The following is a 112227-nucleotide window of genomic DNA, read 5'->3' as shown; positions in this document are numbered from 1 at the left end:
AGACCTGGTCAAGCGCTACGGCGCCGCCAAGGTCGGCCTGCTCACCGGTGACAACTCCGTCAACGGTGACGCACCGGTGGTCGTGATGACCACCGAGGTGCTGCGCAACATGCTGTACGCGGGCTCCAGCGCCCTCGACGGCCTCGGCTACGTGGTGATGGACGAGGTGCACTACCTTGCCGACCGCTTCCGCGGCGCCGTCTGGGAGGAGGTCATCATCCACCTCCCCGAATCCGTGATCCTGGCCTCGCTGTCCGCGACCGTCTCCAACGCCGAGGAGTTCGGCGACTGGCTGGACACCGTGCGCGGCGGCACCGAGGTGATCGTCTCCGAGCACCGCCCCGTCCCGCTGTGGCAGCACGTGATGGCCGGCAACCGGATGTACGACCTGTTCGCCAGCCCGGACCGGGACGGCCGCCCCAAGGGCAGCCTGAAGAACCCCGCCAAGGCCGTCAACCCCGAACTGGTGCGCCTGGCCCGCTCCGAGAGCGACCGCGGCCGGGACAGGTTCGCCCGAGGCCGCGGCCGCTCGATGCCCGCCGGCCGCCCCGGCCGGGTCTGGACGCCGGGCCGGGTCGACGTGATCGACCGCCTCGACGCCGAGGGCCTGCTGCCCGCGATCACCTTCATCTTCAGCCGGGCCGGCTGCGAGGCCGCCGTCCAGCAGTGCCTCAACTCCGGCCTGCGGCTGAACCGGGAGGCCGACCGCCTCACCGTCCGCCAGTTCGTCGAGGAACGCTGCCGCGACATCCCCGACGAAGACCTCAACGTGCTCGGCTACTTCGAGTGGCTCGACGGCCTGGAGCGCGGCATCGCCGCCCACCATGCCGGCATGCTGCCGCGGTTCAAGGAAGTCGTCGAGGAACTCTTCGTCAAGGGCCTGGTCAAGGCGGTCTTCGCCACCGAGACGCTCGCCCTCGGCATCAACATGCCCGCCCGCTCGGTGGTCATGGAGAAGCTGGTCAAGTGGAACGGCGAGACCCACGCCGACATCACCCCCGGCGAATACACCCAGCTCACCGGCCGGGCCGGCCGCCGCGGCATCGACATCGAGGGCCACGCCGTCGTGCTGTGGCAGCGCGGCCTCGACCCGGAGGCGCTGGCCGGCCTGGCCGGCACCCGTACCTACCCGCTGAAGTCGTCGTTCCGCCCGTCCTACAACATGGCCGTCAACCTGGTCGGCCAGTTCGGACGCCACCGCTCCCGCGAACTGCTGGAAACCTCCTTCGCGCAGTTCCAGGCCGACCGCTCGGTCGTCGGCATCGCCCGCCAGGTGCAGCGCAACGAAGAAGGCCTGGACGGCTACCGCGAGTCGATGACCTGCCACCTCGGCGACTTCGACGAATACATGTCGCTGCGCCGGGAACTCAAGGACCGCGAGAACGAACTCGCCCGCGAAGGCTCCTCGCAGCGCCGCGCCGCCGCCATCGACTCCATCGAGCAGCTCAAGCCCGGCGACATCATCCACGTCCCCACCGGCAAGTTCGCCGGCCTCGCGCTCGTCCTCGACCCCGGCCTGCCGCCGGACGTCCGCGGCCGGCACGGGCGCAGCGGCCCCCGCCACCCCGACTACCAGGACGGGCCGCGCCCCGTCGTGCTCACCGCCGAACGCCAGGTCAAGCGCCTCGCGATGATCGACTTCCCGCACCCGGTCGCCGCCATGGACCGGATGCGCATCCCCAAGTCCTTCAACCCGCGCAGCCCGCAGTCCCGCCGCGACCTCGCCTCCGCGCTGCGCACCAAGGCCGGCCACCTCGAACCCGAGCGTTTCCGCAAGGGCCGCGCCGCCGCCGCCGACGACCCCGAGATCGCCCGGCTGCGCGCAGCCCTGCGCCAGCACCCCTGCCACGGCTGCGACGAACGCGAGGACCACGCCCGCTGGTCCGAGCGCTACCACCGCCTGCACCGCGACACCGAACTGCTGGAACGCCGGATGCGCTCCCGCACCCACACCATCGCCCGCACCTTCGACCGGGTCTGCGGCCTGCTCGCCGACCTCGGCTACCTCAGCGGCGACACCGTCACCGACGACGGCAAGCGCCTGGCCCGGCTCTACGGCGAACTCGACCTGCTCGCCTCCGAGTGCATCCGCGAAGGCATCTGGGACGGCCTCGCCGCCGCCGAACTCGCCGCCTGCGCCTCGGCGTTGGTCTACGAGGCCCGCCAGTCCGACGACGCCACCGCCCCCCGGGTCCCCGAGGGCGGCGCCAAGGACGCGCTCGGCCGGATGGTCCGGATCTGGGGCAAGCTCGACGCACTCGAGGAGCAGCACAAGATCTCCACCGCCGAGGGCGTCGGCCAGCGCGAACCCGACCTCGGCTTCGCCTGGCCCGCCTACCGCTGGGCGCTCGGCCACGACCTGGACTCCGTTCTGCGCGACGCCGACATGCCCGCCGGTGACTTCGTCCGCTGGACCAAGCAACTGATCGACGTCCTCGGCCAGATCCAGGACGCCGCCGGCGACAACGTCGAACTCCGCCGCACCGCCCGCAAGGCCGTCGACGGCATGCGCCGCGGCATCATCGCCTACTCGTCCGTCGGGTAGCGGTACTTGAATACGCAGGGCCCGGCCGCTCATCTCGAACGGTCGGGCCTTGCGTGTTGAGTTGGTGACGCGACGCCGGGCGGGGGTCTGGGCGGCGCGGGCCCGGTGTTCCTTTTCGCGGCGCCGACGTTGGACGGTCGGGGCGCGGTCGGGGTGGTAGGCGGTGAGGTTCTCTGCCGCTGTGATGCGGCGGATCCTGCGCCATTCTTTGTGCTCGCCGATTGCGGCTTGGACTGCGGCTGCGTCGTTTGGATTTGCTGGCTGCCCTGCGGAAACGGCTTTGCCCAGGCACAGAGTGGTGGTCGGAGAGTGGGGCGGGGAGTCGCAGACGCTCCGGGTAGGCTGCGGGAGGACTGCACCGCTGCGAGCCTGCGAAGGAGCGTACTCGGTGTGGGCGTCGGGGGGACGCGCTGGCTGTCGGCATTGTGGGTTCTGGTCCGTGCGGCCAGTCCGCTGCCGGTGCGGCGCAGCTGGCGGATTGAGTCAGGGGCAACCATTGTCGGACTGGTTGGTTACCCTCCCTCGCACCGAACTTCTCGCTTCAGGAGCCCGCTTGAGCTCTCTCCTCGCCGCCGATGCCGATGCGCCCAACTGGAGCGAGGTCCTGTCCTCCGTCTCGGGCGCAGCGGCAGCTGTGCTGACCCTCGGCGCCTTGATAGCCACGATCTGGCTGGCGCAGAGCGCTCAGCGGAAGTCCGATTTGCTCCGGGTGGCGGCGGAGCAGCGCGCGGTGCAGGACCGGGCGGAGGCGGATCAGCGGTTGCGGGACGAGCGGGATGCCGCTGACCGTCGGCTGCGGGAGGAGCGTGCGGATCGGGATCGGCGCCAGGCCCGGGACTGGCAGGCCACGGCGGCTCTCGATCTGCTGCGCCGCATATCCGATCTGATACCTCATTTGGAAGGGCTGGGCCGTTCCTCCGGTGTCTGGTGGGACTACCAGGCCTTCGACGCGGACACTTTCGAAGGCGCGTTCTGGCGTCTTCAGCAGGGTGCGCACACCACCGCGCTGGCCCTCGGTGACGCCAACGCCACCGCGCTGTACCGGAATTTGGTCAACCTGGTCGTCACCGCCCAGGAGCACATCGAGGAGCAGACGCCGGTCCTGTCGACGACCGGCCCGAGCGTCGGCGAGGTAACAGATGTCCAGGACCTTGAAGACCGCGTGAACTTCGCGGGCGAGGTCGCGTTGGACGTTCGCAGGTACTCGCGGTACGTGCGCCTGTGGTTGTGCACGCTGATCGAGACAGGGGCCGTCCCCGATCAGGCCGTCGGTCCGGCCGCGGACCGCCCCGACCTGCCATCGCTGGCCTGGGGGAGCGTGGCGTGGACTCCGGTGCTCCTGCCGAACGGCTGGTGGGAGGACACGTACACCGACCCAAAGGATCCCGCCTTCGCCAATCGCCGGCTGTGAGCCTCGTTCTTGGCCGACCGCATGTGCAACGCCGGCCTTCCCGCTGCCGCACTGGCCGCACCCGGACACCGTGTGCAGAGGGAACACACCTTGGTGACCGGTCCTCTGGACCTTGGTGAGCGCTCACGCCTCCGCTGCCAGCGCCGCACACCCGCCCCACAGGCGCCGCTCTGACCAGCGGCATCAAGGAGCCCGTCAAGGTATCCGGACCAGTCGCCAAGGCATTCACGCGCCGACCGCCAAGGTGTTCAGCACGGCCATCAAGGTGTGCGGCAGCGCTGCACCGTCGGCGGCGCTGCACGTGTACAGCAGTGGCGGGACACATGCCGCTCAGGGACAACCTTGCTGCGGGCCCGGGACCCTGGGATGTTGCGCCAAGGTTGTTCTGGACGGCACTGTTGCGTTCCGGGTTCAGCGCCCGGTGCCACTCGGTGTGAGGGGCGTCGCACTGCGGCCGGACGCGATTCCGGACATCCGGTGCGGAGCGCCGGACATCGGCCTGCGGCGCCGGACGTCCGGATTGATGCCGGACGACGGGGGCTCGTTCCACTCTGTGCCCCATGAACGAGTGCACCTGCTCCGAGAACTCCTGCAGCACCGCCATGCCCGGGCCCCACGGACCGAGGACGGACCCCTCCACCGACGAGTTGGCGAAGGCCGACGGGCAGACGGGGAACGGCTCCGCCGAGAGCTTCATCGTGAAGGCCGTGCTGCGTGTGATCAGCGCTGTCTCAGGAGGGCTGGCCCGTTCGGCGGGCGACGGGGTTATCGATGAGCTGATGGACGGCGAGGAGGAAACGCAGTGACCGAGCGCGGTGAGGACTACGGCACCGGGGGCGCCGTTGCTGCGGGCGTCGACGCGGAGGGCGAAGCCTTCGGCTCCCTGACCCGCACGGGTTGGCGAGCCTACGTCCGGAGCACCTACAAGAGCTACGGCTCCAAGTCGTACAGGGAGGTCTGCGAGCAGGCGAAAGCCCTCGACCCGGCGTCCACCCTTGGGACGAGCACGGTGGGCGACGTGCTGGGGGAAAGGAACCTACTGAAGGGAAAGAAGGAATCGTGGCCCAGCGCGCTGACCGCGACCCGGATCGGGCTCGGCATCGGCGGGCCCGAGTTGGGCGCGACTTTCAGGAAGGCGTGGGACAGCGCGGAGGCCAACCATAAGCGGTGGTCTCACCAGTACGGCCTCCGCTCTGCCCAAGAAGCCCAGCAACGGGAGCGCTGGGAACAGCAGAAGCACGAGCAGAAGCTGCGGCGGAAGCACTGGCAGGACCATCGAAAGCACAAGCAGGGGCGGGCGCAGGAGGAGCGTCGGCGGGTGCGGGAAGCGCACGGCAAGCGGTTCTGGTTTCCCGGCGCCGGCTGGATTTCGGGCAGGTCGTTCGCGATCAGGATCGTGCCGGCCCTGGTGGCCATCGTGCTCCTGATCATCCAGTACTTCTTCCGGTGAACGGCACCGGGCGGGTGCCACGGCCACTGCCTGTCAGGTGAGGTTCGTGCGCTGCGACTCGAGGTTGCAGCGCCCCGACCAGGCCTGGCGAGTTCACCACTCATGAAGAACGTGATCTTCTCCCCACTGACCGAGCCGGCCGGCGAGGACGAAAACCAAGAGCACGAGGAGCAGCGGGAGCGCGAGTGGCAGCGCGCGGTGAACGAAGTGCTCGCCGAAGCGGCGGAGGCAGGCCGGGAGGTGAGAGGTCGTCGCCAGTGGCGAGGGGCAGCTGGACGAGGAGTTGGCGGACGGTCCCAGCGCCATCATCGTCACCGGCAGCCGTTCGCTGAGGATCTGCCTTATCTGTTCATGGGAGAGCGGATCGCGCTGAACACCCGGTGCGCGGTGGCCGCGACGATGCCGGCCGCGGTGCTCGGCGCCGGAGCGTGAGCAAGACGTTGCTGCCACCGCGTTCGGCGGGGAGTCCGCCAGTACGTCCAGAAAACTCGGCGTCCGCCCGGCCGGCACCGGGTCCGTGAGCGGGCGGGTCGCACTTGGCAGCGCACTCAACGGCCGACGCCGCCATGGGCCGTGGCGCGGGTCTCCGTGGCGGCGTCAACCTGGAGGGCTACCTGGAACCGTCCTTCCTCTGCCGAACTGTTCCCGGTCACGGCAGCAGGCCTGGACCGCCCGCTGCTCCTGCTCGGCAGCGAAGGCTTCGACCACCGCCAGGAACTGGACCGTTCCTGGTCGGCCCTGGCCGTACCAACGCACTGATCGGTACCGCCACCTCGGTAGCCGGGATCTGCCACACCGTCCGCAGCTTCTTCGCCCGCCACCTGGCGGCCCACTGACCCGCAGCGGGCCCGTCGGATCGGGGACGGCCGGGCTTCACGACCGGACCGCGAATGTGACACGGTGGAAGTGTCGGGATCAGGGGCGGAACGCCACGGCTCCGTAGCAGGACGCTTGGGCGTCGGTGACCGTGACCCCGGCGGGTTCGGTGTCGGGGCGCCAGCGCGGGGTGGGCACGATGCCGGGGGCGGCCAGGTTCCAGCCGTCGAAGAAGCGGGCGAACTCGGCGCGGGCGCGGGCCTGGACGTAGGTGCCGGACTCCCGGTAGACGCGGACGCCGCGGGCCGCGTCCTCGGGTGCGAAGTCGGGGGTGAAGTGGGAGAGCACCAGGGCACTCCCGGAGGCGCGGAGCCTGCGCTTGAACGTCTCCGCCACCTCGTACACGCGGTCCTCGTCCGAGACGAAGTGCAGCAGGGCGTTCATGCTGAGCGCCACCGGCAGGTCCAGGTCGATCACCCCGGTGGTCTCGACGGCGTCCAGGACGTGCTCGGGGTCGCGCACGTCCGCCTGGATGTACGCGGTGCGGCCCTCCGGCCTGCTGCGCAGCAGCGCCTGGGCGTGGGTGAGTACGATCGGGTCGTTGTCTGCGTAGACCACCCGGCAGGCCGGGTCGACGAGTTGGGCGATCTCGTGCAGGTTCGGCGAGGTCGGGATGCCGGTCCCCACGTCGAGGAACTGGGTGATGCCGTGGCGGGCCAGCATCCTGGTCGTCCGGTGCATGAACGCCCGGTTGGCGCGGGCGGCGACGTGCGCGTTCGGGAACACCGCGAGGGCCTGCGCGGCCGCGGCCCGGTCCGGTTCGAAGTTGGTCGTGCCGCCGAGGAAGTAGTCGTACATCCGCGCGGAGTGCGGGCGGTGGATGTCGAGAGTCACCTCGGCGCCGGGTATCTCGCCGGTTCCCTTGGTCTCGTCCGTCATCTGTTCTCCCCAGTCCTCGGCGTGACCTCCTCCCACTATGCCCACAGCTCCGGGCGGGCAATCAAGGCCGGAACTCAGACGCCACGGTCCGCCATTCGATCACCTTTCGATCTGATCGTATTTGACCGCTAGTTGATGGGTCATTCACTGACTTAACGTCATTCATGTTGTCTCACAAGGTAGTTATGTGATCGGCTTCACGTTCGACTATCCGATGCGCTTCCATGTGGATACAGGGGGTGACCAACCCACTACGAAAGAAGACAGCTGCCCGTCAACGGGGCCGGGCCGCTGGGAAGGATTCGACCAGTGAACCAGCACGAGAAGGCGCCACAGCCCCACACCGGGGCAGCACTGCGACTGTCGTACGCCGTGTTCTGCGACAGGCACGGCGGCGCCTGGCTCGGCCTAGCCTGCGCCATGCTCCACGACGAGGAGCGTGCGCTGTCGGTGGTCGAGGAGTTGAAGCGGCAGCTTCAGTCGCAGTGGAGTGTCGTGATGCGGGGGGAGCGGCCCGCCGCTGAGGCATACAAGCTGCTCAACACCCTGATCGGGGATGCCGTTGTCGAGGCCTTCCTCGAGACCGGACGCCTTCCCCGCAGCCCGAAGGACGACCGCTCCGAGTGCATCCGCCACTTCTTCAAGCGGGTCGAGGACGTACTGGGGGACCTCGGCGATCGCCAGGAGGTGGCCGAGGCGCTGCGGAATCTCACCGAGCGCCAGCGCGCAGTGGTGGTCCTGCGCGACATTCTCAGGCTCGACTACTCGCTGATCGCGGAGTACCTGGACACCACCAAGACCAACGTGCGGACCACTTATCACCAGGCGCTGCGCAAGCTCCGCCGCCTGCTGGGTGCGCAGGAAACCGCGAGCAAGGAGTGAACATGGGACGCGACCGCTCGGCACCCGCACCCGCCGGGAAGCAGGCCGGAACGGGGCCGGCGGAGCTGGCGGCCGCGGCCCGCAATGCCTGGCGCCGCCTGTTCGGTGCTCCGCGCCCGATGGGCACCGAGCACCGGCAGGCGGCGCACGAACTCGGCCTCGCCGTCTCGCTCGTCCTGACCCAGCCGCAGGCCGCCCTGTCGCTGGAGCAACTGGCCGACAGTCGCCGCATCCACCCCGAGGGCGCGCTGGTCCTCGGGGCGCTGCTGCAGGTGACCGGCCATCGGGAGGCCGCGCAGTTCTGGTGGGAGTTCGCCGCCGGCGCCGGCAGCTACACGGCGGCCAGCTGCCTCAACCTGCTGCACCGCAGCCGCGGTGAGCTCCAGGACGCCGACCTGTGGCGGGACCGGGCCGAGACGATGGCCGAGGAGCCGCGCCCGGCCGTCGCCCCCGTCGCCGTCGACGGCAGCCTGCTCCCCGCCCACGTGCGCGACGACATCATCGCCCGCTGCCACGAAGGCCTGGACATCCACCTTCCGTCGCGGATCGCTGCCGTCATCCACCAACTCCCGGTTGCCGTCGACGACGAGGACTACGGCGAGGTCCCGCAACCCGATCCCTCGCTGCTGCCCAACCTCACCGCCGCCGGCGCCGCCCATCCCGCGCCCGACACCGCCCGCCCCGACGAGCCCATCCTCTGGTACTACCGGCACCGACAACCCTCGGTCGAGGTCAGGCGTCGGGCGGGAGGACCGTGTACGGCAGGGGGTCGAAGCCGTTGAAGCCCTGGGTGAGGTAGCTGACTGCGTAGGCGCCGCTGGAGAGGATCCAGACCGGGTCGCCGGAGGCTGCCGTGCGGGGGACGGGGACGCGGCCGGTGGTGTGGCCGTGGGGGAAGGTGTCGTCGCTGTCGCAGGTGGGGCCGGCGATGATGGCGGGGACGCGGTCTTCGTCGGGGTGGGTCGGGAAGACCAGGCGGTACTGGACCTGGTCCATCTCGTACAGGCCGTTGAACTTTCCGCAGGCCAGGTAGAGCCAGTGTTCCCGTTCGCCGTCCGGCTGTTGGCGGTCGGTGAGGCGGTAGACGTGGGTGCGGATCGCGCCCTGGTCGGCGACCAGGTGGCGGCCGGGCTCCAGGACGAACCGCAGGCCGCCGCCGTGCAGTCGGCGCAGCCGGTCGAGGCCGTGGCGGACGGTGTGGAAGATCTCGTCGAGCGGGGGTTCGAGGGCGGCGCCGTAGCGGTCGACGTAGCCGAGGGCGGGCAGGCCGCCGCCGAGGTTGACGTGGTCGAGGCGGATGCCGTCCCGTTCGAGTTCCACCATGACGTCGGCGAGCAGGTCGAAGGCCGCCGTCCAGGCCTCGGCGGTCAGTTGCTGCGAGCCGACGTGCACCGAGAGTCCGGCGGGGGTCAGCCCGGCGGCGCGGGCCGCGGTCATCACGCGGACGGCGTCGGCCGCCGAGCAGCCGAACTTGCGGCTCAGGCCCCAGAGCGCGCCCGTGCCACTGGTGGCGAGCCGGCAGAACACCCGGGCGCCGGGGGCGTGTTGGGCGATCGCGGCGACGTCCGCGAGGCTGTCGGTGGCGAAGTCCCGGATGCCCAGGCGGTGGGCCTCGGCGACGCCCCGGTCGGACTTGATGGTGTTGCCGTAGTGCACCCGCTCGGCGGGGACGCCGGTGCGCAGGGCCTGGGCGATCTCGTTCGGGCCGGCGGCGTCGAAACCGGCGCCGAGCGCGGCGAGTTCGGTCAGCACCTCGTCCACCGGGCAGGCCTTCATGGCGAACCGGACGGCGACGCCCGGGAGTTCGTCCCGCAGCGCGGTGTAGCGACGGGTGATGCCGCCCAGGTCGTAGAAGATCCGGTCGTCGCCGGACGCCGCCAGGGCGGAGCGCAACGCCGGGCTGAGGGAGGTGAGTTCGGCGGTCAGGTTCACTGTCCCCGGTCCTTGCCGCGCGAGGGTTGTTGCTGCTTCATCACCGCACGGACGGCGTCGCGCAGTTGGTCGCGGTTCGGCTGCAGGGCGCGGTCCAGTGCGGGGGCGAACGGCAGGACGGTGCCGTCCGGGCGGGTGATCCGCCGGGGTGGGGCGATCAGGCGCATCTCCTCGGCGGCGGTGGCGATGATCTCGCCGCCGATGCCGCAGCTGCGGTTGGAGTCGTCGATGACGACCAGCCGGCCGGTGCGTTCCAGCGAGGCGGCCAGCGCCGTCCAGTCGAAGGGGTACAGGGTGCGCGGGTCGAACACCTCGACGGAGACCTCGGGGGCGAGCTCCTCGGCGACGGCCAGCGCGTCGTGCACCAGGTGGCCGACGGCGACCACGGTGACGTCGGTGCCCTCGCGGTGGATCCGGGCCGAGCCGAGCGGGATCGGCGCGAGCTCCCAGGTCACGGTCTCGCGCACCGGCAGGGCGCCGGCGGGGGCGAAGACGACCACCGGGTCCGGGTCGGCGATCGCCGAGCGGAGGAGCCCGTAGGCGTCGGTGGGCGTGGCCGGGACGACGGTCTTCATCCCGGCGTGCGCGAACAGGCTGTACGGGTGGTCGGAGTGCTGCCCGGCCCAGCCGTCCCGGGAGCCGGAGCCCGGCACCAGGCAGGTCAGTGGGACGCCGGTCTGGCCGCCGGTCATCAGCGAGAACTTGTGGGCCTGGTTGACGAGTTGCTCGAAGACCAGGAACAGCAGCGAGGGGATCTGGAACTCGATCACCGGCCGCCGCCCGGTCAGCGCGGCGCCGATCGCCATCGAGGTGAACGCCTGCTCGGAGAGCGGGGTGTCGACGATCCGGCCGGGGCCGAAGCGGTCGAGCAGGTTGAGGGTGGGGCCGGCCATGCCGGCGCCGATGTCCTCGCCGAACACGCAGACCGCCGGGTCCTCGGCGAGCGCGTCGATGAGCGCCCGGTTGAGCGCCTTGGTGTAGGAGAGCCTCATGCCCCGGACCCCGCCCTCGGACGCAGCCCGTCCGCGTAGAGGTACTCCAACGCGCCATCGGGGGACGGGAGTTCGGAGTCGAGCGCGAACTGTCGGGCGGCGGCCAGCTGTTCGGCCACCGAGGCGTCCAGCCGCTCGGCCAGGCCGGGCGGCAGGAGCGCGGCGGCGCGCGGCAGCGGGTCGAGGCCGCGCCAGCCGGCGACCTCCTCCGGGGTGCGGTAGCGCAGTTTCATCAGCCGTTCCATGGTGTGGTGCCCCTCGAAGCGGTAGGTGCGGCACTCGAGGAAGCCGGGTCCGCCGCCGGCCGCGGCCCGCGCGACGGCTTCCGCGGCCGCCGTGCGGACGGCCTCGGTGTCCATCCCGTCCACCTCGACGGCGGGGATCCCGAAGGCGGCGGCCCGGCCGGTGGCGCTGCCGGCCACCGCGGTGGCGGCCGGCAGCGTGGTGGCGTAGCCGTTGTTCTCGCAGACGAACAGCACCGGCAGCCGCCACATCGCGGCCAGGTTGAGGGACTCCAGCAGGACGCCCTGGTTGAGCGCGCCGTCGCCGAAGAACGCGACGGCGACCCGGTCCTCGGCGGCCTGCCGGGCCGACCAGGCGGCGCCGACCGCGATCGCACCGCCGGCGCCGACCATGCCGTTGGCGCCCAGGATGCCGAGCGAGAAGTCCGCGGCGTGCATCGAGCCGCCCCGTCCCCGGTTCAACCCGCCGGTGCGGCCCAGCAGTTCGGCCAGCAGCCGGTCCGGGGCCGCGCCCTTGGCGAGCACATGGCCGTGGCCCCGGTGGGTGGAGGTGATCCGGTCCTGCGGGCGCAGCGCGGCGCAGACGCCGACCGCCACCGCCTCCTGCCCGATGTACGGGTGGATGCCGCCGGTGATCTCCCCGGACTTCACCAGGCCGAGCGCGAGCTCCTCGAAGCTGCGGATCAGCCGCAGCATCCGGTAGCGCCCGGCGGGGGAGTCGAGGTCGACCGGGTCGTGATCGCGGTCGTGGTCGTGGTCGTGGTCGCGGGAGCCGGGCAGGTCCGGTGTGGGCAGGTCCGGTGTGGGCAGGTCCGGTGTGGGCAGGTCCGTCACCGGGCTCCCCGCCAGATGACCGGGCAGATCTCCGGGTCGGCGTAGTCGGGGCGGCCGTCGGCGGTGCGGCGGACCAGCACGTCGTGGTTGTACGCGGCGGGGGAGCCGTCCGGGCGGGTGGCGTGGCGGTACTCGTTGGCGCCGTCCTGCAGGTGCAGCGAGATCGCCCGGCGCGGGAAGTCGGCCAGGTTGGCGCCGCTGCCGTGGTAGGTGCGGCAGTGGTGGAAGCTGATGTGCCCGCGCGGGATCACCACCGGGACCTTGCGCACCTCGGCGCCGTTGTGAGCGGCGTTGGCGGCCAGGATCGACTCCAGCTCGGAGCGGTCGCGCTGGGCGAAGTGCCGGGTGGCGTCCTCCTCGGAGGGCAGCTCCTCCCAGCGGTTGCTGCCGTCGACCATGGTGATGGTGCCGTTCTCCACCCCGCAGTCGTGGAACGGGATGAAGGCGGTCAGCATGTCGTCCGAGGTCGAGGTGTGCCAGTAGTGCTTGTCGAAGTGCCACGGCACCTGGTTGGAGGGCTCCTCCGGCACCGGCGGCTTGAAGATCAGGGTCGACTGGAAGATCCGGATCTCCTCGGCCCCGGCGAGCACCGCGGCGACGGCACCGACCAGTGGCTTGCGCAGGATCGCGGCGATCGCGTCGCTCTCGTAGTGCACGTAGTCGTTGTGCCGCTGGACCTGCCCGTGCGCGGGCTCCCAGGCGGCCAGCCGCGGCGGGCGGACGGCGAGGGTACGGTCGCGCCGGCCCTCGTAGTAGTCGTCGGTGGCGGCCTGGAGGGTGTCGATCTCCTGGTCGGTGAACAGCTTCCCGGAGAGGTACCAGCCGTGCTCGCGGTAGCCGGCCACCTCCGCGGGCGTGGGCAGCAGGGCGGTCTCGGCCGGGGTCAGGACGAACGCGGGTGCGACGGTCACGGGGTGCTCCTCCTCGGAGGACGGGTGCGGGGCGGGTGGGGCAGGCGTCGGGCGTCAGGCGTCGGGCGTCGGGCGTCAGACGGAGGCGGCGGCGCGCTGGCGCTCGACCGCCTCGTACAGGGCCTTGATGTTGGCGGTGCCGAAGGTGCCTGCGCCCTGGCGCTCGATCAGCTCCAGGAAGAAGGTCCGCCGGGGGTGGGTGGAGCGGGCGAAGATCTGGAACAGCTGGCCGCCGTGGTCCTGGTCGACCAGCACGTCCAGTTCGCGCAGCGTCCCGACCGGGATCGCGGTGTCGCCGAGCCGTTCGGCCAGGCCGTCGTAGTAGGCGCCGGGGGTGGTCAGGAACTCGACGCCGTGCGAGCGGGCCGCGCGGACGGCGGTGGCGATGTCGTCGGTGCGCAGCGCCAGGTGCTGGACGCCCGCGCCGTCGTGATCGGCGAGGAAGGTGTCGATCTGTCCGGCCCGGCGGCCGGTGTCCGGCTCGATCAGGGTGAAGGTGACGTCCCCGGAGGGGCTCTGCACCACGCTGGAGTCCATCGCCTGCTCGCCGACCTCGATGTACTCGCCGAAGATCAGGCGCATGCCGAGCGCGGCCTCGCAGAACCGCACGGACTCGGCGAGCCGCCTGGCGGGCACGCAGATCGCGACGTGGTCGAGGGCGTCCAACAGGTCGCCGCCAACGGTCTCCGGGGCGCCGTCCGGCAGCGGGACGAAGCGCAGCGCGGTGTCGCCGAAGCCGGCGATCAGCGCGCCCGCGCGGTCCAGCACCTCGGCGCCGTGCCGCTCGGCCCGCTCCAGCGCCGCCGCCGGGTCGGCGCAGCCGAGCGCCAGCACGGCGACGCCCTCGCCGTGCCGCTCGACCCAGCGGGCCACCGGGTGGTCGGTGAGCTCGCTGGAGAGCAGCCGCAGCCGGATGCCGCCCTGGATCAGGTGGACGGCCCGCAGCCCGGGCTGCCACACCGGCTGCTCGGCGTCGCGCCGGAAGCCGAAGCCGGCCTGGAGCTCGGCGGCGGTCTGCGCGACGTCGGCGCAGTGGTACTCGACATGGGTGATCGTCTGGATCGACAACTGGACTCCCTGCAAGCGGAGTTGAGAAAGAAGATGGCAGGCCGCAGCGGGCTATTTGACGGTCCTGGTGGGCGTCGGCCCGAAGATCAGGCTGGTGTTGTGGCCGCCGAACGCGAAGGAGTTGCTGAGCGCGGCCCGCAGCCGGACCGACCGGGCGGCGCCCCGGACGTGGTCCAGGTCGCAGGCCGGGTCGGGCTCGTCCAGGTTGAGGGTCGGCGGGAGCAGGCCGCGGGCCACGGCCAGCGCGGTGACGGCGGCCTCCACCGCCCCGGCCGCACCCAGCAGGTGGCCGGTGGCGCCCTTGGTGGAGCTGACGGCGGGCCGGTGTTCGCCGAACACGGCGTTCAGCGCGGCCGATTCGGCGATGTCGCCGAGCTTGGTGCCAGTGCCGTGCGCGTTGACGTAGCCGATGTCGGACGGGGCCAGGCCGGCGTTGGCGAGGGCGGTGCGCATGGCGTCGGCGGCGCCCGCGCCGTCGGGGCGGGGCATGGTCGGGTGGTGGGCGTCGGTGCTGGAGCCCCAGCCGATCAGTTCGGCGTACCCGGCCGCGCCCCGGGCGGCGGCGTGTTCGGCGCTCTCCAGCACCAGGACGGCGCTGCCGTCGCCCAGCACGAAGCCGTTGCGGCGGGCGTCGAACGGTCGGGACGCTTGCGTCGGGTCGTCCCAACCAGCAGCCAGCGCACGGGCGTTGGTGAAGGCGGAGACGATCGTCGGGTGCAGCGAGGCGTCCGTCCCGCCGCACACCACCACGTCCGCGTCGCCGGCCCGGATCAGCCGCAGCCCCTCGGCCACCGCCTGGGCGCCGGCCGCGCAGGCCGTCACGATCGCGGTGCTGAAGCCCCGGATGTCGTGCTTGATCGCGATCCGGGCGGTCGCCATGTTGGAGAGCATCCCGGGCAGCATGTAGGGGCTGACGCCGGGGCGGCCGCGCTCCTGGCGGCGCTGCGCCTGCTGCTCGTAGGTCTCCAGGCCGCCGCCGCCGGTGCCCAGCACCACGGCGGTGCGGCGGGCGTCGACGTCGCGGCCGACGACCAGCCCGGCGTCCGTCAGCGCGTCGTCCGCGGCGGCCATCGCCAGCAGCGCGAAGCGGTCGACGCAGCGGGTCTCGGTCGGCGGCAGCACCTCGCGGCCGTCGATGTGCGGGGCGATCCCGGCGGCGGGCAGCCAGCCGTGTGCGACGTGGCCCTCCGGTACGGCGGTGATGCCGCTGAACCCGGAGGTCAGCGCCTCGAAGACCTCGCCGGGCTTGCGGCCCAGCGAGGTGACCATGCCCATGCCGGTGACGACGGCGCCCGGCCGTCCGACGCGGGTCATCGGGCGGCTGCCGAGCGGGCGCCGGCCGGGAGAGCGCCGGCCGGGAGAGCGCCGGCCGGGAGAGCGCCGGCCGGGACGGCGGCCGCCGGGGTCATTGTGGTGAGGTGGCGCTCGCGCAGCAGGACCTTGCGGACCTTGCCGGTCGGGCCGAGCGGGATGTCCGCGTCGTCGACCACCAGGACCGCGCGGACGGTGGCGGCGGTGTGCTCGTCCAGCGCGGCGACCACCTCCGCGGTGCGGTCGACGGCCCGGTCGGCGCCGTCCGCGAGCAGCAGCAGCACGTCGGTGACCACCCGGTCGCCGTCCTTCACCGCGACGACCGTGCAGTCCAGCACGCCGGGGACGTCGGCCAGCACCCGTTCCTCGGACATCGCGGTGTACAGCCGCCGGCCGCCGCCGAGGTCGACCGAGTCGACCAGCCGGTCGACGTGGTAGTAGTAGCCCTCCTCGTCCCGGTACATCAGGTCGCCGGTGAGGAAGCGGCCGCGCAGCCGGGTGCGGTAGGTGGTGACCGAGTCGTTCCAGTAGCCGGGCGCCAGGGTCGGGGAGGCGGTGGCGAGTTCGCCGACCTCGCCGGGGCCGAGCGGCTCGCCGTCCGGGCCGACCACCTCGCAGTCGACGAAGGTGTGCGGCCGGCCCACGCAACGGCCGTACTTCTCGGTGCCGGGGGCGTGGGTGATGTGGAAGTGCGAGTGGCCCATCTCCGTCGAGCCCAGGCCGTCGACGAACACCGAGCCCGGCAGGCGGACCCGGCCCTCGCGGGTGACGGTCTCGCGCGAACCCTGGGCGATCAGGCGGCGGATGTGCGCCTCGTGCGCGCAGTCACCGGTGTTCCACCACAGGCCGACCGAGGACAGGTCGCGGGCGGAGAGGTTCTGCCGGGCCAGGTCGGCCCAGCTGGTGGCGAAGCCGAACACGCTCTGCGGCTGCCAGCGTTCGATCGCCTCCAGCACGGCCGGGCCGGTCTGCTGGGAGATCAGGTGCAGTTCGGAGTCGAAGCTCAGCGCCAGGTTGAGCGCGATCAGCGTCGCGGCGTGCGCGGCGGGCAGCGCGCTGAGCACCCGGTCGATGCCCTGCGGCCGGGGCAGCGTGGCGCGGTGCCGGATCGACGCGTACAGGCTGGCGTGCGAGTGCACCACGGCCTTGGGCATCCCGGTGGTGCCGGAGGAGTGGGTGATCGCGATCGGGTCGTCCGGGTGGTGGCGGTACGGGGCGGGCGCCGCGTCCGGGTCGCCGGAGCCGAGGTCGGCGGCGTCGGCGAGCACCGGGGCCGCCGGGTCGTACCCGGCCAGTTCGGCCCGGTGCGCGGGGTCGGTGAGGATGCCGACGGCGCCGAGACGAGCGATGTAGCGGGCCGCGCGCTCGCCTTCCACCCCGGGGTTGAGCAGCGCCGGGATCGCGCCGAGCCGCGCCAGCGCCAGGAAGGACAGCACCTGGTCGGCGGCGGCGGTCGTGTACACCACCACCACGTCCCGCCGGCCGACCCCGAGGGCGTGCAGCGCGGCCGCCCGGGCCCGGACGGCGCGGTCGGCCTCGCGCAGGGTGAGGGCCTCGCGGGCGGCGTGGCCGTCCACCGGGGTGTCGAAGGTCAGCCGCGGGTCGTCGAGACCGATGCCCAGGGCGATCCTGCTGGTCAGCACGTTCCCGGCGCCGACGTCCGGGTCGTTCGCCAGGAGGCTGCGGATGCTGCGGATGCTCACGGTGATGGATCCCTCCCATGGTGCTGACCATGCGGGTGCGGTGCGGCGTCCAGGGACGCGTACGGCGGACGGGGTGTCGGAAAGCGGGTGCGCGCGGACGAGCGCTCAGGCGGCGGTGGCGGTGGTGGCGGCGGTGACGGCGGTGACGGCGGTGAGCAGGACGGCGGTGGCGTGGCCGGTGCTTGCGGCCTCCCCGGCGGCCAGCTCGGTCTGATCGGCCTGTTCGGTCCGCTCGGCGGTGTGCTCGGTCTGCTCCGCGGCGATGACCAGGACCTGCTCGGCGTCGCCGTCCGCGAGCAGCAGGGCGGCCAACTCCAGTGCGTCCGGCGGCACTTCGCCGGGCGCGGCGGCCACCGGGGGGCTGATCGCGACGACCGGGCCGGTCAGGCCCCAGCGGGCGGCGATGTGCCCGAGGACGGCGTTCGGGTTGGACTGGAAGAACAGCAGCGGCGGCATCCGGCGCCCCGCCGCGCCGGTGTCGATGGCCAGCGCGGTGGCGCGGTCGCCCCCGGCGCTGGCGAGCAGCAGACCCGTACGGCGGGGCTCGCCGGGCTCGCCGTAGTGCGCGGCCAGGCAGCGTTCGGCGACGGCCGCGACCAGCGGGTTGAAGGTCGAGGCCGAGAAGCCGGGCAGCGGGGGCGGCGGCTCGCCGTCGGTCCAGCTTGCGATGGCGAGCGTGCGCAGGTGGTTCACGCGGCGGCCACCAGGAGCGCGGTGTTGGCGCCGCCGAACGCCGAGTTGAGGCTCAGCGCGTAGCGGGGACGGGCGTCCACAGGGCCCAGCACGAGGTTCAGCCCGATCTCCGGGTCCGGGCCCCGCCAGCCGGCGTTGACCGGCAGCCGCCCGCTGCTCAACGCGCCGATGGTGACGGCGAGTTCGAGCATCGCGGAGGCCTCCAGGGCGTGCCCGTGGACGGACTTGCTGGAGCTGACCTGCAACCCGGCCAATGCGTCGCCGAACACCTCGCGCAGCGCCCGCGCCTCCGCCAGGTCGGACATCGGCGAACCGGTGCCGTTGGCGTTGACGTAGCCCACCTCGGACGGGGCGACGCCCGCCCGGGCCAGCGCGGACCGGGCCGCCAGGGCCACGCCCGCGCCGTCCGGCCGCGGCCGGCAGACGTGGTGCGCGTCCCCGGAGCGGCCCCAGCCGGCCAGCCGGGCCAGCGGACGGGCGCCGCGCCCGGCGGCGGCGCCGGCCGCTTCGACCACCACGGCCACCGCGGCGTCCCCGAGCAGGGTGCCGCTGCGCCCGGTGCTGAACGGCCGCAGCTCGCCGTCACGGGCCAGCGCCCGGCCCGCGTCGAAGGCCGCGAAGACACCCGGCTCCACCAGGTGGCCGGCCGCGACCAGTACCCGGGGGTACCGGCCGGAGCCGACCATGGCGGCCGCGTCGGCCACCGCGGTGGCGGCGGCCACGCAGGCGCCGGTGTAGACCCGGGTCACCCCGGCCAGGCCGAGGGCGACGGCGCCCTTCGACACCTCCGCGGCGACCTCGCGGGTGCGCAGGTCACTGTGCAGGGCGAGCAACAGCGGTGCGCCGGCCGGGAGTTCGGACTGCTCGCAGGCATCGGCGACGGCGCCGAGCACCGCGTCGGCGAGCGGCGGCGGGTCGGCCAGCAGGGCCGCCCGCCGGGTGCCGCGCCGGGCGACGTCGAAGCGGGTCACCTCGGCGAACCCGGCCCCGCCCGTCGCCGTCGCGGCGGCCAGCGGGGCGAGCCCGGCGCCGAAGGCGCTGAGCACCCCGAGGCCGGTGAACACCGGCCGTCCGGCCGGTGGTGCGCTGCTGCTCATGACCGGGCGACCCCGCCGGTGTCGACCCTGCCGGTGTCGACCCTGCCGGTGTCGGGCGCGGCGCTGTCGACCCCGCCGGAGCCGACCATGGCGGCCGCGAGCACGGCTCCGCGCAGCACCGCGACGGCGTCGTCCACCGTGCGGACGGCGGCGAACTGCTCGTCCGAGAGGTCCAGCTCGATGCCGTAGCGCTGCTCGAACTCGGCGGTCAGCCAGGTGAGTTCGAGCGAGCCGAGGTTCTCGGGCACGCTCTCCGCGGCCCGCTGCCCGAACGCCGCGAGCATCGCCACGACCTCGGCCCGGTCCGGCAGCACGGTCGTGCTCACGCGGCGGTACCGGCGGTACCGGCGGTGGCGGCGGCGATCCGGCGGGCCACGTCGGTGGTGAACTGGTCGAGGGTCATCAGCGCGGTGGTCTCCATCTCCTCCACCTCGAACTTGACCCCGAACTCGTCCTCGACCTGGACCGAGAGTTCGGCCAGCGCCAGCGACTCGAGGTCGAGGCCGGCCGGGCCGAGGTCGGTGTCGCCGGTGATCCCGTCGACGTCGTAGTTCATCCCGGCGAGTGCCGCGACGACGAACTCGTGGATGCGCTCCTGCATGGTGGTGCTCCTCGTACTGATTCGGGGTCGGGGTTCGGTGCGTGCGGTGCGGTGGATCAGGGTGCGGCGGCCGCGGCGGCGCGCAGCGCGGCGGTGTCGCGGACGAGTTTGCCGGTGGCGGTGCGGGGCAGCGCCGGGAGGAAGGTGAGCTGCCGGGGCCGCTTGAAGGCGGCCAACTCGCGGGTCAGCACGTCCCGGACGGCGTCGGCCAGGTCGGCGTCGGCCAGGTCGCCGGCTCCGGCGGCTCCGCCGCCTGCGGCGGTCTCGGTGGCCAGGTAGGCCTCGATGGCGCCGTCCGCGAAGACCACCACGGCCTCGCGGACCTCCGGCAGGGCGGCCAGAGTGTGCTCGACCTCGTTGAGGTCGACCTTGAGGCCGCCGATCGAGACCTGCGAGTCGCGCCGGCCGAGCACGGTGATCCGGCCGGTCGCCGGGTCGACCCGGCCGGCGTCGCGGGTGTGCAGCCGGCCGTCCGACCAGCGGGTGGCGTCGGTGAGGCCGGGATACGGGGAGGCGGCCATCGCGATGTGCAGTTCGCCGCCGTCCTCGCGCAGGTCGATGCCGTGGACGGGCGCGGCCTCGGGGTGCAGGGTGCCGTCGAGGTCGGTGGCGATGACGCCGAGCTCGGTCATCCCGTACATGGTGCCCAGCGGCACGCCGTACCGGTCGGTGAAGGCGGCGGGCAGGCCCGGGCGGACCAGTTCGCCGGCGACGATCATCCGGCGCAGCTGCGGCAGCGGCGGCGGGCTGGTGGCTCCGGCCAGCAGTTCGGCGTGGAACGGGACGCCGATCACGGTGGTCGGCCGGTCGTCCGCGGCGATGGTGGCCAGGATGCCCGCCGTGGTCATCCGCTCGGGGACGGTCAGCGGCACCCGGGCGTGCAGGCTGTTGAGCAGCCCGCCGACCAGGCCGAGGACGTGCACCACCGAGGAGAGCAGGACGACCCGCTCGCCGGCCTTCGGGAACGCCTCCAGCCGTGCGTAGCAGTCGAGTTCGCGCAGCAGGTCGGCGGCCGTGCGGGCGATCACCTTGGCCGGGCCGGTCGAGCCCGAGCTGAGCTGCACCAGGGCGTGGCCGGTCGCGGCCGGGCGGCCGTTCGGCAGCGCCACCGGCACCGGGTCGGTCTCGGCGAAGCCGCGCATCGCCGCCGCCGGGCCGTGCGCCGACTCGACCAGCACCTCGGGCGCCAGCCGTTCGACGGCGAGCGCGACCTCGTGGTCGGTGAGCCGGTGGTCCAACAGGACGGCCTGGGCGCCCAGTTGCCAGCAGGCGAGCAGCGCGGCGACGTAGCCGAGCGAGGGCGCCAGCCGCAGCGCGGCCGTGCCGCCGCGGTGCAGACCGGCGGCGGTGAGCCGGGCGGCCTGCCCGGCGACCAGGGCGCGCAGCGCGGCCCGGTCCACGGGGGCGCCGAAGCGCAGGCACTCCTGGTCGGCGGGGCCGGCCAGCAGGTAACGGTCCACCCAGTCGTGCGGGGCCTCGGCGGCCTCGTACGGCTGGGCGGGGAGAGCGGGATATCCGGTCAACGCCACTCCACGAAGGGGAGGTTGGAAGGACGCCGTTCACGACGAACGGGGTCGGTTTCGGCTTTCCGACGATTACACAGGCGTCCGAGCCGGGCAAGGTCTAGACCATCAGGGGCATGGCCTCCTACGCTGCCGGGCCGGAGCGGGCCCGACCGAGGCCTGCCCGGAAAGGCAGACCCTTGGACGCACTGGAACTGGCGGACTTCGAACGCGCGGCCCGCGACCGACTCCCCGCCGAGATCTGGGACTTCGTGCAGGGCGGCAGCGGCGCCGAACGCACCCTCGCCGCCAACCGGGCCCGGTTCGAACAGTGCCGGCTGCGCCCCCGCACCCTGGTCGACGTCTCCGCCACCGACCAGCGCCTCACCCTGCTCGGCAGCCGGCTGGAGACCCCGATCGGCATCGCCCCGATGGCCTACCACCAGCTGTTCCACCCCGAAGGCGAGGTCGCCACCGCCCGCGCCGCGGGCCGCGCGGGCGCCCTCATGGTCGCCGGGATCTTCGCCAGCCGCACCCTGGAATCCATCGCCGAGGCCGCCACCGGCCCGCTCTGGCTCCAGCTGTACTGGCTGCGCCGCCGCGACGCGCTGGCCGCCCTGGTCGAACGCGCCGAAGCCGCCGGCTACCGCGCCCTGATGCTGACCGTCGACGCCCCCCGGATCGGCCGCCGCCTGCGCGACGCCCGCAACGGCTTCGCGATCCCCGCGCACATCCGCGCCGTCAACGTCGACCAGGCCGTGATGGCCGCCAGCCACCGCGCAGGCCACGGCAGTTCGGGCATCGCCGACCACGCCAAGGAGCAGTTCGACCCCACCCTGACCTGGGCCGACCTCGCCTGGCTGCGCGAACGCACCCGCCTGCCGATCGTCCTCAAGGGGATCCTCACCGCCGAGGACGCCCGGCTCGCCACCGAGCACGGCGTCGACGCCGTCCTGGTCTCCAACCACGGCGGCCGCCAGCTCGACGGTGCCCTCCCGTCCCTCGCCGCACTGCCCGAAGTGGCCGCCGCCGTACCGCCGAACCTGCCCGTCCTCCTGGACGGCGGTGTCCGGACGGGCACGGATGTTGCCCTCGCGGTCGCCCTCGGCGCCCGCGCCGTCCTGATCGGCCGACCGCTCCTCTGGGGCCTCGCCGCCGACGGCGAGCGGGGCGCCGGGCAGGTCCTCGACCTCCTCAAGGCCGAACTCGACGACACCCTCGCCCTGTTGGGCCGCCCTCGGCTGGCCGAGCTCGACCGCACTGCGGTCGTTCCCGAAGCCCGCTGAAGTGTTTTCGCACCCCAATCCGTACCGACCCTCAGGAACGTCCCTTGCCACTGCACCCCCAGGCCGAGGCCATGCGCGCGCAGCGCGCCGCCGCCGGTACGCCACCGCTGTACACCCGTACTCTCGCCGAGGCTCGCGCCGCGGATCTCGCCGACATCCGGGCCGCCGCCGGGAATCCGGAACCGGTCGGCTCGGTCGAGGAGTTGACCGTCGACGGCCCCGGCGGCCCGCTGCCGCTACGGGTCTATCGCCCCGAAGTCGACGCTCAACTTCCCGTCCTGCTCTACCTGTTCGGCGGCGGCTGGACCCTCGGCTCGCCGGACACCAGTGACGCGATCTGCCGCCGCCTCACCAACGCCGTCGGCTGCGTCACCGTCTCGGTCGGCTACCGGCTCGCCCCCGAGCACCCCTTCCCGGCCGCCGTGCACGACGTGATCGCCGCCGCCGAGTGGATCGCCGCGCACGCCGCCGAACTGGGCGCCGACGCCGAGCGGATCGCGGTCGCCGGCGACAGCGCCGGCGGCAACCTGGCCGCCGCGCTCACGCTGGCCGCCCGTGAGCGCGGCGGCCCGGCGATCAGGCACCAGCTGCTGGTCTACCCCAACACCGACCACGCCGCGGACACCCCGTCCGCCCGCGAGCACGACGACCCGCTGCTGTTCAACCGCCGCTCGGTCGCCTGGTACTGGGGCCATTACCTCGCCGACCCGGCCGACGGCGCGAACCCGCTGGCCTCCCCGCTGCGCGCCCCCTCGCTGGCCGGCCTGCCGCCCGCGACCGTGATCACCGCCGAGTACGACCCGCTGCGCGACGAGGGCGAGGCGTACGCCGAGGCCCTGCGCGCCGCCGGCGTCCCCGTCGAACTGCGCCGCTACGAAGGCATGCCGCACGGCTTCTTCGCGATGGCCGGCGTCCTGGACGACGGCAGTGACGCCCAGCACTACGCCGCCGACCGACTCCGCGAGGCCCTCCGATGATGACAACCACCACGCTCCCGCTGGGCGAGCTGCACGCCAGCCTCGCCGACCCGCTGCTGGACGCGATGACCTTCCTCAACGAGGTCACCGAGCGCTACCCGGACGCGCTCTCCTTCGCCCCCGGCCGCCCGCACGAGGGCTTCTTCGAGCCCGAGGACGTCCACACCTATTTGGCCATCTACCTCGCCCACCTCGCCGAACGCGGTCTGAGCGGCAGCGCCGTGCGCACCGCGTTGTTCCAGTACGGGCCGACCAAGGGCATCATCGCTGACCTGGTCGCCCGCACCCTCGCCAACGACGAGGGGCTGCACGTCGCCCCCGAGTCGCTGGTGCTGACGGTCGGCGCCCAGGAGGGCATGCTGCTGGTGCTGCGCGCGCTCTGCGCCACGCCGGACGACGTCCTGCTGGTCAGCTCGCCCTGCTACGTCGGCGTCACCGGCGCCGCCCGGCTGCTCGACCTGACGACCGTCCCCGTCCCGGAGGGCCCCGACGGCGGCCCCGACCCGCAGGCCGTGCGCGAGGCGGCCCGCGCCGTCCGCGCCTCCGGCCGCCGCCCGCGCGCGCTCTACGCCGTCCCGGACTTCGCCAACCCGTCCGGCACCAGCATGCCGGTCGCGGCGCGGGCCGGGCTGCTGGAGACAGCGGCCGAGGAAGGGCTGCTGGTGATCGAGGACAACCCGTACGGCTTCTTCACCCGCGAGCCCGGTGCGCCCGGCGAGCGCCCCACCCTGAAGGCGCTGGACCGGCGCCGCCAAGTGATCTACCTCGGCTCCTTCGCCAAGACCTGCTTCCCCGGCGCCCGGCTCGGCTACGTCGTCGCCGACCAGCGGGTACTCGCCCCGGACGGCCGGACGACCCTGCTCGCCGACGAGTTGGCCAAGCTGAAGAGCATGACGACGGTCAACACCCCGGCGCTCAGCCAGGCCGTCATCGGCGGCATGCTGCTCCACCACGACTGCCGACTGCGCGAAGCCAACGCCCCCGCCCGCACCCACTACGCAGCCAACCTGGCAGCCCTGCTACGGGAGTTGGAGCGACACTTCCCGCCGGCCGAACGGGCCCGGCTCGGCGTCTCCTGGAACGAACCGGAGGGCGGCTTCTTCGCCGTGCTCCAGGTGCCGTTCACCGCCGACGAAGCAGCAATGGAACGCTGCGCCCGCGAACACGGCGTGCTCTGGACGCCGATGGCCCCGTTCTACCCGGCGGGCGGCGGCGAGCGCCGACTGCGGCTGTCGATCAGCGCCCTGAGCGAGCGTCAGACAGCGGAAGGAGTGGCTCGGTTGGCCGACTTCATCCGGGCCGCGACGGCCGCCGCGAGCTGAACACGCCGAACCCTGCAGAACGACTGTGCTGGAGTCGGCTCAGGAGCGGTTCACGAAGTCCCGTCCGATCCGTGTGATCGGGCGGGACTTCCGTGGTACGGCACCGGTCAGCCCGATCGGGTGTCCACCTGTTCTAGTGCTGACGCTCGTTCGTCCAGTTCCTCAACACCGGGTACGTCACGCAGCCGGTACAGGCGGGCCCGCATGTCGTGGATGGCGTCCTGCACCTTGATGGAGCGGATGCCGTCCGCGGGGTCGAGAAATCGCTCCAGGCGGTGAGGGCGCCATCCACGTCGTCCTGGCGGAGGCGGACGGTGCCGAGGTCGGCCAGGACGATGGCGCGACTCTGAGAACCAGGGAAACGATCACCCGCCGGAAAGAGGGGAGGGGCCGCGGCCCTTCCCCTTTCGTGCGTTCGCGGCTACCGGATCCGGGCCGAGAACAGCCTGGCCGAGTAGAACACCGCCGCGGTGGTCAGCACCGCGACGATCAGTAGCCCCTGCCAGACCACGCTGTCGCCGGGGTGCCCGGAGAACAGCGCCCGCATGCCCTCCACCGCCCAGTAGAAGGGGTTCCACTCCGCGACCCGTTGCAGCCACATCGGCGCCAGGGCCAGCGGCAGCAGTACGCCGGAGAGCAGGCCGATCGGCTGGGCGATGGTGTTCACCACCGGCGCCATCGCGGCGTCGTTGGGCAGAGCCAGCGCGATGCCGTACGAGATGGCGGAGGTCATCAGGGCCAGCAGGGCGAGCAGGACGTAGGCCAGCAGCAGGCTCAGCGGGTCGACCCGCAGGCCGAACGGCAGCGCGACCAGCGTGATGATGACGGCCTGGACGAGCAGTCCGACCATTTCGCGCAGCGCCCGGCCCAGCAGCAGGGCGAGCCGGCTGACGGGGGTCACCCGGGAGCGTTCGATGATGCCGGCCTTCAGTTCGCCGAGCAGGCTGAAGCCGGTGTAGAGGCCGCCGAAGATGCAGAGCACCGCCAACAGGCCGGGGACGTAGATCTGGTAGGCCTCGGCGTAGCTGGTGGCGCCCATGGGCGCGAGGACCTTCTTGAGCAGCGGGGCGAACAGCAGCAGGTAGAAGACCGGCTGGGTGATGCCGATCACGATCCAGATCGGTGTGCGCCACATCAGCAGTGCTTGCCGCTGGAAGACCAGCCAGGTGTCACGGGCGAGCTTCACGAAAGGGACCCCAGGGATTTCTCGTCAGGACTGTTCGATGGAGCGGCCGGTGCGGGCCAGGAAGACGTCGTCCAGGCTCGGCCGCTGGAGCTGCACCGTCCCGGGGACGATGCCCGCCCCGTTCAGGACGCTCAGCAGCTGCGGGATCGCGGCCGCGCCGTCGTCCAGGTAGAGCCGCAGGCCGTCCTCGCCCGGTTCCAGCCGGTGCAGGGAGGGCTGCTCGCGCAGGGCGTCGGCCGCGGGCTCGGCGTCCCCGGTGGCGAGGCCGAGCAGGACGACGTCGCCGGAGATCTCGCGCTTGAGCGCCTCGGGCGTGCCCTCGACGACGATCTGGCCGTGGTCGACGATGGCGACCCGGTCGCAGAGCGCGTCGGCCTCGTCCAGGTAGTGGGTGGTCACCACCACGGTCATGCCCTCGGTGCGCAGCCGCTTGATCTCGGCCCACACCTGGCCGCGGCTGGCCGGGTCGAGGCCGACCGTCGGCTCGTCCAGGAACAGCACCTTCGGGGAGTGGATCACGCCGAGGGCGATGTCCACCCGGCGGCGCTGGCCGCCGGAGTAGGTGCTGCAGTGGCGGTCGGCGAACTCGGTGAGGTCGAAGGCCTTCAGGGCGTCCTCGGCCTGCCGCAGCGCGTCGGCCTTGCGGCTGCCGTACATCCGGGCCTGCATCACCAGTTCCTCGCGGCCGGTGACCGCGTCGGCGGTGCCGCCGCCCTGGGCGACGTAGCCGATCCGGTGGCGGACCCCGGCCGGGTCGGCCAGCAGGTCGGCGCCGGCGATCAGGGCTTCGCCGCCGTCCGGGCGGATGAGCGTGGCGAGCATGCGCAGCGTGGTGGTCTTCCCGGCGCCGTTCGGGCCGAGGAAGCCGAAGATCTCGCCCGCCCGGACATCCAGATCGATGCCGCGGACGGCGTCGACGACGGTGCGGCCGTGCTTGCCGGACGGGTAGGACTTGCGAAGTCCCTTGGTCTTGATCAACCAGAACTCCCGGGATGGGACGGTGTGTGGGGGCTCGCGCCCGCCAACCCCCGTGCAAATGGCGGGAGTTGGCGGGCGTGAGGCGGTATCAGGGGGCGACCAGCGCTTCCATCCGGTCGGCGGCGGTCAACGCCCCACCGCCGGACAGCAGTTGACGACCGATCGACTCGGCGGCCGTTCGGTGGGAGGGCTCGTCGAGCACCCGCCGCAGCCGCTCGGCGATCACCGGCGGACTGACCCGGGCGAACGGGACCCGGAGGCCGGCCCCGGCCTCCACGACCCGCTGCGCCACGAACGGCTGGTCGTTGCGGATCGGCGCCGCCAGCACGGGGACACCGTGCGCCAGCGACTCGACCACGGTGTTCATCCCACCATGGCAGAGCACCGCGTCCAACCCGCCCCTGGACAGCAGCTCCAGGATCGGTGCCCGATCGACCACCACGACGGAGTCCGGAAGGGCAGCCGGCAGTGCCCCCCGGGGCGAGGCGATCACCGCCCGGACGTCCCCGAGGTGCGCCAGCGCCTCGACGGTGCGGTGCAGGAAGTCCGCGCCGACCGCGTCCGACATCGTCCCCATGGTGACCAGCACGGTGCGCCGGCCGGGCTCCAGCCGCGCCCACTTCAGTCGCGCCCACTCCAGCCGCTCCCACGGGAACGCCGGATCCGCCGGACGAGCGGTCAGCACCGGTCCCACCAGGGCGAGTTGAGGCAGCGCTGGCAGCTCGCGGCCGAGCAGCGCCCGGCCGGTGGTGGCCAGCAGCAGGTGCGGCGAGAAGCGTGGGTCCGTGAACTCGTCGGCGGGCAGCTGGGCCCGCTCCCACAGCCCCGCCAGCAGGCCCGCCGTCCAGGCCTCGACCTGCGGCAGGTGCCGGTACGGGCGGCCCAGCTCCATCGCCCCCGGCGCCAGCGTCGCCCACGGCAGCCCATGCCGGTGCGCGACCAGCGCGCCCGCCGGGGTGTGCTGGTCCACCAGCAGCGCGTCCGGCCGGAACTCCCGCACCACCGCGTCCAACGGCTTCAGGGTGAACCTGGCGTACGGGACGACGAAGCCCTCCCACAGCGAACGCAGCGAGGCCAGGCCGTGGCCCCCCATCGCCCGGAACATCCGGTTGCCGGTGCCGAAGATCCGGGCGTCCGGGCCGAGCAGCGGCCGCAGCATCGTCTCGGTGCCAGTCCAGGCCACCTCGTGGCCGCGCGCGGCGAGCTCGTCCGCGATCCCGGCCGCCGGATTGACGTGCCCGGCCAGCGGGGGCACCACCAGCAGGAAGCGGCTCATCGGCGCACCAGCTCCGCCAGGTCGCCGACGGTCAGGGCGCTCAGGCCGTCCAGGCCGAGGCCGGCCCGCAGCGCGCCCAGGTCGGCGCCGAAACGCTCCCGCAGCAGCGCGTCCAGGGCGGCGAACTCGCTCTCGTCCAGGGCGAGATCACCGTCGAGTCGGTCCCCGGGGGCGAGCGACTCTGCCCATTCGGGCAGAGCGTCGGCGGCCTCGGCCAGCGCGGCCAGCAGCGCCGGATCCAAGCCGCCGGGCGGCCCGGAGGCCAGGCCGGAAACGGTTTCTGGGTATACGGAGGAATGCTGGGGATCAGTCATCGGAAGGCTCCACCGGCTCGACGGCAACGGGGGTGAGGGAGGGGGCTCCAGGGCGGTGATCGCTTGTGCGACCCGCAGAGCGTGGGAATACTAACCGGCGTGACCGCACTGGAGGCAGTGGCCGTCCACCTCCCCCCACGACTCGAATCGATCGAGGACGTGGGCGCCCGGATCGGCCTTACCCCACGTCAACTCCGACTCTTCCGCCGCTTCCACGGCCTGGACCAGGTACGCCTGGACCCGGACGGGACGCTGCTCGACCTGCTGGACGCCGCCGTCCGGGCACTGCCCGAACTGCGCGGCAACGAACACCGCGTCCGGTACCTGCTGCACGCCCGCAACACACCGGTCGCCGTGCCCTACCCGCTCAACCCCCTGCACCAGCTCCAGGAACGCTTCGGCCTCACCCACGCCGACGCGTTCACCGTCACCCAACAGGCCTGCGCCGCCTCGCTGCTGGCCGTCGACCTGGCCGGGCGACTGCTGGCCGACGACGGCGACCCGACAGCGCTGGCCCTGGTGGTGGCGGGGGAGAAGACCTTCACCCGGGACGCCCAACTCGTCCCCGACACCACGATCTTCGCCGAGTCGTCGACGGCCTGCCTGGTCAGCCCCGACGGCGACCGCAACCGGGTGCTCTCCTACGCGGTCCGCCAGCGCCCCGAGTTCTACGGCCGACCCGCCGAGGATCCGGAGCTGCTGGTCCGCTACCAGCGGGAGTACCAGCCCACCATGATCGAGACCGTGCAGGCCGCGCTCGACCAGGCAGGCCTCGACCTCTCCGACATCGCGCTGCTGCTCCCGCACAACGTCAACCAGGCCTCCTGGCGGATGATCTGCCGCCAACTCGGCTACCCCGTCGAGCAGGTGGTCCTGGAGAACGTACTCACGGTCGGACACAGCTTCGCCGCCGACGCCTTCATCAACCTCCGCACCGCCACCACCGGCGGAGCGCTCCGGCCCGGCGACCACTACCTGATCGCCGCCGCCGGCATCGGCGCCACCTTCGCGGCCATGGTGCTGCGGCACTGACGCATCCTTGTTCCTCGCCACCCACCACCGGACGGTCCACCCATGTCAGAATCCACCCTGCCCACCACCGAGCCGGTCGACCCCGAGGTGCGCGGCCGCATCCGGCGCGGCATCGAGGACGTCCTGCCGCGCGTCCTGGGCGTCGAGCTCGCCGACATCCCCGCGAACGCCTGCTTCTTCGACGACTACGGCCTCACCTCCTCCGGCATCGTCGAACTGGTCCTGGACATCGAGGAGACGCTCGCCATCCAGGTCGACGTCGAGCACCTCGCCATCGACGACATCCGCACCATCGACAGCCTCACCGACTACGTCGTCGGGCACTACGCCGACGAGGACTGACCGATGCCCGCCGAGACCCGCGGCCTGCGCGTGACCAGGGCGGTCGCCGCCGGATTCGACGGCCACTCGGCCGCCGCGCTCCACCCCGACCTGCGGACCTTCACCGCCGACCTGGTCCGCCCGTACGGCCTGCCGCTGTGCGAGGACCTGCTGACCGGAGGCGCCGGGCACGACTACGGCGCGATGGCCGCCGGCCTGTTCGAACAGGCCCTGCCCGGGGGCGAACCAGCCGACCTGCTGATCCTCGCCTTCTCCTCCCCGGACGTCCGGCCCGCCGCACCCGCCTCGCTCCAACTCAGCCGCCACTGCCCCGGGCAGCCGACCGCCTTCGCCGTCTGCGACCAGGGCAGCGCCACCGCCTTCACCGCCCTGCGGATCGCCGCCGCCCACCACCGCACCGGCGGCTGCCGGCGGGCCGTGATCGTGCTCGCCGAACAGAGCGCCCTGCACTACGAGCCCGCCGAGCCCGTCGAGCTGCCCGCCGAGCACCGCGCCGTCGTCCTGGTCTGCGAGGAGGCCCCGGGCGAGGGCCTGCGGGTACGTCAGCAGGCCGAGCCGGACGGCGCCCGGGCGCTGCGCTCCGTCCTCGACGAACACCGCCAACTCGGGCCCGGCGCAAGGCTGTTGCTTGCCGCAGAGCTGGCCTCGCACGGCAGCCCCGAAACCGCCGGGGCGGCGAGCCCCGGACAGCCGTTCACCGGCGTCTGGAGCCTGCTCGCCGACCGCCTCGCCGAGCGCCTCCCCGGGCACGGCCCGCTGCTGGTCGCCGACCACGACCGGCGCCTCGGCCGGCTCAGCACCCTGACCCTGCCGTGAGCACCGCCACCGACGCCACGGACGCCACCGACGTCATCGACGCCACCGACGTCATCGACGTCTGGAGCATCCCCACCGACCAGCCCCCGGCCGTCGTCCGCCAGTTGTACGGCCTGCTCGACGCCGAGGAGCGGCAGCGGGCCGACCGGGCCCACGACCCGCGGCAGGGCGAACGCTTCACCGTGGTCCGGGGTGCCGTCCGGCTGCTGGTCGCCGAACGGCTCGCCGTCGCGCCCGCCGACCTGACGTGGCGTCGCGGCCCGCACGGCAAGCCCAGCCCCGCGGGCGGCGGCGGGATCGACGTCAACTGGTCCGCCTCGGGCGCCCTCGCGCTGCTCGCCATCGCGGACGGGCGCCAGGTCGGCGCGGACGTCGAGCAGCTCCGCCCGCCCGGCGTCGGCACCCGGATCGCCCGCCGCCACTTCCCGCCCGCCGACGCGGCACTCGTCCTCGACGCGCCCACCCCGGCCGACGGCGCCGAGCGCTTCACCCGGCTCTGGTGCCGCCGCGAGGCCTGCGTCAAGGTGTACGGCGGCCGGCTCGCCCAGGGACTCGGCCTCCCGCTGGCCGGGCCCTCCCCGCTGCGCCTGCCCGACCCGGGCCCGCTCGGCCCCGGCCCGCTCCGGCTTGCCGACGTCCCCGTCCCGGGCCCGTTCCGCGCGGCGGTCGCTGCCGACGAGGACCGCCCCTTCACCGTCCGCCGGCACCACTGGGCCTGACCGACAGCGGCAAGGGCCCGACCGGCAGTCAAGCCGGTCGGGCCCAGTACGCACCGCCGTCAGCCCAGGGACTTCGACATGTAGACCGCGCGCCGCCCGTAGGACGCGGGCACGGCCACCTCCCGGTGCGCGCGGTAGCCGTAGAAGCGCAGCAGGATGTCGGAGCCGCGCACCGCGACCATCGAGATCTGCGCGAAGCCCGCCGCGGCGGCCCGCGCGTGCGCGTGCTCCATCAGGTCCGCGGCGAGCTCCCGGCCGCGCAACTCCTCGGCCAGCACCAGGTCGTGCACGTGCAGGTTGTCCGACTCGAACGCCCCGGCCTCGGCCACGGCGAGGTCCGGGCACCGCAGCGGCGGGTACGGCAGGCTCAGCAGGTAACCGCGGACGGTGCCGTGCCGCTCCATCACGTAGCAGGTCTCCGGCGAGCAGCGGGCCCGGGACTGCAGCGCCTCCCGGCCCTCGGAGAGGCCGTCGGCCGCGTAGGCGTCGTGCTCCAGCGCGACCACGGCGTCCCAGTCCCCGTCGGCCAGCTGCCGGATCAGGAACTCCTCGTTCACCCGGCGAGCCCCCGCTCGCGGGCGGCGGCCACCATCGGGGCCCAGGCCTCGATCAGCACGGCCCAGCGCTCGGCGTCCTCCCGGGCCTCGTCCAGCAGCTGCTGCCGCTGCCCGGCCACCACGTCCGCCAGCTCGGCGTACTTGCCGCCCAGCTTGCGGTACAGGCGGTCCACCTCGTCCAGGCACTGCTCGTTGACGTCCCGGTCCAGGTCGAAGGTGCTGCGCACCAGGCCGAGGATCGGCTCGACCTTCAACTCGTGCCGCTCGTCCAGCAGTCCGGTGCCGAGGTCGATCATCTGGCCGTAGACCGGGTACAGGTACAGCATCGAGAGCAGCATCTTCACGAAGCGCAGCTGGTACGAGAGGAACCCGGCGCCGATCCGGCGTTCGGGCGTGTAGTAGTTGACGATGTGCCGCTTGTGGATGACGGCGGGCAGCTTGGAGTGCACCAGGGCGTGCAGCAGCGCGTAGTCGCTGCCGATGGTGCGCAGCGAGGGGACCAGCGGCAGCACCTCGTAACCCCGGTGGTCCAGGGCGACGTTGCACATGTAGACGTCCCAGATGTCCGGCACGCCGAGCACCGAGTCGGCGGCGTCGAACGAGTCGTACTCGGCGCCCTTGAAGGAGATGTCCACCATGGCGTCCTGCTCCTCCCGCGTCCACACCCGCGGCGTCCACAGTCGCACCAGGTCCCGGTAGACCTCCGGGTCCAGCTCGTTGATCTCGCCGATGTCCACGTTGAGTTCGCCCATGAAGGCGGCGCTGACCAGCATCACCGGCTTGTCCGCGTCCGCCGGGTCGAGCTCGGAGCGGGCCACCCCGGCCAGCGCCTCCCCGGCCGGCTTGCCGATCGACAGCAGCTCGTGGTGGATCGGGAACATCTTCTTCCCGTCGACGACCTGGTAGTCGAAGTCGTCGTTGCGCAGGTGCGCCGAGGTGCAGCCCAGGGCGGCGGCGCCCAGGAAGATCCGGTTGACGCAGGAGCCGTACGCGACGTCCGACGGCAGCATCAGGTCGAGCAGCAGCCCGGGGTCGGCGCCGCCGGAGCGCTCCGCCACGTCGCGGAAGAACTCGCGCTGCGCCTCGTTGCCGAGGTGGTGGACGAACACGCCGGGGACGGGGGCCAGCGCGGCCACGGCGTCCGCGTTCTTCGCGAACTCGGCGTCCTCGGTGGTGTCGAGGACCAGGAGGTGGACCTCGGCCCCGAACGTCTCGACGGCGTAGGCCGCCTCCTCGACGAGGTCCACGATGGTGCCGGGGCAGGCTCGCATGGTGGGCAGGGCGAGGCAGACTCGTTGCATGGTGTGGGGATCTCCGTCTGATCGTCAGATTCGTTGCGGCGCCTGGCAGTCGAGCGAGGAGAAGGTGCCCCGACCGGCCGGCCGTACCGTCCTGGACGGGCTCGCCGGCGGGGGCGGAGGGCTGTGGCGGCAACGTGGATGGCCTGGTTTCACCACAGTGGACTGGACCAATGCGGGGTGTCAACGCACCGCCCCCGGCCCGTCCCCGCCGCCCGCCGACACTGCCCGATGGGGCAGCCGGCCCTGCCCCGGGGCGAAATGCTTCCAGTGAGCCGCGGAGCCCTCCGGGTGAACGGAGAACGCACGCGCGGAATCCGGCCGGGAATCGTCTACGGCAGGCACGACCCGACTTCCGTACCCGAAGTCCGGTGCACCGGAGCCCGGCCCGACCGATTGATCTCCGGAACGCCTATTCGCCGCCCGGGCGCCCGCTTCGAAATTGATTCGTGATGATCGTTGCGCACCCTGCGCCGAATATCTCGGGAAGATAACGGATTTGCGATGAAGATGCTCCCGAGTCGGCGAAGGCCCTCGAATTCGGGCCGCCCCGGAAGGCCCGGCTACGCCGGACAGGCCTGGCCGCGGTCGCGCTCCCCGAGGTCGAACAGCGCCCGCCCCATGGCGGCCGCGGCGTCCGCCCGCCGGTGCTCCAGTCCGACCTTCCGGGCGATCGCCAGCGCCTGCTCGGCCGCCTCCAGCGCCTGGGCCGGCAGCCCGGCGGCCCGGCAGGACTCGGCCAGGCCCACCAGTACGCCCGGCATCCGGTCCCGGGCACCGAGCGCGAGCAGCGCCCCCAGGCACTCCCGGTAGTCCGCGCACGCCGCCTCGTACCGCCCCATCCCGTGCAGCGCCGTCGCCCGCGCGTACAGCATGTGCACCTGGCCGACGAAGTCGCCCAGCTCCCGGAAGGTCGCCAGGCTGCGCTCGGCCCGGCGCCGCGCCGACTCCGGCCGGCCCACGGCGAGGTCGGCCAGCGCCGCCATCCCCTCGACGAAGGCGTGCGAGGACGGGTTGCCCAGCTCGGCGCTGAGCGCGATCGCCTCGTCGCACCAGGCCGTCACCTCCTCGTCCGTGCAGTGCGGGAGGCCGGTCAGCGCCTGCACGACCAGCGCGCCGGGCAGCAGCGCCGCCTGCCCCGTCCGCCGGGCCAGCGCGACCACCCGGCCCGCCTCGGACCGGGCCTGCCAGGTGCGCTGGAACTCCCGCTGTGCCCACATCAGCGTGTACCGGGCCCGGGCCTCGCTCTCCGGCAGGCCTGCGGCGTGGGCGGCCTCGGCGACCCGTCCGGCCAGGTCGCACAGCTCCGGCACGGCCATGCCCAGGTCGATCAGCTGGATCAGCACCAGCGTCAGGTCCGCGACCACCGCCAGCGGGCCGTCCGGATCCCGGGTGGCCTGCTCGGCCACCGCCAGCACGGCGGCGATCTCCTGCCTGGCCCAGCGCAGCCCCTCCGCGGGCCCGTCGAAGGCCGGCTCGGCGAACTCCGGCTGGGCGAACTCCGACTGGGCGACCTCCGGCTCGGCGAACTCCGACTGGGCGACCTCCGGCTGAGCGAACTCCGGCTGGGCGACCTCCGCCGCCACCAGGTCCGCGAACGGGTAGCCGGGCCGGACCACCCGGTACAGGCCCGCCACCGTCGCCAGGTAGTGCCGCAGCAGCCGCTCGACGGCGGCCCGCCCGGCGGCGTCCCCGTCCACCTCCCGGACCAGCTCGCGGGCGAACAGCCGCAGCAGGTCGTGGTACTGGTAGCGGCCCGCGAACGGGCAGGACAGCAGGCCCAGGTCGGTCAGCGCCTCGGCCAGCCGTTCGGCCGCCGGCTCCGGCAGCTCCAGCAGCACCGCGGCCGCCGCCGAGGACACGCCTGGGCCGTCCGCCAGCGAGAGCAGCCGGAACGCGCGGGCGGTCTCCGGGTCGAGCTGGTCGTAGCTGAGCCGGAACGACGCGGCGACGGCCAGCTCCCCGGTCTCCAGCTCGGCCAGCCGCCGCCGCTCCGAGGCCAGCCGGTCCGCCATGTGCGACAGCTGCCAGGTCGGGCGGGCCGCCAGCCGGGACGCCGCCGTCCGCACCGCCAGCGGCAGGAACCCGCAGGCCTCCGCCACCCGCCGGGCCGCCGCCGGCTCGGCCGCCACCCGCGACACCCCGGCGATCGCGGTGAGCAGCCGCACCGACTCCTCCGAGGTCAGCGGTTCCAGGGCGACCTGACGGGTCATCGGAATCCCCGACAGCCAGGCCCGACTGGTCACCAGCACCGCGCAAGAGCGGCTGCCGGGCAGCAGCGGCCCGATCTGCCGGCTGTCGCGGGCGTCGTCCAGCACGATCAGCACCCGCAGACCCGCCACCCGAGACCGGAACAGGCCGGCCCGCTCCGCCGTCCCCTGCGGGATCGCCGCGTCGGCCACGCCCAGCGCACCGAGGAAACCGGCCAGCACCTCGCCCGGATCGGCGGGGAACGCCCCCGCCCCCTGCAGGTTCACGTACAGCTGGCCGTCCGGGTACTGCCCGCCCACCGCGTGCGCGACGTGCACCGCCAGCGCCGACTTGCCGACCCCGCCCAGGCCCGACACCCCCACCACCGGCACGGCCGGACCGCCCGGCGCGAGGTCCGCGCACAGCGCCGCGCAGAGCTCGTCCCGGCCGGTCCAGTCGGAGATGTCGGCGGGCAGCTGGGCCGGCGCGACCTGCACGGATGCGACAGGCCCGCCGCCCGGCCCGCCCGCCGGCGCGGGCACCGCGGCCGGCGCGGCCAGCAGCGGATCGCCCGACAGGACGCCCAGGTGCAGCTCGCGCAGCCGCGGCCCCGGCTCGACCCCCAGCTGCTCCAGCAGCGTGCGGCGGGCGTCCGCGTACACGCCCAGCGCCTCGGCCTGCCGCCCGCTGCGGTACAGCGCCAGCATCAGCAGCTCGCGCATCGGCTCCAGCAGCGGGTACTGGCTGACCCACACGGTCAGTTCACCGATCACGTCCGCGTGCCGCCCGGCCTCCAACTCGGTCTCCAGCCAAGCCTGGACGGCGTTCAGCCGGCGCTCGACCAGCCGGGCCCGGTGGGCCTGGGCGAACGGCCCCGGCAGCCCGGCCAGCGGCTCGCCGTGCCACAGCCCGCACGCCTCCCGCAGCAGCCCGAGCGCCCCGGCGACGTCCCCCAGCGCACGGGCCCGGCCCGCCGCCGCGACCCGGTCCTCGAACACCTCGGCGTCCACGCACTCCGCCGGGAGCCGCAGCACGTAGCCGCTGCCCGAGGACACCAGCACCGCCGGGCGCACCCGGTCCAGCTCCAGCACCCGCCGAAGCCGCGACACGTACGTCCGCACGATGGCGGCGGCCCGGGCCGGCGGCTCCTCCCACAGCGCGTCGAGCAGCTCGTCGACCGACACGATCCGGCGGGCCCGCAGCGCCAGCGCGGTGAGCAGCGCCCGCTGCTGCGGCGGACCGAGCTCCAACTCGCGCTCCCCGCACCAGGCCTGCACCGGCCCGAGCAGACACAGGCGCAGCCCCGCCCCACCGTCCGGCTCCGGGGCCGACGTGCCGTGGGGCTCTCCGATTTCCGTCATTGTCAGAAGGTAGCGGTTCGGACCGGCCGACTGCCGCGCCGGGGCGGACGCAATTCCACCGCCACGGACGGAACCCGGTCGGCCACGCGCCCGCGCGCATTCGATTCCGCCATGCCCGCTCGCGGAAACGGCCGTGCCGCGGATCGCGCCCGCCCGGCGGGTCCGGAAAAACTTTTCCCGCCGAACGGGAACCGATGACGCGGATGCGGATCCGTCAATCTTTTATTGACCGGCGGCGGATAGCTTGCACTCGGTGCACATGTCCGCCGGCCCTCCGGCGGACACGGGAGCTCCCGCGGACCAGCCGGGCCGCAGGAGGAGGAGAGACGGCGTCTCGTGCGGACGACGCCAGCCGACCGGTTCTGACGGTGCGCCACCGCTCGTGGGGGGCGGTGGGCGCACCGCCAAGCGCAACGAAAGGAATCCAGCGCTGTGCTGCAGTACGCCGACGACGTCCGCGCGACGACCACCCGAACGATCCCGACGCAGACCGCCAGAACGATCCCGGCACAGACCGCCCGCCCGATCCCGGTCGCCGTCCACGCCCTGGACCCGCTCTCCCGGGCCGGAGTGGTCAGCTACCTCCGGCAGTGCCCGGAGATATCGCTCGTCGAGGAGGACCACCAGCCGGCCGGCACCGCCGTCGCCCTGCTGGTCGCCGACACCTTCGACGAGGCCGCCCTGGCCGGCCTGTCCCGGCTGGTCAAGGCCGAACGGACGCACGTGGTGCTGATCCTGGACCGGATCCAGGAGCCCGAACTGCTCAACGTCGTCTCCCTCGGCGTCACCACCATCCTGTGGCGCCGCGAGATCACCGGCGAACGCCTGCGCCAAGCCGTCCGCACCGCCGTCCGCGGCCACGGCGACCTGCCCCCCGACCTGCTCGGCAAACTGCTCGGCTGCATGGGCCGCCGACGCACCGGCGACGGCCCCGACAACAGCCCCGCCGACCACGGCATGCAGCCCCGCGAGGTCGACGTCCTACGCCTGGTCGCCGACGGCATGGACACCGGGGAGATCGCCGTCAAGCTCCTCTACTCGGAGCGGACGATCAAGAACATCATCCACACCGTCACCACCCGCTTCCAACTCCGCAACCGCGCCCACGCGGTGGCCTACGCCCTGCGCGAGGGCTACATCTAGGCCGTCCCGCGTCACGGAAGGGCGCCCACAACCGCCCGGCGGATGTGGGCGCCTGACGGCACGTCGGTTCTAGCGGGCGGCCAGCGTCTCCAGCACTCGGGTCAGCGAAGTGCCCAGGCCCCAGCGGTCGGCGAGCGACTCGAGCGCCATCGGGTCCCGCGGCTCGCGGGGCAACTGCGGGTCGAACGGCGGGAGTTGGATGTCGGTGGCGACCCGGACCACGGTCGGCGCGACGTCCAGGTACGGGGCCGCCTCGAGGAGGTTCTTGCGGCGGGCCGGTGTCAGCTTCGAGGCCGGGTCGGCGGCCGCCGCGCGGACGGCCGTCAGGTCGCCGTAAGTCTGGATCAGCTGGGTGGCGGTCTTCTCGCCGATTCCCTTCACACCCGGCAGGCCGTCGCTCGCGTCGCCGCGCAGCGCCGCCAGGTCGGCGTAGGACGAACCCGGGACGCCGTACTTCTCCACCAGCGCCGCGTCGTCCATGCGCTGCGCCGCGCCGATGCCCTTCGCGGGGTACAGCACCGTCACCGCGCGGGCGTCGTCGACCAGTTGGAACAGGTCCCGGTCGCGGGAGGCAGAAGTTTCCCAACCCGCGAAACCGGGTCTTACCTGCGAGGATTCGGGCATGCTCAGAGCCGTTGTCGGTGCACGCGTCAGCGTGGTCAAGGGGTCCGAGAAGGTCTCGCACCTGGTGCAGAAGGAAGCCGGCCATGGCTACGTAGCTGGCTCGCGCCCGATCACGCTGGACATTGCAGCGCTCCTGCGCTGGAGTCAGCGTGGGCGGACCATGGCGGTGAGCCGGGGCGAGTCAGGCGAGGGCTGCTGGCTGTTGATGGCCTGGTATCCCCAGGACTCGTACAGGGCCTGGACCTTGCCGTCCCCGGCGAGTGGATTGACCATCAGGGTGACGCGGTCCTCGGCGCGGTGGGCGAGGAGTTCGTCGTGGATGCGGCGGGCGGTACCGGTACCGCGCCAGGGGGTGCGGACGCCGATCTCCTTGATGATCAGCACGGGGGTGTCGGTGAAGCCGTCGGGCAGCGGTTCGGTCATGCGCTTCCAGTACCGGTCGTCGGCGTCGGCGGTGTTGCCGTAGGCGTAGCCGACCGGGACGTCGCCGTCGTAGCCGAGGACGAGTTCGAAGCCGGGCTCGGCGGCGTGCCGGTCGAGGCGCTCGGCGAATGTCTGAACGCGGTAGTTGGCCAGGTGCAGCAAGGGTGCCCGCACGTCGGAGTAGACGTCCAGCAGGTCCTGGCGGGCCTGTGCGATGAGGTCGGTGTGGTGGCGGAGCTCGATCGTCACGCGGTGGTCCTCCTGGCGTTGTATGCGTACTCGGCCCAAGAGCGGGCCAGGTTGCTGCCATCGGCCAGGTCGCTCAGCTTGGCGCCGAAGGCGTTCAGCATGCCGGTGACGCGGGGGTGGGCGGAGACCTCCGCCGGGACCGACATGGCGGTGACGACAGCGGGTTCGAGGTCGCCCTGGCCGAGCTGGGCGTGGGCGAGGCGGACGGTGGTGATCGCGTGCGAGCGCTGCATGGCGCCCCGGCGAAGCGCCATACTGCGGTGCGCGTGAGCTTCCGCTTCCTCCCAACTGCCGGCTGAGAGGTAGGCGGCGAGGGCCAGGGAGTCGAGTTCGGCCTGGTAGTAGAAGGCTGTTATCCACAGTGGGCGGGAAGCGCCGGAGTCGGCTCGGTCAAGGGCCTCCTGCGCGTGCCCCAGGGAGCGTCGCACCGCATTGGTGTCTCCGGTCAGGCCGTGGATGGCCGCGTGGCGGGCGTGTCCGAGGGAGGCGAACAACGGGTCGCGCCGGGAGATGGGCAGGCTGCGTGCCACGTCGTTGGCCGCGAGCGCGTCGCCGGGTCGGCCGAGATGGCGGTAGAGGCTGCCGGCGTGGGACCAGATGCGGAACTGGATGGACGAGTCACCGGACATGGCTGCCAGGGAGGCGGCCTTCTGATGGTGTTGGAGAGCGGCGTCGAAGCGGCGGCCGTCGATGGCGGCCCACATCGCGCTCGACATGAAGGAGGCCGCGCTGGCGTACAGCTGAGCTCTGATCCGCTGGGTAGCGGTGCCGCGCTCCTGGAGGGCGAGGGCTTCGTCGGCCAGTTGGCCGGCCCGGGTTTCGATGCTGAGGCGACCGCCGTGGCGGTGGTCGCTGGCGACGACCTCGGCGAAGCGGGCCTGCAACTGTTGGACGTCGCCGATCCCGATCCGACGTGGTCCGGCCGCGGCGCCCGTGAGTGCGGCCACGGCGGTGCCTCCGGCGGCTGCTACGAAGTCGCGTCGCCTCACGTCTTCCTCCGATGTGCTGCTTCGGGCCCGTCCTGTGGGGACGAAGCCCAGTTCCTCGGGCGGGCAGTCGAATACTGCCGTGAGCGCAAGGCGGATCTTCGCAGGCGGCCAACGGGTCTGACCAGTCAGCCAGTTGTGGACCGTGCGCTCTGACACCGTGCCGAGCTTCCCGGTGAGGATCTCGACCTCGGCGTTCACTTCGCGGGCTAACTCTGCCTTCGTCATGCGGCGTTCGGCCATCCGGAGGCGGAGTGCGACGTTGGCCACCATGCGATCAACGTAGTTGCGGTGTGACGTGGTGTGACGTGGTGTGCAGGGGGTCGGGTAATGAGGCGGTCAAGTTTTCCGGTCGCACCCGGACCAGAGGCACTCGTACTTTGCCTCACCGGCCCGTAGCTGACGGTCGTTCACTGGTTACGCGAGGTCGTCCTCCTCTCGGGGACGGCATCCGGTGTCAGGCCCGTCCTGTGTTCCGAGCCTGGCACCGGCCAACCCTCAACCACACTCCAACCAGGAGTTTCGCCATGGCCCTCACTGCTGGCATGCCTTCGGGAGCCGAGCCAACGGCTGCCGTGACCGCAGCCACCAGCGGTACCGAGTCGGTCGGCGTGGACCTGCCTTATCGGGCCGAGTCCGTGTCTGCCGCTCGTCGGCTGGTGCGCGGGCAGCTTGCGGTCTGGGGCCTGGAGCACCTGGTCGAGGACGCCCAGGTGATCGTCTCGGAGCTGGCGACCAACGCGGCCAAGACCGGATGTCGGCTGCGGATGCGGGTCGAGATCGAACGGCTCACCGAGAAGGCGGTCCAGATCCGTGTCACCGACGGCTGCCGCATCCTGCCGGTCATGGTCAAGGCCGACGGGCAGGACGAGGGCGGTCGGGGTATCGCGCTGGTCCACCACCTCACCGGCGGCCGTTGGGGCGCTGACCAACTGCCGAACGGCAAGACCGTTCACGCCGAACTTGGGGCCGTGGCATGAGCGCCCAGCACCGCAACCCCGACCGTGACCTTGCTCGGCGACGCCCTGAAGGCCCCGGTGGTGTCCGGCCACCTCGTCGTGCTCGGTCTGCTCGGCTACCTGGTCGAGCACCAGCCGCCTCAGTACCAGCCGCTTACCGCCGCCAGCGCGCCGGACGCCGACCCGGCCACCTCGTCGTGCTCGGTCTGCTCGGCTACCTGGTCGAGCACCAGCCGCCTCAGTACCAGCCGCTCACCGCGGCCAGCGCGCCGGATGCCGACCCGGCCACCGAATCCCTCTGACCGAGCGAGGAGCCAGCACGATGCAGACCCTGGCCCGATACCGGCGCCGCATCGCCCGCCGCCCGAACACGGTGGTCGTGCAGCCCGACGGCTTCTGCAACCTCAACTGCACCTACTGCTACCTGCCCGACCGAGGCCGGCGCACACCGATGCCGGTGGCGGTCGCTGAGGCGGTGGCCCGCTCGATTGCCGAGTTCGCCGACACCACGACCTCCTCGCCCATCGAGATCCTGTGGCACGCGGGCGAGCCGCTGGCCGTGGGGCGGCAGCGGTTGGCCGAGCTGCTGGCCCCGTTCGAGCCGCTGCGGCAGGCCGGCTTGGTCGAGCACTCGGTGCAGACCAACGCGGTGCTGATCAACCCGGCCTGGTGCGACTTCCTGACCGCATACGGGTTCCGGATCGGGGTGAGTATCGACGGCCCGGCCGCCCTCAACCGCCAGCGCGTCGACTGGGCCGGACGTCCGGCCTTCGACCGGATCATGAAGGGCATCGGGTGCCTTCGGGAGCACGGGGTCCGGTTCTCCGCGATCGCAGTCGTCAGCGCGGAGAGCATTCTCGACCCAGAAGGGTTGCTGGACTTCATGGCGGGCCTGGGATGCCACAGCTTCGGGCTGAACATGGAGGAGACCGAGGGCGTCAACACCAGCCGGACGGTGCCCACCGTCGAACAGGCCCGCAAGTTCTGGCGCCGCGCCATCGCCTGGTCGAGGCGGCACCGCGAGCTGACCGTCCGCGAGGTCGACCGGCTCGGCAGCTACCTGCGGTCCGCCCGTGCAACGGGTCTGGCCGCGTGGGACGACGCGCTGATCGACCCGATCCCAACCGTCTCCGCTGCCGGGGACGTGGTCCTGCTCTCGCCCGAGCTCGCCGGCATCAGAGACCCGGCATACAACGACTTCCGGGTCGGCAACGTCCTGGAGCTGACCATCGGCTCCATGCTGGACCGCGCGCACCACCTGCGGTACGTGCGCGAGTTCCTGACCGGCCTGGACGAGTGCGAGGCTCGGTGCGAGTTCTTCGGCTTCTGTCGGGGAGCCCAGGCCGGCAATCGCTACTTCGAGAACGGGCGCCTGGACACCACCGAAACCAACTACTGCCGCGTGTCCAGGCAGGCCCTCGTCACCGCACTGTCCGATACCGTCCGAGAGGAGCAAGCAGCATGACCATCCTCGAACTGCTGGCCGTCACTGATTCCCCCGTGGTTGCCGACCTGACGTCCAGTCACCCGATCGCGGTCGCCAAGTTCGACAACCGACCGACCTGGGACAACGTCGGCTCGTCGTTCGACAACCGGCCGACCTGGGACAACAAGACCAGCAAGTAGCACCACCTGAGCACCCGGGCCCGCACCGCGCGGTGCGGGCCCGGCCCGACAGAGCGGAGCCCCACCCGTGGACAGCATCACCTTCGGCCGCGTCACCGTCACCCTGCCCACCCTGGACGAGCCCGGCCTCTACCTGTCCAACGTCGCGTCCCTGGACTCCGCCCGGGGCATCGTCCAGGACTTCCAGTACGGCGACGCCGACCTGCGGGACCTGGACCTGTCCGACACCAGCCTCATCACCGGCCGCGTCAGGGGGCTGCGGGCCGATCGCGTCCAGCTCGACAAGGTCCGCCTGGACTCCGTCGAGTTCGACACCTGCGACCTGGCCACCGCCCGCATCGCCGACAGCAAGCTGTCCCGCGTCGTCTTCCGGAACTGCAAGATCATGGGTGCCGGCCTCACCGGCGTGGCCCTGGACAACGTGCTCTTCGAGAACTGCAAGCTCGACTATGCGAGCTTCGAGCAGGTCCGGGCCACCGGGCCGGTCTCGTTCTCCAAGTGCGCGCTCACCGAAGCCTTGTTCACCGGCTGCGACCTGACCGGAGTGGTCCTGGACGCGTGCACGCTGCGGCTGGCGGAGTTCGGGCGGGGCAAGTACCAGGGCCTGGACCTGCGGGGCAACGACCTGACCTCGCTGCGGGGTGTCGCCCACCTCGCCAAGGTGGTCATCGACCGGTCCCAGCAGGCCGAGCTCGCCGAAGCCCTGATCGCGGAGCTGGATGTGACCTTCGGCGACACCCTGAACCAGCACCGGTGACCCGAACCGGGAGGAGCCCGGATTGAACCTCGCCATCGCCCACACCGACCCCGCCGCCCTCATCGCCCGTTGCGAGACCACCGGGGTCCGCATCGCCGGCAGTGAGCCGGAGTACGAGCCAGGGGCTGTCCTTCCGGCCGGCCCCTGGCAACCCCTGACGGCCGACCTGGCCGCACGGCTCATGCCCAGCGCCCAGACCGCCGACGACACGCTGGTCGAGTTGGTCAAGCTCCCCGACGGTCCGGTGCCCGCGAGCCTGGCGGCCTTGGCCGACCCGCTCGGAGATCCGGACGCCGTTCACCTCGGTCAGGCCGCCAGCCCCGCCAAGGCCCTGACCACCACTCCCAACTACCAGGACGGCCGCCGCATCGGACTGCACGTCGACAACTGGGACCGCCTGGACTACGAGTCCAAGCACACCGGCCGACGGCGCCTGTGCTTCAACCTCGGCCCCGGCACCCGCTACCTCCTGCTCGCCGACCTCGACATCCGCACCATCTGCCGCACCCTCTACGCCGACCCTGCCAGCCGCTACCCCCACACCGACGACCTGCGGGCCTACGTCACCGGCCGGCAGCCGCTGCGCGTCTTCCGCATCCGACTGGCCCCGGGCGAGGGCTACATCGCCCCCACCGAACTGCTGCCCCACGACGGCTCGACCGAGGACCAACCCGAGCCGTCCACGGCAGTGTTCTGGCTCGGCCATTGGCCGCGCGGCATCCTCCCCGCTGTGGTCTGATCTCCGGTAAATGGAAGCGGGTAAGCCGGGGGCATGCCCTTCCTGTACGGGCCGCCGGGGCGCCGAGTGCCGCTGCATAGGTTGGCCGCTTTGCGGCGTAGGTGACTCCGTCGAACGCGAACGCCCCACTGCGCGAGATCGGCATGGCGATGGGCACGGTGACGTCGGTCGTGGAGTCGACCACTCCGAAGCCCATCGCCGGGCGGAACGACGAGGCTGTCGACGTTGCAGTGCGGCGAACCGTTCCGATTTCGAAGCCCCAGAGAGTGTCGGCCGTCGGATCGTCGGCCGGGATCTCTCCGATCAGTGCGAGGCCGCTGGTTCCACTGCAGGTGATGGAGCCTCCGAACCCGCGAGCGAGCAGGATGGCGAGCGCGCCCGGATAGCGACTGGCACCAGGGCCGGTCGCGCTGAGGCTCAGCCACCCCGGTGCGACCGGGTGGATTCCTGCGACGACCGCAAGGCTCAGATCGGAGATGACTGCCGGCCAGCATGGACAGGGGTCGGCTGCGTGGCAGTCTCCGCCTGCTCCAGCCCCGGCCTGGATGACGACGTCTCCTGAGTAGACGGCGCGCAGCTGGGCAAGGGCGCTCGTGGTGCATTCGGAGCGCTTACGAGTCGAACTGGGTTGGCTGGCGCTCATGACAACCACCCGGTCCGGCTGCCAGTCACCAACGAACCGGATCAGGTTCATCACCGCGCGCGGATGGCAGCTGGGTGCCAGCAGGTCTGCGACGACGACCACCCGATCGCCAACGGTCGGTGGCACGTAGCCAGGGCGCGAGCGGAGCAGTTGCGCGAGCGGCGCGTCGGCGTGAGCAGCACGAGGTTCACGGGTCATCACAGGGGCGGCATCCCAGGGAGTCGATGGGGATCGGTTCCGTTGCTCCGCAGCAGCCGGGAGCAACTTTGATCAGAAGAGCGAGCGGCCCTTTCTAGCCGTGACTCTAGCTACAAAAGCCCAGCTCGGAAACCCCTTGTCTTCACGACTGAGAATTCCCGATAAGCAACGATAAATATCGAGACGTGAGTGGCATGAAAACCGTCCCTTCGTCGCCGCGATTCCATCGAATCTGCAGACCGTGGCACCTGGGCCTGGTGCAGCGTCAACCCGAACGCCCTCGACGAGATCTACGACATTTTGCGCTGACGCCCGCCGTCTGCCGGTCAGGGCTTCAATTGTCGACGATCCGCTCCGCTGCCGAGGACACCAGCGCGGAGTCGGTGTCAAGCAAGTGGAGCAGGAATCGGTGCGCCTTGAGATGAATCTCCGCAAGAGCTTGTCGGCGAACATCTTCTTGGAGACTTGACCGACCTGGTGGCCACCTCGTCGGCACAACTCGACGATCCCGGTCTTGAACTCTGGAGCGAACGAGAGGCGAGGGTGTGGCGTCTTCCCCGTGCTCTCCATCATGGACATTATCCCTCCGGGGTCGAAGCCCATGGATTAGGGGTGTTCGTCAAAGCAGATCAAGCCCAAGGCCTTCCAGCGACAGGACCGGTGGTGGCTCCTCCGAGCCAGACTGACCTGTGCATGAGGAGGCAGGCACTTGTGAAGGATTGGCAACGGGTACCCGTCACAACCGTTGCCACGTTCTGTCGCCCGATGGTCTACTTGGCCGATCCTCAACGGATCATCTAAGGGGTGGTGTTGGTGCGTCGTTGGCCAACGCAGTCAATGGCTGTCTCGATGTGGCCTCCTGCAGCAGGGCGGAGTACGGGTGTCTTCGGCGCCAGCTGACGGCGGGCGCCGAAGCCGGCGCGGCTTCGCGTACCAGGACGCGGTTACCCTCCTCGACTGCCTCGACATGCATGAAGGCATGTGGACGCAGATCTCCTGGGAGGATAAGGAGGATATCGTCTGCGTCGACGGTGACGCACCGGTCTACCGTCAGGTGAAGACCATCGAAGAGGCCGGCAAACGCCACAGCGTCGCTGGCGTGTGCATGCCTCAGCTGAAGAAGAACCCCGAAAGCAGCTACTTGGGAAAGCTGTTCCTCGGCAAACCCCTCTCTGACAACGCCCGCTTCACCTTCATCGTCAACGAGAGCCCGCACGCCGACTTCCACGTGTTCGTCACCGAACGCGGCAAGCCCCGGGGTCCTGTCCCGCCGGAGACCCGAGAGGACATCGTCAAGCGGCTCCGTGGCGTCGTCCTGCCGAACGAGCGCGACATCGGCTGGTGCGTTGACCGCCTTGAGGTCCTGGTCGAGGGCAGGACCATCGAGGAGGTGGAAGACCGTGCGATACGGAGACTCGGTCCGATCGTGGGCAGTCACCTCGGACAGGCGCCGCTGACCACCGAGGTCGAGGACATCATGGTGTGGCTGGGAGTACGCATCGCCCGCGATGCGATGGCCCCTCAATCGTGTGCCGTGTCGGCAGCAGACTTCCGCGACATGCTCCTGTGGGCCATTACGAAGTCCACAGGTCGACGACAGGACGGAACCACCGCCCCGTTGATGAAGCTCGCGGACAAGCTCGCGGTTGCCGGGGTTTCGGCGGAGGAAGCGGAGGTGCACAAGGAAAGCGTCCTCAGGTACAACAAGGCCCGGCGGGATAGCGTTGGTTCGGCGCGTGAGCAGATGGACGATTTCGCTGACGAGGTATTCGCGATCTGCACTCGCGTTATGGCCGAGCGCCGAACCGGTCGAATCCCGGCAGGATCGGAGGCGTACCGCGAGACCCTCTCCAGGGTCGAGAACCTCCCAGCGGTAAGCAGCGGGGCCGTGACCCTGCCCCGAGCCCACGCGGTCCTCGCGGACATCACCGCCCGTTGCCAGAACCGGTACGCCGATGCCTCCTAGCATCGGCAGGAGCGCCATCCCGCCGCTCCACCGGCCTTGGGACCCGGACGACTCGCCCGACTTCCACGCCTCCCGGCTGCTCCTCCTGCTCGCCGAGTGCGGTAGCCAGCCCGGACCGCACATCGCCGGCCGCACCAAGCTTGCCAAGCTTGACTTCTTCCTCCGCTACCCCGTCTTCCTGGAACGCGCACACCGAGCACTCGCGGACGAGGTCCACCACGAAACGGCTTTCCGCGCGTCCATGCCGGAGGAGGTCGAGGCACCGATGATCCGTTACCGCTTCGGCCCCTGGGATCCCCGCTACCGGCAGTTCCTGGCGTTCCTCGCAGCCCGCGAACTCATCACCGTCACCACGAGCCACAAACCGGAACGGGTCCGCCTGACGGCCAAGGGGAAGCAGGCCGCCGCCACCTTGGCGGCGATGGAGGAGTTCCGCCCCATAGTCACGCGTTGCCACGCGATGCGCGGCAACCTCTCCGACTGGTCCGGCACCGACTTGAAGGACCTCGTCTACCGGCTCTTCCCCGCCGAGGTCGCAGAACTCGCCTACCACCAGGAGATCAGGCCATGACCGAGCCCACGGCACCCTCCCGGCCCGGCCTCCAGGTCAATGCCGTCACCCTGGTCCACACCTCGGGCGAGATCGACAGGTACGACTTCAACACGGTCGGCCTGAACATCATCCAGGGCGTCAGGAACAGCTCGAAGACCACCACGCTCAGGGCCATCGACTACTGCCTCGGCGACCCGGACAGCCCCGCCGACGCCCTGAAGGCGGCGGTCGCCGACGAGTACGTAGAGATCATCACCGAGCTGACGGTCAACGGGAATCCGACCGAGATCCGCCGGAACCTGCAGTACGGACACCGGGGCAAGGTCACGGTGAACGGCAACGAATTCCCCGTCGCCGAGTTCTCCGACCGGATCCTGCACGTACTCGGCTGGCCCAGGATCAACGTCCCCAAGGGCATCCGTGCCGCGACCGCCACCGAGCTCGTACCCCTCAGCTTCCGCAGCGTGCTGCGCCACATCCATCGCAACGAGGACTCCTGGATCCGGTTCGCGGACAAGGAGCACGAGTACCTCCGGCGAGCGGTCATCAGCTATCTCCTCGGGTTCGCCCCCACGCGCTACGACAACAACGACTTCGCCCTCGCGGCAGCAGAGCGCAACCTCCTCCAAGCACAAGCGGCAGAGCGGGAAGTCCACGACAGCACGGACCGGGCCGTCGCCGCGGTGTGCGAGAACCTGCAGATCCCCATCGCCCGGACCCAGCACCAGATCGACTCCGTCCGGGCCGACCTCAGAGCCGAACTCGACTCCGTCCACGAGCAGCGCCGCCGTCTCACCGGCGAGATCGAACTCCTCCTGGCCCCCGGCCGCCCCGAGGGCACGACACCGGGCTACGACGCCACGCTCTCCAGCCAGTACGAGCGGGCGACCCAGGAACTCGCCCAGACAGCCGAGAGGATCGCCGACCTCGAACAGGTCCTTGCGGCTCACGTCCAGTCCCAGAACACCGTCAAGGCCGAGATCTCTCGCATGGACCGGCTGATCGCCTCGGTGGACGTCTTCGGCAGCCTGCCGGTACGGCTCTGCCCCGCTTGCGAACAGAAGATCGACATCCACCGGGACCACCCGGAGGGAACGTGTTACGTCTGCACGCAGCCCGTGACCGACGACCAGCGCCGGCGCCGCGGGGAACTGGAACAGCGGTCACTGACCGCCGAGGACGAAGACCTCGAAGAGGCCATCACCCGCACCCGCCGGGACCTCGGACAAGCCAGGACGGATCGTCAGCAGGCCCAGGACCACCACCACGAACTCGCAGCACGGCTGAACACCGAGCGTGCCGCCCGTCTCGCACCGTTCGTGACGACACTCGAAGAGATGGCGGCCCGAATCGCCCGACTGCAGCAGAAGCTCACGGCGCTGCCCGCCGTGGACGAGATGATCGCCCGCAAGGCCGCCGCCACCGAAGCGACCGCGGCGGCAGCCCGACGCCTTGAGTACCACCAGCGTCAGGCTGATGACGCACCCCGTCCCGGCAAGACGCCGATCGACCGCTGCGCCCTGTTCGCCGAGAGGATGAACGAGTTCCTCGACCGTCACCGCGCCGACGTGTGGGTGGACGGCAACGTGGCGATCAGCGCCGACGACCTGACCTTCTACGTGGGCACTCGGCCCTGGCACCAAGCCCTCGGGGCAGAAGCCACGGTGCTCTTCTTCCTCGCCTACAGCAGAGCTCTGCTCTTCCTCGCCAAGGACATGGACGGTGACTGCCCGTATCCCGGACTGCTGATGCTGGACAACCCGTTCCAGCAGGGCATTGCCAACGAGGTTGTTCACGCCGTCCTGCGGGACATCGCGAAAGCTGCCGAGGAGACAGGCGCCCAGGTCATCTCCACCCAGGCGGTCCCAGTGCCCGGGGCTATGAAAACGATCAATCAGATCCGAATGCGAACCGCGTACATCGGAGAGTCCCCCCGCTGACTCTGATCCCTGGCTCAACCACCTCGGTGTTCTCGAACTCGGTGTCAGCCAGGGCAGGGCGGCGGGAGACCGTCAGCGCTGGCGTACCGCGTTTCTGGGCGAACACGGCACGCTCGGCTGCAGCAGAGCTGGACGGTCTTACAAGCGCAGTTCGGCCGGCCCCATGATCAGGATTTCGATCCCTTTCTCTTCGGACCGGGCCTCGGCCAGCGATCGGGCATCATCGGGGATGGGGGTGGTCGCTGCCATGACGTAGATGTCGGCGTTGAGCCCGGCGGCGATGTGGAGGTCCTTCTCGATCTGTCCAGGTTCGGTGAACGAGGCACCGGATGCTTTGACCTCGCCTGTGATGACCTTGCCGTCCGCGATGCCGAACAGATCGGCCTCCGACTTCCTGGACTGTCCGGGAAACCACAGATCGAGGCCCGGCAGGAACCAGCTGCGCTCGAACCTCCGGCTCAAAGCCGCGATCGTCAGCAGGTGGGGTAGTACGCCTTGGTCGCTGGCCCGGTCGATGCGGGAGTCGAGTCGGTAGAACAGTGTGGGACCGTGAGCTGAGCCGACGTAGCTGCCGAGGGTGTCACATCCAGGGCACGTGGCCGGGCCTCGCTCCGGCACACGGGAGAGCGGGAGGAAACTGCTGATCCCGCACGCGGCGCACTTGATGGTCAGCCCGCGTTCGACCCAACCGATGCTGGCGAGACGCTCCAACCTGTCGGCAGCATCCGCAGGCGTTCCGTGTCCGATACTGGCCGAGCTCTTGAAGACGCGTTCGCTCCGGCTGCCCCACCGCTCCACGAACTCCCGCTCCGCGTCACTCAGATCCTCCTGCGTGTTCGGCAAGAGCCTTCGCAGGGCCTTCGCCATGTGCTCGGTACGCGGCGTCGTGAGTCTCTGAATGCTCTCCAGGACCCCTGGGGCGCTCAGCACCGACATGGCGGCATCGTCCGTGAGCCCGACTCCCACGGCGCCCTTCTCGGACACCTCATACCGTTCCGTTCGTTCAGCGAGAAGTGCTGCCCCTGCCGAGGCCAAGGTCGGAACGTTCAGTTCCAACCGGCACTCCTGCCGCACGAAGGTCGCCAGCTCGATGGCACCGTTGCGCCAGCGGGCGTTCCTGTCGACAAGCCGGGCCACGGAGTCGGTCTTCGGGAGAGCCGCGAAAGGAGCCCCTTCGAAGCCGATGAGAACGTTGACCGTAGAACTGAACGGAACGGGACTCGTGAAACGCAAGGTGATCTTGTCTTGGATCACTGGGACATCGACATAGCACTGCTCCCCGTACACCCGAGTGAAGGACGACAAGAAAGTCGCATTCCGGCGGTTGAGGTAGGTGAACGGTGCGATGCGCAGGCTCTCGGTTCGCGGGAGATCCTGCTTCAGCACGAGCTTTTCCTCCGCCGGCTTGTGGAGGCCGAGGTAGGCGGCGACTTCGTCCAGTACGGTGAAATCCAGGCTCCGGCTCGTCATGACGACATCCACCGAGAACTCGTCCAAGCGTCGGAGTTGGGAGGCGAGTTGTTCCGGAAATCCCACCCAGTCCTTTAGCTGCGTGGCCGGCAACAAATACATGGGAACTGTTGCGAAGCGCAGTGGACGCAAGGCCCGGACATTCCAGAACGCCAGGCAGTCCGCCAGCTCGCCGTCATCGCTGGTCAGCCAGATTACTGTGGGGCCATTGGCGATCCCGGTAGCCGTGTTCTCGCCGAAGTGCGCCACCGTGCGGTCCAGCAAGGTTTGCTGCCACAGCTGCGCGCGGCCGATCTCGTCAGGTGAACGTGGCCGGCGCACCACAAGGCTCTCCCAGTGGAGAGCCTGCTCGGCTTCATGGCTCAAGTCGCCCGCCGCGGTCGCCTGCCACAGGCTTCCGTTAGCCGAGGCGATCACATGGCCGTTGGTGCCGTCCACTGTTGAAGGCAGCCCCAGAACCGAAGGGTTGCAGGAGAACGCGGTCCACCCCACCTGGTCGATGTGTTCGATCGAAGGCACGAGCTCCAACCCGAGTGATTCGGCCGCCGTCGTTGCCGCTTCAACCGAGGCGTCGACATTCACCGCTCCTTCTGGCCCAGCCAGTTCGGCCACCCGGCGGTGCTCGTCACTGATAGAGCCGTCGGGCCCGACCTCAACAACCACTTCGCACGCCCCGGCCCACCGGCTGCAAGCCTCCCGTACAGCGCGCCGGAATCCTTCCTCGCTTGCCTCTGCAATGAGGTAGACGGCCCGTGCCGGGCGCACTGTAGCCGTGAACAACGCCCCGTAACTTGCTGCTGCACCTGGATTCATGAGCGACACCCTTCCACGGTGCTGCTCGTTTTCGCAGGCCAATGAACAATAGCGCGGTTGCCGACCGAAACTCTGCCGCCTGACGGGCTCGTTCAGAATTCGCAGTGCCTTGCCGGGTTCCCTGGTGTGCTTGGCACCGCTCGGAAGTGGTGCTGCAAGCTCGGCCGCATCTTCCAGGGCCGTTGAGGACCTCCAGGACGAGCCATGTGACACTCGGCGGTAGCCGCGGCCGAAGACCCAATGGGTTGCGATCGCAGTGACTGTGTTGGACGGGGTGCGGTGAGCGCACATGAGGGTCTATCACGCTTCGTAAGCATTGAAGCAGCCCCACGGTCTGCTTCACCTTGCTGATCCGCAGTCAGCCTCCAGCGTCGCCATTTCACATAGAGGCGAGGAGAGATGAGTGACAGCGAGAGCTCATGAGAGGTATATGTGCAGGTCAAGTTCATGGAGTTGGGGTCTGGCCAGATGGCACTTGGAGGCCGGTTCAGAAGTCGTAGTGCAGCTCGAAACCGTTGCGCCCGCTTGCCGCAACTGTCCTGTGGGAGCAGAGGCGCATTCCAGGGCGTACGGGGGAGCTTGCTTGGAGAGGGCCGGTGGCTCCGTTCTCAGCGGGTGGCTGTGAGGGTGTCGAGGAGGCGGGTGAGGGAGGTGCCGAGGCCCCAGCGGGCGCTGAGTTCCTCCAAGGCCATCGGGTCCAGCGGCTCCCTCGGCAGCGCTGGGTCGAAATCGGGGAGGGGGATGTCGGTGGCGACGCGGACGACGGTGGGGGCGACGTCGAGGTAGGCGGCGGCTTCGAGGAGGTTCTTGCGGCGGGCGGGGGTGAGCTTGGAGAGGGGGTCGGCGGCGGCGGTGCGGATGCCGGCGAGGTCGCCGTAGTCGCGGATGAGCTGGGTGGCGGTCTTCTCGCCGATGCCCTTCACCCCCGGGAGGCCGTCGCTGGGGTCGCCGCGGAGGGCGGCCATGTCGGCGTACTCGGGGCCGGTGACGCCGTACTTGTCGAGGAGGGCGGCCTCGGTGATGACCTCGGCGTTGCCGACGCCCTTGACGGGGTAGAGGACCTGGACGCCGCGGGCGTCGTCGACCAGCTGGAAGAGGTCTCTGTCCCCTGTCACGATCAGGACGCGCGCAGGTTGGGAATCTGCAGTCTCCCGGTCGCCGGTGACGATCTCGACCGGGCCGGTGGCGTGAGTGGCCAGGGTGCCGATCACGTCGTCGGCCTCGTAGCCGGGGACGCCGACCCGGGCCAGGCCGATGGCGTCCAGCACCTGCTCGATCACCGGGACCTGTGGGGCGAGGGTGTCCGGCACCTCCTCCTCGCCGGCGGTCGCGGCCTCCGCCACCCGGTGGGTCTTGTAGGTGGGGATCAGATCGACCCGCCACTGCGGGCGCCAGTCGGCGTCCATGCAGGCCACCAGGTGGTCCGGCCGGTGGTCCTGGACCAGGCGGGCGATGAAGTCCAGCAGCCCGCGCACCGCGTTCACCGGCTCGCCCTGCGGCGAGCGCAGCGAATCCGGCACGCCGAAGTAGGCGCGGAAGTAGAGGCTGGCGGTGTCGAGCAGCATCAGGCGCGGTGCGGTGGGTGCGGTCACCCCCCGATCATGCCGCATGCCGGTGACAGCCGGGCCCTGCCGAGAGGTCCGGGCCGGCACTCGCACGGCCTCAGTGCGGGTGCGGGCCGGCGCGGTGCACCGGCCCGTGCGCGTCCGCGCAGTGCTCGCGGGCCTCCTCCTCGGCGGCCGCCGCCGAGGAGCTGGACGAGATCTGCAGCAGCCCGTCCGCGCCGCTCTCGCCGACGTGGTCGACCTGGAGGGTGGCGTGGGTGATCCGGTACTCCTCGCGCAGCCGCCGCTGCAACTCGTGCTGCACGGCGTGGCAGTCGCCGCCCGGGGTGACCAGGATGTGCGCCGACAGCGCGGGCTGGTTGGAGGTGATCTCCCAGATGTGCAGGTCGTGGATCTCCTCCACCTGCGCGGTGGCCACCAGCCGGTCCGCCACCTGGTCCGGGTCGATCCCGGCGGGCGCCGCCTCCAGGAAGATCCGCGCCGAGTCCCGCACCAGCCCGATGCCGGCCCGCAGCATCAGTGCCACCACCACCAGCGAGGCGATCGCGTCCGCCCGGACGAACCCGGTGAGCAGCACCACCGCACCCGCCACCGCCGTCGCGATGAACGCGTACAGGTCGGTCAGGACGTGCTGGAACGCGCCTTCCACGTTCAGCGAGGACCGGTTCGCCTTCGACATGCACCAGGTCGCCGCGATGTTCACCACCACGCCCACCAGCGCCGTCACCAGCACCAGCGACCCCGTCACCGCCGGCGGCGCGATCAGCCGGGCGACCGCCTCGTAGCCCAGCCACGCCGACAGCACCAGCAGCGTCACCCCGTTCGCCTGCGCGGACAGGATCTCCGCCCGCTTCAGCCCGTACGTGTAGCCGCCGCGCGCCGGACGCGCCGCCAGCCGCATCGCCACCAGCGCGAGCGCGATCGACGCGGCGTCGGTCAGCATGTGCGCCGCGTCCGAGATCAGCGCCAGCGACTGCGCGGCGAAGCCGACCACCACCTCGCCGGCCATGAACACCACCAGCAGGATCAGCGCGCTCCACAGCCAGCGCCGGTCCGCGTCCGCCGAGACGGCGTGGCTGTGGCTGTGTCCGCCGTGGCCGTGGTCGTCCTGGTGGTCGTCGTGGTCGTGCCCGTGGTTGGCCATCGAGGTCCCTCCGCTCCGGTGTCCGCACCGGAAGTGAACCCCAAACCGGAGGAAGATCCAAAGGCTGCACTGGTGACCGTTGTCGTTCCCTTGTAGGCCATTCGGGTCAGGTAGGGTGCGGCCCGCATCCGCGCAGGTCGCGCGGGTGTTCGGGCCGTTGAACGGGAGATGGGGGAGCGATGACGGAGCAGGTGCCGCTGACGGTGATCGCCAAGGAGTGGGGCCGGATCGGCGCCCTCGGATTCGGCGGGCCGCCCGCGCACATCCTGCTGCTGCGCCGGCTCTGCGTGGAGCAGCGCGGCTGGCTCGCGGCGAGCGAGTTCGAGGACGGTATCGCCGCCACCAACCTGCTGCCTGGCCCCGCCTCCACCCAGCTGGCGATCTTCACCGCCTGGCGGGTGCGCGGCACGGCCGGTGCGCTGGTCGGCGGCGCGGCGTTCATCCTGCCCGGACTGGCGCTGATCCTGCTGCTGGCCGCACTGTTCCTGGCCGGCAACCCGCCGCGCTGGGTGCTCGGCGCCGCCGCCGGGGCCGGCGCGGCGGTCGCCGCCGTCGCCGCGCAGGCCGCGACCGCGCTCGTCCCGGCCAGCCTGCAACGCTCCGGCGGCGGCCCCGCCCGGATCCGCTGGGCCTGCTACCTGCTGCTCGGCGCCGCGGCCGCGATCCTTACCGGCCCCTGGCTGGTGCTGGTCCTGCTGGCCACCGGCGCCGCCGAGATCGCCTTCCGGCGCGGCGCCCGCCGAACCAGCCGAACGGGTGACACCGCCGCCCCCGCGACGCGCCGACCGGAGGGTGAAACCCCGCCGCGCGCGGCGCTCCCGCTGCTGGTCCCCGGCCTGGCCGCGACCGGCGGACTCGGCGCGCTCGCCTGGGTCGCCTTCAAGGTCGGCGCGCTCTCCTACGGCGGCGGCTTCGTGATCATCCCGCTGATGCAGCAGGACGCCGTGCACCGCTACCACTGGATGACCGACGGCCAGTTCCTGAACGCCGTCGCCCTCGGCCAGATCACCCCCGGCCCGGTCGTCCAGACCGTCGCCGTGGTCGGCTACGCCGCCGCGGGCATCCTCGGCGGACTGCTCGCCGCATTCGTGGCCTTCGCCCCGTCCTTCGCGCTCGTCCTGCTCGGCGCCGCCCACTTCGACCGCCTGCGCGCCAACACCGCCGTCCAGGACTTCCTCACCGGCGCCGGCCCCGCCGTCATCGGCGCGATCGCCGGCTCCGCACTCCCGCTGGCCCTCGCCCTGCACCACCTCTGGCAGTACGCGATCCTCGCCCTCGCCGCCATCTGGCTGCTCGCCCTCCGCCGCGGCGTCGTCCCCTGCCTCCTGGCCGCCGGCGCCCTCGGCACCCTCGCCACCCTGTCCGGCCTCCCGCTTCCGTAGCCGGGTTCCGTGGCGTGTTGCACGGCGGAAGGGCGCCACAGGTGCGTACCGTGACGGCCGGATGACGGAACGTCGACGAAGGAGTGCCCCCGAATGGCCGCCACGACTCGCAAACTCGCCCTCGCCGTGCTCGCCGCCCTGCCGCTGGCCACCCTGGCCTGGGCGGCGCCGGCCACCGCCCGCCCCGCAAGCATGTGCGGCGACGCCGTCGCGCAGACCCGGCAGGACCTGGCGAATGCCGGCGCCCCCACCGACGACACCGGCTGGCAGGACGTCCGCGACGACGCCCAGCAGTTCATCGACGACCACCCCTGGAACGGCGGCGCCACCGAGGCGCTCAAGCGCGACATCAACGAGCTGAACAGCTACTGCGCGCCCTGACCCGGCGGGTGCCGGTGTCAGACGGCCGGGACGCGGACGGGTGCGCGGAGGAGGCGGGTGGCGTGGACGAGGGCGCGGGCGACGCGGAGGTCCTCGCCCTGTTCGGGGTGCCACTGGACGCCGAGGGTGAAGCCGGCGCCCTCGACGGCCTCGATGGTGCCGTCGGCGGCGTGCGCGCAGACGGTGAGGCCCTTGCCGAGGCGGGCGACGGCCTGGTGGTGGTAGGTGGGGACGGTGACGGAGGGTTCGGGGAGCAGGTCGGCGAGCAGGGTGCCGGGGACGGGGTGGACCGCGTGGCGGCCGTACTCGGTCGGCGCGCCGAGGTGGCTGAGACCGTCGCCGACGACGTCCGGCAGGTGCTGGATCAGTGAGCCGCCGCAGACCACGTTGAGCAGTTGCATGCCCCGGCAGATGCCCAGCAGCGGGGTGCCGGAGGCGAGCGCGGCGCGGATCAGCGCGGCTTCCCAGAGGTCGCGTTCGGGGGCGTTGGCGACCGTCAACGGGTGGGCGGGTTCGCCGTAGAGGGCGGGGGCGACGTCCTCGCCGCCCGCGATCACCAGGCCGTCGAGGCGGGCCACCGCGTCCGCGGCGTGTTCGGGTGCGTCGGGCGGCAGCATGACGGCGATCCCGCCGACCTCCTGGACGAGGGCCGGGTAGCGCTCGGGGAGCAGCACCGACCGCATGGCGTCCCACCGCCCCCATCCGGCGTTGGTGAGGAAGGTGCTGATGCCGATCACGGGGCGAGAGGTCATGGCGCGGATTCTGTCGCCCGGCCGCGCCCCCGGTAGTGCGACGCACCCACCGGTGTGCCCCCGCACGCCCCGGCCGGCGTATCCGGACCACCCGAACGGCGGTTGTGCGCGATTCTCACCCGAATCTCATCGCCGGAGCCCGATTCCGGCCGCCCGCTGATTTCCCGCTTATCCGGGGCCGCTTAGGGTCATGGGTGTGACCGAGCAGCAGATTCCGGCCGGGTGGTACCCGGACCCCGTCGACACCGACAGCGACCCCCGCCCCGAGCGCTGGTGGGACGGCAAGGGCTGGACCGCCAGCACCCGCCCGGCCTCGGCAGCCCCCGCCGACACGCCCGCCGAGGCCCCGGCCGGAGGGCCGACCGGCGCCGAGGACACCACCGTCCTGGAGGGCACCGTGCTGGACGCCTCCGGGCAGGCCGTCCACTACCCGCCGCTGCCGCCGTACGCCGAGCAGCCGCCGGCCAAGCCGCGCCGCCGCGCGTCCAAGCCGGTGCTGATCGCGGCCTCGGTGGCCGCGCTGCTCGGCCTGGCGGTGGGCTCCGGCGTCACCTACCTGGCGATGGACGGGCACTCGAACAAGTCCGCGTCCGCCGAACGGTCGCGGAACGGCCAGCTCCGCGGCGACGGCCAGGACGACGGGCAGAAGGGCGGCGACGGCCTGCCCGGCCAGGGCAATGGGAACGGCCAGGGCAATGGGAACGGCCAGGGCAACGGGAACGGCCAGGGCAACGGGGACGGCAAGGGCGGCAAGGGCAAGGGCGGCGGCGCGAACGCGAACCTCGCCATCGACCTGATCAACGGTGTCTCGCTGCCGATCCCCAGCGGCTGGAAGGGCGGCACCACCAAGGACGGCTTCGCCAGCGCGTACGTAGGCGAGTACACCTGCGTCGACGGTTCGAACACCTGCACGCTGGGCGGCGTCAACACCAGCAAGATCACCGGCACCGACGCCAAGCAGGCCGCGCAGCAGGACATCGAGGCCGCCGCCAAGGAGTCCTACCCCGACATCACCGGCCACAAGGAGCTGAAGAGCGAAGCGGTCACGGTGGCCGGCCGCTCCGGCTACCTGGTGCGCTGGCAGGTGGACGTGTCCAAGGGCAACGGCGGCTACGTGGAGACGGTGGTCTTCCCGACCGCCGACGGCAAGGCGCTGACCGGCGTCCGGATGGGCTTCGACATCGCCGACAAGGCGCCCGGCCTCGACCAGATGGACTCCATCGTCAAGGGCATCGCCGCCTTCCAGGGCGGCGGCCCGGTCACCGGCACCGCCGCCTGACCACCGTGGCCGCGCGGCTCAACTCCCCTCACGCAACAGGGTGTTGAGCCGCGAGGCCTGCCGCACCAGGTGGTCCCGCTCGGCCACCGCCCCGGCCTTCGCCGCAGCCTCCGTGTACAGCCGGGCCGCCGTCCGCAGATCGCCGGAACGCTCGTGCAGGTACGCGGACGCGGCGGTGTACCGGGGCAGCGTGTCGTCCAGCGCGGCGAGCGCCGCCAGGCCCGCCCGCGGGCCGTCCGCCTCGCCGACGGCGACGGCCCGGTTGAGCCGCACCACCGGGCTGTCCGTCAGCGCGGCCAGCTCGTCGTACCACTCCACGATCTGCACCCAGTCCGTCTCCTCGGCCCTCGGCGCGTCCGCGTGCAGCGCCGCGATCGCCGCCTGCGCCTGGAACTCGCCCAGCCGGTCGCGGGACAGCGCCAGCTGCAGGATCGCCACCCCCTCGGCGATCAGCCCGGTGTCCCAGCGGCTGCGGTCCTGCTCGGCCAGCGGGACGAGACTGCCGTCCGGCGCGGTGCGCCCGGCCCGGCGGGCGTGGTGCAGCAGCATCAGCGCCAGCAGGCCGGACACCTCCGGGTGATCGATCCGGGCGGCCAGCTGCCGGGTCAGCCGTATCGCCTCCGCCGCCAGGTCCACGTCCCCCGAGTAGCCCTCGTTGAACACCAGGTACAGCACCCGCAGCACCGTCGCCAGATCGCCCGGCCGGTCCAGCCGCGCCCCGCTCACCGTCCGCTTGGCGCGGCTGATCCGCTGCGCCATCGTCGCCTCCGGCACCAGATACGCCTGCGCGATCTGCCGCGTGGTCAGCCCGCCGACCGCGCGCAGCGTCAGCGCCACCGCCGAGGCCGGCGTCAACGACGGGTGCGCGCACAGGAAGTACAGCCGCAGCGTGTCGTCGACGTCCGGCACCGGGCCGGGCTCCGGCTGCTCGTCCACCAGGTCCTCACGGCGGCGGCGCGAGGCGTCGGACCGGGCCGCGTCCAGGAAACGCCGCCAGCCGACGGTGATCAGCCAGCCCTTCGGGTCGCGCGGCGGATCGTCCGGCCAGGTCCGCACCGCCTCCAGCAGCGCCTCCTGGACGGCGTCCTCCGCCGCCGCGAAATCCGCGCCCCGGCGGACCAGGACGGCCAGCACCTCGGGGTAGAGGACGCGCAGCCGCGCCTCGTCCATCACACTCACCCGGCCGTCCTGTTCGCGCACGTTCACTCGGTGACGGTGTCCGGGTACTCGGTCAGGAACGGGCGCAGCTCCAGCCACTCGTGGATCGGCTCGCCGTTCGCGCCCGGCGCCGCGGACAGCTCGGCGGCCACCTCGAGCGCCCGCTCGTAGGAGTCCACGTCGATCGCCATCCAGCCGGCGATCAGGTCCTTGGTCTCCGCGAACGGCCCGTCGGTGACCGGCGGACGGCCCTCGCCGTCGGACCGCACCCAGGTGCCGCGCGGGGCGAGCGCCTGCGCGTCCACGAACTCGCCGCTGGCCCGCAGCTTGTCCGCGAGGTCGTTCATGTACTGGATGTGCGCGGAGACCTCGGCGGGCGTCCACTCGTCCATCGGCACGCAGTTCACGGCCTGCGGGTTGCCCCGGTAGTGCTTCAGCAGCAGGTACTTCGCCATCGTTCTCACTCCTCGGTGGTGACGCGACCCATTGTGGTCGCCTTCACCCCGGGGACGGAGCCGCGACGAGGTTCTCGACACGGCCCCCGAAGATTTTTCCGCCGGCTTCTCTACAGGAACGCATGGCCCTCGCCGCGGTACGTCGGCACCGTCTCCACCACCGCGTCGCCCTCGACCAGGTGCAACTGCGCGAAGCGCTCGCACAGCTCGCCGGCCTTCGCGTGCCGGAACCACACCCGGTCGCCGATCAGCAGGTCGTCCGCCGCCGAACCCAGCAGCGGCGTCTGCACCTCGCCCGCACCCTCCTGCGGGTCGTAGCGCAGACCGGCCGGCAGGTACGGGACGGGGGAACGGTCCGCCCCCGCCGGGCCGGACGCCGGGTAGCCGCCGCCGAGCACCGTCACCACACCCACCCCCGGCCGGCGCACCACCGGCTGCGCGAACAGCGCCGCCGGACGGCCCCGGAACGACCGGTAGTTGTCGAACAGCCGGGGCACGAACAGACCCGACCCCGCCGCCACCTCCGTCACCGCGCGCTCCGCCACCGTGGACTCCACGCTGCCGGTACCACCACCGTTGACGAACTCCAGATCCGCGACCTGCCGCACCCGCCGCACCACCTCGGCCCGGCGCCGCGCCAGCTCCGTCCGCGCCCTGGACTGCATCAGCCGGATCGCCGCCGAACGCACCGCCCGGCCCGGCACCGCGTCCCCGACACCCGCCACATGGCCCTCGTACGCCATCAGCCCGACCACCTCGAAGCCGCGCCGCGCGTTCACCAACTCGGCCAGCCGGCCCAGCTGTTCGGGCGTCCGCAGCGGCGAACGCCGGGCGCCGACCCGGACCCGGCCGCCCAGCAGGTGCAGCGAGGTGTCCAGCTCCAGGCAGACCCGCACCGTCGCCGAACCCTCCCGGGCCGCGTCGATCAGCTCCAACTGCGCCACGTCGTCCACCAGTACGGTGACCTGCCGCGCCAGCTCCGGATCCGCCGTCAACCGCCCGAACCCGGCCCGGTCCGCCGACGGGTACGCCAGCAGCACGTCCGAGAACCCGCTGCGCACCAGCCACAACGACTCCGCCAGCGTGAAACTCATGACCCCCGCGAAGCCGTCCCGCGCCAACACCCGCTCCAGCAACGCCCGGCACCGCACCGACTTCGACGCCACCCGGATCGGCTTCCCCGCCGCCCGCCGCACCAGATCCGCCGCATTGGCGTCGAACGCCGCCAGATCGACGATCGCCAGCGGCGCGTCCAGGTGCGCGGTCGCCCGGTCGTACCGGGCACGGTCGGAGACGGCGCCGCGAGTCGCGGTGGTGTCAGCGAGAGCCATGGCCGCAGACTGCCACATCCCCCTACCGGGCGGTAGGTCCTCCGCCCGGGCAATCCATCTCGCAGGCCGCCGCTCGACGGCGACGGGCCCGCTGAGGAACTCCAGCCGGGCCGTGGCCGGACCACATCCGCGTGCGGTCCGGCCCGCTCGATGGAAGGCCATGGCCGACGTCACGCACGCCATCGCCCAGCGAACGACCTGCTGGGGCCGCCCCCGCGCCACCTGCCCGCAGCCACCCGGGCTTCAGCCGGCGTGCAGCACCCCGCATCCGTCCCGGTTCGGCCGGGTCGCGGTCGACGGCTCGGGCCGGTGCCCACGCCCACCGCCACTCGCCGATCCCCGCCACTCGCGAGGCTGTGCCCTCCGCCCACGGCCGCTCGCGTCTCAGCCGGTGTGCAGAACCCGCCATCGCCCGGGCTCGGCCGGGTTGCGGTCGACGGATCGGGCCGGCGCCCACGCCCACTGCCACTCGCCGACCCCGCTACCCGCCGAGGCTGCGCCCCCACCCGCCGCGTCACCTGCCCCGGGCCGCTCGCGTCTCAGCCGGTGTGCAGCACTTGCCATCGCCCTGGCTTGGCCGGGTCGCGGTCGACGGCTCGGGCCGGCGCCCACGCCCACCGCCACTCGCCGACCCCCGCCACTCGCCGAGGCTGCGCCCGCGCCCGCCTGGGCTTCAACCGGTGTGCAGCACTTGCCGCCGCCCTGGCTTGGCCGGGTCGCGGTCGACGGCTCGGGCCGGCGCCCACGCCCACCGCCACTCGCCGACCCCCGCCACTCGTCGAGGCTGCGCCCGCGCCCGCCTGGGCTTCAACCGGTGTGCAGCACTTGCCGCCGCCCTGGCTTGGCCGGATCGCGGTCGGCCACCTGGACCGGCGCCCACGCCCACTGCCACACGCCGATCCCGGGCACCCGCTCGAACCGGATCGGCCCCCGGCTGCCCGTCACGCGCACGCCGGACCAGTCGGCGTTGCCCGAACGCGCCATCGCGGCCAGCACGGTGATGGTGTCCCAACCCTCGAACGCGACGAACGACGGCTCGCCGCCGAGGCGCTCGCGCAGGGCGTCCGCGACTCGCGCACCGGACGGGTCGAGCCGCTCCGGCAGGTAGCGCAGGAACGGGACCCCCGCACCCTCCGCGCCCAACAGCCGGGCCCACTCGGCGAATTCGGGCTGCCCGGCCGGGGCGCCGATCAGCACGTCGGAGAGCCGCCGGTCCCGGCGGACGGCCCGGACGAGCGGGACGGCCGGCTCCGGGAAGCCCGTCAGCAGCAGGACGGCGCTCGCGCCCGACGCGGCCAAGGCATCGGGCATGTCGGCCGGGCCGAGCTCGACCACGCTGCCGCCGTCCGCCGACACGCGCTTGCGCAGGATGCGGGTGCCGGACTCCCAGTACGCGCCGCCCTGGGTCACCACCGCGATCCGCCGGTGCCCGGCGGCCAGCAGGAATTCCGCGTACACCCGCCAGCCGTGCGACTGGGCGGGTGCCAGCCGCGCCACCACGTCCGTCGGGTGGTCGGTCAGGGTGTCCAGCACCGCCGACGAGCAGAGGAACGGGAGCCCGAGCCGGTCCGCCTGCGTCGCGGCCGCGCGGGCCGCCACACTGTGGAACTCGCCTGCCAGCGCGGCGGCTTGGAGTCCGGCCAGCTCGGTCACCGCCGCCGCGGCCCGCTGCGGGTCCGCGGCCGTGTCCCGTACCAGCAGCTCCACTGGCCGCCCGTCCACGCCGCCCGCCGCGTTGATCTCCCGGACGGCCAACTCCATTCCGCCCAGCAGCTGTTGACCCGCCTCGACCCAACCCGGCCGGCTCAAAGGAACCAATACGCCGATCCGCAACCCATCCATGCCCGCACCGCTCCCGCCCGCCCGACGACTCGCCCACACCCGGTGGGCCGATCCGATCATCATGACGGGAGTTGGGGCCTCGCCCGGGAAGGATCAGCGAACGGCGCTCGCCGTGCTGCCGGCCTTCCGGATCTGCTCGCCCAGCTTCGTGGCGGTGGCGACCGCCTCGGAGACCAGCTTGGCCGCCTCCGCGGCCTGCGGATCCGCGGTCAGCCCCGGCAGTGCCTCGGCCTGCTGGCGCAGCAGGTCCGACAGGGCGGTGGCCAGCTTCGCCATCTGCTCCAGCGAATTGGCGGCGTCCGCCGGCCGGTCCCATCCGGTGTGCCCGGCAGCCACGTCCTTCGCTGCTTCGGCCATCGCCTGGGCCGCCGTGCGGACCGCGTACATCGGGTCGTAACCCACGATCTCCCCTTCCACCGGTACCGTCCCGCCCAGCGTGCCGCACCGGCGCCGGGCCCGCGGCGAAATCCGCCGGGCCCACCCGAACGGCGGCGGCCCCCGCACCGCCGACCGCCCGGAGGTAAACGTGGCATACGCTCGACGGGTGGACCGCAAGAACATCCCCAACCCCGGATTCGCCGAGGACGACGGCACTGCCGACCCCGTCCTCGCCGCCGCCCTCGCCGCCTGGCAGCAGGACCCGTCCGCCGAGGGCGAGTTGCTGACCGTGCTGACGCGAAGCCGGCTGATGGTGCCGATCGTCGCCGTGCTGGGGGAGGTGGAGTACGACGAGAACGGGCACAAGCGCGAGAAGACCAGCGACATGGCGGTGCCGGTACTGGAGGCCGCCGACGGCCGGCGCGCGCTGCCCGCGTTCACCTCGATGGAGACCATGGCCAGCTGGCGCGCGGACGCCCGCCCGGCGCCCGTGGCCGCCCCGCAGGCCGCGATGGTCGCGTTCTCCGAGCGCGCCGACATCCTCCTCGTCGATCCGGCCGGCCCCGTCACCTACCAGCTCGGCGGCGCCCGCCTGCGCGCCGTCGCCGAGAACCGCCCCTACCTGCCGCCGCGCACCGACCCCGAGGTGCACCGCGCGCTGCGCGAACTGCTGGCCGCCGAACCCGAGATCGCCGCCGCCCACCTCGCCCCGGCCGCCGAGGCCGACGCCACCCTGGCCCTCGTCCTCGCCGACCCCACCGCCGACCCCCGCCCGCTCGCGACCCGCCTCGCCCAGTCCCTGGCCGCCGACACCACCCTGCGGGTGCGCCTCGACAACGGGCTCCAGCTGGCCTTCCTGCCCCAACAGCTGGACCAGAAACCGTTCTTCACTCGCGACTGACCGGCGCTTCTCACACGAATGGGTGAACTCGCGCAAGGGCGGTTCGCGCCCGGAGTGTTGCTCCGCCGAACGGGGGACGGCCTCGCTACGTTGAGGTCTCCCGGACCGGGCGGCAGCAGGCCGTCCACCGGCCGGCTTCGCACAAAGGGGAATCCGTGTTCTCGAGGACCAAGAGGGTCGTCTGTTCGCTGGCCACGGCGTTCGCGGCGGCGGTCGCGTTCACCATCACCGTGCCGAGCGGCCACGCGTTCGCCATCGACCACATCCAGTGCGTCGGTGGCGAGAACTTCCTGAAGATCTGGTCGCACCTCGACGGCCGGGACAGCGTGGACTGCTACGCCAACGGCGGCACCACCGACTTCGGCGGCTGGTGGGTGGACCGCATCTCCACCGGCAACAACGACCTGATCTACTACGACGTCAACGGGGACTCGGTGCGCATCGACCGCTGGACGGACATCACCTTCCCCAACAACCCGCCGCGGGTCCGGTCCATCCAGATCATCTGAACTGCCGTGCGGCGCCCTGTCGTTGACGCAAGGCCAACGACAGGGCGATAGCCGGCTCAGCCGCTGATCGGGCGGGTGTCCAGGCGGACGTGGTCGACGGCCCAGTACCAGTTGTTGCCCGCGTCGTACATGCGGAACTTCAGCGTGACCGTCCGCGCGCCCGGCGGGACGGCGAACTGCCGGGTGATGAAGGCGTTCTCGGCGTCCTTGCCGGCGTTGTCGTTGCCGGTGGCGTCGCTGCTGTAGCTGAGCAGGCGGGTTTCGGCGCCGGTGTCGAAGACGGCGGTGACGGACGCCTTCTGGGGGGCCTCCTGGCGGTAGTGGGAGTCGAAGGCGAGGTGCAGAGTGCCGGCGTCGGCCGGGATCGGGACGGCGGGGGAGACCAGGGTGGAGTCGAACTTGCCCTTGGCGGACGGGGATCCGGTGTCGTCCCAGTCGTCGGGGTCGGCGACGGCGAGGATGCCGAGGCCCCGGGTGAAGTTGCCGCGGTCCTGCCCGGCGGGGGTGGACCATTCGCGCTTGGTGTGGAAGGTCCACCCCTGGAGCCGGACGGTGCCCTGCGGCATGCCGGGCGCGTTGACCACCGACCAGCCGGCGGGCGCCTTCGCCGTCCAGCCGAGCACCCCGGAGACGGCGGTGAGCTGCGGGGCCAGTGACTCGAAGTCCTCGCCGAGCAGGTACCCGGCCATCGACGGGGCGGTGCGCGCCGCGACCTCGCCGTCGGCGACGGCGTACCGGTCGGCGGCGGTGGCGCGGGCGGTGACCAGCAGCCGGCTGGTGCCGGTCGCGGCGAGCGTCGCGGGCACCGCGATCTCCCACTCGGCCTCAACCGCCGTGCCGGCAGCGACAGTTGAGGGCGGCGCCGTCACCACCGCGGCCGCCGGCCACCCCGCGGGCAGCAACGGCGCGACGTCCAGGCCGGTGAGGTCGGCGGTGGCGGTGAACCGGGCCTTCAGCCGGGCGGGCCGACCGGGCAGCAGCAGCGGCTCGTCGATGGTGGCGGACGCGGAGCCCAGCGTGACATCGACGACCAGCGGGTCGGCGAGGCCGATCGCCGGGTCGGTGAAGCCCACGGCCTGGTTCGGCAGGCGCCCGGCGCGGCGGAACCGGTAGCGGGCGTCGTCCCGGGCGGTGACCACCACGTCGTACCAACCCTCCTTGCCCACCGGCAGGTTGACGACCGCGGACTCGCCCGCGCCGAGCCGCACCTCGCGCTGCCCGCCGCCGTACGCGAGGTCGCCGACCGTCATCACCCGGCTGACGTCGGTGCGGTTGGCGACCTCGACGGCCAGCTGCCACCCGCCGCCGCCGTCCTCGGAGACGGACGCCTCGTACGAGCCGGCCGCGTCACCGCGCAGGTGCCACAGCGCGCCGTTCGGGCCGTGCAGACGCAGGTCGTAGCCGTCCGGGCCGAGCTGCCAGCTGTCGGAGAGCTTGCCCTTGACGTCCACGGTGTAGTGCCGGGGCGCGGTGCCGGGCTCGGGGTAGGCGGCGATCACCGCGCCCTGCCGGCCGGGGTTGGCCAGGTCGAGGGTGAGCACGCCCTTGCGGACCCGCGCCTTGACCTGCAGGTGGTACGGGACGGGCCGGGCGGTGCGGACGGCGCGCGGCTGCTGCGGGAAGTGCTGCGGCTTGGGGACGGTCGGCGCGGGCAGCTTGCCGGTGTCGGTGACCTTCTGCCGGTTGCCGGCGGTGTCGGGCAGCGTGGGCCACGCCGGGTCCTGCCCGGAGAAGTCGAACAGGTTGGTGAGGTCGCCGGTGACCGCGCGCCGCCACGGCGAGATGTTCGGCTCGGCGACGCCGAAGCGCCGCTCCAGCAGCCGGATCACCGAGGTGTGGTCGTACACCGTCGAGTCGACCACGCCGCCGCGGGTCCACGGCGAGACCACCACCATCGGCACCCGCACCCCCAGACCCATCGGGAACGGCCCGGCCACCAGCGTCTCCCCGGCGGGCAGCGCCGCCGACCAGCCGAGGCCGCCGTCCGCGTTCCTGACCCGGTACCGGCCGTCCTGCCCGACCACCCGGTGGTACGTCGAGCCGCCCTTGGCGACCCGCACCACCACCTCGCCGTCCACCGGCACCGTGGACGCGCCGCGTCCGGCGGCCAGCGGCGGGACGGGCGGCAACTGGTGGTCGAAGAAACCGCCGTGCTCGTCGTAGTTGAGGATGAACACGGTCTTCGCCCACACCTCGGGGTTGGCGGCCAGTGCCGCCAGCAGCCGGGCCGTCAGGTGTTCCCCGTTCGGCGGAGCGTAGTTGGCGTGCTCGGACAGCGCGGCGGGCGCGATCAGCCAGGACACCTGCGGCAGCTTGTCGCCCCGCACGTCGGCGGCGAACGCCTCCACCAGGGCGTCGCCCATGGCGAACGGGTCGTCCTTCTTCGCCGGGTCGCCGACCGCCCGCAGGCCGCGCTCGTACAGCGCCGAACCCGGCTTGGCATTGCGGAAGTTGGTGAACCAGGCCAGCGCGTTGTCGTCGAAATTGTCCAGCGCCTGGTACGTCTGCCAGCTGACCCCGGCGCGCTCCAGCCGCTCCGCGTAGGTGGTCCACTCGAACCCGGCGGCGGGCTCGGAGTTGTCGGTCACCGGGGTGTCGCGGACGGTGCCGCCGCTGGTGCCGGTCATCAGGTGTTCGCGGTTGGTGTTGGTGTTGCACTGCACCGAGGCGTAGTACGCGTCGCAGGTGGTGAACACCGAGGCCAGCGCGTGGTAGAAGGGCATGTCGGCGCTCTCGTAGTAGCCCTGGCCGAGCCAGCCGCCCGAGCGCCGGGTCACCGAACCGTCCGCCCGGCCCTCGTTCCAGGCGCTCATCGAGTCGCCGTAGCCGAACGCGGGCGCGCCCTGCTGGTAGGCGCTGGTGTGGGCGGCGTTCATCGGATAGGGCAGCAGATAGCCCTCGGGCCGGGACGGGTCGGGCTGGTGGAAGACCGACCGGCCGTTGACGCCGCGCACCGCCGCGCGGTCGCCGAAGCCGCGCACGCCGGGCAGAGTGCCGAAGTAGTGGTCGAACGCCCGGTTCTCCTGCATGAAGATCACCACGTGCTGGATGTCCTCCAGCCTGCCCGGGCGGGCGGGGGCGGCCAGCGCCTGACGGACACTCAGCGGCAACGCGGACAGCACCGCCGCGGCGGCGGCACCGCCCAGCAGGGTACGGCGCGACAGTTCGGGACTCATCGGGGCTCCTCGGGCACGGTGCCGGGCTTCGCTCCGCCCGGCCGCGACCATTCGTAGGCCGCCCAGGTGGACTGGACCAGTGCGACAGGTGTCCAGTGGATGACGCGCTCCGCAACCTGTACAGACATCTCGCCCGGCAGCGAAACTCCGGGACGCCCCGCACCCTCAACAGGTAATATCCACCAGGCAACTGAGACCCTTACAAGTGGAGTGTGGCCATGCCCGACGACCCGACCGTCCCCGCCCTCGTCCGGGCCTGGATCAGCGGCTGGACGGTCTCCCGCGGCGCCGCCGACCCCCGCCCCGAGCCATGGGGCTGGAGCATCGACGTCGGCCAGCCCCGCCACCCCTGGCGGCACGTCCTGCCCGCCCCCACCGAGCCGGACGTCCGCAAACTCACCGAGGGCACCACCGTCCCGTGGACCTGGCTCAAGCTGTTCGACGTCGACGAACGCGCCCTGCCCTGGATCGGCCCCGGCTGGCACATCGACGTCCCCGGCCACCTGATGACCTGCCGGCTGCGCCCGGAGAGCCCGACCGTCCCGGCCGGCTACCGGATCACCACTTGGAGCCGCGGCGGCGTGATCCGCGCCCTGGTCCGCACCACCGGCGGCGAGTACGCCGCGCGCGGCCAGATGGGCATCGGGCCGGGCTCCGACGGCCGCCTGCTCGCCGCCGCCGACCAGATCGAGACCGCCCCCGAGCACCGCCGCCGCGGCCTCGGCTCCCTGCTGATGCGCACGCTGCAGAGCGAGGCGCACGCGGCCGGCGCGCACACCGGTCTGCTGGTCGGTACCACCGAGGGGCGCGCCCTCTACTCCGCCCTCGGCTGGCGCTGGCACGCCCCGATGCTCAGCCTCTGGTACGACCCGTCCACGCCCACCGACCACCCGCTCGGCGGATCCTGAGGCTGCGTCGAACGGCCGCGTCGAATGGCCGCGTCGAACGGCCGCGCCGGAAGGCGTACTGAAGGGCCCCGGAAATGCCGACGCCCGCCAGGAGGGCGCACTCCGGGCGGGCGGTGATCGGTGAGGTGGTGCGGACCGGCGTTCAGGCGGCGATCAGCAGGGTCCGGCGCGGGGCGATCACGCGGCCGTCCGGCAGCAGTTCGCCGGTGTCGTCGAACAGCAGCACCCCGTTGCAGAGCAGGCTCCAGCCCTGCTCGGGGTGGCGGGCGACCGCTTCGGCCGCTTCACGGTCCGACGACTCGGCGGACGGACAGTCGGTTCGGTGCTGGCACATCGTTGTACCTCGCTTCGCTCGGGATTCGCGCCGCCGTACGGTCACCCCCCGGGGCGCCCGCCCTGCCGACGGAAACTTTCTCACCGCATCAGGTGTGAAACGGCGTCAGCCGGGTAGGACGTGTGGTCCTCCCCGACCGACACCAGTGTCCGACTCCGCGGGCGCTCGCGCAGGCATTTGGTGACATGCGCCACAGAAGATCCGGCGAGATCACCCTACCGGGCGGCGGGCGATCCGATCCGCGCACGGACGGGCCATCCCGGAGCGATCCGATCGGATCATTCCGGCATGGCCCGTCCGGGTGGTGCGAGCGGAAGAAGGGCGTCAGCCGATCAGCGCGGTCGGCCGGGCCGCGGGTGCGTTCGCCAGCCGGGCCAGCAGCTCGGCGGCGGGAAACACCTGATGGGCCGCCACCCCGAGCGGGGCGGGCGCCAGCGGGATCAGCAGGTCCTCCCCGGGCAGCGCGCTGTGCAGCCACAGCGCCGAGGCGTAGTGCTCGGGCAGCGACAGCAGCCGCGGCTCGTACCGGGCGGGGGAGGGGTGCACCAGCTGCCAGGCCTGGCGCAGCGCCCGCACCGTGGAGTCCAGGTAGGGCCCGGCGGTCAGGTGCGAGAAGGCCGGCCCGTTCGCGCCGACGGCGACCTCGGCGGCGGCCGTCACCTGCTCCAGCCCGTCCTCGGTGAACTCGCCGACGGCGAGCGGCCGGTGCTCCGCCCGCCCGCCCGCCGCCCGTCCGCCCGCCTGGCCGCTCGCGCCGTCGCAGTCCCCGTGCGGGCAGTGCGGCAGCGCCGCGTCCGCACGGGCGGCGCGCAGCAGGAACCGCCAGCCGATGCAGTCCGCCCCGGCCAGCTGCGGCGCGGGCCCGCGCAGGGCGTGCACGGGCAGCGCGAGCAGCGGCTCCGGGCGCCCCTCGCTATGGCGGAGCACGGCGGCCGCCGACGGCGGCAGGGCCGCCCCGGGCGCGAGGGCCGAGTGGACGGCGTGCAGGGCGCCGGCCGGGGGCTGGGACAGGTGCAACGTCATGGTGAGTCGCCTCTCCGTTCGAGATCGGCGTGCTGCGGCATACCGGCATGGCATCGACATTGAGGGGTCTGGCCGTGTCCGGTTGGGCATGATCGCCGAGGGGGTGGGCGGGTCGTCGACGAGTCCCTCGACAGTGGGGGTTTCTCGGACGGCCCTGACCTGGCCTGAGCGGCGTGCGAATTCTACTCGAACAAGTGCGCAGGGTGACCTTCATATCACGTTCCGTGTCATTGCGCAAGTGCGTTTGAGCTGATCGGCCGTCAGAAACGCTCTCCCGTTCGGCTGTTCGAGCCGTGGGCTAGAAATCTTCGCCGTGGGCATGATGGACAGGCACTGTCGACCGAGGGGAGGGAAGGCACCCGTGGGCGAGAAGGTCGTGGCGACCCGGGCGGAGCTGGCCGACCGGCAGCTGTACCGCCGCAAACTCCAGTCCTGTCTGGACGTCCTGGGGCGAATGCTCAGGGAGGAACGGTTCGACCGCCCGAAAGCCATGATGGGCGTGGAGATCGAACTCAATCTGGCCGACGAGCAGGGGCTCCCCATGCTCGGCAACGAAGCGGTGCTGGACGCGATCGCCTCCGCCGACTTCCAGACGGAGCTCGGCCGCTTCAACGTCGAGCTCAACATCGCCCCCCGCCGCCTGGGCGGGCACGTCTTCGAGGACCTGCGCGAGGAACTCGGCACCGCCCTGCGCTACGCCGACCGGCGGGCCGAGGAGGCCGGCGGACGCCTCGTCATGGTCGGCATCCTGCCCACCCTCGACCTGGAGCACGCCGGGCTGGAGGCGATGTCCAACAACGACCGCTTCACCCTGCTCAGCGACCAGATCCTGGCCGCCCGCGGCGAGGACATCGCCCTCGACATCGACGGCGTGGAGCGGCTGACCATCGACTCGGTGTCGATGGTCGCCGAGGCCGCCGCCACCTCCTTCCAACTGCACCTCCAGGTCACCCCCGCCCGGTTCGCCTCGGTGTGGAACGCCGCCCAGTCCATCTGCGGCGTCCAGCTCGCCCTCGGCGCCAACTCGCCGTTCCTGTTCGGCCGAGAGCTGTGGCGCGAGACCCGCCCGGTGCTGTTCCAGCAGGCCTGCGACACCCGCACGGCCGAACTCAAGGCCCAGGGGGTGCGCCCGATCACCTGGTTCGGCGAACGCTGGGTCGACTCCGCCTACGACCTGTTCGAGGAGAACCTGCGCTACTTCCCCGCACTGCTGCCGATCTGCGACGACGAGGACCCGGTCAAGGTGCTGGCCTCCGGCGGCGCCCCCCGGCTCTTCGAGATGCGGCTGCACAACGGCACCATCTACCGCTGGAACCGCCCCGTGTACGACGTCGCCGACGGCGTCCCCCACCTGCGGGTGGAGAACCGCTGCCTGCCCGCCGGCCCCACCGTCGCCGACTGCCTCGCCAACGCCGCCTTCTACTACGGCCTGGTCCGGGTGCTCGCCGAACAGCCCCGCCCGATCTGGACCAGGCTGCCGTACGAGAAGGCCGACCAGAACTTCGTCAACGGCGCCCGGCACGGCATCGACGCCGTCCAGTGGTGGCCCCGCTCCGGGCGCGGCGCCCGCGGCCTGGTCGAACTGCCCGCCACCGACCTGGTGCTGAACGAACTGCTCCCGCTCGCCCACCAGGGCCTCGACCGCTGGGGCATCACCGCCCGCGACCGCGACCACTACCTCGGCATCATCGAACAGCGCTGCCTGCGCCGCACCAACGGCGCCGCCTGGCAGGCCGCCGTCGTCCACCGCCTGCGCGAACGCCACGGCCTCGACCCGAACGCGGCGATCGCCGCCATGACCCGCCGCTACATCGAGGGCATGCGCAGCGGCGAACCCGTGCACACCTGGCCGGTGGACTGACGCCGCTCCCCAAGGTCCAGAAACGTCTCATCGTGCTGTGAAAGGATGATCGGCCCGGAGCCAGGAAGTGCGCTCCGGGCCGCATCCGTCCTCGGGGAGACCAGTGACCACCGCCTCGGCCGAGCCCGCCACCACCAAGACCCTCTCCCGCCGCCTGCTCGTCGCCGAACTGCTCATCGTGCTCGGCCTCTCGCTCGGCATGAGCGGCGTCTCCGCGCTGATCAGCTTCCTCGGCTCGCTCACCGAACCCGTCGGCCTCGGCCAGCAGGTCGCCACCCTCAACGCCTCCCGCGCCCCCGGCCGGCCCTGGCTCGACCTCGCCTGGCAGCTCTTCTACATCGTCCGCGCCCTGATGCCCGTCGCCCTGGTCGGCTACCTGCTGGTCCGCGAAGGCGCCTCGCTGCGCACCATCGGCTTCGACCTGCGCCACAAGCTCTCCGACCTCGGCCGGGGCACGCTGCTCGCGGCGGCCATCGGCGGCTCCGGGCTCGCGTTCTACATCGCCATGCAGGCGGCCGGCTTCAACCTGACCGTCGCCGGCTCCGGCCTGCCCGACGTGTGGTGGCGGATCCCCGTGCTGATCGCCGCCGCCTGGCAGAACGCCATCCTGGAAGAGGTCGTGGTGGTCGGCTACCTGGTGCGCCGCCTGCACCAGATCGGCTGGACCTGGCCCGCGATCATCACCGCCAGCGCCGTCCTGCGCGGCTCCTACCACCTGTACCAGGGCATCGGCGGCCTGATCGGCAACATCGTGATGGGCGTGGTGTTCTGCCTGCTGTACCGCCGCTGGCGCCGGGTCGGCCCGCTGGTCGCCGCGCACGCCCTGATCGACACCGTCGGCTTCATCGGCTACGCCCTGCTGGCCGGGCACGTGAGCTGGCTGCCCTCCTGAAGCCGACTGCCGAATCCCGCCTGACGACCGGTCGGCTGCCGGTAGGGTGACGCCCGGTGGACGGTGCGCGGTGCGCCGCCCGGCAGGGGAGCGGGGAGCGGCCATGGGCGGGCAGCAGGGCTGGCACGGCGACCGGGACCGCGCCCGCCGCATCGCGGACGCCCTGCACAAGCTCACCGGCCGGCCGCCATTGGTGGAGCGCGGCCGCACGAAGGGCACCACCAAGGTCAGCGTGAAGATCGCCGAACGCCCGGACGGCACCCAGACGTTGGCGCTGCTGCGGGTCCTGCGCCACGGCGACCGCTTCGGCCACGCCCGCACCGCCCGCTGGGAGCACGTCTGGGTCGAGGTCGGCGAACCGCTCCCCACGTCCGAGGTCAGCCCGTCCGACGGCTGAGCCAGGCCCGCGACGGGGGACGGCGCAACAGCCGGTCCACGTGCTCGCGTTGCAGGCCCTGCGCCGGGTCGATCGGCATCAGCAGCCGGTCCGCGCGCAGCAGGCTGCGGCGCACCAGCCGCGGCGGGATGCAGTCGTCCACCCACGCGAACGGGCGGCCCTCGGCGTAGCGCAGCAGCGGCGCCCACTTGAACGCCGAGAACAGCTCCATCAGCGGCACCCGCGGATCGCCCGGCTGCGGCACGTAGCCGGTGAACTTCACCACCGGGAGCTCGGGCAGGCCCAGCAAGGGCGAGATGTACTCATTGGCCTCGAACTCCCAGGTGGTCGCCCACACCAGGTCGTAGTGGTCGGCCAGTTCGCGAAGCCACTCGCCGTGGCGTGGTGACAGCAGCACCGAATAGCCGAGCAGCGTATGGGAGTCGAAGTCTTCCTCGGGGTGCGGGAACACCGGGTTCAGCACCCCGTCGACGTCAAGGTACAGCAGCGGTTTGCCCATGCGGGTCCCTTCCCCGGGTCAAGGTCAGTCAGGGACTGGACGACATCCGGGCCCCGGGGGGTTGCAGGTCAACTCCCGCGTCACCCGGACGTGGCCGGCTCCGGCTGCGGTACGTTGCCGCGCGCCTCGGGCACGGTGCGCTCCAACTGCCGTACCTCCGGCACCAGTAGCACCGCCGCGGCCAGGCCCAGGCACGTCAACGCGCAGGCCCACAGCGCGCCGGACTGACCCAGCAGCTTCGCCGCCGGGCCGGCCAGCGCGGTGCCCGCCGGCATCAGCGCGAAGGAACCGAAGGCGTCGTACGCGGAGATCCGCGACAGCAGTTCCTCCGGGATCTCCTGACGGAGCGCCACCAGCCAGCCCACCACGAACACCGTGACGCCGACACCCGACAGGAACATCGCCACCACGACGGGCACCAGCGGCAGGCCGAGCGCCAGCACCAGCGCGGGCAGGCCGAACAGGAACACGCCGCCGTTGCCGACCAGCAGGATCCGGCGCGGCTGCCAGCGGGCCATCAGCACCGCGCTCGCCACCATGCCGACGCTGAGCGCGGCCATCGCGGTGCCCCACGCCGCGGCGCCGCCCATCCGCTGTTCGGCGATCACCGGCCCGTACACCGTCTCCACGGCCAGCACGCAGGCGTTCATCAGGGAGAACTGCACGACGATCGCCCACAGCCAGCGGCGCGAGACGAACTCCCGCCAGCCGACCCGCAGTTCGTGCACCAGGCTGGGCCCGGACTCGCGCCGCTCGCCGACCTGCGTCAGACCGGAGCGCATCAGCGCCGCCACCGCGAAACAGAGCGCGTCCCCCGCCAGCACCCAGCCCGGTCCGAGCAGCGCGGCCAGCAGGCCGCCGAGCGCGGCGCCCGCGATCTGCGCGCCGTTCACGCCCATCTTGAACACCGACAGCGCCTTGGACGCGTGCTCGGCCGGCACCGCCTGCAGGATCACGCCCTCGGCGGCCGGGGTGTAGAACGCCTGCCCCGCGCCGCCCGCCGCCGACAGCACCAGCAGCGCCCACAGCGGCGGATGCCCCATCAGCACCAGCGCGGCCAGCACCGCCTGCGACACCGCGTTGAACACATTGGCGCCCACCATCACCACATGCCGCGGCCAGCGGTCGGCCACCGCCCCGCCGATCAGCATCAGCGCCACCAGCGGCACCGTCCGCGCCGCCGTCACATAGCCGACCTCGGTGGCGTGCCAGCCCGCGCCCAGCACGGCGAACGCGGTGGCGATCGGCGCGGCGGCGTTGCCCAGCCCGCTGACCACCGTGGCGGCGGTCTGGACCCGGTAGTTTCGACCGGCCCACGCCGGATAGGTGATTCGCACTTCCAGACGATGGACCGCCAACCACCGCCCTGTCCAACGAATTTCAGGGCGTCCAGTCCGCCGCGAGCATCCCCAGCAGCACCTCGTCGACGAACCGCCCCGACACCCACGCGGCCCCGCGCAGCGTCCCCTCGACGCGGAACCCGGCCCGCTCGGCGGCGCCGATCATCGCCGCGTTGTCCGCCAGCGTGTCCACCTGGAGGCGGTGCAGGCCGCGCACCTCGAACCCGTACCGGCACAGCACCCGCACCACGTCCGTCCCGAAGCCGCGCCCGCGGACACCCGGCCGCAGGGACATCCCGAGGTGGGCGGAGCGGTGGTGCGTGTTGACGCCCCACAGCACGGCGGCGCCGGCGAGTTCACCGCCGGCGCGCTCCACCACCGAGAACACCGCCGGCTCCTCGGCCCCCGTCGCCCGGAACGGCGACGCCTCGACGGGCAACGGCCGCCAGGGCCGCCCGTCCGTGCGGGTGCGCATCGCGACGTCCTCGTACAACTCCTCGTGCAGGACGGCGACATCGCTCTCGTGCCGGGCCCGCAGCAGGATCTTCTCCCCGATCAGCATCCGCCAGAGCTACCACCCGCCGCACCGCCCTGGCCGGCGTTTTTCGTCAGCCGAGGTGCGCCCGGCTCAGCCGAGGTGCGCCCAGAGGAAGGTGAGGGTGCGGCGCCAGGCGATGGCGGCCTGCAGGGGGTCGTAGCTGCTGGGGGTCTTCTCGTCGTTCATGAAGGCGTGGCCGGCCGGGTAGAAGTGGATCTCGGGGCGGCGGCCGGTGGCCTCGCCGATCCGGATGGCGGCCTCGTCGACCAGCGCGGCGGGCAGCGAGGCGTCCTGTTCGCCGAAGTGGCCGAGGACGTGGGCGGTCAGGCCGCGGTAGTCGTACTCGGGGTCGCCGGGCAGGCCGTAGAACGGGACGACGGCGGCGACCCGGTCGCCCTCGTGGGCGGCGAGCCGCAGGGCGAGGCCGCCGCCCATGCAGAGACCGACCACGCCGACCGCGTCGCCGACCGACCCCGGGTGGGCGAGCAGGTGGGTGACGGCCGCGTCGAGTTCCTCCGCGACCCGCGCGGCGGGCAGTTCGTGCTTCATCCGGGCGGCGGCCTCCCGGTCGTGGGTGACGGTGCCGCCGTACAGGTCGGGCGCGAGCGCGAGGAAGCCCTCGGCGGCCAGCCGGTCGGTGAGTTCGGCGATGTGCCGGGTCAGCCCCCACCACTCCTGGATCACCAGGACTCCGGGACCGACCCCGGCGGGCGGCACCGCCAGGTAGCCGTGCACGGTCCGGCCGGAGCGGCCGGCGAAGCTGACGTTCTGGCGGGCAGCACCCATGGCTCTCCGTCAAGGTGGCCGCGCGCGGCGGCGGGCAGGAAGTTTCGTCTGGCACTCTAGGCGCGAACTCGCTTGCTTCAACGGCACGCTGGCGGTGTGTCAGCGGGAGTTCAGCCCATCTCTTCCAGTGCCTTGCCCTTGGTCTCCTTGATGCAGAAGGCCACGAACGGGATCGACAGCAGGGCGAAGCAGGCGTAGATCACGTACGTCGCGGACAGGTTCCAGTCCGAGAGGGTCGGGAAGGAGACGGTGATCGCCCAGTTGGCGATCCACTGCGCGGACGCGGCGACCGACAGGGCGAGCGCCCGGATGGTGTTCGGGAACATCTCGCCGAGCAGCACCCACACCACCACGCCCCAGGAGAACGCGAAGCAGAACACGAAGACGTGCGCGGCGACCAGCGCGGTCGTCGCGTACGTGTTCGCCAGGGTGGCGGTGTCGCCGGTGCCGTGCCGGTAGGAGAACGCCCAGGCGGCCAGCCCGAGCGAGAGCGCCATGCCCGCGGAGCCGGCCAGCGCCAGCGGCTTGCGGCCGATCCGGTCGACCAGCGCCATCGCGACCACCGTGCCGATGACGTTGACGATCGAGGTGGACAGCGAGATCAGCAGCGAGTTGGACTCGTTGATGCCGACCGACTGCCACAGGAACGACGAGTAGTAGAAGATCACGTTGATGCCGACGAACTGCTGGAACGCCGAGGCGCCGATGCCGACCCAGACGATCGGCAGCAGCCCGAAGCGCCCGCCGAGCAGGTCGGTGAGCCGCGGCTTGCGGCGGGTGTCCAGCACCCGGCGGATCTCCGCGACCCGGGCGTCCAGGTCGATGCCCTCGCCCTCCACCTCGACCAGCACCTTGCGGGCCTGATCCTCGCGCCCGTCGGCGATCAGGTAGCGCGGCGACTCCGGGATGGACAGCGCCATCAGGCCGTACACCAGGGCGGGCACGGCCTCCACGCCGAGCATCCACTGCCAGGCCTGGATGCCGGCCAGATGGTTGGTGGACTCGCCGCCCGCGGCCTGGTTGAGCGCCCAGTTGGCGAGCTGCGAGACGGTGATGCCGAGCACGATCGCCATCTGCTGGAACGAGGCCAGCCGGCCCCGGTACGCGGTCGGCGCGACCTCCGCGATGTAGGTCGGGGCGATCACCGAGGCGATGCCGATCGCGATGCCGCCGAGCACGCGCCACACCCCCAGCACCTCGATGGTGGGCGGGAACATCGACCCGATGCCGCTGATCGCGAACAGTGTCGCGGCCAGCAGCATGGTCCGCACCCGGCCCATGTGGTCGGCCAGCCACCCGGCGACCACCGCGCCGGCCGCCGAGCCCAGCAGCGCGATCGCCACCACGAACGCGGTCTCGCCGTTGCCGACGCCGAAGTGCTTCTGGATGCCGGTGACCGCGCCGTTGATCACCGCACTGTCGTAGCCGAACAGGAAGCCGCCCATCGCGGCGGCGGCGGAGATGAACACCACATGGCCGAGGTGCTCGTCCCGGACGGCGGAGGAGTGGGTAGCCAGTGCTCTTCTCCCTACGTGACGATCCGTCCGGTTGGGGCGGATCTATCCGGAGGTAATTCGACCAGCGGCTACCCCGTGGCGCGGCTTCGACACGCCCGGAACCAATGAGCTGTCAGTCCGACGAAGGGCCGAGCGCGGGACGGCGGGTGCGCCGCCGCAGCAGCTGCGCCCGGGCCGCCGCGTCCTGCGGGTTGCCGGTCGCCGCGTGGCGTTCGGCCAGCCGTTCGGCGATCTCCAACTGGAGCTCCACCGGCTTCTTGTCGTCGTACTTGAACTTCGCCCGCACCCGGCGCACCGTCAGCCGCAGCCCGCGCAAGCCGGTCAGCTGCGGGCCGTACGGCGCCGCGCCGACGGTCACCCGGTCCTCGTGGTTCTCGGGCTGGAAGTGCGCCAGCTGCCGGTTGAGGATCTCCGCCTTGCCCGCCGGGTCGTCCACGATCTCGGCGGTGCAGGAGAACTGCACCGAGGCGTAGTAGCTGGTCGGCGTGTACGGGGCGTCGCGCCAGCGGCCCGGCGCGAACGCGTAGTCGTCGGTGACCGCCAGTGTGACGTGCGGGTCGGCGCGCACCGCCGCGAACAGTGGGTTGGGGGCGGCCAGGTGCAGCAGGATCTCGTCCGCTCCGGCGTCCAGCAGGAAGTGGGTGGGGACCAGGACCGGGCCGTCGGGGCCGTTGGCGGCCAGCGTGCCGAAGTCCCGCCCGGCGGCCAGCCACTCCTGCCACTCCCGGTCGGTGCCCCGGTCCCAGCTGCGGATCAGCATGCCGGGCCGGCCAGGTACCCGGGCAGCGGCAGGTCCGAGTGCGGGGAGGCCACCGGCGTGCCGTAGACCGGGGCGACGGGCACCACGCCCGCCCAGTACGGCAGGTCGAGGTCCTCCTCGTCGTCGATCACGTCGCCGGTGCGGGTCTTCGCCGAGACCTGGTCCAGCTCCAGCCGGATCACCGCCGTCGCCGCCAGCTCCTTCGGGTTGCCCGGCCGGCAGTCGGCGGCGCGTCCCGGTATCGCCTGCTCGACGATCGCGTCCAGCGCGATCCGCAGCTCCTCGGGGTCGGTGACCTGGTGCGCGGTGCCGTGCGCCACCACCGAGCGGTAGTTGACGGAGTGGTTGAACGCCGACTTCGCCAGCACCAGGCCGTCCAGGTGCGTCACCGTCACGCACACCGCCAGGCCCTGCTCGCCGCGCGCGCCGCGCAGCGGGCGGCTGCCGGTGGAGCCGTGGATGTACAGCCGCTCGCCGACCCGCGCGTACAGCGTGGGCAGCACGACCGGCGCGCCGTCCCGGACGAAGCCCAGGTGGCACAGGTATCCGGCGTCCAGGACGGCGTGCACCGCGTCCCGGTCCCAGTCGGCCCGCTCCTTGTCCCGGGTGGGGGTGGTGAGAGAGTTCCGGGCGTAGGTGTCCTTGGGCGTGTCCGGCATGACAACCTCAATGTACTAGTGCACACTTGCGTTTGTGCTAGGAGAATATCGGATCACGGGTCGGCGGGCCAGCGATATCGCCGCCGACGTCGAACGCGCCGTCGCCGAAGGCCAGTTGGCACCCGGAGCCGCCCTGCCGCCGCTGCGCGACCTGGCCGGCGAGCTCGGCGTCAACCCCAACACGGTGGCCGCCGCCTACCGCCTGCTGCGCGAACGCGGCGTCATCGAGACCGCCGGCCGGCGCGGCAGCCGGGTCCGACCCCGGCCCGCCACCACCCCCCGCGACGAGGCCCGGCTGCCCGTCCCGCCCGGCGCCCGCGACCTGTCCGCCGGCAACCCCGACCCCGCGCTGCTGCCCCCGCTCGGCCCCGCCCTCGCCGCCGCCGCGGCCGGCCCCACCGTCCTGTACGGCGAACCCGTCGCCGAACCCGAACTCCTCGACGGCTTCCGCGCCGAATTCCGCGCCGACGGCGCCCCCGACGGCGAACTCGCCGTCTGCTCCGGCGCGTTGGACAGCATCGGCCGCGTCCTCGCCGCCACCCTGCGCACCGGCGACACCGTCGCCGTCGAGGACCCGGGCTGGGGCAGCGTCCTCGACCTCGTCCCCGCCCTCGGCCTGCGCACCGTCGGCGTCCCCGTCGACGACGAAGGCCCGCTCCCCGACGCCGTCGCCGCCGCACTCGACGCCGGCGCCCGCGCCCTCGTCGTCACCAGCCGCGCCCAGAACCCCACCGGCGCCGCCCTCACCCCCGCCCGGGCCGCCGCGCTGCGCACCGTCCTCGCCGCCCGCCCGCACACCGTGCTGATCGAGGACGACCACGGCCACGGCATGGTCGACCAGCCCTTCCAGTCGCTCGCCTCCGACGGCCGCGGCGGCACCACCGTCACCCACTGGGCACTGATCCGCTCCGCCGCCAAGGCACTCGGCCCCGACCTGCGGGTCGCCGTCCTCACCGGCGACGCCGACACCGTCGCCCGGGTCCTCGGCCGCCAGCGCCTGGACGCCGGCTGGGTCAGCCACCTGCTGCAACGCGCCGTCGTCGAACTGCGCCGCACCGACGCCGCCCCCGCCGCCGCGGTCGCCGCCGCCTACCGGGCCCGGCGCGACGCGCTGCTCACCGCGCTCGCCGCGCACGGCGTCCGCGCCCACGGCGAGAGCGGCGTCAACGTCTGGGTGCCCGTCCCCGACGAGACCGCCGTCTCCGCGGCCCTGCTGCACCGCGGCTGGGTGGTCGCCCCCGGCTCCCGCTTCCGCCTCGGCTCCCCGCCCGCGATCCGGATCGGCATCGCCGCCCTCGCCCCCGCCGAGGCCCCCGCCCTGGCCGCCGCCATCGCCGACGCGCTGCGCGGCCCGACCCACGGGTCGCGGGTGACCTGATGCGGATCGAGCTCCGGAGGCTGCGCGCCGGGTTCGCCGAGGTGGCGACCCCGCACGGCCCGGCCGTCGCCCGCTGGCGCGGCGGCCCGGCCGACCCGCCCGGGCCGTACTTCGTGGAGTGGACGGTCGACGAGGAGCACGCCGCGGTCCGCCCCGCCGCCGGGCCCGGTCCCGAGGTCCGGGTGGACGGCGAACTGCTCGTGCTGGTGGGCGAGTTCGACGGCGAGGCGGCGCTGCGGATCGGCGACAGCCTGGTCCTGCTGGATCTGCCCGGCCACCCTCCCGGCCCGCTGGAGCTCTCCGTCCCGCGCGAGTACGCCGAGCTGTACCCGTACACCGTGTGACGAAGCCCCCGTTCGAGAACGGGGGCTTCACCCGCACCGGAAGGCGTCAGCCTTTGGCCAGCAGGGCCTGGGCGTGTTCGCGGACCTGGTCGCGGGAGAGGTAGGCGTCGGTGTACTCGAAGTCGCGCAGCCGGGCGGGCTGGCGGGCCAGGAAGCCGGTGCGGACGAAGTCGTCGCCGGCGGTGGCGTTCAGCAGCCAGTTCGCGCTGGTGCGGTACTTCGCGCTGTTGGTGCGCATCGCCATCACGTGGTAGCCGCGCGCCACCAACTGGGCGGGCAGGCCGTGCAGTTCGACACCCAGCGGCTTGGACACCGCGTCCTTGCCGCCGAGGTCCACCACCAGGCCCAGGTCCTTGTGGAAGTACGGCTGCAGCGGCTGGTTGCGCAGCGCCGCCACCAGGTTGTCCGCGAGCTGCCGGCCCTGCCGCGCCGAGTGCTGCGCGGTCGGCGGGCACACCGCGCCGTCGCCCTTGGCGAGGTCCGGTACCGCGGCGGCGTCACCGAGCGCGAACATGCCCTCGAACTGCGGCACCCGCATCTCCGCCGTCACCGCCAGGCGCCCGCGCACCGTCTCCGCGTCCAGCGTGCCGATCAGCGGCGACGCGGCCACGCCCGCCGTCCAGATCAGCGTCCGACACGGCAGGGTGCGGCCGTCGGTGAACTTCACCGTCTCCGCGCCGACCTCCGCGACCGACACACCCAGTGAGACGTCCACGCCGCGGCGGGTGAGGATCTCCATCGCGGTCTGGCCGAGCTTGTCGCCCAGCTCCGGCATCAGCTTCGGCGCGATGTCGATCAGATGCCACTTGATCAGGTCCGGGTCCAGCCGCGGGTAGCGCTTGATGGCCGCCGTGGTCAGCCGCTGCAGGCAGGCCGCCGTCTCGGTGCCCGCGTACCCGCCGCCGACCACCACGAACTGGAGGCGCGAGGCCCGCTCGTTCTCGTCCATCGACGCGGACGCCAGGTCGAGCTGGGCGATCACGTGGTCGCGGATGTACGTGGCCTCGGCGAGCGTCTTCATGCCGCGCGCGTAGTCCGGCAGGCCGGGGATGTCGAAGGTCCGGGTGACGCTGCCCGGCGACAGCACCAGGTAGTCGTACTTCTCCGCCACCACCTCGTCGGTGATCTTGCGGACCACCGCGACCCGGGAACGCGGATCGATGCCGATCGCCCCGCCCGGGACTATGTGGGTGCGCCGCAGTGAGCGCCGCAGCGAGATCGCCACCGACTGCGGGGTCAGCACCCCGGCCGCGACATGCGGAAGCAGCGGCAGGTACAGCTGGTAACTGAACGGCGTGACGAGCGAGATCTCCGCCTCGGAAGGGGCGAGCTTGCGCTCCAGACGGCGCGCGCACTCCAGCCCGGCGAAGCCGCCGCCGACGATCAGGATCCGAGGTCGTTCCATCGTTCATCCCCTGGGTTTGCGGGTCCGTGACTGACTAAGGACGACTGTTGGCCACACTCGCACGGGGCAACGGCGGGTGCATCTCCAACCGGTCGCGGCCCCCTGCCCGGCCGGAGCCGCCCGTGAGGGCCGCTAGGCTGTCGGGATGCTCTCCGAGGTGACGGCCGTCCGCTACGCGACGCCGCTGCGCGAAGGCGGTTCGATGCCCGGCCTGATCGAGGCCGACGACCGCCGGATGTACGTGCTGAAATGGGTCGGTGCGGCCCAGGGCCGCAAGGCGCTGGTGGCCGAAGTGCTGGCCGGCGAACTGGGCCGCGGGCTCGGCCTGCCGGTACCGGAACTCGCCCTGGTCGACCTCGACCCGGTGCTCGCCCGCAGCGAGCCCGAGGTGCAGATCCAGGACCAGATGCGGGCCAGCGGCGGCGCCAACCTCGGCATGGCGTTCGTGTCCGGGGCGCTCAACTTCGACCCGCTGTGCTTCGAGACCGACACCGACACCGCCGCCCGGGTGCTCTGGTTCGACGCCCTGATCGGCAACGTCGACCGGTCCTGGCGCAACCCCAACCTGCTGGTCGCCACCGGCGGCCTGCGGCTCATCGACCACGGCGCCAGCCTGATCTTCCACCACAGCTGGTCGCGCGCCGAGGCCTGGCGCCGCAAGCCGTACGACGCCTCCGACCACGCCCTGCGGCACGCCGTCGGCCACCTGCCGAAGGTCGACGCCGAACTCGCCGCCCTCGCCGAGACCGCGCTGCCCGCCGCCGTCGCCGCGATCCCCGACGTGTGGCTCACCGACGAACCCGGCTTCGACACCCCCGACGACGTCCGCGCCGCCTACACCGCGCAGCTCACCGCCCGCCTCGCCGGGCCCCGCGACTGGCTCCCGGAGGTGGACGCCTGATGGACCAGCACCCCAAGGACTACGAGTACGCGCTGATCCGCGCCGTCCCCCGGGTCGAACGCGGCGAGTGCGTCAACATCGGCGTCCTGCTGTACTGCCGCGACTCCGGCTACCTCGGCGCCCGCACCCACCTCGACCAGGGCCGGCTGCTCGCCCTCGACGCCGTCGCCGACGTGGCCGGCGTGCGGCGCGCCCTGCGCGGCATCGAAGCGATCTGCGCGGGCGGCGAAGCCGCCGGACCGGCCGCCGCCGACAGCCCCGGACAGCGCTTCCGCTGGCTCACCGCCCCGCGCAGCGCCGTCGTCCAGCCCGGCCCCGTGCACACCGGCCTGACCACCGACCCGGCCGCGGAACTCCACCATCTGTTCGACCGTCTGGTCCTCTGACCGCCTGCCTCGCTTCCGGACCTCCCGACTACTTGCCTCGTTCAATACTTGAGGCACTGAAACGATGGGCGTACCCTGACCGCCATGGGCAGCACCACAGGCACCGGCACCGCCGCACCCACCACCCCCGAACTCATGGAGCAGGTCGCCGCGGTCGGCGCGGCCTACTTCCAGGACTTCGCCGCCGCCGCGGCCCGCCACGGGCTCAACTCCTCGCAGGCCAAAGCACTCAAAGCCGTCCTCGAACCCGTCCCGATGCGCGCCCTCGCCGGACGCCTCGGCTGCGACGCCTCCAACGTCACCGGCATCGTCGACCGCCTCGAAGCACTCGGCCTGGCCCGCCGCGAAGCCGCCGCCGCCGACCGCCGCGTCAAGATCGTCACCATCACCGACGACGGCCGCGCCGTCCTCGACCGGATCCGCGACGACATGACCCGCGCCCGCCACGCCTTCGACAGCCTCGACGCCGAGCAGCGCACCGCCCTGTCCCGGCTCTGCCAACAGGTCCTGCCCCTGCTGCGCCCCTGACTGTCCGTCGCATGCCCTACGCTCACCGGATGCACCAGGCGAACGGATGGACCTCCACCGGCCTTCGCTGGCACGACGGCGCACCCCGCCTCACCGCCACCGACGGCCGCACCAGCCACACCCGGCCGCTCACCGACGGCCTCCCCGTCGCCTGGCGGATCGCCGGCCCCCGCCAATGCACCGGCGCCACCACCGCCCGCGGCCACCGCCCGTGCCCGCACCACGCGCACATCGAACCCGACGGCACCACCACCCAGTGCCCCAGCTGCCAGAGCGCCGACCGCGGCCTGCAACTCGCCCGCGACCGCATCCTCGACGACGGCCGCACCTACCGGCTCTACCTCGCCTGGTTCGGCCCCGGCCTGCTCAAGATCGGCCTCACCGCCGAAGAACGCGGCACCGTCCGGCTGCTCGAACAGGCCGCCCTCACCTGGACGTTCCTCGCCCGCGGACCGCTGCCCGCCGTCCGCCGCGCCGAACTCGCCGTCGCCCACGCCAAACTGGCCCGCGAACGGATCCCCGCCGCCGCCAAGTACCCCGCCTGGTGGACGCTGCCCACCCCCGCCGACCGGCACGCCGAACTCACCGCCGGCCGCACCCGCGCCCACCAACTCCTGGCCGAGCACCCCGTCACCCTGCTGCCCGACCATCCCGTCACCGACCAGGTCGAGCTGTACGGCCTTACCGCCGGCGCCCCCGAGCAGTACCAGCAGGTCAAAGCACTCAGCGACGGCGCCCGCCTGACCGGACGACTGCGCCGCCCGATCGGCGGCCACCTCTTCCTCGACCCGCCGGCCGGCCCCCCGCTGCTCCTCGACACCCGCCTGCTCACCGGCTGGACCCTGCACGCCGAGGCCGCCGACAGCTGCGACGGCCTCACCCTGCTGCCCCGGGCCCGCCCCGCCGCCGAGCAGGACACGCTGTTCTGACGTCAGCTCTTCTTTCGGGCCTCCTGCTTGCCCCGGGCGCCCACCGCCGCCAAGGACATGTCCTGCGCCTGCGACTTCAGGTTCTTGTAGCCGTACCCCCGGTCCGTCAGCCACAGCTCCGCCGCCGTCTCGGCCCGCACCGAGGCCGCCACGATGTCCTCCTCCGCCTCCCCGTACTCCAGGAACCGGAAGGTGAAGAACGGACGCGCCGACAGGTCGTACGTCAGATGCCCCTCGTCGGTGAACTTCGCCTGCAGCACGTCGTGTTCGGCCGCCGCGGCGGTCAGCTCGGCGTGCTGCTCGGGCGTGAGGGCGTCGAAGGAACCGCGCACCATGATCCGGAACGTACGAGTCGTCATGGCGGGACCCTAACCCGCCCGGCCTGTCCCGATCACCCCATTTCCGCCCGGCCGGTGTTCGAGAAGGCCGCCCGCAGCGGCTCCGGCAGCGGGCCGTGGTGGGCGACGGTCAGCCGGCGGGTGGCCCGGGTCAGCGCCACGTACAGGTCGTGGCCGCCGCGCGGGGACTGCGCCAGGATCGCCGCCGGATCGGCCACCACCACCGCGTCGAACTCAAGTCCCTTGCACTGCACGGCAGTCAGCGCCCCCAGATGCGCCAGCTCGGCCAGCCGCCGGTCCGGCACCACCAGACCCGTGGTGCCCGGCCCGTCCTGCGCCAGCAGGGCCGGCAGCTGAGCCCGGTAGTCCTCGACCGGCACGGCCCGCGGCGCCTCGCCGTCCGCCCGCACCGACTCCGGGGCCCGCGCCGCCGGATCGACCGCCGCCAGCACCGCCGCGGCCACCGCCATGATCGGGGCCGGGGTGCGGTAGTTGACGTTCAACCGCTCCTCCCGCCAGCGGGTGCCCAGGTAGCGGCCCAGCATCTGCTGCCAGTCGTGCGCGCCCGCCGCCGAGGAGGTCTGCGCCAGATCGCCGACCACCGTCAGCGAACGGGTCGGGATCCGCCGCATCACCATCCGCCAGGCCAGCGCCGACAACTCCTGCGCCTCGTCCACCACCACATGCCCGAACGTCCACTCCCGGTCCGCCGCGGCCCGCTCCGCCGTCGAGCGGTACGGCCCCGCGTCGGCATGCCGCTCGGCCAGTGCCGCCGCGTCCAACTCGCCCTCCTGGTCGGTCACTTGCAGTACCCCGCGGGCGTACGCCTCGGCGTCGGCCCGGGCCCGGCCCTGCTCGGCGGCGGCCCGGCGCTGCTCCGCGCCGTCGCTGCCGAGCAGTTCGGCGGCCTCGTCCAGCAGCGGGACGTCCTCCACCGTCCACGGCGCGCCGGGCGCCCGGCGCAGGGCGGTGCGCTCGGCGGGGGAGAGGGACGGGGCGAGGCGCTCCGGGTCGGCGAGCAGCGACTCGACCAGCCGGTGCGGGGTCAGCAGTGGCCACAGCGCGTCCAGGGCGGCCCGGACCTCCGGCTCGGCCCACAGTTCGCCGGGCGCGTACCGGGCCTCCTCCTCGTCCCACGGGCGGCCGATCGCGTCGGCGCGGGTGCGGGCCAGGCCGTTCAGGGCGGCGCGCAGGAACTCGGCGCGGGCCGCGTTGTGCGGCAGCCGCAGGCCGCGGGCGTGCTCCCGGGCCGCGGCCAGCAGCCGGCGGGGGAGCGGCAGGTCGAGCGCCTCGATCCGGCCGTCCCCGGCGGGCAGCCGCTGGTGCAGGCGCACCGCCTCGGCGAGGACGTCCGCCATCTTCGGCGAACCCTTCAGGAAAGCGGTTTCCGGTTGGTCCGCGTCAACCGCGCGCACCCCCGGGAACAGCTCGCCGAGGGTGCGCAGCAGCACCTCCGTCTCACCGAGCGAGGGCAGCACCTGCTCGATGTAGCGCAGGAACGCCCGGTTCGGGCCGATCACCAGCACGCCGCGCCGCTCCAGCACCTCCCGGTGGATGTACAGCAGGTACGCGGCCCGGTGCAGCGCGGCCACCGTCTTGCCGGTGCCGGGACCGCCGTGCACCACCACCGCGCCGTGCAGCCCCGAGCGGATCACCCGGTCCTGCTCGGCCTGGATGGTCGCCACCACCTCGCGCATCCGCCCCGTCCGGGCCCGGCGCAGCTCGGCCAGCAGCGCCGCCTCGCCGACCAGGGTGCGCCGGCCGTCGTCCCCGAGCGCGTCCAGGTCGAACGCCTCGTCGTCCAGGCCGACCACCTCCCGCCGGTGGGTGCGCAGATGACGGCGGCGCAGCAGGCCGGCCGGGTCGGCGGCGCTCGCGGTGTAGAACGGGCGGGCGGCCGGGGCCCGCCAGTCCAGCAGCAGTGGTTCGAACTCCTCGTCCAGCAGGCCGATCCGGCCGAGGTGGCGGACCGTGCCGTCGAGGCCGTCGATCCGGCCGAAGCACAGGCCGCGCTCGACGGCCGTCAGCCGGGCCAGCCGGCGGGTGCGTTCGGCGAGCACCACCTCCTGCTCCAGCCGGGCCTGCCGGGTACCGCCCGGTCCGGTGTGCTCGGCGCCGGCCTGCTCGAGGGCGGTGCGGGCCTGCTCGCGCAGGATGTCGAGGCGGGCGTACAGCTCCGTCAACCGGCGTTGCTCGGTGCGGAGTTCGGCCGTGAGGACGGCGTCGCTTGCCATCTGTTCGGTCAACGTGATATCCTTGCACTGAGGGAGTTTTTTAGTCGAGCGTCAATCCGGTGATAACCGGCCATGCTACCCGGCCGTCCGTCCACCCGTACACCGGATGCGCTGCACGACCTCCTGACCTCGACTGTTAGGCTTGCGAAGCGTGAGCGCGAAGCCCAAGATCCCCAATGTCCTGGCCTCCCGGTACGCCTCGGCGACCCTGGCCCAGCTGTGGTCCCCCGAGCACAAGGTGGTCCTCGAGCGCCACCTGTGGCTGGCCGTCCTGAAGGCCCAGCAGGACCTCGGCATCGAGGTGCCGGCCACCGCGATCGCCGACTACGAGCGCGTCGTCGACCAGGTCGACCTGGCGTCCATCGCCGCCCGCGAGAAGGTCACCCGGCACGACGTGAAGGCCCGCATCGAGGAGTTCTCCGAACTCGCCGGGCACGAGCAGATCCACAAGGGCATGACCTCGCGTGACCTCACCGAGAACGTCGAGCAGCTGCAGATCCGCCAGTCGCTGGAGCACGTCCGCGACCGCACCGTCGCCGTCCTGGTCCGCCTCGGCCGCCTCTCCGCCCAGTACGGCGAGCTCGTGATGGCCGGCCGTTCGCACAACGTCGCCGCCCAGGCCACCACCCTCGGCAAGCGCTTCGCGACCGCCGCGGACGAGGTCCTGGTCGCCTTCGCCCGCCTCGAAGAGCTGATCGCCCGCTACCCGCTGCGCGGCGTCAAGGGCCCCGTCGGCACCTCCCAGGACATGCTCGACCTGCTCGGCGGCGACGCCGACAAGCTCGCCGAGCTGGAGCGCCGGGTCGCCGGCCACCTCGGCTTCGACAACGTCTTCACCTCGGTCGGCCAGGTCTACCCGCGCTCGCTCGACTACGACGTGGTCTCCACCCTGGTCCAGCTCTCCGCCGGCCCGTCCAGCATCGCCAAGACCATCCGCCTGATGGCCGGCCACGAGCTGGTCACCGAGGGCTTCAAGGCCGGCCAGGTCGGCTCCTCGGCGATGCCGCACAAGATGAACACCCGCTCCTGCGAGCGCGTCAACGGCCTCGCCGTCATCCTGCGCGGCTACGCCTCGATGACCGCCGAGCTCGGCGGCGACCAGTGGAACGAGGGCGACGTCTCCTGCTCCGTGGTCCGCCGGGTCGCGCTGCCGGACGCGTTCTTCGCCTTCGACGGCCTGCTGGAGACCTTCCTCACCGTCCTCGACGAGTTCGGCGCCTTCCCCGCCGTCATCGAGGCCGAACTCGACCGCTACCTGCCGTTCCTGGCCACCACCAAGGTCCTGATGGCGGCCGTCCGGGCCGGCGTCGGCCGGGAGACCGCGCACGAGGTCATCAAGGAGCACGCCGTCGCCGCCGCGCTGGCGATGCGCGAGGGCGCCCGCGAGAACACCCTGGTGCCGGCGCTCGCCGCCGACACCCGGATCCCGCTCGACCACGACGCGATCGACGCACTCCTCGCCGACCGCCTCTCCTTCACCGGCGCCGCCGCCGCCCAGGTCGGCGAACTCGTCCGCCGCATCGAGGCCGTGGCCGCCGCCCACCCGGAGGCCGCCAAGTACGCGCCGGGCGACATTCTCTGACGCTGCCGCCCCGCCGCCTTCGCGAAGCCCCGGAGGGCCCTGCACCCGCAGGTGCTCTTCGGGGCTTCGGCGCGTGCGACGACCGGGCGGCACGCCGCTGACCAGGCCCGCGCACGCCGAACGTGAGTCAGGCGTGAGCGGGGGCTGCGAGCGTGGTGCCCACCGGCGCCGATCGGCGCGGGCCGGCAGAGAAGAGGAGTTCATGAGGGCACGAACGGCGAAGACCGGAGCGGCTGCGCTGCTGCTCGCCGGCGGCATCACGCTGGCGACGGCCTCGCCCAGCGCCGCCTACACGGGACGGGCGACGCACTACCCCGTGGGTCTCGGTGCTTGTGGCCAGTCATCGGTGCCGGGCGACCTGGTGGTGGCACTGAGCCCCGCCGAGTTCGGCAACGGATACTCGACGCCGCACTGCTTCCAGTCGGTCCGGATCCAGCACGGCGGGACGTCGATCGTCGCGACCGTCCTCGACCGCGGGCCCGCCGGCATGCCGCTCCACGACCTCGATCTGTCGCTCGGGGCTTTCGTGGCGCTCGGCGGTGACCCCAAGGGCGGCCCCATCGACGTCAGCTGGGGGTACGTCGAGACCTCACCGGGCCCGGGGCCGACGACGACGCCTCCGGGGCCGGGACCCATCGGCACGACCATGCCGGCTCCCAGCGGCACCACGAAGGCGCCCACGCCCACCGGAACACCGGTCACGCAGAAGCCCGCGCCCACCGGGGTACCGATCAAGCCCCCCGTCCACCCCGATCCGACGACGACGGCACCGCAACAGCCGACCGGAGTGCCGACCCCCGGGCCGACGGGGCCCCACACGATGCCGATTCCCACCGTGACCGCCGTCCTGAAGTAACGGCCTCGGGCGACGCGCCGTCAGGCCTCCTCGTGGTTCGGATGGATCGGCGGGGAGGTCGGGGAGCAGTACCAGTCGCAGTCGGGCTCGGCGACGGGGTGGGGCGGGGCGAGGGCGTCGGAGCGGATGGTGGTGAAGGCGATCGCGGCGCCGGCGGCGAGCAGCCCCGCGCAGATCAGCATGGACGTCCGGAAAGCGCTGTCCACCTCGGACGGGATCCGGTACGCCTCACCGCTCAGACCGGCCAGTGGCGGGATCGCCGCGACGGCGAACAGGCCCGCGGCGCGGGCGGCCGCGTTGTTCACGCCGGACGCGATGCCCGCGCGGCGGACGTCGACGGCGGCGAGGACGGTCGCGGTGAGCGGGGCGACCAGTAGGGTCATGCCCGCGCCCTGGACGGTCACGGCGGGCAGCACGTCCAGCCAGTAGTTCGCGTTCGGGCCGATCCGCAGCATCAGCAGCACGCCGCACGCCACCAGCAGCGGGCCCGCGGTGAGCGGGATCCGCGGCCCGACCGCACGGCCGAACTGGCCCGCCCGCCCCGAGAACAGCAGCATCAGCACCGTGATCGGGACCAGCGCCACCCCCGACAGCAGCGGCGTGAACCCGGCGACGATCTGCAACTGCACCGTCAGCAGCAGGAACACCCCGCTGAACGCCGCGTACACGCACAGCGTGACCAGGTTGACCACCGTGAACAGCCGGGACCGGAACAGGGACAGCGGCAGCATCGGATTCGCCGAACGGTGCTCGACCAGAATGAACGCGGCGGCCAGCGCGAGACCCGCCAGCCCCGCGAGGGCCGCCGCCGGCGTCAGACCGGAACCCGCCTCCGTCAACGCGTACGTGATCCCCGCCAGGGAGAGCGCCGCGAGCAGCGCACCCAGCACGTCGAACCGGCCCTGCTCGTCCGGGTCGCGGGTCTCCGGGACATGGCGCACCGTCACCGCCACCACGACCGCCGCCAGCGGCAGATTGAGCAGGAAGATCCACCGCCAGCCCGGGCCGTCCACCAGCCAGCCACCGAGGAACGGCCCGACCGCCGCCGCGACGCCGCCGAAACCCGACCACGCGCCCACCGCACCCGCCCGGTCGTCCTCGTGGAACACCGCCTGAAGCATCGCCAGCGAACCCGGCGTCAACAGCGCGCCACCAATGCCCTGCAACGCCCGGGCCAGGATCAGCACCTCCACCGTCGGTGCCGCCGCGCACCCCGCGGAGGCCAGCGCGAACCAGCACACCCCGATCAGGAACACCCGGCGCCGGCCGAAACGGTCACCGAGCGAACCGCCCAGCAGGATCAGCGCGGCGAGCGTCAGCATGTAGGCGTTGATCGTCCACTGGAGCGAGGCGAGACTCGCCCCCAGATCCTCACCGATCCGCGGCAGCGCGACGTTCACCACCGTGCCGTCCAGCAACGCCATCCCGGACCCGAGCGCCGTCGCCGCGACGACCCACCGCCCACGCCCAGTCCCCAGCCGAATCCCGCCGGCCACACCCGCCGCATCGTCGCTCACGCAACGAATCCTCCGCCAGGACCCGCGCCGGGACCAGCCCACCGCACCCTGCGGGTTGCCGACCGGCGGGGGCGCGGTGCGGGCGGTCGGGGGATGGGGGAGTGCGCTGCGCGCGGCTGGTGGGGCGGAGGAGGATTGCCCTGCGGGCGGCCGTGGGTGGAGGTTGCGGTGTGGGTGGCCGGAGGGAGGTGGAGTGGGGGCGGATGCCCTGCGGGCGGCCGGGGCGGGCGGAGGGAGGACTCGCGGCCGACTCAGGCCCGGTAGGCGAGCGCCTTCCGCAGGTGGTAGTCCGCCACGTCGAGCATCCACTGCCGGTTCGGGAAGTCGCCGTCGGCGATGCGCAGCGGGCCGCCGACCAGGTCCAGGTGCATGACGTACTGGTAGTAAGTCATGCGCCGCGGGTCGAGGTCCGGGTTGCGGAGCGCCTCGTAGTGCGGGCCGAAACGCATCCGCATCCAGCAGTGCTCCACCTCGATGTCGGTGTACATCAGGCCCTCGATGTCGATGAGGACGGGTTCCCCGTCCGGCCCGACGAGCGTGTGTTCCGCGCACAGTTCGCCGTGGACCACGCCGAACTCCGCACGCGGCTCGAGTGCCGCGTGCAGGACGCGGAGCTTCTCCGTCAGCACGGCCTCGCCCTCGGCCGCGCGGACGTCACGGGACACGGCGGTGGCGATGTTCACCAGCGCCCGCTCGAAGTACGTCTGCTCGCAGCTCCCGTCCGGCGGTGCGCCCCCGCCGTCGATCCACGCCACCCGCCCGAAGGCCGGCGCACGGTGGGCGTGCATGCGCCGCAGCATGTCGGAGAGCTGGGCGAGCGTGCGTCGGCCGGCGTCCGGATCGCGTTCCAGCAGGGCCTCCAGCGTTCCGCCGCGGATGTCCTCCGCGACGGCGATGTCGGCCGGGTACAGGTTCTTGCTGCGATCGGCGAGCATCAGTCGCGGCGAACGGGCTCCGACCGCCTCCAGCCGGCGGGTGGCACCCTCGAGGAAGTCGAGACCGGAGGCGTGGGCGAACGGGTTCGACGGGTCGTCGTGGCCGTCCGGGAGCAGCCCGTCCCAGAAGTCCTCGTCAGCGTTCCAGACATAGACGACCGTGCTCGTGGCGTCGTCCAGCATGACCCGGTAGACGCCCTTCTTGCTTCCCTTGAGCAGCCGGTCGACTCCGGTGACGCGGCGGTCGGTACCGAAGACCTCCCGTATCACTGGGGTCAGCGATTCGGCGTCGGCGAACTTTCGCGCGGCAGTCATTCCCGCTCCCCCTCCGGAGTGCCCGCATCGATCCGCGGCCGGCTGTCTCCTGCCGCCGTGGGCACAGACGCACCAGCATAGAGATCTCCTGCTCGGGCAGGCGGAGGGCCGTGGACAGGGTCAGGGGAGCAGCGACCCGCGGCGCCACGCGCGGGCCGTCGCCGGGGTGACGATGCCGAGGTCGGCGAAGAAGTCGAGGGCCTTGCGGGACCAGTCGATGCGGGCCTGGCGCCAGTGCGGGTTGGTGGCGGCGGCGCGGCGGGCCTCGATGGGGTCGAGGCCGGCGAGGGTGTAGACGCGGGGGTGGACGATCTCGGCGACGGACTGGCGGGCCAGGGTCGCGAGGGCACGGCGGAAGACGGCGCGGCGGGCGGGGTGCATCCGGGCCCAGCGGCGTTCGAGTTCGGGCTTGGCGTAGCCGATGTGCCGGGCTTCCTCGACGACGTGTATGCGGGCGACCGAGCGGGCCAGCGGCTGCAGGCTCTCGTCGCGGATCATCTCCCGCTGCATCGCGTCCGTGAACTCCTCGACGAAGATCGCCCCGGCGAAGGTCATCGTGGTGTCGTTGAGCAGGAAGTGCAGCCGCCCGAGCCGGTCCGCGCGCTTGGTGGGGCGGGCGGACGGGTAGCCGGTCGCGGTGATGTAGCGGGCGAACATGGTGGAGTGCCGGCACTCGTCGGCGACCTCGGTCAGCGCGTACTGGGCGTGGCCGGTGGTCAGGTCGTTCTCGTAGACGTGGCGGATCAGACCTTCCATCAGGACCAGTTCGAACCAGATGCCGGCCGCCGTGGTGGACGCGAACTGGTGGACGCTCAGCTGCGCCCGCTGCCGTTCGTCGAGGCGTTCCCAGAGCGGGGTGCCGTACAGGGCGACGCGGTGGGCGGGCAGCGCGTAGTGGTCGGGGTCGACGGGGGCGGTCCAGTCGATCTCGGTGAGCGGGTCGAAGGAGTGCTTGGCGGAGGCGCGCAGCAGGCGGGCGGCGTTGAGTTCGCGGTCGGCGTTGCGCTGCTGGGCGATGGTTCCGGTGGGGGCCGTGGTGTCGGGCATGGGCGGGCTCCGGAGGTCGCGGGGGCAGGGGCTCCAGGAGGAGTAAACCAATGAGACAGAGTGTCAACAAGGGTTTCACGCAGATCACCGGCGCCCCGGTCGTCCATTCGTGCCGTCGCTGCCGCCGCTGCCGTCGCTGCCGTCCGGCTGCGGCCCGCATGCGACCCCCTGCGGCCCCGCGCAGACTGGCCGCATGGATCCGGTCACCGCCCTGGAACGCATCGCCTTCCTGCTGGAACGTGAACTCGCCTCCCCGTACCGGGTCAAGGCGTTCCGCACCGCCGCCGAAGCCGCCACCGGGCTGCCCGCCGGGCCGGTCGACGTCGCCACCGCCGAGCGCCTCCCGGGCGTCGGGCCCGTCACCGCCCGGGTGATCGCCGACGCGACGGCGGGACGCACCCCGCAGTACCTGCTGGAGGCCGAGGCCCGGGCCGCCGCCGGGCCCGCGCCGTCCACGGCCGGGCTCCGGCTGCGCGAGAAGCTCCAGGGCGACTGCCACCTGCACTCGGACTGGTCCGACGGAGGCGCCCCGATCGAACTGATGGCGCGCACCGCCCGTGCCCTCGGCCACCGCTGGGCCGTGCTCACCGACCACTCGCCGCGCCTGACGGTCGCCAATGGTCTGAGCGCCGAGCGGCTGCGCGAACAGCTCGACGTGATCGAGGACCTGAACGGCCGGCTCACCCCGTTCCGGCTGCTCTCTGGCATCGAGTGCGACATCCTCGACGACGGCTCGCTCGACCAGGACGAGGAACTGCTCGGCCGGCTGGACGTGGTGGTCGCCTCGGTGCACTCCAAGCTGCGGATGGACAGCGCCGCGATGACCCGTCGGATGCTGGCGGCCGTCCGTAACCCGCTGGTCGACGTGCTCGGCCACTGCACCGGGCGGCGGCTCGGCGGAAAGCCGCGCCCGCAGTCCGAGTTCGACGCGGAGGCGGTCTTCACCGCCTGCCGGGAGCACGACACCGCCGTGGAGATCAACTGCCGCCCCGACCGCCTGGACCCGCCGGACGACCTGCTGACCCTCGCCGTCGACCTCGGCTGCCTGTTCACCATCGACACCGACGCGCACGCCCCCGGCCAGCTCGACTGGCAGATCACCGGCTGCGAACGCGCCGCCGCGCTGGGCCTGGACGCCGAGCGGATCCTCACCGCCTGGTCGGTCGACCACCTGCTGGCCTGGACCGCGGCCCGCTGATCACGCTGTCGGACTCCGGCGCTACCCTGCCCGGATGACTGATGATCAGCTTCAGGTGGGGACCGACAGCAGGATCCGGCCGTTGGCGTTCCACGCCGCGCCCGGCACGGAGGACTGGCGGGTCCTGGGCGAGGGGGCGTGCACGTTCTTCCGCACCGGCTCCTTCGCCGACGGCGCCCGGCTGGTGGCCGCGATCGCCACCGCCGTGGACGGCTTCGGCGCGCCGGACATCGACCTGCGGCCCGAGGGCGTCACCGTCCGGCTGATCGCCGCCACCGACGAGCTCTACGGGCTGACGGAGCGCCACATCGAGCTGGCCCGGCGGATCTCCGCGGCCGCCCGCGCGTTCGGCGCGGTCGCCGAACCGCACGCGGTGCAGACCGTGCAGGTCACCCTGGACGCCCTCGAAATGCCCACCGTGGTCGCCTTCTGGCGCGCGCTGCTCGGCTACCGCGACCGGGCCGGCAGCCCCGAGGACCTGATCGACCCGGCCCGCCGCGGCGCGCCGTTCTACTTCCAGCAGATGGACGAGCCCCGGCCGCAGCGCAACCGGGTGCACGTGGACGTGTGGGTGCCGTACGACGTCGCGGAGCAGCGGGTCGCCGCCGCGATCGCCGCCGGCGGCCGGGTGGTGACGGACGAGCACGCCCCGGCCCTGTGGGTGCTGGCCGACCCCGAGGGCAACGAGGCCTGCGTCGGCGCGGCCGGCGCGGCGGGCTGACGCCGGTCCGGTCAGGACGTTTGGACCAGGCGGCCGCGGAGGCTCTCCAGGGTCTCGTCCTTGAGGCCGAGGGCGGCCCGGGCGTAGCTCTCCGGGTCGCCCCAGTGGTCGGCGAGGGTGTCCAGGGAGGCGGCCAGGTACTCGGCGCGGACCGAGAGGATCGCGTCGGCGATCTCCGGGTCGCCGCCCCCGGCGAGGAAACGTTCCAGCACAGGGGCGTACCGGACGTGCACCGCAGGATCGACCGACAGGTACTCGGTGCGGACGGTCTCCTCGTCCGCGCCGAGCAGCAGCAGGATCAGCGCGGCGCCCCAGCCGGTGCGGTCCTTGCCCGCCGTGCAGTGGAACAGCACCGGGCCGCCGCCCTGGTGCGCGAGGGCGGTGAGCAGCTGCTTGTACGCGCGCCGGGCGGCGGCGGAGGTGACGAAGGCGCGGTAGTCCTCGGTCAGGGCGAGCGCGGCACGGCCGCCGCCGAGGGTGCGGTTGGCGCCGGCCGGGTCCTCCAGCGCGGCGGTCAGCGCGGTCGCCACGCCGTTGCCCGCCCGGTCGGCGAGCACATCGGCGACCAGCAGGTGCGCCCCGCCGGGCACCCGGTCCGGGTAGGCGGTGCGCTCGGCGCCGCTGCGCAGGTCGATCACGGTGCGCACGCCGAGCGCCTCGAACATCGGGTCGCCGGACGGGTCGAGCCGGTCCAACTGGCCGGAGCGCAGCGCGAGTCCGGAGCGGACCCGGGCGCCGCCGGGCAGGTCGATGCCGCCGAGATCGCGCAGGTTGGCGACGGTGGCGGAGTCAACGATGTGCGAGTGCTGCATGGCGACCTCCCTGCCGGCGGACCTGCGGTGGCGGGGCCCGACGGCATCGCGAACGTCGCCCTGAGACCGGCCCCGTCAGCACGCTAGGCGGGCCCCGGGCGGGTCGCCCCCGGAGTACCCCCTGCCGGGCGGGACGCTGCATCGAGCGGCGGAGCGCACGCCCCGACCGCGCGCCGTGTGCTGCGCGCGCCCCATTGCCTGACGGCGCGTCAGCGGGCAGGGTGGGCAGCGCGGGCCCCGCCGGGGTGGGCGGTGTGCCGGACGCGCGGAGGGACGGGAGCCCCGAATGGCAGCGAAAATCCTGATCATCACCGGCGACGCGGCCGAGTCGCTGGAGGTGTTCTACCCCTACCAGCGGCTGCTGGAGGAGGGGTACGAGGTGCACATCGCCGCGCCCACCCGGAAGACCCTGCAGTTCGTGGTGCACGACTTCGTCGAGGGCTTCGACACCTACACCGAGAAGGCCGGCTACACCTGGCCCGCCGACCTGGCGTTCGACGAGGTGGACCCGGCGCAGTACGTGGCGCTGGTGCTGCCCGGCGGCCGGGCGCCCGAGTACCTGCGCAACAACCCGGAGGTGCAGCGGATCGTCGCGCACTTCGTCGCCGACGACAAGCCGCTCGCGCAGATCTGCCACGGCCCGCTGATCACCCTGCGGACGGGTTCGATGGCCGGCCGCCGCACCGCCGCGTACCCGGCGCTGGAGCCGGACGTGGCCGCCGGCGGGGCGAGCTTCGTGGACGGGGACGCGGTGGTGGACGGCACCGTGGTCTCCGCCCGCGCCTGGCCGGACCACCCGGCGTGGATGCGCGCGTTCGTGGAGCTGCTGCGCGAGAAGGCCCCGGTCGAGGAGTAGGCCGGCCTGGACGAGTGGTCCGGGGCCGGGGAGCGGTCCGTCCGGGCCACGGGGTGTCGCCTTGCCCGGGAGGCGCGGGCGGGCAAGCGTGGGGCCCATGGCGACACACCTCGACGGCCAGGCCCTGCTCGCGCTGCACGCCCAGGCCCTGGACCACTTCGGCCGGCTGGTCCGCGCCGTGCCCGACGACCGCTGGCAGGCCCCCACCCCGTGCACCGACTGGACGGTCCGTCAGCTGGTCGGGCATCTCACCTACGAACAGCTGTGGGTGCCCGACCTGCTCGACGGAGCGACCGTCGCCGAGGTCGGCGACCGCTACGACGGGGAGATGCTCGGCGACGACCCGGTGGCGGCGTGGACGGCCGCCGCCGACGCCGCCCGGGCCGCGTTCGCCGCGCCGGGCGCGCTGCGGCGCACCGTCCACCTCTCCTACGGGCAGCGGCGGGCGGCCGGGTACGCCCGGGAGATGACGGTGGACGCGATCGTGCACGGCTGGGACCTGGCCACCGGGATCGGCGCGGACGCCCGGATGGATCCGGCGGCGGTGAGCTTCGGACTGGCCGAAGTCGCCCCGCACGCAGGAGCGTTGGCGGCCTCGGGCCTGTTCGCGGACGTGGTGCCGGTGGCGGCCGACGCCGATCCGCAGACCAGGCTGCTGGCTCTGGTGGGCCGGGACGCCGCGAACCCGTTCGGGAGCGGCTGATCGTTGAACGGGAGGTGTCAGGGGCGGGGGCGGATGCCGTCCAGGGCGATGGCGAGGACCTTGGCGCGCTGCTTGTCGTCCGGGAAGGCGACGGAGGCGATGCCGGAGACCAGTCGGAGCAGGTCGTCCATGTTCATGTCGGTGCGCACGCTGCCGTCCTGCTGGGCGCGTTCCAGCAGGGGGGTGCCGGCGTCGTACATGGAGAGGCGGCAGGCGAGGAAGACGGCGGACTCCTCGCCCTGGAGGGCCTCGCGGATGGCGCGCTTGGTCATCGCGTAGTCGACGAAGCGGCGCAGCCAGGTGACCAGGGCGTCCCAGGACGGCCGGTCGGCCAGGCCGGTGGCGACCCGGGCGAGGTCCTCGACCTCGTTGGCGTAGACGGCCTCGAAGAGGTGCCGGCGGGTGGGGAAGTTGCGGTACAGGGTGCCGATGCCGACGCCGGCCCGGCGGGCGATGTCCTCCAGGGAGGCGTCGGCGCCGTGTTCGGCGAAGGCCTCGCGGGCGGCGGTGAGCAGCGCGTCGAAGTTGCGCGCGGCGTCGGCGCGGCGCGGGCGCCGGGCAGCGAGGAACTCGCCGACGGAGATCGGTTCGGACACGGTGACCTCGTTTCGACACATCCGGATTGAACCGGAGGCTCACCTCCGCTAATCTGGAGGCATGCCTCGACTTTAGCACCGGGGCCCTGGCTTCGGCCTGTCGCCCGTCGGCGACGGGCTCTCCGCAGCACCCGCGCCGCCCCGTGCCGGCGCCCTGTGCCGGCACCGCTGCCGTCAAACAGGGTTGACCGCACCGGCATCGCGGTCGTCAATCCGAACTGACGGAACGTGCACCGCTGTCGTCAATTCTGTTTGACCGTACCGGCATTGACCCGCCGTCCGTTTCTGCTCCGCACCACCGCCCGTTCGGGCGTCTGCCTGCCAGTTGTGCGCCGTGGCGCGCCGTTGTTCCCGTGCGCCGCGACCCGAGTCCCGAGAGGGTTCGATGAATCGCCAGTCCCACCGCGTCACCTTCGGCGTGCTCGCCGTCGGAGCGGGCGTGTTCGCGCTGCTCCAGTCGCTGATCACGCCGGCCCTGCCGATCGTTCAGGAGGCGATGCACACCTCGCAGTCCACCGTCACCTGGGTGATGACCGCCTACCTGCTGTCCGCGTCCGTGTTCACCCCGATCCTCGGCCGGGTCGGCGACCTGGTGGGCAAGAAGCGCACCCTGGTCGCGGCGCTGGTCGCGCTGCTGACCGGCTGCCTGGTCGCCGCGCTCGCCCCCAACATCACCGTGCTGCTGATCGCGCGCGTTCTCCAGGGCATCGCGGGTGCGCTGTTCCCGCTGTCCTTCGGCATCATTCGCGACGAGTTCCCCGCCGGGCGGGTGCCTACCGGCATCAGCAACCTGTCCGCCGTGATCGCCGTCGGCAGCGGCCTCGGCATGGTGCTGGCCGGCCCGATCGTCGGCGCGCTGGACTACCGCTGGCTGTTCTGGCTCCCCGTCATCGTGGTCGCCGCCACCGTGCTGCTCGCCTGGCGCTACGTCCCCGAGTCGCCGACCCGCAGCGAGGGCGGCGTCGACTGGACCTCCTCCGTGCTGCTCTCCGGCTGGCTGGTGGCGCTGCTGCTGCCGGTCAGTCAGGCCGCCCAGTGGGGTTGGGGATCGGCCCGGGTGCTCGGCCTGCTGGCCGCCGCCGTCGTGCTGTTCGCGCTCTGGGTGCTCAGCGAGGCCCGCTCGCGCAACCCGCTGATCGACCTGCGGGTGATCCGGCTGCACGCCGTGTGGACCACCAACACCGCGGCCCTGCTGTTCGGCGGCGGCATGTACGCCGTGTGGGCGTTCCTGCCCGGCTTCGTCCAGACCCCCACGAGCGCGGGCTACGGCTTCGGCTCCACCGTCACCGGCGCCGGCCTGCTGATGCTGCCGATGGTCGGCGCGATGTTCGTCTCCGGCATCCTCGGCGGGCGCCTGGCCGGCCGTTTTCCCGCCAAGGCGCAGCTGGTCACCGGCGCGCTGCTGGGTGCCGTGGCCTGCGCGCTGCTCGCCGCCCGGCACCAGACGCCGGCGGACGTCGCCGTCGCGGCCGGGGTGTTCGGGCTCGGCATCGGCCTGGCGTTCGCCTCGATGAGCAACCTGATCGTGCAGAGCGTCTCGCCCGCCCAGACCGGCGCCGCCACCGGCATGAACGCCAACATCCGCACCATCGGCGGCTCGATGGGTGCCGCGCTGATGACCGGCCTGGTCACCGGCCACCTCCAGCCCTCCGGCCGCCCGATGGAGTCCGGCTACACCCACGGCTTCGCGCTGCTCGCGGCGTTCTGCCTGGCCGCGGCGCTCGCCGCACTGCTGGTGCCGTCCCGTCGCACCCGGCCGGTACCCGCGCCGGTGGAGCCCGCGGCCGCCCAGCGGGACACCGAAGTAACCCTCGGCTGAGCCGAGTTGGATGCGCTGAACCCGCCGCCTCGGTGCAGTCGCCGGGGCGGCGGGTGCTCGGCGTGCGGTCAGCAGTCGCGCAACTCCGGGGACTGGTTCAGCAGTTGGGCCCGGATGGAGGTGAACTTCCGGTAGGCGTCGGTGTGTTCGGTGTGCGGGTGGAAGACCGCCAGGCGGTGGCAGTTCTGGAAGGCCAGCTTCACCGAGAAGTGCCGCTCCAGCGCCCCGCGGATCGAGTCGCTGGCCAGCGCGCGCAGCAGCTGGGCGCGTTCGGCGTCGGTCGGGGCGACCGTGTTGTCCGCGAACTCGGCGTCGCTGGTGGCGAGTTCGGCCGTCAGGTCGTTGACCAGCCGGTACGCGTAGGGCAGCGAGGTGCGGACGGTGGCGAGGAAGTCGGCGTCGGCGACCTCGTCGCGCTCGGCCAGGGTGAGCAGGGAGGGGGAGACGTCCAGCGACATGGGGTGGCCTTTCGGGGGCGGAATGGAAGCGGATTGGAAGTGGAAGTCGTTTTCAATAAGTGATCCTGGCAAGCCCTCTGACGCCCTGTCAATTGCGCTCCCCCTTTCGGGTCAACCCGCCGCGCCGCGAAGGGCCCGCCGCCCCGATCGGCCCTGGTGGCGGGCCGCATTCCGGCTTCCTAGAGTGAGGAACAGGGCGGACCGTGAGGAGGCCTCCGATGGACGAGCAGGGCAAGGGCGGCGCCACCGACCGCCGCATCCTGGACCGGATCAGCGCCATGGTCGACGCGGAACGGAAACTGCGCGCCGCGCTCTCCGAAGGCCGCATCGACCAGTCCACCGAACAGCGCGAACTCAAGGACCTGGAAGAACAGCTCGACCAGTGCTGGGACCTGCTGCGCCAGCGCCGGGCCCGCACCGACGCCGGCGACGACCCGAACCAGGCCGGCGTCCGCAGCGTCGAGGAGATCGAACGCTACGAGTCGTAGCCGCGGGCTGCCCGGTGTCAGATCGACGCGAGGCGGGTGAGCGGCGCCGTGGGGTCGGGGAGGCCGCAGGCGGCGCGGACGGCGGCGTCGTGGGCGGCCGCGAGGGCGTCGAGGCGGGTCAGGCGGGTGCGGCCCTGGCGGGAGAGGTGGGCGGTGATCCGGCGGCGGTCCTGGTCGTCCTGGCGCCGGTAGACCAGCCCGGCATCCGCGAGGGCGTCCACCAGGCGGCTCAGGCTGGCCTGCGGAATCAGCAGCGCCTGCGCCAACTCGCCCATGGATCGGCCCTCGCCGTCCGCGAGCGCCCGCAGCACCCGCCACTGGTCGACCGTGCAGTCCTCCTCGGCGAGCGCCGTCGCCAGCCCTGAGGTGAGCCGGCGGTGGGCGAGCGCCACGAGCTCCACCAGCAGCGGCGGCGAGCCCGCCGGACCGGGCGCGGCGGTGGTGTGCGCGGCAGCGCTCCTCATGGCCATCCGACCCTCCCGTTCCGAGGTCCCCCCGAGCCTCGCGGGCTTTCCCGGGGCCGACATCCCGACCATACTCGCACTGGTGACGCTGGATGCCAGGCTGGTCGACCCGCTCGACGCGCTCCACCTCCCCAGGGAGGACGGCGCGTTCCGGGTGGGCCTCGTCGTGCCGCAGTCCGGCCCGCTCGGACTGACCGGCCCGTCCGCACTCGACGGCGCCCTGCTCGCCGCGCACGAGATCAACGCCCGCGGCGGCATCCTCGGCCGCCCCCTCGACCTCGTCCTGGTCGACGGCGGCGGCGCACCCCACCCCGTGGCCGCCCAAGTCCGCCGGCTGCTCGACGCCGGCGCCCTCGACGCCCTGGCCGGCTGCCACACCAGCGACGTCCACCGCGCCGTCGAAACCGTCGCCGCCGGACGCATCGCCTACATCTACACCCCGCCGCACGAAGGCGGCACCCGCCGCCCCGGCGTCCTGTGCACCGGCACCGACCCGACCGGTCAACTCGCCGGGGCAGTAGGTATTTTGACGGAGCGTCATCGACTGCGCCGCTGGGCGCTGATCGGCAACGACTACATCTGGCCGCGCTCCGTCCACCGCGCCGCCGCCACCCTCGCCACCCGCGCCGGAGCCAGGATCGTGCTGGAGCGCCGCGTCCCGTTCGGGGCCGTCCAACCGGCCGTCGAACCACTGCTCGACGCGCTGCGCACGGCCCGCGCCGACGCCCTGCTGCTCAGCCTGATCGGCCGCGACCTGGTGCACTTCAACCGCGCGCTGCGCCGCAGCGGACTCGACCGCCGAATCGTCCGGCTGTCCGGGGCGCTGGAGGAGAACGGACTGCTCGCTCTCGGCGGTGACGACACCGGGACGCTGTACGCCGCCATGCCGTCCTTCGCCACCCTCGCCGAGGAGCCCCGGCAGCTGCTCGGCGAGCGGCACCGGGCGCTGTGCGGGCCGTGGGCGCCCGTGCTGGACGCGTACGCGGTCGGGCTCTACGACGGCCTGCAGCTGCTCGCGGCGCTCGCGCACCGTCACGCCCTGGAGCCGCACGGGCTGACCCGGGCGGCCGGCCGACTGCTGGGCGGGGCGCGGCGCGCCGTGCACCTGGCCCGGGCCGAGGGGGCCGGTTTCGCCGTCCTGTCGCCGCGTCAAGGCAGCTGACCTGCGAAGACCGCTGAGCGCCCGCTTTCTCAGTCGGTGGAACGCCCTCGCAAAACCCTTCCATATGGAAATACTTCGCTCTACAGTCTCCCCCACACACCCGCAGGGTCGTCACGGAGAGAGAGCACCATGGCCGACACACCCGCGCACCAAGGCATCGAGAGCTACGGCTACCAACAGGAGCTGCGCCGGTCCCTGACCTTCACCGACCTGCTCGTCTACGGTCTGGTCTTCATGGTGCCGATCGCCCCCTTCGGCATCTTCGGCGGCGTTTTCCAGGGCTCCGGCGGTATGGTCGCCCTGGCCTACGTCCTCGGCATGGTGGCGATGATGTTCACCGCCCTGTCGTACGCCCAGATGTCCCGGGCGTTCCCGATGGCCGGCTCGGTCTACACCTACGCCGGGCGCGGCATCGGCGCACCGGTCGGGTTCCTGTCCGGCTGGATGATCCTGCTGGACTACGTGCTGGTGCCGGGCCTGCTCTACCTGATCGCCGGCGTCGCGATGAACTCGCTGGTGCCGTCCGTCCCGGTCTGGCTGTGGCTGGTCGGCTTCGTGCTGCTCAACACCGTCGTCAACTACCTGGGCATCGAGACCACCGCCAAGGTCAACAAGGCGGTGCTGATCGGCGAACTCGTCGTGCTCGCGGTGTTCCTGGTGGTCGGCGTGATCGCGCTGGCGAACGGCAAGGGCCGCGGCTTCGACTTCACGCCGCTGTACAACTCGCACCACTTCTCGTGGCACCTGGCCTTCGGCGCGGTCTCGATCGCCGTGCTCAGCTTCCTCGGCTTCGACGGCATCTCCACCCTCTCGGAGGAGAACCGCGACTCCACCAAGGCGATCGGCCGGTCGATGGTGGCCGCGCTGCTGCTCGCGGGCACACTGTTCATCGTGCAGACCTGGGTGGCCTCGCTGCTGGTCGCCGACCCGGACGCGCTGATCGCCGACGGAGACCCGAACGGCACCGCCTTCTACGACGCCGCCCGCGCCGCCGGCGGCGGCGGCTGGCTGGCCACCCTGACCGCCGCGTCCACCGCCGTGGCCTGGGGCTTCGCCAACTCCCTGGTCGCGCAGGCGGCCACCTCGCGGCTGCTGTTCGCGATGGCCCGCGACCGCCAACTGCCCCGATTCCTCGCCAAGATCCACCCCACCCGCCGGGTGCCCGTCAACGCCACCCTGCTGACCGCCGGCATCTCGCTGGTGCTCGGCCTGTACATGGCCTCGCGCGAGGACGGCATCACCCTGCTCAGCACCCTGGTCAACTTCGGTGCGCTGACCACCTTCCTGGTGCTGCACGTCGCCGTCGTCGTCCATTACCTGATCCGCAAGCGCAGCAAGGACTACTGGCGCCACCTGATCGCCCCGCTGCTCGGCTTCGCGATCCTCGCCTACGTCGTCGTCAACGCCAACATCGCGGCCCAACGGCTCGGCTTCGTCTGGCTGTTGATCGGCGGGATCGTGCTGGCCGGACTGATGCTGACCGGCCGCAAGCCCCGACTGGCCGTCGCCGACACCACCTCCGAGGAGACCGACAAGTGACCCTGCCCGAGATCGTCCAGCTGACCCCCGCGCCGGAGGACTGGGCCTACACCTTCGGCGGACGCGCCCCGCTGACCACCGTTCAGCCCGGCAGCATCGTCGAGTTGACCACCGAGGACTGCTTCGGTGGCAAGGTGCGCGGCACCGGCGACCTGCCCAGCCAGGTCTGCGTCTTCCCGTACCTCAACCCCGTCACCGGCCCGATCGCCGTCGCCGGGGCCGAACCCGGGGACGTCCTCGCGGTGCACTTCGTGGAGATCACCCCCGCCCGGGACTACGGCATCTCCAGCACCTTCCCGCACTTCGGGGCGCTCACCGCCACCCACCAGACCGCGATGCTGCACCCCGCGCTGGAGGAACGGGTCTGGATCTACGACCTGGACGTCGCGGCCGGCCTGTGCCACTTCCGGGCCCGGGGCAGCGACTTCACCGTCGCGCTGCCGCTCGACCCGATGCACGGCACCGTCGGCGTCGCCCCCGCCGCCGGCGAGGTGCTGGCCTCGATCACCCCCGGCGCGCACGGCGGCAACCTGGACACCCCCGAGATGCGGGCCGGCACCACCGCCTACTTCGGCGTCAACGTCGACGGCGGCCTGCTCGCCATCGGCGATGGCCACGCCCGCCAGGGCGAGGGCGAGGTGTGCGGCACCGCCGTCGAGGCCGCGATGCGCACCACCGTGATCGTCGACCTGATCAAGGGCGGCGGACCGGCCTGGCCCCGCTTGGAGAACGACGACCACCTGATCAGCACCGGCTCCGCCCGCCCGCTGGAGGACGCCTTCCGGATCAGCCAGCACGACCTGGTCGGCTGGACCGGCGAACTCCTCGGCCTTGAGCAGCTCGACGCGTACCAGCTGGTCAGCCAGGCCGGACTGGCGCCGGCCGCGAACGTCTGCGACACCAACTACACGATGGTCGCCAAGCTGCCGAAGTCCGTCCTCGGCCGGGCCCGCGCGTACGACGGCCTGCACGAGCGGCTGCGCGCGACCGCGGCGGCGTACCTGCGGCACCGGTAGGTCTTTTCAACGCGGCCCCGGCGCCTGCGTGTTGAGGATTCTCGACGCTCAGGCGCCGGCCGCGTCCAGGTTCGCGGTCAGGCGGGTGAGCAGTTCGCGCAGGGTTCGCAGGTCGGACAGGGGGAGTCCGGCCGCGGCGCCGATGTGGCGCGGGACGGCGCGGGCGGGCTCGCGAAGGTCGCGGCCGGCCTGGGTGAGCGAGACGATCACCGACCGCTCGTCCTGCGGGCTGCGCTCGCGGGCGATCAGCCCCGTCGCCTCCAGCCGCTTGAGCAGCGGGGAGAGCGTGCCGGAGTCCAGCCGCAGGCGCTCGCCGAGCTGCTTGACGGGGAGTTCGCGGTGCTGCCAGAGCACCAGCATCACGAGGTACTGCGGGTACGTCAGGCCCAGATCCTTCAGCGCCGTCCGGTAGACGCTGCCGAATGCGCGGGAGGCGGCGTTCAGCGAGAAGCAGATCTGCTGGTCGAGCAGGAGCAGGTCGGAGCCGGCGGCCGCGAGTTCCTCCAGCGTCGTGATCGTCGGGTCGGTGCCGGTCCCGGCCCTGGCTTCGTCCTCTTCGTCGTGGCTGGTCATGGCTCAAGGGTAGCAAGCGGCCGATTCAGTTGTGCGCAATTGAATTGTGTGCTGTAGTTATGGGGCAGGACAGGGCAGGCCGGAGACGGCGCCGGCGGAAACGCTGCCGGACACCGGTCTGAGATCAGGTATGGACGAGACAGGAGAGCTCGGAATGGAACCGCTCTACACCGCAGTTGCCACCTCGAACGGCCGCGAGGGCCGCTCCGTCAGCTCGGACGGCAAGCTCGACCTCAAGCTGTCGCTGCCGCCGGCGCTGGGCGGCGACGGCGTGGGCACCAACCCCGAGCAGCTGTTCGCGGCCGGCTACGCGGCCTGTTTCTCCGGAGCGCTCGGTTTGGTGGCCCGGCAGGCGAAGGTCGACGTCTCGAACGTCTCGGTGACCGCCGAGGTCACCATCGGCAAGGACGAGACCAGCTTCGCCCTCTCGGTCGTCCTGCGGGTGGAACTGCCCGAGGAGCTGGCCGGCGAGACCGGTGAGCAGCTGGTCAAGCAGGCCCACCAGGTCTGCCCGTACTCCAAGGCGATCAGCGGGAACGTTCCGGTGGAGCTGGTCGTCGAGTAAGACGAGGCAGGGGTCTCACCTGGGGACTGCGGGCCGCCGACCGCGTGGGGGCGGGGCGGCCCGCAGTGGTGTCCAGGCGCTGTTGGGCATGGCCGGGCCAGGGCATGGCTGGCCGGGGTATGGCCGGGCCTGGGCACGGCGGGGTATGGCATGGCTGGGCCCGGGCATGGCTGGGTCGAAGTCGGGTCTGGCGGTGGTGAATTGGGGCTCGGGCCGGGTGGGTTGCGTCCGGGCCGGGTGGATCGGGGCTCGGGTCGCGTGGATTGCGCCTCGGGCGGGCCGGGTCGGGTCAGAGCGGGAGCAGCTCCGGGCGCTTCGCCTCGATGTGGTCGCCGGACGACTCGCCGCGCAGGCGGCGGCCCACCCACGGCAGCAGGTAGGTGCGGGCCCACTGGAGGTTCTCCCGGCGCTGCTCGGCCGGGGTGGTGACCGGCGCCGGCGGCCAGGCGGCCTCCGGGTCGCCGGCCTCGGTCAGGCCGAGGGCGCGCGCCGCCAGCAGCGCCACCCGCTGGTGGCCCTCCGGCGACAGGTGCAGCCGGTCGTCCGACCAGGCCCGGCGGTCGTGCACCGCCCGCAGCGACCACAGGTCCGCGACGGCGAGACCGTTGCGGTCGGCGATCGCCCACAGGTGCGAGTTGTAGGTTGCGACCTTGCCGCGCAGGTGGCGCAGCACCGGCACGTTGCGGGTGTCGAAGCCGGTGCAGATCAGCACCTTCCCGGCGTGCTCGCGCAGTTCCAGCACGGCCGACTCGAAGTGCTCGGCGATCAGGTCCGGGTCGCTGCCCGGACGCAGGATGTCGTTGCCGCCGGCGCACAACGTCACCAGATCGGGCTGGAGTTCGCGAACCTTCGGGACCTGCTCGGTGACGATCTGGTCCAGCAGGCGGCCGCGCACGGCCAGGTTGGCGTACCGGAGATCGGACTCCGGGCGCCGCTCGGCCAGCATTCCGGCCAGCCGGTCGGCCCAGCCGGCGAACTTCCCGTCGGGGCCGGGGTCGTTCAGGCCCTCGGTGAAGCTGTCACCGAGTGCGGCGTAGGAACTGAGGTCAAGGGTCTCCTGGTAGTCGGCCATGGAGGAGATAGTTCACTGTGTGAAGTGACCTACGCCACCGTAGGTGGCCCTAAGTGGCCCGTGATCTCCGCCACGGGCCCCGTACGGCGTACCCTGCAAAGGCCGGAACGGCAGAACCAGGACGGGACAGGACGACAGGAGGACCGACGTGACCAGCTCCGCCGTGCGTGAGGAGAAGGCGCGGCGCAAGCAGATGCTGATCCGTGCGCTGATCTACATCGTGGGTACCCACGTGTTCGCCGGATTCGTGCTCCTGCTGTTCGCCGTCGGGCACCGCTGACGGGTCGGCCCGCCTCAGTTCGGGGCGGCGTCGGACTCCGTTGTCGGCAGCGCGCGGGCAGCGACCTTCGCCAGGTGCGCGTCGAACGCGGCGGCCGGGTCCGGATGCACCCGGGTCAGCGCGACCATCGCGGTGATCACCACGTCGCACAGTTCGGCCGCCACGTCGTCCCAGGTGTGCGAGAAGCCCTTGCGCGGGTTCTGGCCGAGTGCGCCGATCACCGCCTCGGCCACCTCGCCGGCCTCCTCGCTGATCTTCAGGCACTGCAACACCCGTTGCATCTCCGGGGGTTGAGTGCTTCCCTCGGCCAGCCACGCCGCCAGTCGCCGCACCGTCTCCCACTGCTGCGCGTCCACGTTCCCGCCCCTTCGCCGTCGCTGCCGCCGTCGCTGCCGCCGTCGCCGCTGCCGGTCCGTGCGGGTGGCCGCGCCGGCCCGCGTCGCACCACAAACCGACCGTACCCGGCACGGATGGCGGCGCGGGTACGGTCGGTTGTGGTGGGCGGGGAGTCAGCGCAGGCGCTGCTGCCAGTCGATCGGGACGTGGCCGGCCGGGCCCGGGGTGGGCTGGGTGACCGGGTGTGCGGACGGGCCGGCGAGCGGCGGGCCCTCGTAGAACTGTTCGGTCTCGGTGTTCCAGAACCAGTCCTCGCCCGGTTCGAAACTGGTCAGGAACGGGTGGCCGGCCGACCGGGCGTGTGCGGTGGCGTGCTGGGACGGTGAGGAGTCGCAGCACCCGATGTGTCCGCACGCCGCGCACCTGCGCAGGTGGAACCACCAGCCCTGGCCGTCGCCGGCCAGACACTCCACGCAGCCGTCGCCGCTGGGCGGCACCTTCGGATCGATACCGGGGATCGTCGTGTCATCACTCATCTGGGGCACCTCCTCGGAAAGGGTATGCCCGGGGCGACGGCCGACGCCGGTAGGCGGCCCCGGCGCGGCGCGGCGGGTGACCTGGGCGGCGCGCGGCGGGTGACCTGCGGGGGGACGCTGCGAGTGACCTGCGGGGGACACCGTGGTCGGACCTCGCGAGAACCGATCCGACGATCAGGCCGGTGCTGCTCGGTGTGGTGCCGTCAGATCCGGTGCCGCGCGGTGACTTTTTGGGACGCTGCTGGTGCGAAGGTGGATTCCGTCCTGTTCTACAGTGCTGTAGATTCAACTTCGGGGCCTGCGCCCGCATCACGCGGCGGCTGCCGGCCGCCGGGCCGAACTACCGGGCCCGGTACGGGGATACCACAGGAGGGCAACATGGGAGTCTCGCTCGCCAAGGGCGGAAACGTCTCGCTGACGAAGGAGGTCCCGGGGCTCACCTCCGTCATCGTCGGCCTCGGTTGGGACGTCCGGGCCACCACCGGCGCGGACTTCGACCTCGACGCCAGCGCGCTGCTGTGCAGCGAGGCCGGACGGGTCCTCAGCGACCAGCACTTCGTCTTCTACAACAACCTGCGCAGCCCGGAGGGTTCGGTCGAGCACAGCGGCGACAACCTCACCGGTGGCGGCGACGGCGACGACGAGCAGATCCGGGTCGACCTGACGGCCGTTCCGCCGCAGGTCGCGAAGGTCGTCTTCCCGGTGTCGATCTACGACGCCGAACAGCGCCGCCAGAGCTTCGGCCAGGTCCGCAACGCCTTCATCCGGGTCGTCAACGACGCCGACGGCACCGAGGTCGCGCGCTACGACCTGAGCGAGGACGCGTCCACCGAGACCGCGATGGTCTTCGGCGAGCTCTACCGCTACGGCGCCGAGTGGAAGTTCCGCGCCATCGGCCAGGGCTACGCCTCCGGCCTGCGGGGCATCGCGCTGGACTACGGCGTCAACGTCTGAGCGGGCGTAGGCCCTTGGCGGGTACGCGCCGCTGATCGAGCCGGGCCGTCCCGGTGCCGTTGGGCGCCGGGGCGGCCTTCGGGTCTGCACGGCCGGTGGGGCCGGTGCCGTCCGGGGAGTGTCGGGGGTTGGGCCGCGTCGGGCGTTGTGGCAGGCTCGGCGCATGGAACAGCGTGTACTTGGCCGGACCGGGCGTCCGGTGTCGGTGGTGGGTCTCGGGACGTGGCAGCTGGGCGCCGACTGGGGCGTGGTGCTGGAGGACGACGCGCTGGCGGTGCTGGACGCCGCCGCCGACGCCGGGGTGACGTTCTTCGACACCGCCGATGTCTACGGGGACGGCCGCAGCGAGCAGTTGGTCGGTCGCTTCCTGAAGTCCCGCCAGGACGACGAACTGCTGGTCGCCACCAAGCTCGGCCGCCGGCTGCCGCAACTGCCGGAGAACTACACCCTCGCCAACTTCCGTGAGTGGACCGACCGTTCGCGTCGGAACCTGGGCGTGGACCGACTCGACCTGGTGCAGCTGCACTGCCCGCCCACGGCGGTGTACTCCAGCGACGAGGTGTTCGACGCGCTCGACACCCTGGTCGAGGAGGGCCGAACCGCCGCGTACGGCGTCAGCGTGGAGACCTGCGCGGAGGCGCTCACCGCGATCGGCCGGCCCGGCGTCGCCAGCGTGCAGATCATCCTCAACCCGTTCCGGCTGAAGCCGTTGGACGAGGTGCTGCCCGCCGCCGAGAAGGCCGGCGTCGGCATCATCGCCCGCGTCCCGCTGGCGTCCGGCCTGCTGTCCGGGAAGTACACCAAGGACACCCTGTTCGGTGCGGACGACCATCGCACCTACAACCGGGACGGTTCCGCGTTCGACCAGGGCGAGACCTTTTCCGGCGTCGACTTCGCGACCGGGGTGGAGGCCGCCGACGAGTTCGCCCGCCTCGCCCCGCCCGGCGCCACCTCCGCGCAGACCGCGCTGCGCTGGATCGTCCAGCAGCCCGGCGTCACCAGCGTCATCCCCGGCGCCCGCAGCCCCGAGCAGGCCCGGGCCAACGCCGAGACGGCCGCTCTGCCGCCGCTGTCGCCGCAGACCCTGGACGCCGTTCAGGACCTGTACGACCGCCGCCTGCGGGCGCAGGTGCACTCGCGCTGGTGAGCGGCTGAGAGCCGGTTGACCGGAACGGGAGAGCCGGGTGACCGGAACGGAGAAGTCGGTCGACCGGAACGAACGGGAAAGCGCTTACCGGAAGGTGTCGGGCAAACGCTTTCCCGTTGGTACCGGCGGCGGGGAGGCCGAGGCTCAGGGCAGTGGTTCGGCGTGCATCGGCGTTCGGGGGGCCTGATGGCCGCCGGTGGCCATCATCCGGACCTCGCCGGCGTCGCTGATCTCGGCCTGCACGATGCCGGACGGGTCCGTGTACACCGGGTGCCCGCCGGGGCCTCGGGTGCCGGTCGCCTCGACCACCACCACGTCCTGTTCGGCGTGGCCTCCGGTCTCCCCGGGGAAGGTGAGAGCGAATCGTCGAGCCATGGCCGGACCTCCTTCCCGTCGTTCGTTCCATCCTAGGCAGGGCCCCGCCGCCGGTCGCTCCCGGACGGCGGGGCCCGCTGCCCGTCCGGCCTGCGGCGTTCCCCGGGAGGGGCCTGCGGCGACGTGCGGTCGGGGGACGCGGGGCGGGCTCAGGCGAGCAGGTGGAGGCGTTGCGCGGCCGGGCCGACGCGGACGGTCTGGCCCCAGGTGAGGTGCAGGGCGTCGGACTCGATGCCGTCACCGAACGCCACCAGCCGCTCGGACTCCACGGTGAGGGCCAGCCGCTGCTCCGAGGTCAGCAGGCCCTCGACGCGCGAGGTGCCGGTGACCGGGGACGGCCACGCCTCCCGGACGAACCAGGACAGCTGCGGCACCGTCGGCGCGGGCAGCGGCAGCCGGCTGGACCGCTCCAACCACGCCGAG

110 protein-coding genes and 1 pseudogene (2 of these 111 cut by a window edge) are annotated in these 112227 nt (G+C 72.4%); 53 read left to right on the top strand and 58 right to left on the bottom strand.

The annotated features are described in order from the left end of the window. The 5 genes from ACFYS8_RS00815 to ACFYS8_RS00795 form a co-directional block, all read left to right on the top strand. Positions 1-2545, top strand: partial view of a DEAD/DEAH box helicase gene (locus ACFYS8_RS00815; RefSeq protein ID WP_387636765.1) — the 3' portion only. Its footprint begins 290 nt before the window's first position; 2545 of the gene's 2835 nt are visible here — the last part of the coding sequence; the start codon falls outside the window, past its left edge; the stop codon is at positions 2543-2545. A gap of 553 nt (positions 2546-3098) precedes the next feature. After that, the gene (locus tag ACFYS8_RS00810; protein WP_387633912.1) at positions 3099-3956 is read left to right on the top strand and encodes a hypothetical protein; all 858 of its coding nucleotides are present in this window, start codon (positions 3099-3101) and stop codon (positions 3954-3956) included. A gap of 560 nt (positions 3957-4516) precedes the next feature. Then, entirely contained in the window at positions 4517-4762 is a 246-nt protein-coding gene (locus tag ACFYS8_RS00805) for a hypothetical protein (RefSeq protein WP_387633911.1), read from the top strand. Continuing rightward, positions 4759-5406 carry a hypothetical protein gene (locus tag ACFYS8_RS00800; protein WP_387633909.1) on the top strand — a complete coding sequence of 216 codons (648 nt, stop codon included), beginning with the start codon at positions 4759-4761 and terminating at the stop codon, positions 5404-5406. Before ACFYS8_RS00805 ends, ACFYS8_RS00800 begins: the two co-directional genes overlap by 4 nt. 102 nt (positions 5407-5508) lie before the next feature. Next, entirely contained in the window at positions 5509-5838 is a 330-nt protein-coding gene (locus ACFYS8_RS00795; protein ID WP_387633907.1) for a hypothetical protein, read from the top strand. A 483-nt stretch (positions 5839-6321) separates the two neighbouring features. Here ACFYS8_RS00795 and ACFYS8_RS00790 read toward each other — a convergent pair whose 3' ends face one another. Further along, entirely contained in the window at positions 6322-7161 is an 840-nt protein-coding gene (locus tag ACFYS8_RS00790; protein WP_387633905.1) for an SAM-dependent methyltransferase, read from the bottom strand. A gap of 309 nt (positions 7162-7470) precedes the next feature. Between ACFYS8_RS00790 and ACFYS8_RS00785 the strand changes: the two genes are divergently transcribed. Beyond that, a complete protein-coding gene (locus ACFYS8_RS00785; RefSeq protein ID WP_387633903.1) occupies positions 7471-8043 on the top strand; it encodes an RNA polymerase sigma factor in 573 nt (190 codons plus the stop codon). A gap of 2 nt (positions 8044-8045) precedes the next feature. Beyond that, positions 8046-8825: a hypothetical protein gene (locus ACFYS8_RS00780; RefSeq protein WP_387633901.1), complete on the top strand. Its 780-nt coding sequence runs from the start codon at positions 8046-8048 to the stop codon at positions 8823-8825. Here the strand turns inward: ACFYS8_RS00780 and ACFYS8_RS00775 are convergent. The 12 genes from ACFYS8_RS00775 to ACFYS8_RS00720 form a co-directional block, all read right to left on the bottom strand. Next, positions 8776-9975, bottom strand: a complete 1200-nt coding sequence (locus ACFYS8_RS00775) for a type III PLP-dependent enzyme (protein ID WP_387633899.1) — start codon at positions 9973-9975, stop codon at positions 8776-8778. The genes ACFYS8_RS00780 and ACFYS8_RS00775 overlap by 50 nt on opposite strands. Continuing rightward, complete coding sequence (locus tag ACFYS8_RS00770; protein ID WP_387633898.1) at positions 9972-10967, bottom strand: alpha-ketoacid dehydrogenase subunit beta; 996 nt, start codon at positions 10965-10967, stop codon at positions 9972-9974. The genes ACFYS8_RS00775 and ACFYS8_RS00770 overlap by 4 nt, the downstream gene beginning before the upstream one ends. Beyond that, positions 10964-12043: a thiamine pyrophosphate-dependent dehydrogenase E1 component subunit alpha gene (locus ACFYS8_RS00765; RefSeq protein WP_387633896.1), complete on the bottom strand. Its 1080-nt coding sequence runs from the start codon at positions 12041-12043 to the stop codon at positions 10964-10966. The genes ACFYS8_RS00770 and ACFYS8_RS00765 overlap by 4 nt, the downstream gene beginning before the upstream one ends. After that, entirely contained in the window at positions 12040-12954 is a 915-nt protein-coding gene (locus ACFYS8_RS00760) for a phytanoyl-CoA dioxygenase family protein (protein WP_387633894.1), read from the bottom strand. Before ACFYS8_RS00760 ends, ACFYS8_RS00765 begins: the two co-directional genes overlap by 4 nt. Before the next feature lie 75 nt (positions 12955-13029). Continuing rightward, positions 13030-14022 (bottom strand): VOC family protein, encoded by a 993-nt coding sequence (locus tag ACFYS8_RS00755; RefSeq protein ID WP_387633892.1) that lies wholly within the window; start codon positions 14020-14022, stop codon positions 13030-13032. 51 nt (positions 14023-14073) lie between these two features. Next, a complete protein-coding gene (locus ACFYS8_RS00750) occupies positions 14074-15336 on the bottom strand; it encodes a beta-ketoacyl-[acyl-carrier-protein] synthase family protein (protein WP_387633890.1) in 1263 nt (420 codons plus the stop codon). After that, a complete protein-coding gene (locus ACFYS8_RS00745; protein ID WP_387633888.1) occupies positions 15333-17036 on the bottom strand; it encodes an AMP-binding protein in 1704 nt (567 codons plus the stop codon). The genes ACFYS8_RS00750 and ACFYS8_RS00745 overlap by 4 nt, the downstream gene beginning before the upstream one ends. Before the next feature lie 105 nt (positions 17037-17141). Then, positions 17142-17729 carry a hypothetical protein gene (locus ACFYS8_RS00740; RefSeq protein ID WP_387633886.1) on the bottom strand — a complete coding sequence of 196 codons (588 nt, stop codon included), beginning with the start codon at positions 17727-17729 and terminating at the stop codon, positions 17142-17144. Further along, the gene (locus ACFYS8_RS00735) at positions 17726-18826 is read right to left on the bottom strand and encodes a beta-ketoacyl synthase N-terminal-like domain-containing protein (protein ID WP_387633884.1); all 1101 of its coding nucleotides are present in this window, start codon (positions 18824-18826) and stop codon (positions 17726-17728) included. The genes ACFYS8_RS00740 and ACFYS8_RS00735 overlap by 4 nt, the downstream gene beginning before the upstream one ends. After that, a complete protein-coding gene (locus ACFYS8_RS00730; RefSeq protein ID WP_387633882.1) occupies positions 18823-19152 on the bottom strand; it encodes an acyl carrier protein in 330 nt (109 codons plus the stop codon). Before ACFYS8_RS00730 ends, ACFYS8_RS00735 begins: the two co-directional genes overlap by 4 nt. Continuing rightward, complete coding sequence (locus ACFYS8_RS00725; RefSeq protein ID WP_387633880.1) at positions 19149-19427, bottom strand: acyl carrier protein; 279 nt, start codon at positions 19425-19427, stop codon at positions 19149-19151. The genes ACFYS8_RS00730 and ACFYS8_RS00725 overlap by 4 nt, the downstream gene beginning before the upstream one ends. A 56-nt stretch (positions 19428-19483) precedes the next feature. Continuing rightward, positions 19484-20956: a class I adenylate-forming enzyme family protein gene (locus tag ACFYS8_RS00720; RefSeq protein WP_387633878.1), complete on the bottom strand. Its 1473-nt coding sequence runs from the start codon at positions 20954-20956 to the stop codon at positions 19484-19486. Positions 20957-21129: 173 nt separating this feature from the next. On the opposite strand from ACFYS8_RS00720, the gene ACFYS8_RS00715 reads away from it, so the two are divergent. The 3 genes from ACFYS8_RS00715 to ACFYS8_RS00705 are packed head-to-tail and all read left to right on the top strand — an operon-like array spanning position 21130 to position 24514. Continuing rightward, positions 21130-22215 (top strand): alpha-hydroxy acid oxidase, encoded by a 1086-nt coding sequence (locus ACFYS8_RS00715; protein WP_387633876.1) that lies wholly within the window; start codon positions 21130-21132, stop codon positions 22213-22215. Positions 22216-22259: 44 nt separating this feature from the next. Continuing rightward, positions 22260-23192: an alpha/beta hydrolase gene (locus ACFYS8_RS00710; RefSeq protein WP_387633874.1), complete on the top strand. Its 933-nt coding sequence runs from the start codon at positions 22260-22262 to the stop codon at positions 23190-23192. Next, positions 23192-24514, top strand: a complete 1323-nt coding sequence (locus ACFYS8_RS00705) for a PLP-dependent aminotransferase family protein (protein ID WP_387633872.1) — start codon at positions 23192-23194, stop codon at positions 24512-24514. Before ACFYS8_RS00710 ends, ACFYS8_RS00705 begins: the two co-directional genes overlap by 1 nt. A 421-nt stretch (positions 24515-24935) precedes the next feature. Here the strand turns inward: ACFYS8_RS00705 and ACFYS8_RS00700 are convergent, their stop codons facing one another. The 4 genes from ACFYS8_RS00700 to ACFYS8_RS00685 form a co-directional block, all read right to left on the bottom strand. Then, entirely contained in the window at positions 24936-25700 is a 765-nt protein-coding gene (locus ACFYS8_RS00700) for an ABC transporter permease (RefSeq protein ID WP_387633870.1), read from the bottom strand. Positions 25701-25724: 24 nt separating this feature from the next. Next, positions 25725-26678, bottom strand: a complete 954-nt coding sequence (locus ACFYS8_RS00695; protein WP_387633868.1) for an ATP-binding cassette domain-containing protein — start codon at positions 26676-26678, stop codon at positions 25725-25727. Positions 26679-26766: 88 nt separating this feature from the next. Next, a complete protein-coding gene (locus tag ACFYS8_RS00690; protein WP_387633866.1) occupies positions 26767-27954 on the bottom strand; it encodes a glycosyltransferase in 1188 nt (395 codons plus the stop codon). Beyond that, positions 27951-28268, bottom strand: a complete 318-nt coding sequence (locus ACFYS8_RS00685) for a hypothetical protein (RefSeq protein WP_387633864.1) — start codon at positions 28266-28268, stop codon at positions 27951-27953. Before ACFYS8_RS00685 ends, ACFYS8_RS00690 begins: the two co-directional genes overlap by 4 nt. Positions 28269-28367: 99 nt before the next feature. Between ACFYS8_RS00685 and ACFYS8_RS00680 the strand changes: the two genes are divergently transcribed. Genes ACFYS8_RS00680 through ACFYS8_RS00665 form a run of 4 tightly spaced genes read left to right on the top strand, consistent with a single transcriptional unit; the run spans position 28368 to position 31177 of the window. Further along, positions 28368-29300, top strand: coding sequence for a 3-oxoacyl-[acyl-carrier-protein] synthase III C-terminal domain-containing protein (locus ACFYS8_RS00680; RefSeq protein ID WP_387633862.1), 933 nt, complete (start codon positions 28368-28370; stop codon positions 29298-29300). A gap of 42 nt (positions 29301-29342) precedes the next feature. Further along, positions 29343-29642, top strand: coding sequence for an acyl carrier protein (locus ACFYS8_RS00675; protein ID WP_387633860.1), 300 nt, complete (start codon positions 29343-29345; stop codon positions 29640-29642). Positions 29643-29645: 3 nt separating this feature from the next. After that, positions 29646-30458: a hypothetical protein gene (locus ACFYS8_RS00670; protein WP_387633858.1), complete on the top strand. Its 813-nt coding sequence runs from the start codon at positions 29646-29648 to the stop codon at positions 30456-30458. After that, entirely contained in the window at positions 30455-31177 is a 723-nt protein-coding gene (locus tag ACFYS8_RS00665) for a 4'-phosphopantetheinyl transferase family protein (RefSeq protein WP_387633856.1), read from the top strand. The genes ACFYS8_RS00670 and ACFYS8_RS00665 overlap by 4 nt, the downstream gene beginning before the upstream one ends. 59 nt (positions 31178-31236) lie before the next feature. On the opposite strand, the gene ACFYS8_RS00660 is transcribed toward ACFYS8_RS00665, so the two are convergent. From ACFYS8_RS00660 to ACFYS8_RS00650, 3 genes are all read right to left on the bottom strand, one after another. After that, entirely contained in the window at positions 31237-31734 is a 498-nt protein-coding gene (locus tag ACFYS8_RS00660; protein ID WP_387633854.1) for a GNAT family N-acetyltransferase, read from the bottom strand. Further along, entirely contained in the window at positions 31731-33035 is a 1305-nt protein-coding gene (locus ACFYS8_RS00655) for a DUF6271 family protein (RefSeq protein ID WP_387633852.1), read from the bottom strand. The genes ACFYS8_RS00660 and ACFYS8_RS00655 overlap by 4 nt, the downstream gene beginning before the upstream one ends. Positions 33036-33595: 560 nt before the next feature. Continuing rightward, positions 33596-36583, bottom strand: a complete 2988-nt coding sequence (locus tag ACFYS8_RS00650; protein ID WP_387633850.1) for a BTAD domain-containing putative transcriptional regulator — start codon at positions 36581-36583, stop codon at positions 33596-33598. Between the two features lie 432 nt (positions 36584-37015). Here ACFYS8_RS00650 and ACFYS8_RS00645 point away from each other — a divergent pair, with 432 nt between their 5' ends. Then, positions 37016-37726 (top strand): LuxR C-terminal-related transcriptional regulator, encoded by a 711-nt coding sequence (locus ACFYS8_RS00645; protein WP_387633848.1) that lies wholly within the window; start codon positions 37016-37018, stop codon positions 37724-37726. 69 nt (positions 37727-37795) lie between these two features. Here ACFYS8_RS00645 and ACFYS8_RS00640 read toward each other — a convergent pair. The 3 genes and pseudogenes from ACFYS8_RS00640 to ACFYS8_RS00630 all read right to left on the bottom strand — a co-directional run. After that, positions 37796-38290, bottom strand: a pseudogene (locus ACFYS8_RS00640) (5'-3' exonuclease H3TH domain-containing protein); the annotation flags it as partial. Positions 38291-38494: 204 nt separating this feature from the next. Further along, positions 38495-39022: a GNAT family N-acetyltransferase gene (locus tag ACFYS8_RS00635; RefSeq protein ID WP_387633846.1), complete on the bottom strand. Its 528-nt coding sequence runs from the start codon at positions 39020-39022 to the stop codon at positions 38495-38497. Next, positions 39019-40281: a helix-turn-helix domain-containing protein gene (locus ACFYS8_RS00630; RefSeq protein ID WP_387633844.1), complete on the bottom strand. Its 1263-nt coding sequence runs from the start codon at positions 40279-40281 to the stop codon at positions 39019-39021. Before ACFYS8_RS00630 ends, ACFYS8_RS00635 begins: the two co-directional genes overlap by 4 nt. A 254-nt stretch (positions 40282-40535) precedes the next feature. Between ACFYS8_RS00630 and ACFYS8_RS00625 the strand changes: the two genes are divergently transcribed. The 8 genes from ACFYS8_RS00625 (at position 40536) to ACFYS8_RS00590 (ending at position 49389) form a co-directional block, all read left to right on the top strand. Next, complete coding sequence (locus tag ACFYS8_RS00625; protein WP_387633842.1) at positions 40536-40988, top strand: ATP-binding protein; 453 nt, start codon at positions 40536-40538, stop codon at positions 40986-40988. A 301-nt stretch (positions 40989-41289) separates the two neighbouring features. Beyond that, a complete protein-coding gene (gene amcB, locus ACFYS8_RS00620) occupies positions 41290-42432 on the top strand; it encodes a cyclophane-forming radical SAM peptide maturase AmcB (protein WP_387633840.1) in 1143 nt (380 codons plus the stop codon). Further along, a complete protein-coding gene (gene amcA / locus ACFYS8_RS00615; protein ID WP_387633838.1) occupies positions 42429-42593 on the top strand; it encodes a multiple cyclophane-containing RiPP AmcA in 165 nt (54 codons plus the stop codon). The genes amcB and amcA overlap by 4 nt, the downstream gene beginning before the upstream one ends. Before the next feature lie 67 nt (positions 42594-42660). Next, a complete protein-coding gene (locus tag ACFYS8_RS00610) occupies positions 42661-43350 on the top strand; it encodes a pentapeptide repeat-containing protein (protein ID WP_387633836.1) in 690 nt (229 codons plus the stop codon). A 22-nt stretch (positions 43351-43372) separates the two neighbouring features. Next, positions 43373-44089 carry a hypothetical protein gene (locus tag ACFYS8_RS00605; protein WP_387633834.1) on the top strand — a complete coding sequence of 239 codons (717 nt, stop codon included), beginning with the start codon at positions 43373-43375 and terminating at the stop codon, positions 44087-44089. A gap of 1721 nt (positions 44090-45810) precedes the next feature. Next, a complete protein-coding gene (locus ACFYS8_RS00600; protein ID WP_387633832.1) occupies positions 45811-46896 on the top strand; it encodes a dsDNA nuclease domain-containing protein in 1086 nt (361 codons plus the stop codon). Further along, positions 46886-47467: a hypothetical protein gene (locus ACFYS8_RS00595; protein WP_387633830.1), complete on the top strand. Its 582-nt coding sequence runs from the start codon at positions 46886-46888 to the stop codon at positions 47465-47467. Before ACFYS8_RS00600 ends, ACFYS8_RS00595 begins: the two co-directional genes overlap by 11 nt. Then, entirely contained in the window at positions 47464-49389 is a 1926-nt protein-coding gene (locus tag ACFYS8_RS00590) for a hypothetical protein (RefSeq protein WP_387633828.1), read from the top strand. The genes ACFYS8_RS00595 and ACFYS8_RS00590 overlap by 4 nt, the downstream gene beginning before the upstream one ends. A gap of 138 nt (positions 49390-49527) precedes the next feature. On the opposite strand, the gene ACFYS8_RS00585 is transcribed toward ACFYS8_RS00590, so the two are convergent. From ACFYS8_RS00585 to ACFYS8_RS00575, 3 genes are all read right to left on the bottom strand, one after another. Next, positions 49528-51441, bottom strand: coding sequence for a hypothetical protein (locus ACFYS8_RS00585; RefSeq protein ID WP_387633826.1), 1914 nt, complete (start codon positions 51439-51441; stop codon positions 49528-49530). Between the two features lie 839 nt (positions 51442-52280). Further along, positions 52281-53237, bottom strand: a complete 957-nt coding sequence (locus tag ACFYS8_RS00580) for a 5'-3' exonuclease H3TH domain-containing protein (RefSeq protein ID WP_387636763.1) — start codon at positions 53235-53237, stop codon at positions 52281-52283. A 97-nt stretch (positions 53238-53334) separates the two neighbouring features. After that, complete coding sequence (locus ACFYS8_RS00575) at positions 53335-54381, bottom strand: cation diffusion facilitator family transporter (protein ID WP_387633824.1); 1047 nt, start codon at positions 54379-54381, stop codon at positions 53335-53337. 179 nt (positions 54382-54560) lie between these two features. Between ACFYS8_RS00575 and chrA the strand changes: the two genes are divergently transcribed. Further along, positions 54561-55763, top strand: coding sequence for a chromate efflux transporter (gene chrA / locus ACFYS8_RS00570; RefSeq protein WP_387633822.1), 1203 nt, complete (start codon positions 54561-54563; stop codon positions 55761-55763). Between the two features lie 93 nt (positions 55764-55856). After that, the gene (locus tag ACFYS8_RS00565) at positions 55857-56144 is read left to right on the top strand and encodes a hypothetical protein (protein ID WP_387633820.1); all 288 of its coding nucleotides are present in this window, start codon (positions 55857-55859) and stop codon (positions 56142-56144) included. 17 nt (positions 56145-56161) lie between these two features. On the opposite strand, the gene ACFYS8_RS00560 is transcribed toward ACFYS8_RS00565, so the two are convergent. Then, entirely contained in the window at positions 56162-56896 is a 735-nt protein-coding gene (locus tag ACFYS8_RS00560) for a gamma-glutamyl-gamma-aminobutyrate hydrolase family protein (protein ID WP_387633818.1), read from the bottom strand. A 196-nt stretch (positions 56897-57092) separates the two neighbouring features. Here ACFYS8_RS00560 and ACFYS8_RS00555 point away from each other — a divergent pair, with 196 nt between their 5' ends. Next, entirely contained in the window at positions 57093-58175 is a 1083-nt protein-coding gene (locus ACFYS8_RS00555; protein WP_387633816.1) for a DUF2510 domain-containing protein, read from the top strand. An 18-nt stretch (positions 58176-58193) separates the two neighbouring features. Here the strand turns inward: ACFYS8_RS00555 and ACFYS8_RS00550 are convergent, their stop codons facing one another. The 5 genes from ACFYS8_RS00550 to ACFYS8_RS00530 form a co-directional block, all read right to left on the bottom strand. After that, the gene (locus tag ACFYS8_RS00550) at positions 58194-59345 is read right to left on the bottom strand and encodes an RNA polymerase sigma factor (RefSeq protein ID WP_387636760.1); all 1152 of its coding nucleotides are present in this window, start codon (positions 59343-59345) and stop codon (positions 58194-58196) included. Between the two features lie 32 nt (positions 59346-59377). Next, positions 59378-59788 (bottom strand): YciI family protein, encoded by a 411-nt coding sequence (locus tag ACFYS8_RS00545; protein WP_387633814.1) that lies wholly within the window; start codon positions 59786-59788, stop codon positions 59378-59380. 110 nt (positions 59789-59898) lie between these two features. Then, positions 59899-61119 (bottom strand): alanine racemase, encoded by a 1221-nt coding sequence (locus ACFYS8_RS00540; RefSeq protein ID WP_387633812.1) that lies wholly within the window; start codon positions 61117-61119, stop codon positions 59899-59901. A gap of 807 nt (positions 61120-61926) precedes the next feature. Further along, on the bottom strand, positions 61927-62961 hold the full coding sequence (locus ACFYS8_RS00535) for an ABC transporter substrate-binding protein (protein ID WP_387633810.1): 1035 nt from the start codon (positions 62959-62961) through the stop codon (positions 61927-61929). A gap of 93 nt (positions 62962-63054) precedes the next feature. Next, positions 63055-63363: a hypothetical protein gene (locus ACFYS8_RS00530; protein WP_387633808.1), complete on the bottom strand. Its 309-nt coding sequence runs from the start codon at positions 63361-63363 to the stop codon at positions 63055-63057. A 142-nt stretch (positions 63364-63505) separates the two neighbouring features. Between ACFYS8_RS00530 and ACFYS8_RS00525 the strand changes: the two genes are divergently transcribed. Both ACFYS8_RS00525 and ACFYS8_RS00520 read left to right on the top strand, forming a co-directional pair. Continuing rightward, positions 63506-64240 (top strand): SseB family protein, encoded by a 735-nt coding sequence (locus ACFYS8_RS00525; RefSeq protein WP_387633806.1) that lies wholly within the window; start codon positions 63506-63508, stop codon positions 64238-64240. A gap of 155 nt (positions 64241-64395) precedes the next feature. Then, complete coding sequence (locus ACFYS8_RS00520; RefSeq protein WP_387633804.1) at positions 64396-64749, top strand: beta/gamma crystallin domain-containing protein; 354 nt, start codon at positions 64396-64398, stop codon at positions 64747-64749. 56 nt (positions 64750-64805) lie between these two features. Here ACFYS8_RS00520 and ACFYS8_RS00515 read toward each other — a convergent pair whose 3' ends face one another. Further along, complete coding sequence (locus ACFYS8_RS00515) at positions 64806-67925, bottom strand: phosphocholine-specific phospholipase C (protein ID WP_387633802.1); 3120 nt, start codon at positions 67923-67925, stop codon at positions 64806-64808. Positions 67926-68143: 218 nt separating this feature from the next. Between ACFYS8_RS00515 and ACFYS8_RS00510 the strand changes: the two genes are divergently transcribed. Further along, on the top strand, positions 68144-68833 hold the full coding sequence (locus tag ACFYS8_RS00510) for a GNAT family N-acetyltransferase (protein WP_387633800.1): 690 nt from the start codon (positions 68144-68146) through the stop codon (positions 68831-68833). 142 nt (positions 68834-68975) lie between these two features. Here the strand turns inward: ACFYS8_RS00510 and ACFYS8_RS00505 are convergent, their stop codons facing one another. Then, positions 68976-69167: a DUF5999 family protein gene (locus ACFYS8_RS00505; protein ID WP_387633798.1), complete on the bottom strand. Its 192-nt coding sequence runs from the start codon at positions 69165-69167 to the stop codon at positions 68976-68978. 324 nt (positions 69168-69491) lie between these two features. Beyond that, positions 69492-70190 carry a hypothetical protein gene (locus ACFYS8_RS00500; protein ID WP_387633796.1) on the bottom strand — a complete coding sequence of 233 codons (699 nt, stop codon included), beginning with the start codon at positions 70188-70190 and terminating at the stop codon, positions 69492-69494. Between the two features lie 361 nt (positions 70191-70551). Between ACFYS8_RS00500 and ACFYS8_RS00495 the strand changes: the two genes are divergently transcribed. The 3 genes from ACFYS8_RS00495 (at position 70552) to ACFYS8_RS00485 (ending at position 73340) form a co-directional block, all read left to right on the top strand. Beyond that, positions 70552-72051: a glutamate--cysteine ligase gene (locus ACFYS8_RS00495; RefSeq protein WP_387633794.1), complete on the top strand. Its 1500-nt coding sequence runs from the start codon at positions 70552-70554 to the stop codon at positions 72049-72051. A 103-nt stretch (positions 72052-72154) separates the two neighbouring features. Then, positions 72155-72943: a CPBP family intramembrane glutamic endopeptidase gene (locus ACFYS8_RS00490; protein ID WP_387633792.1), complete on the top strand. Its 789-nt coding sequence runs from the start codon at positions 72155-72157 to the stop codon at positions 72941-72943. A 103-nt stretch (positions 72944-73046) separates the two neighbouring features. Beyond that, positions 73047-73340 carry a hypothetical protein gene (locus ACFYS8_RS00485; protein ID WP_387633790.1) on the top strand — a complete coding sequence of 98 codons (294 nt, stop codon included), beginning with the start codon at positions 73047-73049 and terminating at the stop codon, positions 73338-73340. Here the strand turns inward: ACFYS8_RS00485 and ACFYS8_RS00480 are convergent. The 7 genes from ACFYS8_RS00480 to ACFYS8_RS00450 form a co-directional block, all read right to left on the bottom strand. Further along, positions 73321-73839 (bottom strand): HAD domain-containing protein, encoded by a 519-nt coding sequence (locus ACFYS8_RS00480; protein WP_387633788.1) that lies wholly within the window; start codon positions 73837-73839, stop codon positions 73321-73323. The two genes, ACFYS8_RS00485 and ACFYS8_RS00480, sit on opposite strands and share 20 nt — an antisense overlap. A gap of 80 nt (positions 73840-73919) precedes the next feature. Continuing rightward, entirely contained in the window at positions 73920-75176 is a 1257-nt protein-coding gene (locus tag ACFYS8_RS00475; protein ID WP_387633786.1) for an MFS transporter, read from the bottom strand. Between the two features lie 43 nt (positions 75177-75219). Continuing rightward, positions 75220-75741, bottom strand: a complete 522-nt coding sequence (locus tag ACFYS8_RS00470) for a GNAT family N-acetyltransferase (RefSeq protein WP_387633784.1) — start codon at positions 75739-75741, stop codon at positions 75220-75222. 66 nt (positions 75742-75807) lie between these two features. Continuing rightward, positions 75808-76503, bottom strand: a complete 696-nt coding sequence (locus ACFYS8_RS00465; protein WP_387633782.1) for a dienelactone hydrolase family protein — start codon at positions 76501-76503, stop codon at positions 75808-75810. A gap of 110 nt (positions 76504-76613) precedes the next feature. Further along, the gene (locus tag ACFYS8_RS00460; protein WP_387633780.1) at positions 76614-77975 is read right to left on the bottom strand and encodes a sugar porter family MFS transporter; all 1362 of its coding nucleotides are present in this window, start codon (positions 77973-77975) and stop codon (positions 76614-76616) included. 157 nt (positions 77976-78132) lie between these two features. After that, positions 78133-78780: an FMN-binding negative transcriptional regulator gene (locus tag ACFYS8_RS00455; RefSeq protein WP_387633778.1), complete on the bottom strand. Its 648-nt coding sequence runs from the start codon at positions 78778-78780 to the stop codon at positions 78133-78135. Continuing rightward, positions 78774-79439, bottom strand: coding sequence for a pyridoxamine 5'-phosphate oxidase family protein (locus tag ACFYS8_RS00450; protein WP_387633776.1), 666 nt, complete (start codon positions 79437-79439; stop codon positions 78774-78776). Before ACFYS8_RS00450 ends, ACFYS8_RS00455 begins: the two co-directional genes overlap by 7 nt. Before the next feature lie 34 nt (positions 79440-79473). Here ACFYS8_RS00450 and ACFYS8_RS00445 point away from each other — a divergent pair, with 34 nt between their 5' ends. Further along, positions 79474-80817, top strand: coding sequence for an aminotransferase class I/II-fold pyridoxal phosphate-dependent enzyme (locus ACFYS8_RS00445; protein WP_387633774.1), 1344 nt, complete (start codon positions 79474-79476; stop codon positions 80815-80817). Further along, positions 80817-81161, top strand: a complete 345-nt coding sequence (locus ACFYS8_RS00440) for a hypothetical protein (protein ID WP_387633772.1) — start codon at positions 80817-80819, stop codon at positions 81159-81161. The genes ACFYS8_RS00445 and ACFYS8_RS00440 overlap by 1 nt, the downstream gene beginning before the upstream one ends. Before the next feature lie 46 nt (positions 81162-81207). Here ACFYS8_RS00440 and ACFYS8_RS00435 read toward each other — a convergent pair whose 3' ends face one another. Then, positions 81208-82566, bottom strand: a complete 1359-nt coding sequence (locus tag ACFYS8_RS00435; RefSeq protein WP_387633770.1) for an NAD(P)/FAD-dependent oxidoreductase — start codon at positions 82564-82566, stop codon at positions 81208-81210. Between the two features lie 145 nt (positions 82567-82711). On the opposite strand from ACFYS8_RS00435, the gene ACFYS8_RS00430 reads away from it, so the two are divergent. The 4 genes from ACFYS8_RS00430 to ACFYS8_RS00415 all read left to right on the top strand — a co-directional run bounded on the left by ACFYS8_RS00430 (position 82712) and on the right by ACFYS8_RS00415 (position 85310). Further along, a complete protein-coding gene (locus ACFYS8_RS00430; RefSeq protein WP_387633768.1) occupies positions 82712-83467 on the top strand; it encodes a HipA family kinase in 756 nt (251 codons plus the stop codon). Next, positions 83464-83853: a DUF3037 domain-containing protein gene (locus tag ACFYS8_RS00425; protein ID WP_387636758.1), complete on the top strand. Its 390-nt coding sequence runs from the start codon at positions 83464-83466 to the stop codon at positions 83851-83853. The genes ACFYS8_RS00430 and ACFYS8_RS00425 overlap by 4 nt, the downstream gene beginning before the upstream one ends. A gap of 84 nt (positions 83854-83937) precedes the next feature. Next, on the top strand, positions 83938-84381 hold the full coding sequence (locus tag ACFYS8_RS00420) for a MarR family winged helix-turn-helix transcriptional regulator (protein ID WP_387633766.1): 444 nt from the start codon (positions 83938-83940) through the stop codon (positions 84379-84381). An 11-nt stretch (positions 84382-84392) separates the two neighbouring features. After that, a complete protein-coding gene (locus ACFYS8_RS00415; RefSeq protein WP_387633764.1) occupies positions 84393-85310 on the top strand; it encodes a DUF2797 domain-containing protein in 918 nt (305 codons plus the stop codon). Positions 85311-85312: 2 nt separating this feature from the next. Here ACFYS8_RS00415 and ACFYS8_RS00410 read toward each other — a convergent pair whose 3' ends face one another. Together ACFYS8_RS00410 and ACFYS8_RS00405 are read right to left on the bottom strand one after the other, a co-directional pair. Further along, positions 85313-85669: a DUF6204 family protein gene (locus ACFYS8_RS00410; RefSeq protein ID WP_387633762.1), complete on the bottom strand. Its 357-nt coding sequence runs from the start codon at positions 85667-85669 to the stop codon at positions 85313-85315. Between the two features lie 32 nt (positions 85670-85701). Next, on the bottom strand, positions 85702-87894 hold the full coding sequence (locus ACFYS8_RS00405) for a HelD family protein (RefSeq protein WP_387633760.1): 2193 nt from the start codon (positions 87892-87894) through the stop codon (positions 85702-85704). A gap of 130 nt (positions 87895-88024) precedes the next feature. Here ACFYS8_RS00405 and purB point away from each other — a divergent pair, with 130 nt between their 5' ends. Together purB and ACFYS8_RS00395 are read left to right on the top strand one after the other, a co-directional pair. Beyond that, a complete protein-coding gene (purB, locus tag ACFYS8_RS00400; RefSeq protein WP_387633758.1) occupies positions 88025-89464 on the top strand; it encodes an adenylosuccinate lyase in 1440 nt (479 codons plus the stop codon). Positions 89465-89666: 202 nt separating this feature from the next. Beyond that, positions 89667-90320: a hypothetical protein gene (locus ACFYS8_RS00395; protein ID WP_387633756.1), complete on the top strand. Its 654-nt coding sequence runs from the start codon at positions 89667-89669 to the stop codon at positions 90318-90320. Positions 90321-90340: 20 nt separating this feature from the next. On the opposite strand, the gene ACFYS8_RS00390 is transcribed toward ACFYS8_RS00395, so the two are convergent. The 3 genes from ACFYS8_RS00390 to ACFYS8_RS00380 form a co-directional block, all read right to left on the bottom strand. Further along, on the bottom strand, positions 90341-91837 hold the full coding sequence (locus tag ACFYS8_RS00390) for an MFS transporter (protein ID WP_387633754.1): 1497 nt from the start codon (positions 91835-91837) through the stop codon (positions 90341-90343). Between the two features lie 251 nt (positions 91838-92088). Then, positions 92089-93087 (bottom strand): phosphotransferase, encoded by a 999-nt coding sequence (locus ACFYS8_RS00385; RefSeq protein ID WP_387633752.1) that lies wholly within the window; start codon positions 93085-93087, stop codon positions 92089-92091. 120 nt (positions 93088-93207) lie between these two features. After that, complete coding sequence (locus ACFYS8_RS00380) at positions 93208-94134, bottom strand: diiron oxygenase (RefSeq protein ID WP_387633750.1); 927 nt, start codon at positions 94132-94134, stop codon at positions 93208-93210. A gap of 193 nt (positions 94135-94327) precedes the next feature. On the opposite strand from ACFYS8_RS00380, the gene ACFYS8_RS00375 reads away from it, so the two are divergent. After that, positions 94328-95332, top strand: a complete 1005-nt coding sequence (locus tag ACFYS8_RS00375; RefSeq protein ID WP_387633748.1) for a PHP domain-containing protein — start codon at positions 94328-94330, stop codon at positions 95330-95332. A gap of 34 nt (positions 95333-95366) precedes the next feature. Then, positions 95367-96053 (top strand): VOC family protein, encoded by a 687-nt coding sequence (locus ACFYS8_RS00370; protein WP_387633746.1) that lies wholly within the window; start codon positions 95367-95369, stop codon positions 96051-96053. Positions 96054-96064: 11 nt separating this feature from the next. Here the strand turns inward: ACFYS8_RS00370 and ACFYS8_RS00365 are convergent, their stop codons facing one another. Beyond that, positions 96065-96865 carry a tyrosine-protein phosphatase gene (locus ACFYS8_RS00365; protein ID WP_387633744.1) on the bottom strand — a complete coding sequence of 267 codons (801 nt, stop codon included), beginning with the start codon at positions 96863-96865 and terminating at the stop codon, positions 96065-96067. Between the two features lie 286 nt (positions 96866-97151). Between ACFYS8_RS00365 and ACFYS8_RS00360 the strand changes: the two genes are divergently transcribed. After that, entirely contained in the window at positions 97152-97721 is a 570-nt protein-coding gene (locus tag ACFYS8_RS00360; RefSeq protein WP_387633742.1) for a DJ-1/PfpI family protein, read from the top strand. Positions 97722-97818: 97 nt separating this feature from the next. Next, positions 97819-98424: a TIGR03086 family metal-binding protein gene (locus ACFYS8_RS00355; protein WP_387633740.1), complete on the top strand. Its 606-nt coding sequence runs from the start codon at positions 97819-97821 to the stop codon at positions 98422-98424. A 17-nt stretch (positions 98425-98441) separates the two neighbouring features. Here ACFYS8_RS00355 and ACFYS8_RS00350 read toward each other — a convergent pair whose 3' ends face one another. Next, positions 98442-99020 carry a TetR/AcrR family transcriptional regulator gene (locus ACFYS8_RS00350; RefSeq protein WP_387633738.1) on the bottom strand — a complete coding sequence of 193 codons (579 nt, stop codon included), beginning with the start codon at positions 99018-99020 and terminating at the stop codon, positions 98442-98444. A gap of 385 nt (positions 99021-99405) precedes the next feature. On the opposite strand from ACFYS8_RS00350, the gene ACFYS8_RS00345 reads away from it, so the two are divergent. Continuing rightward, entirely contained in the window at positions 99406-100839 is a 1434-nt protein-coding gene (locus tag ACFYS8_RS00345) for an MFS transporter (RefSeq protein WP_387633736.1), read from the top strand. Positions 100840-100907: 68 nt separating this feature from the next. Here ACFYS8_RS00345 and ACFYS8_RS00340 read toward each other — a convergent pair whose 3' ends face one another. Then, positions 100908-101297 (bottom strand): SCO5389 family protein, encoded by a 390-nt coding sequence (locus tag ACFYS8_RS00340; RefSeq protein ID WP_387633734.1) that lies wholly within the window; start codon positions 101295-101297, stop codon positions 100908-100910. Between the two features lie 218 nt (positions 101298-101515). On the opposite strand from ACFYS8_RS00340, the gene ACFYS8_RS00335 reads away from it, so the two are divergent. Continuing rightward, positions 101516-101785, top strand: coding sequence for a DUF2630 family protein (locus ACFYS8_RS00335; protein WP_387633733.1), 270 nt, complete (start codon positions 101516-101518; stop codon positions 101783-101785). A 17-nt stretch (positions 101786-101802) separates the two neighbouring features. Here the strand turns inward: ACFYS8_RS00335 and ACFYS8_RS00330 are convergent, their stop codons facing one another. Next, a complete protein-coding gene (locus tag ACFYS8_RS00330; protein ID WP_387633731.1) occupies positions 101803-102255 on the bottom strand; it encodes a MarR family winged helix-turn-helix transcriptional regulator in 453 nt (150 codons plus the stop codon). A gap of 76 nt (positions 102256-102331) precedes the next feature. Between ACFYS8_RS00330 and ACFYS8_RS00325 the strand changes: the two genes are divergently transcribed. From ACFYS8_RS00325 to ACFYS8_RS00315, 3 genes are all read left to right on the top strand, one after another. Next, complete coding sequence (locus ACFYS8_RS00325; RefSeq protein ID WP_387633729.1) at positions 102332-103411, top strand: substrate-binding domain-containing protein; 1080 nt, start codon at positions 102332-102334, stop codon at positions 103409-103411. 129 nt (positions 103412-103540) lie between these two features. Next, on the top strand, positions 103541-104950 hold the full coding sequence (locus tag ACFYS8_RS00320; protein ID WP_387633727.1) for an APC family permease: 1410 nt from the start codon (positions 103541-103543) through the stop codon (positions 104948-104950). After that, positions 104947-105966, top strand: coding sequence for an acetamidase/formamidase family protein (locus ACFYS8_RS00315; RefSeq protein ID WP_387633725.1), 1020 nt, complete (start codon positions 104947-104949; stop codon positions 105964-105966). The genes ACFYS8_RS00320 and ACFYS8_RS00315 overlap by 4 nt, the downstream gene beginning before the upstream one ends. Before the next feature lie 48 nt (positions 105967-106014). Here the strand turns inward: ACFYS8_RS00315 and ACFYS8_RS00310 are convergent, their stop codons facing one another. Continuing rightward, positions 106015-106539, bottom strand: a complete 525-nt coding sequence (locus tag ACFYS8_RS00310) for a MarR family winged helix-turn-helix transcriptional regulator (RefSeq protein WP_387633723.1) — start codon at positions 106537-106539, stop codon at positions 106015-106017. A gap of 154 nt (positions 106540-106693) precedes the next feature. Here ACFYS8_RS00310 and ACFYS8_RS00305 point away from each other — a divergent pair, with 154 nt between their 5' ends. After that, complete coding sequence (locus ACFYS8_RS00305) at positions 106694-107104, top strand: organic hydroperoxide resistance protein (RefSeq protein ID WP_387633721.1); 411 nt, start codon at positions 106694-106696, stop codon at positions 107102-107104. A 289-nt stretch (positions 107105-107393) separates the two neighbouring features. Here the strand turns inward: ACFYS8_RS00305 and ACFYS8_RS00300 are convergent, their stop codons facing one another. Further along, positions 107394-108176 (bottom strand): SGNH/GDSL hydrolase family protein, encoded by a 783-nt coding sequence (locus ACFYS8_RS00300; RefSeq protein ID WP_387633719.1) that lies wholly within the window; start codon positions 108174-108176, stop codon positions 107394-107396. 148 nt (positions 108177-108324) lie between these two features. Between ACFYS8_RS00300 and ACFYS8_RS00295 the strand changes: the two genes are divergently transcribed. Further along, entirely contained in the window at positions 108325-108456 is a 132-nt protein-coding gene (locus ACFYS8_RS00295; protein ID WP_387633717.1) for a DUF6126 family protein, read from the top strand. 14 nt (positions 108457-108470) lie between these two features. Here the strand turns inward: ACFYS8_RS00295 and ACFYS8_RS00290 are convergent, their stop codons facing one another. Then, positions 108471-108812: a MazG-like family protein gene (locus tag ACFYS8_RS00290; protein ID WP_387633715.1), complete on the bottom strand. Its 342-nt coding sequence runs from the start codon at positions 108810-108812 to the stop codon at positions 108471-108473. 153 nt (positions 108813-108965) lie between these two features. Beyond that, on the bottom strand, positions 108966-109328 hold the full coding sequence (locus ACFYS8_RS00285) for a UBP-type zinc finger domain-containing protein (protein ID WP_387633713.1): 363 nt from the start codon (positions 109326-109328) through the stop codon (positions 108966-108968). A 378-nt stretch (positions 109329-109706) separates the two neighbouring features. Here ACFYS8_RS00285 and ACFYS8_RS00280 point away from each other — a divergent pair, with 378 nt between their 5' ends. Beyond that, positions 109707-110282 (top strand): TerD family protein, encoded by a 576-nt coding sequence (locus tag ACFYS8_RS00280; protein ID WP_387633711.1) that lies wholly within the window; start codon positions 109707-109709, stop codon positions 110280-110282. A 163-nt stretch (positions 110283-110445) separates the two neighbouring features. Next, on the top strand, positions 110446-111429 hold the full coding sequence (locus ACFYS8_RS00275) for an aldo/keto reductase (protein WP_387633709.1): 984 nt from the start codon (positions 110446-110448) through the stop codon (positions 111427-111429). A 144-nt stretch (positions 111430-111573) separates the two neighbouring features. On the opposite strand, the gene ACFYS8_RS00270 is transcribed toward ACFYS8_RS00275, so the two are convergent. Then, the gene (locus tag ACFYS8_RS00270) at positions 111574-111804 is read right to left on the bottom strand and encodes a DUF6296 family protein (RefSeq protein ID WP_387633707.1); all 231 of its coding nucleotides are present in this window, start codon (positions 111802-111804) and stop codon (positions 111574-111576) included. 149 nt (positions 111805-111953) lie between these two features. After that, positions 111954-112227 carry the final stretch of a hypothetical protein gene (locus tag ACFYS8_RS00265; protein WP_387633705.1) on the bottom strand. 626 nt of this gene lie beyond the right edge of the window, so only the last 274 of its 900 coding nucleotides appear in the window; its start codon lies beyond the right edge, outside the window; the stop codon is at positions 111954-111956.

The organism is Kitasatospora sp. NPDC004615 (assembly GCF_042873545.1).
Taxonomy (GTDB): Bacteria; Actinomycetota; Actinomycetes; order Streptomycetales; family Streptomycetaceae; genus Kitasatospora.
The sequence above is the reverse complement of the archived record's forward strand: the minus strand, read 5'-3'. Positions and strand labels throughout refer to the sequence as shown.

Coding starts and splice junctions, on each gene's coding strand:
- ACFYS8_RS00625 (WP_387633842.1), top strand. CDS start 40,536: ATGGCCCTCACTGCTGGCATGCCTTCGGGAGCCGAGCCAACGGCTGCC.
- ACFYS8_RS00735 (WP_387633884.1), bottom strand. CDS start 18,826: ATGAGCAGCAGCGCACCACCGGCCGGACGGCCGGTGTTCACCGGCCTC.
- ACFYS8_RS00560 (WP_387633818.1), bottom strand. CDS start 56,896: ATGACCTCTCGCCCCGTGATCGGCATCAGCACCTTCCTCACCAACGCC.
- ACFYS8_RS00750 (WP_387633890.1), bottom strand. CDS start 15,336: ATGACCCGCGTCGGACGGCCGGGCGCCGTCGTCACCGGCATGGGCATG.
- ACFYS8_RS00275 (WP_387633709.1), top strand. CDS start 110,446: ATGGAACAGCGTGTACTTGGCCGGACCGGGCGTCCGGTGTCGGTGGTG.
- ACFYS8_RS00690 (WP_387633866.1), bottom strand. CDS start 27,954: ATGAGCCGCTTCCTGCTGGTGGTGCCCCCGCTGGCCGGGCACGTCAAT.
- ACFYS8_RS00455 (WP_387633778.1), bottom strand. CDS start 78,780: ATGCTGATCCGCAGCTGGGACCGGGGCACCGACCGGGAGTGGCAGGAG.
- ACFYS8_RS00630 (WP_387633844.1), bottom strand. CDS start 40,281: ATGGTGGCCAACGTCGCACTCCGCCTCCGGATGGCCGAACGCCGCATG.
- ACFYS8_RS00805 (WP_387633911.1), top strand. CDS start 4,517: ATGAACGAGTGCACCTGCTCCGAGAACTCCTGCAGCACCGCCATGCCC.
- ACFYS8_RS00780 (WP_387633901.1), top strand. CDS start 8,046: ATGGGACGCGACCGCTCGGCACCCGCACCCGCCGGGAAGCAGGCCGGA.
- ACFYS8_RS00355 (WP_387633740.1), top strand. CDS start 97,819: ATGGCGACACACCTCGACGGCCAGGCCCTGCTCGCGCTGCACGCCCAG.
- ACFYS8_RS00790 (WP_387633905.1), bottom strand. CDS start 7,161: ATGACGGACGAGACCAAGGGAACCGGCGAGATACCCGGCGCCGAGGTG.
- ACFYS8_RS00395 (WP_387633756.1), top strand. CDS start 89,667: ATGAGGGCACGAACGGCGAAGACCGGAGCGGCTGCGCTGCTGCTCGCC.
- ACFYS8_RS00535 (WP_387633810.1), bottom strand. CDS start 62,961: ATGGATGGGTTGCGGATCGGCGTATTGGTTCCTTTGAGCCGGCCGGGT.
- ACFYS8_RS00365 (WP_387633744.1), bottom strand. CDS start 96,865: ATGCAGCACTCGCACATCGTTGACTCCGCCACCGTCGCCAACCTGCGC.
- ACFYS8_RS00655 (WP_387633852.1), bottom strand. CDS start 33,035: ATGCAACGAGTCTGCCTCGCCCTGCCCACCATGCGAGCCTGCCCCGGC.
- ACFYS8_RS00485 (WP_387633790.1), top strand. CDS start 73,047: ATGGGCGGGCAGCAGGGCTGGCACGGCGACCGGGACCGCGCCCGCCGC.
- ACFYS8_RS00320 (WP_387633727.1), top strand. CDS start 103,541: ATGGCCGACACACCCGCGCACCAAGGCATCGAGAGCTACGGCTACCAA.
- ACFYS8_RS00550 (WP_387636760.1), bottom strand. CDS start 59,345: ATGGACGAGGCGCGGCTGCGCGTCCTCTACCCCGAGGTGCTGGCCGTC.
- ACFYS8_RS00510 (WP_387633800.1), top strand. CDS start 68,144: ATGCCCGACGACCCGACCGTCCCCGCCCTCGTCCGGGCCTGGATCAGC.
- ACFYS8_RS00465 (WP_387633782.1), bottom strand. CDS start 76,503: ATGGGTGCTGCCCGCCAGAACGTCAGCTTCGCCGGCCGCTCCGGCCGG.
- ACFYS8_RS00415 (WP_387633764.1), top strand. CDS start 84,393: ATGCCCTACGCTCACCGGATGCACCAGGCGAACGGATGGACCTCCACC.
- ACFYS8_RS00375 (WP_387633748.1), top strand. CDS start 94,328: ATGGATCCGGTCACCGCCCTGGAACGCATCGCCTTCCTGCTGGAACGT.
- ACFYS8_RS00725 (WP_387633880.1), bottom strand. CDS start 19,427: ATGCAGGAGCGCATCCACGAGTTCGTCGTCGCGGCACTCGCCGGGATG.
- ACFYS8_RS00280 (WP_387633711.1), top strand. CDS start 109,707: ATGGGAGTCTCGCTCGCCAAGGGCGGAAACGTCTCGCTGACGAAGGAG.
- ACFYS8_RS00565 (WP_387633820.1), top strand. CDS start 55,857: ATGGCCGCCACGACTCGCAAACTCGCCCTCGCCGTGCTCGCCGCCCTG.
- amcA (WP_387633838.1), top strand. CDS start 42,429: ATGACCATCCTCGAACTGCTGGCCGTCACTGATTCCCCCGTGGTTGCC.
- ACFYS8_RS00305 (WP_387633721.1), top strand. CDS start 106,694: ATGGAACCGCTCTACACCGCAGTTGCCACCTCGAACGGCCGCGAGGGC.
- ACFYS8_RS00575 (WP_387633824.1), bottom strand. CDS start 54,381: ATGGCCAACCACGGGCACGACCACGACGACCACCAGGACGACCACGGC.
- ACFYS8_RS00335 (WP_387633733.1), top strand. CDS start 101,516: ATGGACGAGCAGGGCAAGGGCGGCGCCACCGACCGCCGCATCCTGGAC.
- ACFYS8_RS00480 (WP_387633788.1), bottom strand. CDS start 73,839: ATGGGCAAACCGCTGCTGTACCTTGACGTCGACGGGGTGCTGAACCCG.
- ACFYS8_RS00795 (WP_387633907.1), top strand. CDS start 5,509: ATGAAGAACGTGATCTTCTCCCCACTGACCGAGCCGGCCGGCGAGGAC.
- ACFYS8_RS00685 (WP_387633864.1), bottom strand. CDS start 28,268: ATGACTGATCCCCAGCATTCCTCCGTATACCCAGAAACCGTTTCCGGC.
- ACFYS8_RS00595 (WP_387633830.1), top strand. CDS start 46,886: ATGCCTCCTAGCATCGGCAGGAGCGCCATCCCGCCGCTCCACCGGCCT.
- ACFYS8_RS00385 (WP_387633752.1), bottom strand. CDS start 93,087: ATGACTGCCGCGCGAAAGTTCGCCGACGCCGAATCGCTGACCCCAGTG.
- ACFYS8_RS00360 (WP_387633742.1), top strand. CDS start 97,152: ATGGCAGCGAAAATCCTGATCATCACCGGCGACGCGGCCGAGTCGCTG.
- ACFYS8_RS00440 (WP_387633772.1), top strand. CDS start 80,817: ATGCGGATCGAGCTCCGGAGGCTGCGCGCCGGGTTCGCCGAGGTGGCG.
- amcB (WP_387633840.1), top strand. CDS start 41,290: ATGCAGACCCTGGCCCGATACCGGCGCCGCATCGCCCGCCGCCCGAAC.
- ACFYS8_RS00500 (WP_387633796.1), bottom strand. CDS start 70,190: ATGACGTTGCACCTGTCCCAGCCCCCGGCCGGCGCCCTGCACGCCGTC.
- ACFYS8_RS00340 (WP_387633734.1), bottom strand. CDS start 101,297: ATGTCGCTGGACGTCTCCCCCTCCCTGCTCACCCTGGCCGAGCGCGAC.
- ACFYS8_RS00380 (WP_387633750.1), bottom strand. CDS start 94,134: ATGCCCGACACCACGGCCCCCACCGGAACCATCGCCCAGCAGCGCAAC.
- ACFYS8_RS00515 (WP_387633802.1), bottom strand. CDS start 67,925: ATGAGTCCCGAACTGTCGCGCCGTACCCTGCTGGGCGGTGCCGCCGCC.
- ACFYS8_RS00545 (WP_387633814.1), bottom strand. CDS start 59,788: ATGGCGAAGTACCTGCTGCTGAAGCACTACCGGGGCAACCCGCAGGCC.
- ACFYS8_RS00435 (WP_387633770.1), bottom strand. CDS start 82,566: ATGGAACGACCTCGGATCCTGATCGTCGGCGGCGGCTTCGCCGGGCTG.
- ACFYS8_RS00580 (WP_387636763.1), bottom strand. CDS start 53,237: ATGCTGCTCGACACCGCCAGCCTCTACTTCCGCGCCTACTTCGGCGTG.
- ACFYS8_RS00770 (WP_387633898.1), bottom strand. CDS start 10,967: ATGAGGCTCTCCTACACCAAGGCGCTCAACCGGGCGCTCATCGACGCG.
- ACFYS8_RS00420 (WP_387633766.1), top strand. CDS start 83,938: ATGGGCAGCACCACAGGCACCGGCACCGCCGCACCCACCACCCCCGAA.
- ACFYS8_RS00650 (WP_387633850.1), bottom strand. CDS start 36,583: ATGACGGAAATCGGAGAGCCCCACGGCACGTCGGCCCCGGAGCCGGAC.
- ACFYS8_RS00705 (WP_387633872.1), top strand. CDS start 23,192: ATGACAACCACCACGCTCCCGCTGGGCGAGCTGCACGCCAGCCTCGCC.
- ACFYS8_RS00330 (WP_387633731.1), bottom strand. CDS start 102,255: ATGGCCATGAGGAGCGCTGCCGCGCACACCACCGCCGCGCCCGGTCCG.
- ACFYS8_RS00670 (WP_387633858.1), top strand. CDS start 29,646: ATGCCCGCCGAGACCCGCGGCCTGCGCGTGACCAGGGCGGTCGCCGCC.
- ACFYS8_RS00370 (WP_387633746.1), top strand. CDS start 95,367: ATGACTGATGATCAGCTTCAGGTGGGGACCGACAGCAGGATCCGGCCG.
- ACFYS8_RS00270 (WP_387633707.1), bottom strand. CDS start 111,804: ATGGCTCGACGATTCGCTCTCACCTTCCCCGGGGAGACCGGAGGCCAC.
- ACFYS8_RS00675 (WP_387633860.1), top strand. CDS start 29,343: ATGTCAGAATCCACCCTGCCCACCACCGAGCCGGTCGACCCCGAGGTG.
- ACFYS8_RS00310 (WP_387633723.1), bottom strand. CDS start 106,539: ATGACCAGCCACGACGAAGAGGACGAAGCCAGGGCCGGGACCGGCACC.
- chrA (WP_387633822.1), top strand. CDS start 54,561: ATGACGGAGCAGGTGCCGCTGACGGTGATCGCCAAGGAGTGGGGCCGG.
- ACFYS8_RS00345 (WP_387633736.1), top strand. CDS start 99,406: ATGAATCGCCAGTCCCACCGCGTCACCTTCGGCGTGCTCGCCGTCGGA.
- ACFYS8_RS00450 (WP_387633776.1), bottom strand. CDS start 79,439: ATGCCGGACACGCCCAAGGACACCTACGCCCGGAACTCTCTCACCACC.
- ACFYS8_RS00590 (WP_387633828.1), top strand. CDS start 47,464: ATGACCGAGCCCACGGCACCCTCCCGGCCCGGCCTCCAGGTCAATGCC.
- ACFYS8_RS00410 (WP_387633762.1), bottom strand. CDS start 85,669: ATGACGACTCGTACGTTCCGGATCATGGTGCGCGGTTCCTTCGACGCC.
- ACFYS8_RS00285 (WP_387633713.1), bottom strand. CDS start 109,328: ATGAGTGATGACACGACGATCCCCGGTATCGATCCGAAGGTGCCGCCC.
- ACFYS8_RS00430 (WP_387633768.1), top strand. CDS start 82,712: ATGCTCTCCGAGGTGACGGCCGTCCGCTACGCGACGCCGCTGCGCGAA.
- ACFYS8_RS00505 (WP_387633798.1), bottom strand. CDS start 69,167: ATGTGCCAGCACCGAACCGACTGTCCGTCCGCCGAGTCGTCGGACCGT.
- ACFYS8_RS00540 (WP_387633812.1), bottom strand. CDS start 61,119: ATGGCTCTCGCTGACACCACCGCGACTCGCGGCGCCGTCTCCGACCGT.
- ACFYS8_RS00300 (WP_387633719.1), bottom strand. CDS start 108,176: ATGGCCGACTACCAGGAGACCCTTGACCTCAGTTCCTACGCCGCACTC.
- ACFYS8_RS00470 (WP_387633784.1), bottom strand. CDS start 75,741: ATGCTGATCGGGGAGAAGATCCTGCTGCGGGCCCGGCACGAGAGCGAT.